The organism is Actinoplanes sp. NPDC051346, from assembly GCF_040682215.1.
GTDB lineage: Bacteria > Actinomycetota > Actinomycetes > Mycobacteriales > Micromonosporaceae > Actinoplanes.
Map to the genome: position 1 here is coordinate 56070 of NZ_JBFBAJ010000015.1, position 96522 is coordinate 152591.

Annotated in this window: 98 protein-coding genes, 4 tRNA genes and 1 pseudogene (1 of these 103 cut by a window edge); 21 read left to right on the forward strand and 82 right to left on the reverse strand. The window is 69.5% G+C overall.

From position 1 onward, the window contains the following. The 45 genes from secY to AB0M36_RS31215 form a co-directional block, all read right to left on the reverse strand. Positions 1-740, reverse strand: partial view of a preprotein translocase subunit SecY gene (gene secY, locus AB0M36_RS30995; RefSeq protein ID WP_364164689.1) — the 5' portion only. 607 nt of this gene lie to the left of the window's left edge; only the first 740 of its 1347 coding nucleotides appear in the window; its start codon is at positions 738-740; the stop codon falls past the left edge of the window. Positions 741-1015: 275 nt separating this feature from the next. Continuing rightward, positions 1016-1459 carry a 50S ribosomal protein L15 gene (gene rplO / locus AB0M36_RS31000; RefSeq protein WP_364164692.1) on the reverse strand — a complete coding sequence of 148 codons (444 nt, stop codon included), beginning with the start codon at positions 1457-1459 and terminating at the stop codon, positions 1016-1018. Beyond that, on the reverse strand, positions 1459-1641 hold the full coding sequence (gene rpmD, locus AB0M36_RS31005) for a 50S ribosomal protein L30 (protein ID WP_026206137.1): 183 nt from the start codon (positions 1639-1641) through the stop codon (positions 1459-1461). Before rpmD ends, rplO begins: the two co-directional genes overlap by 1 nt. Continuing rightward, positions 1641-2261, reverse strand: coding sequence for a 30S ribosomal protein S5 (gene rpsE / locus AB0M36_RS31010; protein ID WP_364164695.1), 621 nt, complete (start codon positions 2259-2261; stop codon positions 1641-1643). Before rpsE ends, rpmD begins: the two co-directional genes overlap by 1 nt. A 12-nt stretch (positions 2262-2273) precedes the next feature. Continuing rightward, positions 2274-2657, reverse strand: a complete 384-nt coding sequence (gene rplR / locus AB0M36_RS31015; protein ID WP_364164943.1) for a 50S ribosomal protein L18 — start codon at positions 2655-2657, stop codon at positions 2274-2276. A gap of 8 nt (positions 2658-2665) precedes the next feature. Continuing rightward, positions 2666-3208: a 50S ribosomal protein L6 gene (gene rplF / locus AB0M36_RS31020; protein ID WP_364164698.1), complete on the reverse strand. Its 543-nt coding sequence runs from the start codon at positions 3206-3208 to the stop codon at positions 2666-2668. Between the two features lie 13 nt (positions 3209-3221). Beyond that, positions 3222-3629: a 30S ribosomal protein S8 gene (gene rpsH, locus AB0M36_RS31025; protein ID WP_184997654.1), complete on the reverse strand. Its 408-nt coding sequence runs from the start codon at positions 3627-3629 to the stop codon at positions 3222-3224. A gap of 75 nt (positions 3630-3704) precedes the next feature. After that, positions 3705-3890, reverse strand: coding sequence for a type Z 30S ribosomal protein S14 (locus tag AB0M36_RS31030; protein ID WP_014440734.1), 186 nt, complete (start codon positions 3888-3890; stop codon positions 3705-3707). A gap of 2 nt (positions 3891-3892) precedes the next feature. Further along, positions 3893-4462, reverse strand: a complete 570-nt coding sequence (gene rplE / locus AB0M36_RS31035; RefSeq protein ID WP_364164701.1) for a 50S ribosomal protein L5 — start codon at positions 4460-4462, stop codon at positions 3893-3895. Beyond that, positions 4462-4782 carry a 50S ribosomal protein L24 gene (gene rplX, locus AB0M36_RS31040; RefSeq protein WP_364164946.1) on the reverse strand — a complete coding sequence of 107 codons (321 nt, stop codon included), beginning with the start codon at positions 4780-4782 and terminating at the stop codon, positions 4462-4464. Before rplX ends, rplE begins: the two co-directional genes overlap by 1 nt. Continuing rightward, entirely contained in the window at positions 4779-5147 is a 369-nt protein-coding gene (gene rplN / locus AB0M36_RS31045) for a 50S ribosomal protein L14 (protein WP_023358185.1), read from the reverse strand. The genes rplX and rplN overlap by 4 nt, the downstream gene beginning before the upstream one ends. 94 nt (positions 5148-5241) lie before the next feature. Beyond that, on the reverse strand, positions 5242-5517 hold the full coding sequence (rpsQ, locus tag AB0M36_RS31050) for a 30S ribosomal protein S17 (protein WP_364164704.1): 276 nt from the start codon (positions 5515-5517) through the stop codon (positions 5242-5244). Then, the gene (rpmC, locus tag AB0M36_RS31055) at positions 5514-5747 is read right to left on the reverse strand and encodes a 50S ribosomal protein L29 (RefSeq protein WP_364164707.1); all 234 of its coding nucleotides are present in this window, start codon (positions 5745-5747) and stop codon (positions 5514-5516) included. Before rpmC ends, rpsQ begins: the two co-directional genes overlap by 4 nt. Beyond that, a complete protein-coding gene (rplP, locus tag AB0M36_RS31060) occupies positions 5747-6172 on the reverse strand; it encodes a 50S ribosomal protein L16 (protein WP_015618999.1) in 426 nt (141 codons plus the stop codon). Before rplP ends, rpmC begins: the two co-directional genes overlap by 1 nt. 3 nt (positions 6173-6175) lie before the next feature. Beyond that, positions 6176-7015 carry a 30S ribosomal protein S3 gene (gene rpsC, locus AB0M36_RS31065; RefSeq protein WP_364164710.1) on the reverse strand — a complete coding sequence of 280 codons (840 nt, stop codon included), beginning with the start codon at positions 7013-7015 and terminating at the stop codon, positions 6176-6178. Next, positions 7015-7485: a 50S ribosomal protein L22 gene (rplV, locus tag AB0M36_RS31070; protein WP_364164713.1), complete on the reverse strand. Its 471-nt coding sequence runs from the start codon at positions 7483-7485 to the stop codon at positions 7015-7017. Before rplV ends, rpsC begins: the two co-directional genes overlap by 1 nt. Before the next feature lie 33 nt (positions 7486-7518). Beyond that, positions 7519-7800, reverse strand: coding sequence for a 30S ribosomal protein S19 (gene rpsS, locus AB0M36_RS31075; RefSeq protein ID WP_071803322.1), 282 nt, complete (start codon positions 7798-7800; stop codon positions 7519-7521). 13 nt (positions 7801-7813) lie between these two features. After that, positions 7814-8653 carry a 50S ribosomal protein L2 gene (rplB, locus tag AB0M36_RS31080; protein WP_364164717.1) on the reverse strand — a complete coding sequence of 280 codons (840 nt, stop codon included), beginning with the start codon at positions 8651-8653 and terminating at the stop codon, positions 7814-7816. A 13-nt stretch (positions 8654-8666) separates the two neighbouring features. Beyond that, complete coding sequence (rplW, locus tag AB0M36_RS31085) at positions 8667-8969, reverse strand: 50S ribosomal protein L23 (protein WP_023358172.1); 303 nt, start codon at positions 8967-8969, stop codon at positions 8667-8669. Further along, on the reverse strand, positions 8966-9616 hold the full coding sequence (gene rplD, locus AB0M36_RS31090) for a 50S ribosomal protein L4 (protein ID WP_364164720.1): 651 nt from the start codon (positions 9614-9616) through the stop codon (positions 8966-8968). The genes rplW and rplD overlap by 4 nt, the downstream gene beginning before the upstream one ends. Further along, on the reverse strand, positions 9613-10263 hold the full coding sequence (gene rplC / locus AB0M36_RS31095; RefSeq protein WP_364164723.1) for a 50S ribosomal protein L3: 651 nt from the start codon (positions 10261-10263) through the stop codon (positions 9613-9615). Before rplC ends, rplD begins: the two co-directional genes overlap by 4 nt. A gap of 10 nt (positions 10264-10273) precedes the next feature. Next, on the reverse strand, positions 10274-10582 hold the full coding sequence (gene rpsJ / locus AB0M36_RS31100; protein ID WP_007073037.1) for a 30S ribosomal protein S10: 309 nt from the start codon (positions 10580-10582) through the stop codon (positions 10274-10276). Positions 10583-11003: 421 nt separating this feature from the next. Further along, on the reverse strand, positions 11004-12197 hold the full coding sequence (gene tuf, locus AB0M36_RS31105) for an elongation factor Tu (RefSeq protein ID WP_364164726.1): 1194 nt from the start codon (positions 12195-12197) through the stop codon (positions 11004-11006). Positions 12198-12316: 119 nt separating this feature from the next. After that, the gene (gene fusA, locus AB0M36_RS31110; protein WP_364164729.1) at positions 12317-14413 is read right to left on the reverse strand and encodes an elongation factor G; all 2097 of its coding nucleotides are present in this window, start codon (positions 14411-14413) and stop codon (positions 12317-12319) included. 112 nt (positions 14414-14525) lie between these two features. Next, positions 14526-14996, reverse strand: coding sequence for a 30S ribosomal protein S7 (gene rpsG / locus AB0M36_RS31115; RefSeq protein ID WP_133873229.1), 471 nt, complete (start codon positions 14994-14996; stop codon positions 14526-14528). Position 14997: 1 nt separating this feature from the next. Next, positions 14998-15372, reverse strand: coding sequence for a 30S ribosomal protein S12 (gene rpsL / locus AB0M36_RS31120; RefSeq protein WP_014440718.1), 375 nt, complete (start codon positions 15370-15372; stop codon positions 14998-15000). 403 nt (positions 15373-15775) lie between these two features. After that, positions 15776-16240 carry a hypothetical protein gene (locus AB0M36_RS31125; protein ID WP_364164732.1) on the reverse strand — a complete coding sequence of 155 codons (465 nt, stop codon included), beginning with the start codon at positions 16238-16240 and terminating at the stop codon, positions 15776-15778. Positions 16241-16288: 48 nt separating this feature from the next. Then, complete coding sequence (locus AB0M36_RS31130) at positions 16289-16600, reverse strand: hypothetical protein (protein ID WP_364164949.1); 312 nt, start codon at positions 16598-16600, stop codon at positions 16289-16291. A 239-nt stretch (positions 16601-16839) separates the two neighbouring features. Continuing rightward, positions 16840-20730, reverse strand: a complete 3891-nt coding sequence (locus tag AB0M36_RS31135) for a DNA-directed RNA polymerase subunit beta' (protein ID WP_364164735.1) — start codon at positions 20728-20730, stop codon at positions 16840-16842. A gap of 88 nt (positions 20731-20818) precedes the next feature. Further along, the gene (locus AB0M36_RS31140; protein WP_364164738.1) at positions 20819-24259 is read right to left on the reverse strand and encodes a DNA-directed RNA polymerase subunit beta; all 3441 of its coding nucleotides are present in this window, start codon (positions 24257-24259) and stop codon (positions 20819-20821) included. Between the two features lie 623 nt (positions 24260-24882). Further along, a complete protein-coding gene (rplL, locus tag AB0M36_RS31145) occupies positions 24883-25266 on the reverse strand; it encodes a 50S ribosomal protein L7/L12 (protein ID WP_364164741.1) in 384 nt (127 codons plus the stop codon). A gap of 54 nt (positions 25267-25320) precedes the next feature. Further along, the gene (rplJ, locus tag AB0M36_RS31150) at positions 25321-25866 is read right to left on the reverse strand and encodes a 50S ribosomal protein L10 (RefSeq protein WP_364164744.1); all 546 of its coding nucleotides are present in this window, start codon (positions 25864-25866) and stop codon (positions 25321-25323) included. A 294-nt stretch (positions 25867-26160) separates the two neighbouring features. Continuing rightward, on the reverse strand, positions 26161-26859 hold the full coding sequence (locus tag AB0M36_RS31155; protein ID WP_364164747.1) for a hypothetical protein: 699 nt from the start codon (positions 26857-26859) through the stop codon (positions 26161-26163). Beyond that, positions 26856-27623 (reverse strand): ATP-binding cassette domain-containing protein, encoded by a 768-nt coding sequence (locus tag AB0M36_RS31160; protein ID WP_364164750.1) that lies wholly within the window; start codon positions 27621-27623, stop codon positions 26856-26858. The genes AB0M36_RS31155 and AB0M36_RS31160 overlap by 4 nt, the downstream gene beginning before the upstream one ends. A 68-nt stretch (positions 27624-27691) precedes the next feature. Continuing rightward, complete coding sequence (rplA, locus tag AB0M36_RS31165) at positions 27692-28402, reverse strand: 50S ribosomal protein L1 (protein WP_364164752.1); 711 nt, start codon at positions 28400-28402, stop codon at positions 27692-27694. A gap of 78 nt (positions 28403-28480) precedes the next feature. Further along, positions 28481-29245, reverse strand: coding sequence for a transcription termination/antitermination protein NusG (gene nusG / locus AB0M36_RS31170; protein ID WP_364164755.1), 765 nt, complete (start codon positions 29243-29245; stop codon positions 28481-28483). 27 nt (positions 29246-29272) lie between these two features. Continuing rightward, positions 29273-29644, reverse strand: coding sequence for a preprotein translocase subunit SecE (gene secE / locus AB0M36_RS31175; RefSeq protein WP_364164758.1), 372 nt, complete (start codon positions 29642-29644; stop codon positions 29273-29275). A gap of 117 nt (positions 29645-29761) precedes the next feature. Next, a tRNA-Trp gene (locus AB0M36_RS31180) sits at positions 29762-29834 on the reverse strand. A 187-nt stretch (positions 29835-30021) separates the two neighbouring features. Next, positions 30022-30417, reverse strand: coding sequence for a MaoC/PaaZ C-terminal domain-containing protein (locus tag AB0M36_RS31185; RefSeq protein WP_364164761.1), 396 nt, complete (start codon positions 30415-30417; stop codon positions 30022-30024). Then, positions 30410-30868, reverse strand: a complete 459-nt coding sequence (locus AB0M36_RS31190; RefSeq protein ID WP_364164764.1) for a MaoC family dehydratase N-terminal domain-containing protein — start codon at positions 30866-30868, stop codon at positions 30410-30412. The genes AB0M36_RS31185 and AB0M36_RS31190 overlap by 8 nt, the downstream gene beginning before the upstream one ends. A gap of 145 nt (positions 30869-31013) precedes the next feature. After that, on the reverse strand, positions 31014-31181 hold the full coding sequence (gene rpmG, locus AB0M36_RS31195; protein ID WP_071803282.1) for a 50S ribosomal protein L33: 168 nt from the start codon (positions 31179-31181) through the stop codon (positions 31014-31016). Positions 31182-31305: 124 nt separating this feature from the next. Beyond that, positions 31306-31378 (reverse strand) — tRNA-Met (locus tag AB0M36_RS31200). Positions 31379-31424: 46 nt separating this feature from the next. Continuing rightward, positions 31425-31500: transfer RNA gene (locus AB0M36_RS31205), tRNA-Thr, on the reverse strand. Between the two features lie 125 nt (positions 31501-31625). After that, positions 31626-34154 carry a bifunctional diguanylate cyclase/phosphodiesterase gene (locus AB0M36_RS31210; RefSeq protein ID WP_364164767.1) on the reverse strand — a complete coding sequence of 843 codons (2529 nt, stop codon included), beginning with the start codon at positions 34152-34154 and terminating at the stop codon, positions 31626-31628. 59 nt (positions 34155-34213) lie between these two features. After that, positions 34214-34369, reverse strand: a complete 156-nt coding sequence (locus AB0M36_RS31215; RefSeq protein ID WP_364164770.1) for a hypothetical protein — start codon at positions 34367-34369, stop codon at positions 34214-34216. A 258-nt stretch (positions 34370-34627) separates the two neighbouring features. On the opposite strand from AB0M36_RS31215, the gene AB0M36_RS31220 reads away from it, so the two are divergent. Further along, positions 34628-35029, forward strand: coding sequence for a hypothetical protein (locus AB0M36_RS31220; protein ID WP_364164773.1), 402 nt, complete (start codon positions 34628-34630; stop codon positions 35027-35029). A 26-nt stretch (positions 35030-35055) separates the two neighbouring features. On the opposite strand, the gene AB0M36_RS31225 is transcribed toward AB0M36_RS31220, so the two are convergent. From AB0M36_RS31225 to AB0M36_RS31235, 3 genes are read right to left on the reverse strand one after another with little or no spacing between them, the layout of a single operon-like run. Next, on the reverse strand, positions 35056-35865 hold the full coding sequence (locus tag AB0M36_RS31225) for a sulfurtransferase (RefSeq protein ID WP_364164776.1): 810 nt from the start codon (positions 35863-35865) through the stop codon (positions 35056-35058). A 19-nt stretch (positions 35866-35884) separates the two neighbouring features. Beyond that, positions 35885-36187: a hypothetical protein gene (locus tag AB0M36_RS31230; RefSeq protein ID WP_364164779.1), complete on the reverse strand. Its 303-nt coding sequence runs from the start codon at positions 36185-36187 to the stop codon at positions 35885-35887. 30 nt (positions 36188-36217) lie between these two features. Next, a complete protein-coding gene (locus AB0M36_RS31235) occupies positions 36218-36712 on the reverse strand; it encodes a YajQ family cyclic di-GMP-binding protein (RefSeq protein ID WP_364164782.1) in 495 nt (164 codons plus the stop codon). A gap of 150 nt (positions 36713-36862) precedes the next feature. Between AB0M36_RS31235 and AB0M36_RS31240 the strand changes: the two genes are divergently transcribed. Further along, positions 36863-36943: transfer RNA gene (locus tag AB0M36_RS31240), tRNA-Tyr, on the forward strand. 723 nt (positions 36944-37666) lie between these two features. On the opposite strand, the gene AB0M36_RS31245 is transcribed toward AB0M36_RS31240, so the two are convergent. The 3 genes from AB0M36_RS31245 to AB0M36_RS31255 all read right to left on the reverse strand — a co-directional run bounded on the left by AB0M36_RS31245 (position 37667) and on the right by AB0M36_RS31255 (position 40187). Beyond that, entirely contained in the window at positions 37667-38131 is a 465-nt protein-coding gene (locus AB0M36_RS31245; protein ID WP_364164785.1) for an Lsr2 family protein, read from the reverse strand. 157 nt (positions 38132-38288) lie between these two features. Further along, on the reverse strand, positions 38289-38915 hold the full coding sequence (locus AB0M36_RS31250; RefSeq protein WP_364164787.1) for a class I SAM-dependent methyltransferase: 627 nt from the start codon (positions 38913-38915) through the stop codon (positions 38289-38291). Positions 38916-38981: 66 nt separating this feature from the next. Further along, positions 38982-40187, reverse strand: coding sequence for a HEAT repeat domain-containing protein (locus tag AB0M36_RS31255; RefSeq protein ID WP_364164790.1), 1206 nt, complete (start codon positions 40185-40187; stop codon positions 38982-38984). Positions 40188-40224: 37 nt separating this feature from the next. Here AB0M36_RS31255 and AB0M36_RS31260 point away from each other — a divergent pair, with 37 nt between their 5' ends. From AB0M36_RS31260 to AB0M36_RS31285, 6 genes are all read left to right on the forward strand, one after another. Then, on the forward strand, positions 40225-41226 hold the full coding sequence (locus tag AB0M36_RS31260) for an LLM class flavin-dependent oxidoreductase (RefSeq protein WP_364164793.1): 1002 nt from the start codon (positions 40225-40227) through the stop codon (positions 41224-41226). Positions 41227-41287: 61 nt separating this feature from the next. Continuing rightward, positions 41288-42115, forward strand: a complete 828-nt coding sequence (locus tag AB0M36_RS31265; RefSeq protein WP_364164796.1) for a GNAT family N-acetyltransferase — start codon at positions 41288-41290, stop codon at positions 42113-42115. Further along, positions 42112-42774, forward strand: a complete 663-nt coding sequence (locus tag AB0M36_RS31270) for an MOSC domain-containing protein (protein ID WP_364164799.1) — start codon at positions 42112-42114, stop codon at positions 42772-42774. The genes AB0M36_RS31265 and AB0M36_RS31270 overlap by 4 nt, the downstream gene beginning before the upstream one ends. A 35-nt stretch (positions 42775-42809) precedes the next feature. Continuing rightward, positions 42810-43205 (forward strand): DUF4180 domain-containing protein, encoded by a 396-nt coding sequence (locus AB0M36_RS31275; RefSeq protein ID WP_364164801.1) that lies wholly within the window; start codon positions 42810-42812, stop codon positions 43203-43205. 199 nt (positions 43206-43404) lie between these two features. Next, on the forward strand, positions 43405-44391 hold the full coding sequence (locus AB0M36_RS31280) for a DUF5937 family protein (protein ID WP_364164804.1): 987 nt from the start codon (positions 43405-43407) through the stop codon (positions 44389-44391). 79 nt (positions 44392-44470) lie between these two features. Further along, positions 44471-45001 carry a hypothetical protein gene (locus AB0M36_RS31285; RefSeq protein WP_364164807.1) on the forward strand — a complete coding sequence of 177 codons (531 nt, stop codon included), beginning with the start codon at positions 44471-44473 and terminating at the stop codon, positions 44999-45001. A 256-nt stretch (positions 45002-45257) separates the two neighbouring features. Here the strand turns inward: AB0M36_RS31285 and AB0M36_RS31290 are convergent, their stop codons facing one another. From AB0M36_RS31290 to AB0M36_RS31320, 7 genes and pseudogenes are all read right to left on the reverse strand, one after another. Then, a complete protein-coding gene (locus AB0M36_RS31290) occupies positions 45258-46514 on the reverse strand; it encodes an MFS transporter (protein ID WP_364164810.1) in 1257 nt (418 codons plus the stop codon). A gap of 158 nt (positions 46515-46672) precedes the next feature. After that, entirely contained in the window at positions 46673-48289 is a 1617-nt protein-coding gene (locus tag AB0M36_RS31295) for a proton-conducting transporter membrane subunit (protein ID WP_364164813.1), read from the reverse strand. Beyond that, complete coding sequence (locus AB0M36_RS31300; RefSeq protein WP_364164816.1) at positions 48286-49830, reverse strand: NADH-quinone oxidoreductase subunit M; 1545 nt, start codon at positions 49828-49830, stop codon at positions 48286-48288. Before AB0M36_RS31300 ends, AB0M36_RS31295 begins: the two co-directional genes overlap by 4 nt. After that, a complete protein-coding gene (locus tag AB0M36_RS31305; protein WP_364164819.1) occupies positions 49827-51728 on the reverse strand; it encodes an NADH-quinone oxidoreductase subunit L in 1902 nt (633 codons plus the stop codon). Before AB0M36_RS31305 ends, AB0M36_RS31300 begins: the two co-directional genes overlap by 4 nt. Then, on the reverse strand, positions 51725-52045 hold the full coding sequence (gene nuoK, locus AB0M36_RS31310) for an NADH-quinone oxidoreductase subunit NuoK (protein ID WP_364164822.1): 321 nt from the start codon (positions 52043-52045) through the stop codon (positions 51725-51727). The genes AB0M36_RS31305 and nuoK overlap by 4 nt, the downstream gene beginning before the upstream one ends. Further along, entirely contained in the window at positions 52045-52560 is a 516-nt protein-coding gene (locus tag AB0M36_RS31315) for an NADH-quinone oxidoreductase subunit J (protein ID WP_364164825.1), read from the reverse strand. Before AB0M36_RS31315 ends, nuoK begins: the two co-directional genes overlap by 1 nt. Before the next feature lie 326 nt (positions 52561-52886). Further along, a pseudogene (locus tag AB0M36_RS31320) lies at positions 52887-53411 on the reverse strand (NADH-quinone oxidoreductase subunit I); the annotation flags it as partial. A gap of 105 nt (positions 53412-53516) precedes the next feature. Between AB0M36_RS31320 and AB0M36_RS31325 the strand changes: the two are divergent. The 3 genes from AB0M36_RS31325 (at position 53517) to AB0M36_RS31335 (ending at position 54716) form a co-directional block, all read left to right on the forward strand. Then, a complete protein-coding gene (locus AB0M36_RS31325) occupies positions 53517-54086 on the forward strand; it encodes a Uma2 family endonuclease (RefSeq protein ID WP_364164827.1) in 570 nt (189 codons plus the stop codon). Positions 54087-54180: 94 nt separating this feature from the next. Next, complete coding sequence (locus AB0M36_RS31330) at positions 54181-54540, forward strand: hypothetical protein (protein ID WP_364164829.1); 360 nt, start codon at positions 54181-54183, stop codon at positions 54538-54540. Next, positions 54498-54716, forward strand: coding sequence for a hypothetical protein (locus AB0M36_RS31335; protein WP_364164831.1), 219 nt, complete (start codon positions 54498-54500; stop codon positions 54714-54716). The genes AB0M36_RS31330 and AB0M36_RS31335 overlap by 43 nt, the downstream gene beginning before the upstream one ends. Positions 54717-54758: 42 nt before the next feature. On the opposite strand, the gene AB0M36_RS31340 is transcribed toward AB0M36_RS31335, so the two are convergent. From AB0M36_RS31340 to AB0M36_RS31350, 3 genes are all read right to left on the reverse strand, one after another. Beyond that, positions 54759-55856 carry a serine hydrolase domain-containing protein gene (locus AB0M36_RS31340; RefSeq protein ID WP_364164834.1) on the reverse strand — a complete coding sequence of 366 codons (1098 nt, stop codon included), beginning with the start codon at positions 55854-55856 and terminating at the stop codon, positions 54759-54761. Positions 55857-55963: 107 nt separating this feature from the next. After that, entirely contained in the window at positions 55964-56923 is a 960-nt protein-coding gene (gene nuoH / locus AB0M36_RS31345; RefSeq protein WP_364164837.1) for an NADH-quinone oxidoreductase subunit NuoH, read from the reverse strand. Next, positions 56923-57594: an NADH-quinone oxidoreductase subunit C gene (locus tag AB0M36_RS31350; protein ID WP_364164840.1), complete on the reverse strand. Its 672-nt coding sequence runs from the start codon at positions 57592-57594 to the stop codon at positions 56923-56925. Before AB0M36_RS31350 ends, nuoH begins: the two co-directional genes overlap by 1 nt. A 123-nt stretch (positions 57595-57717) precedes the next feature. On the opposite strand from AB0M36_RS31350, the gene AB0M36_RS31355 reads away from it, so the two are divergent. After that, positions 57718-58227: a sigma-70 family RNA polymerase sigma factor gene (locus AB0M36_RS31355; protein WP_364164843.1), complete on the forward strand. Its 510-nt coding sequence runs from the start codon at positions 57718-57720 to the stop codon at positions 58225-58227. Beyond that, a complete protein-coding gene (locus AB0M36_RS31360) occupies positions 58220-59182 on the forward strand; it encodes a hypothetical protein (RefSeq protein WP_364164846.1) in 963 nt (320 codons plus the stop codon). Before AB0M36_RS31355 ends, AB0M36_RS31360 begins: the two co-directional genes overlap by 8 nt. 7 nt (positions 59183-59189) lie before the next feature. On the opposite strand, the gene AB0M36_RS31365 is transcribed toward AB0M36_RS31360, so the two are convergent. From AB0M36_RS31365 to AB0M36_RS31380, 4 genes are read right to left on the reverse strand one after another with little or no spacing between them, the layout of a single operon-like run. Then, positions 59190-60494: a DUF2252 domain-containing protein gene (locus tag AB0M36_RS31365; protein ID WP_364164848.1), complete on the reverse strand. Its 1305-nt coding sequence runs from the start codon at positions 60492-60494 to the stop codon at positions 59190-59192. Positions 60495-60527: 33 nt separating this feature from the next. Beyond that, positions 60528-61112, reverse strand: coding sequence for an NADH-quinone oxidoreductase subunit B family protein (locus AB0M36_RS31370; RefSeq protein WP_364164850.1), 585 nt, complete (start codon positions 61110-61112; stop codon positions 60528-60530). A 26-nt stretch (positions 61113-61138) separates the two neighbouring features. Beyond that, positions 61139-62557, reverse strand: coding sequence for a gamma-glutamyltransferase (locus AB0M36_RS31375; RefSeq protein ID WP_364164853.1), 1419 nt, complete (start codon positions 62555-62557; stop codon positions 61139-61141). 18 nt (positions 62558-62575) lie between these two features. After that, on the reverse strand, positions 62576-62908 hold the full coding sequence (locus AB0M36_RS31380; protein WP_364164856.1) for an MGMT family protein: 333 nt from the start codon (positions 62906-62908) through the stop codon (positions 62576-62578). 61 nt (positions 62909-62969) lie between these two features. Between AB0M36_RS31380 and proB the strand changes: the two genes are divergently transcribed. Further along, complete coding sequence (gene proB, locus AB0M36_RS31385; RefSeq protein WP_364164859.1) at positions 62970-64079, forward strand: glutamate 5-kinase; 1110 nt, start codon at positions 62970-62972, stop codon at positions 64077-64079. 17 nt (positions 64080-64096) lie between these two features. After that, the gene (locus tag AB0M36_RS31390) at positions 64097-65335 is read left to right on the forward strand and encodes a glutamate-5-semialdehyde dehydrogenase (protein WP_364164862.1); all 1239 of its coding nucleotides are present in this window, start codon (positions 64097-64099) and stop codon (positions 65333-65335) included. A 92-nt stretch (positions 65336-65427) separates the two neighbouring features. Here AB0M36_RS31390 and AB0M36_RS31395 read toward each other — a convergent pair whose 3' ends face one another. From AB0M36_RS31395 to AB0M36_RS31425, 7 genes are all read right to left on the reverse strand, one after another. Beyond that, the gene (locus AB0M36_RS31395) at positions 65428-65748 is read right to left on the reverse strand and encodes a hypothetical protein (protein WP_364164865.1); all 321 of its coding nucleotides are present in this window, start codon (positions 65746-65748) and stop codon (positions 65428-65430) included. Then, entirely contained in the window at positions 65733-72806 is a 7074-nt protein-coding gene (locus AB0M36_RS31400; RefSeq protein ID WP_364164868.1) for a polymorphic toxin-type HINT domain-containing protein, read from the reverse strand. Before AB0M36_RS31400 ends, AB0M36_RS31395 begins: the two co-directional genes overlap by 16 nt. A 184-nt stretch (positions 72807-72990) precedes the next feature. After that, on the reverse strand, positions 72991-73797 hold the full coding sequence (locus AB0M36_RS31405) for a squalene--hopene cyclase (protein ID WP_364164871.1): 807 nt from the start codon (positions 73795-73797) through the stop codon (positions 72991-72993). Between the two features lie 61 nt (positions 73798-73858). Then, positions 73859-75079, reverse strand: coding sequence for an adenylyltransferase/sulfurtransferase MoeZ (gene moeZ / locus AB0M36_RS31410; RefSeq protein ID WP_364164874.1), 1221 nt, complete (start codon positions 75077-75079; stop codon positions 73859-73861). Positions 75080-75151: 72 nt separating this feature from the next. Then, a complete protein-coding gene (locus AB0M36_RS31415) occupies positions 75152-76042 on the reverse strand; it encodes a DUF3152 domain-containing protein (protein ID WP_364164877.1) in 891 nt (296 codons plus the stop codon). A gap of 116 nt (positions 76043-76158) precedes the next feature. Further along, positions 76159-77103, reverse strand: coding sequence for an alpha/beta hydrolase (locus AB0M36_RS31420; RefSeq protein WP_364164880.1), 945 nt, complete (start codon positions 77101-77103; stop codon positions 76159-76161). Then, complete coding sequence (locus AB0M36_RS31425) at positions 77103-79166, reverse strand: Daple (RefSeq protein WP_364164883.1); 2064 nt, start codon at positions 79164-79166, stop codon at positions 77103-77105. The genes AB0M36_RS31420 and AB0M36_RS31425 overlap by 1 nt, the downstream gene beginning before the upstream one ends. A gap of 155 nt (positions 79167-79321) precedes the next feature. On the opposite strand from AB0M36_RS31425, the gene AB0M36_RS31430 reads away from it, so the two are divergent. The 3 genes from AB0M36_RS31430 to AB0M36_RS31440 all read left to right on the forward strand — a co-directional run bounded on the left by AB0M36_RS31430 (position 79322) and on the right by AB0M36_RS31440 (position 82297). Next, positions 79322-79984: a TetR/AcrR family transcriptional regulator gene (locus AB0M36_RS31430; RefSeq protein ID WP_364164886.1), complete on the forward strand. Its 663-nt coding sequence runs from the start codon at positions 79322-79324 to the stop codon at positions 79982-79984. Between the two features lie 37 nt (positions 79985-80021). After that, positions 80022-80246: a DUF3107 domain-containing protein gene (locus AB0M36_RS31435; RefSeq protein ID WP_364164889.1), complete on the forward strand. Its 225-nt coding sequence runs from the start codon at positions 80022-80024 to the stop codon at positions 80244-80246. Positions 80247-80617: 371 nt separating this feature from the next. Continuing rightward, positions 80618-82297: a DEAD/DEAH box helicase gene (locus AB0M36_RS31440; protein WP_364164892.1), complete on the forward strand. Its 1680-nt coding sequence runs from the start codon at positions 80618-80620 to the stop codon at positions 82295-82297. Between the two features lie 69 nt (positions 82298-82366). Here the strand turns inward: AB0M36_RS31440 and AB0M36_RS31445 are convergent, their stop codons facing one another. Together AB0M36_RS31445 and AB0M36_RS31450 are read right to left on the reverse strand one after the other, a co-directional pair. Next, complete coding sequence (locus AB0M36_RS31445; RefSeq protein WP_364164895.1) at positions 82367-82717, reverse strand: DUF2470 domain-containing protein; 351 nt, start codon at positions 82715-82717, stop codon at positions 82367-82369. Beyond that, complete coding sequence (locus AB0M36_RS31450; protein ID WP_364164898.1) at positions 82714-83355, reverse strand: biliverdin-producing heme oxygenase; 642 nt, start codon at positions 83353-83355, stop codon at positions 82714-82716. The genes AB0M36_RS31445 and AB0M36_RS31450 overlap by 4 nt, the downstream gene beginning before the upstream one ends. An 86-nt stretch (positions 83356-83441) precedes the next feature. Between AB0M36_RS31450 and AB0M36_RS31455 the strand changes: the two genes are divergently transcribed. After that, positions 83442-84572: an SAM-dependent methyltransferase gene (locus AB0M36_RS31455; protein WP_364164901.1), complete on the forward strand. Its 1131-nt coding sequence runs from the start codon at positions 83442-83444 to the stop codon at positions 84570-84572. 253 nt (positions 84573-84825) lie between these two features. Here AB0M36_RS31455 and AB0M36_RS31460 read toward each other — a convergent pair whose 3' ends face one another. From AB0M36_RS31460 to AB0M36_RS31470, 3 genes are read right to left on the reverse strand one after another with little or no spacing between them, the layout of a single operon-like run. Then, positions 84826-86220 (reverse strand): hypothetical protein, encoded by a 1395-nt coding sequence (locus tag AB0M36_RS31460; RefSeq protein ID WP_364164904.1) that lies wholly within the window; start codon positions 86218-86220, stop codon positions 84826-84828. Then, the gene (locus AB0M36_RS31465) at positions 86213-86425 is read right to left on the reverse strand and encodes a heavy-metal-associated domain-containing protein (protein ID WP_364164907.1); all 213 of its coding nucleotides are present in this window, start codon (positions 86423-86425) and stop codon (positions 86213-86215) included. Before AB0M36_RS31465 ends, AB0M36_RS31460 begins: the two co-directional genes overlap by 8 nt. A gap of 51 nt (positions 86426-86476) precedes the next feature. After that, the gene (locus AB0M36_RS31470) at positions 86477-86779 is read right to left on the reverse strand and encodes a metal-sensitive transcriptional regulator (RefSeq protein ID WP_364164910.1); all 303 of its coding nucleotides are present in this window, start codon (positions 86777-86779) and stop codon (positions 86477-86479) included. 128 nt (positions 86780-86907) lie between these two features. Between AB0M36_RS31470 and AB0M36_RS31475 the strand changes: the two genes are divergently transcribed. Continuing rightward, the gene (locus AB0M36_RS31475; RefSeq protein ID WP_364164913.1) at positions 86908-88194 is read left to right on the forward strand and encodes a C40 family peptidase; all 1287 of its coding nucleotides are present in this window, start codon (positions 86908-86910) and stop codon (positions 88192-88194) included. A 484-nt stretch (positions 88195-88678) separates the two neighbouring features. On the opposite strand, the gene AB0M36_RS31480 is transcribed toward AB0M36_RS31475, so the two are convergent. The 3 genes from AB0M36_RS31480 to AB0M36_RS31490 all read right to left on the reverse strand — a co-directional run bounded on the left by AB0M36_RS31480 (position 88679) and on the right by AB0M36_RS31490 (position 94234). Beyond that, positions 88679-90835 (reverse strand): DEAD/DEAH box helicase, encoded by a 2157-nt coding sequence (locus AB0M36_RS31480; RefSeq protein WP_364164916.1) that lies wholly within the window; start codon positions 90833-90835, stop codon positions 88679-88681. A gap of 74 nt (positions 90836-90909) precedes the next feature. After that, the gene (locus tag AB0M36_RS31485) at positions 90910-92892 is read right to left on the reverse strand and encodes a protein kinase (protein ID WP_364164919.1); all 1983 of its coding nucleotides are present in this window, start codon (positions 92890-92892) and stop codon (positions 90910-90912) included. Positions 92893-92995: 103 nt separating this feature from the next. Then, entirely contained in the window at positions 92996-94234 is a 1239-nt protein-coding gene (locus AB0M36_RS31490) for an Ig-like domain-containing protein (protein WP_364164922.1), read from the reverse strand. A 360-nt stretch (positions 94235-94594) separates the two neighbouring features. Between AB0M36_RS31490 and AB0M36_RS31495 the strand changes: the two genes are divergently transcribed. Next, a complete protein-coding gene (locus AB0M36_RS31495) occupies positions 94595-94963 on the forward strand; it encodes a hypothetical protein (RefSeq protein ID WP_364164925.1) in 369 nt (122 codons plus the stop codon). 39 nt (positions 94964-95002) lie between these two features. Here the strand turns inward: AB0M36_RS31495 and AB0M36_RS31500 are convergent, their stop codons facing one another. After that, positions 95003-95728, reverse strand: a complete 726-nt coding sequence (locus tag AB0M36_RS31500) for an SDR family oxidoreductase (protein ID WP_364164928.1) — start codon at positions 95726-95728, stop codon at positions 95003-95005. Positions 95729-96196: 468 nt separating this feature from the next. Next, on the reverse strand, positions 96197-96522 hold a 326-nt coding region (locus tag AB0M36_RS31505), incomplete at its 5' end, for a hypothetical protein (protein WP_364164931.1).

The window sequence follows — 96522 nt, forward strand, 5'->3', positions numbered from 1 at the left end:
TCGATGAAGACGACCGCGGCGATGACCAGCAGCACGAGGGCGATGACGAGCGCGAACTTGTCCCAGCCGTTGGTCTCGCGGATCGACCAGCCCTCACTGGGAAGGCGGGCGGCGATCGAGGTGAAGATCAGCACGGACATGCCGTTGCCGACGCCCCGGTCGGTGATGAGCTCGCCGAGCCACATGACCACACCCGTGCCGGCGGTCATCGTGATGACCAGGACCGTGAGGGTCAGCCAGTCCGGGATGCCCGTGTCCTTGGGAATGATCGCGAAGTTCGACTGGTCCTGCGGGCAGGCACCGGCGAAGAGCTGGCCGGAACGGGCCAGCGCGACGAACGCCGCGGACTGCAGGACCGCGAGGCCCAGCGTCAGGTAGCGGGTGTACTGGGTGATCTTCGCCTGGCCGGACTGACCCTCCTTGCGGAGCTGCTCGAGGCGAGGAATCACCACGGTGAGCAGCTGCAGGATGATCGACGCCGTGATGTACGGCATGATGCCGAGCGCGAAGACCGCCAACTGAAGCAGCGCGCCGCCGGAGAACAGGTTCAGCAGGTTCATTACCCCGCCGCCGGCTTTGCTGCTGCTCATGGCGTCGAGGCAGTTCTGGACGTTGGTGTATGACACGCCCGGGCTGGGCAATGTGGCACCGAGCCGATAGACCGCGATGATCGCTACTGTGAACAGCAGTTTCTTGCGCAGGTCAGGCGTCCGGAACGCACTGGAAAAGGCGGAGAGCAACTTCTTCCTCCTGCGCGAGGTGGCCGCCTGAAACCGGCGGATGGGGGTAGGCATCGGTCCGGACGACCGATATACCTGGCTGGGAACGGACTTTAACAGCCCGACGTGCCTCTCGTGAGGCACGGTCGCCGCTTGTGCAACACCCGGGGACTAAGAGCTACGCGGCAAGCGGTGGAACAGTGCCGCCGGACCCGACGAATTGCCTGGTCAGACGCCACAACGGGGATGCCGGCCGGGCATCGGTGCGATACCCGGGCCAGCATCCCCGGCAAGCCTCACAGCTCGGTGGCGGAACCACCGGCGGCTGCGATCTTCTCCTTGGCCGACTCGCTGAACGCGTGCGCAGAAATCTGCAGCGACACGCCGTTCAGGTCGCCGGAGCCGAGCACCTTCACCAGCTGGCCACGGCGGACCGCGCCGGCGTCGGCAAGCTCCAGCGGGCCGATCTCGCCACCGTTCGGGAACAGCTCGGCGAGCCGGTCCAGGTTGACGACCTGGAAGACGATCTTGTTCTTGTTCTTGAAGCCCTTCATCTTCGGCAGGCGCATGTGGAGGGGCATCTGCCCACCCTCGAACGCAGCCGAGACGTTCTTACGGGCTCCCGTACCCTTGGTGCCCCGACCGGCGGTCTTGCCCTTGGAGCCCTCACCGCGACCCACACGGGTCTTCGCGGTCTTGGCACCGGGCGCCGGGCGCAGGTGGTGGACCTTGATCGCCATTACTCGACCTCCTCAACACTGACGAGGTGGTTCACGGCGAAGATCATGCCCCGAATCTCGGGGCGGTCCTCCTTGACCACCACATCGTTGATCCGCTTCAGGCCGAGCGACCGCAGGGAGTCCCGCTGGTTCTGCTTACGGCCGATCTCGGACCGGATCTGGGTGACCTTCAAGCGTGCCATCAGTGCACCGCCGCTTCCGCACGCGCCGCCAGCATGGCCGCGGGCGCGACGTCCTCGACCGGGAGGCCACGGCGGGCCGCTACGGCCTCCGGGGACTCCAGGCCCTTGAGGGCCGCCACCGTCGCGTGCACGATGTTGATCGGGTTGGACGAGCCGAGGCTCTTGCTGAGCACGTCGTGAATGCCGGCGCACTCCAGCACGGCGCGCACCGGGCCACCGGCGATAACGCCGGTACCGGCGGAGGCCGGCTTGAGGAGCACGACACCCGCGGCGGCTTCGCCGGTGATCGGGTGCGGGATCGTCGCAGCGATCCGCGGCACCTTGAAGAAGTGCTTCTTGGCCTCCTCGACACCCTTGGCGATCGCCGCGGGCACCTCCTTGGCCTTGCCGTATCCGATGCCGACGGTGCCGTCGCCATCGCCGACGATCACGAGGGCGGTGAAGCTGAAGCGACGACCACCCTTCACGACCTTCGCGACACGGTTGATCGCTACGACCCGCTCCAGGTGAGGGGTCTTCTCGACGGGCGCGTTACCGCGACCGCCCTCACGGCGGTTGTCGCGGCGGCCGCCCTCGTTGTTACCGCCGGACCCTCCGCCACGGCGCTGCTGACCAGGCATTGGTCTTCCTTCCTAGAACTCGAGTCCGGCTTCGCGGGCAGCGTCGGCAAGCGCGGCGATACGCCCCGCGTACTTGTTGCCACCGCGGTCGAAGACGACCTTGGACACGCCCGCGGCCTTCGCGCGCTCGGCGAGGAGAGTGCCGACCTTGGAGGACAGAGCACTCTTGTCACCCTCGGTGCCCCGCAGGGAGGCGTCGAGCGTGGAGGCAGAGACGAGCGTGTGACCCTTGAGGTCGTCCACGATCTGCGCGGTGATGTGCCGCGAGGAGCGGGAGACGACCAGACGGGGACGCTCGGCGGTGCCGCGGACGTTCTTGCGGACTCGGAAGTGCCGACGCGCCTTTCCGACGGCGCGCTTGGAGGCAACTCCGCCCCCATTGCGGCGCTTGAGCAGCGTGGCGGTCACTTCTTACCTGCCTTTCCAGCCTTGCGGCGGATGACCTCGCCCTGGTACTTCACGCCCTTGCCCTTGTAGGGCTCCGGCGGGCGGATCTTCCGGATGTTCGCGGCGACCTCGCCGACGAGCTGCTTGTCGATGCCGGCCACCGTGAACTGCGTCGGCTTCTCCACCGAGAAGGTGATGCCGTTCGGCGCGGGGATGTTGACCGGGTGCGAGAAGCCCAGGGCGAACTCGAGGTCCTTGCCCTTGGCGGTCACGCGGTAACCGGTGCCGTTGATCTCCAGCGTCTTCTTGTAGCCCTCGGTGACGCCGACGATCATGTTGGCGACGAGGGTACGCGACAGGCCGTGCAGCTCCTTGGCCTTGCGCTCGTCGTTGGGGCGGTTGACGAGAAGCTCGCCGTTCTCCGCCTTCTCGACCGTGATCGGCTCGGCGACGGTGTGCGAGAGCTCGCCCTTAGGGCCCTTGACCTTGACGGTCTGCCCAGTGATGGTGACGTCGACGCCGGCCGGGACCGGGATCGACTTACGTCCGATTCGCGACATGTCAGAGTCTCCGTTACCAAACGAAGGCGAGGATTTCCCCGCCAACGCTCCGCTTGCGGGCCTGCCGGTCGGTCAGCAGCCCCTGGGACGTCGAAACGATCGCGACACCCAGGCCGCCGAGCACCCGGGGGAGCTCGTCGGACTTGGCGTACACCCGGAGACCGGGCTTGGACACGCGCTTGATGCCGGCGAGGCTGCGCTCGCGGTTCTGGCCGTACTTGAGCTCAACGACCAGGCGCTTGCCGACTTCGCCTTCAGCGGGGTCCTCGGCCGTCCAGGAGGCGATGTAGCCCTCTGCCTTGAGGACCTCGGCGATGTTCGCCTTGATCTTCGAGAAGGGCATGGTCACCTTGTCGTGGTACGCCTGGTTGGCGTTACGCAGACGCGTGAGCATGTCTGCGATCGGGTCCGTCATCGTCATGGGTATTCGTCAACCTTTCTCGCCGGGGTTCCCAGAGCTCCGGGCCTACGGCGAAGCGGTATTACAAGCTTGGGGTTACCAGGAAGCCTTCGACACGCCGGGCAGCTCACCGCGGTGGGCCATGTCCCGGACACACACCCGGCACAGACCGAACTTGCGGTAGACCGAGTGCGGCCGTCCGCACTTCTGGCAGCGGGTGTACGCCCGAACGGCGAACTTCGGCTTCGCGGCCGCCTTGATGATCAGCGCCTTCTTAGCCATGCTCAGTTCTCCTTGAACGGGAAGCCCAGGAGCTTGAGCAGCTGCCGGCCCTCGTCGTCGGTCGTGGCGGTGGTGACCACCGTGATGTCCATGCCCCGGGTCCGATCGATCCGGTCCTGGTCGATCTCGTGGAACACCGACTGCTCGGTCAGACCGAACGTGTAGTTGCCGTGCCCGTCGAGCTTGCGCCCGTCGAGCCCGCGGAAGTCACGGATACGCGGCAGCGCGATGGACAGCAGCCGGTCCAGGAACTCCCACATCCGGTCGTTGCGCAGGGTGACCTTCGCGCCGATCGGCATGCCCTCGCGCAGCTTGAACTGCGCGATCGACTTGGTGGCCCGCCGCACCAGCGGCTTCTGGCCGGTGATGGTGGTCAGGTCGCGCACGGCGCCGTCGATCAGCTTGGCGTCGCGAGCGGCCTCGCCAACACCCATGTTCACGACGACCTTCACCAGGCCGGGAACCTGCATGGGGTTGCCGTACTTGAACTGCTCCTGAAGCCCGGGGATGACCTCTCCGCGGTACTTCTGCTTCAGCCGGGGCAGAGTCTTGGTCTCGGTGGCGGCAGTCATCACAGGTCCTTACCGGTGCTACGCGCGATTCGGACCTTCTGGCCGTTGTCGTCGATGCGGTAACCGACGCGAGTCGGCTTGCCCTGGTCGTCCACGATCTGCACGTTCGAGATGTGGATCGGGGCTTCCTGCGTGACGATGCCGCCGGTCTTGGAACCGCGCTGCGTCGTGCGGATCTTTTCGTGCTTCTTCATACGGTTGACGCCCTCGACCAGGATCTTGTCCTGCCGCGGGTAGGCCGCGATGACCTTACCCTTGGCGCCCTTGTCCTTGCCGGCGATGACGACGACCGTGTCGCCCTTCTTGATCTTCACGGTCAGAGCACCTCCGGCGCCAGGCTGATGATCTTCATGAACCGCTTGTCGCGCAGCTCGCGGCCGACCGGGCCGAAGATGCGCGTGCCGCGGGGGTCGCCACCGTCCTTGATGATGACGGCGGCGTTCTCGTCGAAGCGGATGTACGAGCCGTCGGGACGGCGCCTCTCCTTGGCGGTGCGGACGATGACGGCCTTGACGACGTCACCCTTCTTCACACCGGCACCCGGGATGGCGTCCTTGACCGTGGCCACGATGACGTCGCCGATGCTCGCGTAGCGGCGGCCGGAACCGCCCAGTACGCGGATGCACAGAATCTCCCGCGCACCCGTGTTGTCGGCGACGCGCAGTCGCGACTCCTGCTGGATCACGTCTGTCTCCTATGTCTGCCAGTTCTCCGGAAGAGACTCCCGAAGCTTGGCGGAACGATGGTTCGCTGGGCCGGCTCGCACCGGCCCAGCGGACTCACTTGGCCTTTTCGAGGATCTCCACGATGCGCCACCGCTTGGTGCGCGACAGCGGGCGGGTCTCCATCAGGGAAACCCGGTCGCCCACGCCACAGGCGTTCTGCTCGTCGTGCACCTGGAGCTTGCGGGTGCGGCGCAGAACCTTGCCGTACAGAGCGTGCTTGACGCGGTCCTCGACCTCGACGATGACGGTCTTGTCCATCTTGTCGCTGATCACGAGGCCCTCGCGCACCTTGCGCTGAGCCCGCGGCTCAGCAGCTGCGTTCTCACTCATGCTGTCACCTCAGTTGGCGCGGCCGAGAGCCCCAGCTCACGCTCACGCATGATCGTGTAGATCTTCGCGATGTCCTTGCGGACCACCTGCAGCCGACGGTGATTGTCGAGCTGACCGGTCGCGCCCTGCACGCGAAGATTGAACAGCTCCGCCTTGGCCTCCCGCAGCCGCGAGACCAGCTCCTCTTCGGAGAGCTCCCGCAGCTCGGCTGCCTTAACGCCCGCTGCCATTAGCTTTCACCCACTTCGCGTGTCACGATGCGGCACTTCATCGGGAGCTTGTGGATCGCGCGACGCATCGCTTCGCGCGCGATCGTCTCGTTCGGGAACGACATCTCGAACAGGATGCGTCCCGGCTTGACGTTCGCCACCCACCACTCCGGCGAGCCCTTACCGGAACCCATGCGGGTCTCGGCGGGCTTCTTGGTCAGAGCCTGGTCCGGGAAGATCGAGATCCACACCTTGCCGCCACGCTTGATGTGGCGGGTCATGGCGATACGAGCCGACTCGATCTGCCGGTTGGTCACGTACGCCGGCTCCAGGGCCTGGATACCGAACTCGCCGAAGACCACCCGGTTGCCGCCCTTGGACGCGCCGTGGCGGTCCGGGTGGTGCGGCTTGCGGAAGCCCTTCGGGGGCTTACGCGGCATCAGCATGTGTCAGCCCTCCTGCTGCGTTTCGGCCGCAGCCGGAGCAGCGGCGGTGTCGGTCGACTCGGCGGGCGCGGCGGCCTGCGCCTGCGCGGCGCGTCCCGCCTCGGTGCCGCCCGCGGTCGTGCCGGACGAGCCGGAGCGGCCGCGGCGCGGACGCTCGGGACGGTCGCCACGGTCACGGCGCGGACGCGCGGGCGCCTCGGGGGCAACCTCGCGACCCGGAACGGCGTCGCCCTTGTAGATCCAGACCTTCACGCCGATGCGGCCGAACGTCGTGCGGGCCTCGAAGAAGCCGTACTCGATGTTGGCGCGCAGGGTGTGCAGCGGAACGCGACCCTCACGGTAGAACTCCGTGCGGCTCATCTCCGCGCCGCCGAGGCGGCCGGAGACCTGCACCCGGATGCCCTTGCAGATCGGGTTCTTCATCGCGGACTGCATGGCCTTGCGCATCGCCCGACGGAAGCTGACCCGGCTGGAGAGCTGCTCGGCGACGCCCTGCGCCACGAGCTGCGCGTCCGACTCCGGGCTCTTCACCTCGAGGATGTTGAGCTGGACCTGCTTGCCGGTGAGCTTCTCGAGCTCGCCGCGGATGCGGTCGGCCTCCGCGCCCTTACGGCCGATGACGATGCCCGGCCGGGCGGTGTGGATGTCGACGCGGACCCGGTCCCGGGTGCGCTCGATGTCCACCTTGGAGATGCCGGCGCGCTCGAGGCCCTTGGACATCATGCGGCGGATCTTGACGTCCTCGCCGATGTAGTCCTTGTAGAGCTTGTCCGCGAACCAGCGGCTCTTCCAGTCGGTGGAGATGCCGAGCCGGAACCCGGTGGGGTGAACTTTCTGACCCATTACTCGGCACCTTCCGTGCTCTGGGACTCAGCCGGCTTGGCGTCGGCCGGAGCGGCCTTCGCCTGCGCGGCCTTCTTCGCGGCAGGCTTGCGGCCCTGCGTGGTGGCCTGGACGGCCTCCACCGCGACGGTGATGTGACACGTGCGCTTGCGGATCCGGTACGCCCGGCCCTGCGCCCGCGGCCGGAACCGCTTCAGCGTCGGACCCTCGTCGACGAACGCCTCGCTGACCAGGAGCGCGTCCGGGTCGAGCCGCTCGTTGTTCTCGGCGTTGGCGATCGCGCTGGCGAGCACCTTGTAGACCTGCTCACTCGCAGCCTGCGGCGCGAACTGCAGGACCGTGAGAGCCTCCTTCGCGGGCAGACCGCGGACGAGGTTGATCACACGGCGCGCCTTGTTTGGCGAGATGCGCACGTGACGCGCAACCGCCCGCGCGCCCGGAAGCACCGGAGCGTCGCCCTTAACTGGCATCGCTGTAACCCCTTGTTCTTATCCGTGGACTGCTTAGCGACGACGGCTCTTGCGGTCGTCCTTCTCGTGACCCTTGAACGTGCGGGTCAGAGCGAACTCGCCGAGCTTGTGCCCGACCATGGCCTCGGTGATGAACACCGGGACGTGCTTGCGCCCGTCGTGCACGGCGATCGTGTGCCCGAGCATGTCGGGGATGATCGTCGAGCGTCGCGACCAGGTCTTGATGACGTTCTTCGAGTTCTTCTCGTTCTGGACTTCCACCTTCTTGAGCAGGTGGTCGTCGATGAACGGGCCCTTCTTGAGGCTGCGAGGCATCTCTTAACTCCCGTTACCCGCGCTTGCGGGTGGCGTAGCGGCGGCGAACGATCATGCGGTCGCTCTCCTGGCCCTTGCGGCGGGTACGGCCCTCCGGCTTACCAGCCGGGTTAACCGGGTGGCGACCACCGGAGGTCTTGCCCTCACCACCACCGTGCGGGTGGTCGATCGGGTTCATGGCGACACCACGGACGGTCGGGCGCTTGCCCTTCCACCGCATGCGGCCGGCCTTGCCCCAGTTGATGTTCGACTGTTCGGCGTTGCCGATCTCGCCGACGGTGGCGCGGCAGCGCACGTCGACGCGACGGATCTCGCCCGAGGGCATACGCAGCGTGGCGTACGCACCCTCACGGCCGAGCAGCTGGATGCCGACGCCGGCCGAACGGCCGAGCTTGGCGCCACCGCCGGGACGAAGCTCCACGTTGTGGACCGTCGTACCGACCGGGATGTTGCGCAGCGACAGGTTGTTGCCCGGCTTGATGTCCGAGCCGGGGCCCGACTCGACCCGGTCACCCTGCTTGAGGTCCTTCGGCGCAATGATGTAGCGCTTCTCGCCGTCCGCGTAGTGCAGCAGCGCGATGCGGGCGGTGCGGTTGGGGTCGTACTCGATGTGAGCGACCTTGGCCGGCACGCCGTCCTTGTCGTTGCGCTTGAAGTCGATCAGCCGGTACTGCCGCTTGTGACCGCCGCCCTGGTGCCGCGTGGTGATGCGGCCGTGGACGTTGCGACCACCCTTCTTGGGCAGCGGAACGAGCAGAGACTTCTCCGGCGTCGACCGGGTGATCTCGGCGAAGTCCGCCACGCTGGAGCCGCGACGGCCCGGCGTGGTCGGCTTGTACTTACGGATACCCATGATTCACAACCCCTTAGCTGACCGGGCCGCCGAAGGCCTCGATGCGGTCACCGTCAGCCAGCTTCACCAGGGCACGCTTGGTCGCTTTACGCTGCCCGAAGCCCGTCTTGGTGCGCTTGCGCTTGCCCTGGCGGTTGATGGTGTTCACCGTCAGCACGCGGACATCGAAGATCTGCTGGATCGCGATCTTGATCTCGGTCTTGTTGGCGTCCGGGTGGACCAGGAACGTGTACCAGTTCTGGTCGAGAACGCTGTAGCTCTTCTCGGAGACCACGGGCGCGACGATGATGTCGCGCGGGTCGGCGATCGTGCTCACTTGTTCCCCTCCTCGGTGGCCTCTGCCGGAACGCCGAGGAACTCCTCGAGCGCTTCCTTGGTGAAGACGACCTCGTCCGCGACCAGCACGTCGTACGTGTTGAGCTGGCCGGCCTCGATGAGGTGGACGGTCGGCTCGTTGCGCAGCGACAGCCAGTTCAGCTCGTCGTGGCTGCTCAGCACGACCAGGACCTTGACGGACTGGGTCGCCTTACGCAGGGTCGCCACGGCGGCCTTGGTGGACGGGGTGCCGTCGGCGATGAACGCCTCGACCACGTGGACGCGGCCGTCGCGGGCCCGGTCGGAGAGGGCGCCACGCAGGGCGGCGGCCTTCATCTTCTTCGGGGTCCGCTGGCTGTAGTCACGCGGCACGGGGCCGTGCACGACGCCACCACCGGTGAACTGCGGCGCGCGGATCGAGCCCTGACGGGCGCGACCGGTGCCCTTCTGCTTGTACGGCTTCTTGCCGCCGCCGGCGACCTCGCCGCGGGTCTTCGCCTTGTGCGTACCCTGCCGCGCTGCCGCAAGCTGAGCCACGACGACCTGGTGCATCAGCGGGATGTTCGCCTGCACGTCGAAGATGTCGTCGGGCAGCTCGACCGAGCCGGCCTTCGTGCCCTCGGCGTTGATGACGTCAACCGAGCTCACTTGGCACCACCCTTCTTCGCCGCCGTACGGACCAGGATCAGCGCACCCTTGGGGCCGGGAACGGCGCCCTTGATGAGCAGCAGGTTGTTCTCGGTGTCGACCGCCTGCACCGTGAGGTTCTGCACGGTGAAGCGCTTGCCGCCCATCCGGCCCGCCATGCGGGTGCCCTTGAAGACACGTCCGGGGGTGGCGCAGGCGCCGATCGAACCGGGCGAGCGGTGCTTGCGCTCGACACCGTGGCTGCCCTTGAGGCCGTGGAAGCCGTGCCGCTTCATGACACCGGCGTAGCCCTTGCCCTTGGTCTTACCGGTGACGTCGATCGGCGTACCCGCCGCGAACGTCTCGACGGTGACTTCGTGGCCGAGCTCGTACTCACCGGCGTCGGTGGTGCGCAGCTCCACGAGGTGGCGGCGCGGCGAAACACCCGCCTTCGCGAAGTGGCCACTCTCCGGCTTGTTCGCCTTGCGCGGGTCGATCTGGCCGTAAGCCAGCTGCACCGCGGAGTAGCCGTCAGTCTCGGGGGTGCGGACCTGGGTCACGACGCACGGGCCGGCCTGCACCACGGTTACCGGGACGACCTTGTTGTTGTCCCAGACCTGGGTCATGCCGAGCTTGGCGCCCAGGATGCCCTTCACTTGCCTGTCCATTGTCCGGTCCCTACAGCTTGATCTCGATGTCGACGCCAGCCGGCAGGTCGAGGCGCATGAGCGAGTCGACCGTCTTCGGAGTCGGGTCGATGATGTCGATCAGACGCTTGTGCGTGCGCATCTCGAAGTGCTCGCGCGAGTCCTTGTACTTGTGCGGCGAACGGATCACGCAGAAACGGTTGATCTCCGTGGGCAGCGGCACCGGGCCCGCGACCTGCGCCCCGGTCCGCGTCACCGTCTCGACGATCTTCCGTGCCGAGGAGTCGACGACCTCGTGGTCATAGGCCTTGAGCCGGATGCGGATCTTCTGTCCCGCCATGGTGGCTTCTGTTTCCTTCTCTCGATGCCGCTACGTGCGAAAGCGGTGGCCCTCGCATGCCCGCAGGACCGTTGATCCTGCGTTGTCCGACCCCCGCGGTCGGGCGTGTCGCGCTGTGGAACCAGGCTCCGCCCCAAGAATCTGGAGCGGTCATGCCCGCGGGGCAACTCCGTGGGGAGCAGCCCCATCCGTCGGGATCGGGGCGACCGGCGGCTCTAACACACGCCGGACACCGGGCGAGGGTGGTCGGCTGCCGAGAACTGCGAAGGCAGCCAACCACCCTGCGCGGACGCAACCTGACTAGTATGCCGTATCGATCGCGGCATTCCTAATCGGGGTCACCGTTGGGGGCCGTTCACGACCTGCCCTGAGTCGCGCGTCACAGCGACGCCGCCCCAGAACAGTCGTGACCGATCCTCAATCAGACGTTGATCTTCGTGACCGTTCCGGCGCCGACGGTGCGGCCACCCTCACGGATCGCGAACTTCAGGCCCTGCTCCATGGCGATCGGCTGGATCAGCTTGACCGACATGGAGGTGGAGTCGCCCGGCATGACCATCTCGGTGCCCTCGGGCAGCGTGACGACGCCGGTGACGTCCGTGGTGCGGAAGTAGAACTGCGGGCGGTAGTTCTGGAAGAACGGCGTGTGACGGCCGCCCTCCTCCTTCGAGAGGATGTAGACCTGGCCCTCGAACTCCGTGTGCGGAGTGCTCGAGCCGGGCTTGACGACGACCATGCCGCGCTCGACGTCCTCGCGCTTGATACCGCGCAGCAGGAGGCCGACGTTCTCGCCCGCGCGGGCCTCGTCGAGCAGCTTGCGGAACATCTCGATGCCGGTGCAAACGGTCTTGGTCGACTTCTCGCGGATACCCACGATCTCGACCTCCTCGTTCGGCTTGAGGATGCCGCGCTCGGCCCGGCCGGTGACGACCGTGCCACGACCGGTGATCGTGAAGACGTCCTCGATCGGCATGAGGAACGGCTTCTCGGTCTCACGCTCGGGCTGCGGGATCGCGGTGTCGACCGCGTTCATCAGCTCCATGAGCTTGCCGGTCCACTCCGAGTCACCCTCGAGCGCCTTGAGCGCCGAGACGCGCACGACCGGAAGGTCGTCGCCCGGGAACTCGTAGGTGCTCAGCAGCTCGCGGACCTCGAGCTCGACGAGCTCCAGGAGCTCCTCGTCCTCGACCATGTCGCTCTTGTTCAGGGCGACGACGATGTAGGGAACGCCGACCTGGCGGGCCAGGAGGACGTGCTCCTTGGTCTGCGGCATCGGGCCGTCGGTCGCCGCGACCACCAGGATCGCGCCGTCCATCTGCGCGGCACCGGTGATCATGTTCTTGATGTAGTCGGCGTGGCCGGGGCAGTCCACGTGCGCGTAGTGACGCGCCGCGGTCTGGTACTCGACGTGCGCGATCGAGATCGTGATACCACGGGCCTTCTCTTCAGGCGCCTTGTCGATCTCGTCGAACGGGGTGTACGGGTTCAGGTCCGGGTATTCGTCGTGCAGGACCTTCGTGATGGCCGCAGTCAGCGTCGTCTTACCGTGGTCGATGTGACCAATGGTGCCGATGTTGACGTGCGGCTTAGTCCGCTCGAACTTCGCCTTCGCCACTGGTGTCCTCCTGTGGACTGGGGTTTCTTCTCTCGCCCGGCACGCCGATAAGGCGATTAGGACTCTGTCGACTGCTCGTGCGCGTGCGGTTCTCGACGAACCGCACGCGCCTCAACGCGTCAGGCGCCAGTGGCCTTAGCGATGATCTCCTTCGCCACGCCTTGCGGGACCTCGGCGTAGGAGTCGAACTGCATGCTGTAGCTAGCCCGGCCAGCCGTCTTCGACCGCAGGTCGCCGACGTAGCCGAACATCTCGGAGAGCGGCACGAGGGCCTTGACGACCCGGGCGCCGTGGCGCTCCTCCATCGACTGGATCATGCCACGGCGGGAGTTGAGGTCGCCGATGACGTCGCCCATGTTGTCCTCGGGCGTGGTGACCTCGACGGACATCATCGGCTCGAGCAGCGCGGGATCGGCCTTGCGGGCCACTTCCTTCATCGCCATGGAGCCGGCGATCTTGAACGCCATCTCGGACGAGTCGACCTCGTGGTACTGGCCGTCGACCAGCGTGAACTTCACGCCGACCAGCGGGTAGCCGGCGAGGACGCCGTACTGCAGGGAGTCCTGCGCGCCCGCGTCCACCGAGGGGATGAACTCCTTGGGGATGCGGCCACCGGTCACCGCGTTCACGAACTCGTACGTGGGACCGTCGGCATCGAGCGACAGCGGCTCGACGTTGACGACGACCTTCGCGTACTGGCCCGAACCACCGGTCTGCTTCTTGTGGACGTAGGTGTACTTCTCCACGGTGCCGCGGATCGTCTCCCGGTACGCCACCTGCGGCTTGCCGATGTTGGCCTCGACGTTGAACTCGCGGCGCATGCGGTCCACCAGGATGTCCAGGTGAAGCTCGCCCATGCCGGCGATGATCGTCTGGCCGGTCTCCTCGTCGTTGAAGACGCGGAAGGTCGGGTCTTCCTCGGCCAGACGCTGGATCGCGGTGCCCAGCTTTTCCTGGTCCGACTTGGTCTTCGGCTCGATGGCGACCTGGATGACCGGCTCCGGGAAGGTCATCGACTCCAGGATGACCGGCTTGGCCGGGTCGCAGAGCGTGTCACCGGTGGTGGTCTGCTTCAGACCCTGGACGGCGATGATGTCGCCGGCCTGCGCGGTGTTGCGCTCTTCACGCTTGTTCGCGTGCATCTGGTAGATCTTGCCGATCCGCTCTTTGCGGTCCTTGGTGGAGTTGATCACCTGGGTACCGGTCTCGAGCGTGCCGGAGTAGACCCGCACGTAGGTCAGCTTGCCGAGGTGCTTGTCGGTCTGGATCTTGAACGCCAGGGCCGAGAAGGGCTCGTCATTGGAGGGCTTGCGCAGCAGCGGGGTCTCACCGTCGGTCGCGGTGCCCTCGATGGCCGGGATGTCGAGCGGCGATGGCAGGAACTCCACCACGGCGTCGAGCATGGGCTGAACGCCCTTGTTCTTGAACGCCGAGCCGCACAGCACCGGGTTGGCCTTGCTGGCGATCGTGGCGCGCCGGATGGCGGCCTTGATCTCGTCCTCGGACAGCGCCTCGCCCTCGAGGTACTTCTCCATGACCGCGTCGTCGACGTCGGCCAGGGTCTCGATGAGCTTGTCGCGCCACTCGGCGGCGGACTCGGCGAGGTCGGCCGGGACCTCCTCAACCGCGTAGTCCTCGCCCTTCTGGGTCTCGCCACGCCACGTGAGGGCACGCATGCCGATCAGGTCGACGACACCGATGTGGTCACCCTCGAGCCCGATCGGGATCTGGAGCACCAGCGGGGTGGCGTTGAGCCGGTCGATCATCATCTGGACGCAGCGGAAGAAGTCCGCGCCGGTCCGGTCGAGCTTGTTGACGAAGCACATACGCGGGACGTCGTACTTGTCCGCCTGCCGCCAGACGTTCTCCGTCTGGGGCTCCACGCCGGCGACACCGTCGTAGACCGCGACCGCACCGTCGAGCACACGCAGCGACCGCTCGACCTCGACCGTGAAGTCCACGTGGCCGGGAGTGTCGATGATCTGGATCGTGTGGTTCTTCCACTCGCACTTGGTGGCGGCGGAAGTGATGGTGATACCGCGTTCCTGTTCCTGCTCCATCCAGTCCATGACGGCCGCGCCCTCGTGGACTTCACCGATCTTGTACGTGATGCCGGTGTAGAACAGGATGCGCTCGGTCGTCGTGGTCTTACCAGCGTCGATGTGCGCCATGATGCCGATGTTGCGAACCTTGGCGAGCGCGTCTGCGGCAGCCACTGCAATCCCTACTCTTCGTCGTCGTGTCGACCGTGTTCCGCGGGATGTCGCGGAGGGGCCGGTGTGGGACCGGCGTTCCGGCCCGGCGGGTGCCGGGCCGGCAACGGGGGTCTTACCAGCGGTAGTGCGCGAAGGCCTTGTTGGACTCCGCCATCTTGTGGGTGTCCTCGCGCCGCTTGACGGCGGCACCGAGGCCGTTGCTGGCGTCGAGCAACTCGTTCTGCAGGCGCTCGATCATGGTCTTCTCGCGGCGGGCCTTGGAGTACTGGACCAGCCAGCGCAGACCGAGGGTGGTCTGCCGCGGGGTGCGAACCTCGACCGGCACCTGGTAGGTCGCGCCACCGACGCGGCGGCTGCGGACCTCGAGGGTCGGCTTGACGTTGTCCATGGCGCGCTTGAGCGTCACCACGGGGTCGGTGCCGTTCTTCTCACGGCAGCCCTCGAGGGCGCCGTAGACGATCCGCTCGGCGAGCTGACGCTTGCCGCCGACCAGGATCTTGTTCACCAGCTGGGTGACCAGCGGCGAGTTGTAAACCGGGTCCGCAACCACCGGGTGGCGCGGAGCAGGGCCCTTACGCGGCATATCAGCTCTTCTCCTTCTTCGCGCCGTAACGGCTGCGGGCCTGCTTGCGGTTGCGGACACCCTGGGTGTCCAGCGAACCGCGGACGATCTTGTAGCGGACGCCCGGAAGGTCCTTCACACGACCGCCACGCACGAGCACGATCGAGTGCTCCTGCAGGTTGTGGCCGACGCCCGGGATGTACGCCGTCACCTCGATCTGGCTGCTGAGCTTCACACGAGCGACCTTGCGCAGCGCAGAGTTCGGCTTCTTGGGGGTGGTGGTGTACACGCGCGTGCACACGCCGCGCCGCTGGGGACTTCCCTTCAGCGCCGGCGTCTTGGTCTTGCTCGTCTTCGCCTGGCGGCCCTTGCGGACCAGCTGCTGGATCGTGGGCACCGGGTTTCTCCGCTCCCTTCGGCCGCCGTTTTCTAGCGGCCGCACCGTCTCGTTATGCCTTGTGTGCAGGCAGTCTCTGTCGAGACTCCCACACCCGCGGTCGGGCGTGTCGCCCAGCTCGCGGTTTCCCGGCGCGTCCGTTCGAACACGCGGCGGGTTGTCTGTGTCGGGCCATCAAGCCCGGCTTTGGTGCTGCCCTCTTTTTTGGTTCCGTCTTGCCTACGACTAAGGGCGCACGCACGACTTGCCCGGGCGAGCCCAGGCACGAGGAAGAAGATTACCCATCACATCCCCACGGGTCAAAATGACCCCCGCAGGGCACGGTGGGATACCTCCGCACGTTCAACTGTACCGGGCGGCTCCGCGGTCCTGCCGAGCGATCCACCGAACGCCCGCGCGGCGCTCACGAAGCGGCCCCGACGATGATGCTCAACACCAGCGATAGCAGGGCGATTCCCGCCCCGACCGCGCCGCACCAGCACCCTGCCACAGCCACTCCACGGCCCTTGAACCGCAGGCGTCCCGCAAGCCCAGATCCGCGGATCTGACGCATCGCGATCAGCGCGCCCGCCACCGCCCCGGCGCCGAGGAGCACCGCGAGCAGTGCGAACGCGCCCGCCACCAACGCGCCCCAACCCTCGCCGGCGCCGACCAGGCCGAAGCAGAGCACCAGCGTCGACACCAGGATCGAGGCGATGCCGGCGATCAGCGACCCGGTGGCCTGCCCGGACATCGCCGGAACGACCGTGAGGTGGACCAGGCCGTACTCGGTGCCGGCCACCGGATCGACCCGGGCCGGCGACCACGCGCCGTCATGCGGCGGCGGAGGCACGACCGGGGACGGCCCACCGGACGGGTAATGCGTCATGACCCCAGCTTGTCACCCGCACGAGCGAGCCGCAGCCCGCGCCCGCCCTCAGTTGGTGCCGGGATCGAAGTCCTGGCCCGGCGTGCCGGCGACGTGCAGTAGCGCGGCGATGACCGCGATCACCAGCGTGGTGATCGCGAGCACTATCCCCGCCCAGGCCAGGGCACGACCGCGCCGCAGCCAGCGGCCGCCGGTGAGGTAGCCGCCGGACACCCACAGCTCGCGGTGGACCCGGCGACTCAGCAGCAGGGCGAGCGTGGCGGGAATCACGCCGCCGACCAGCGGTCCGGTCAGCAGGCCGACCAGCCCGAGGGCGAAAACGGCGCGGGCCTTCGTCGAGCCCACCGGGTCCGGGTCCATCGGGTGGCGCGGCGGTGCGGCTGAAGTGGTCACGCCTCCATCCTTACCGGCCGCGCCCGCCCAGGCATCGGGTCGGCCCGGCCTTTCCGCCTTCGAAGCCGTTCAGAGGGCCCCTGCGCTACCAGAAGCACCCTTCCGTGCCCCCGCCCTACCCGTGGGGACGGAGGGCCGGGAGAGGGCGCCTGAACGCAAGTGGGGCGGCCGCGTTACGCGACCGCCCCACCCGGTGTTCTCAGACCCTAGCGATACGACCCGAAGTCGAAGTCGTCCAGCGGCACAGCCTGCCCGCTGGCCGGCCCGAAGCCGTAGTCGGTCTCGGGGTACCCGGTCATCGAGTACACCTTCGCCTTCGCTTCCTCGGTCGGCTCGACCCGGATGTTGCGGTACTTGCTGATGCCCGTACCGGCCGGGATGAGCTTACCGATGATGACGTTCTCCTTGAGGCCCACCAGCGAGTCGCTGCGCGAGTTGATCGCAGCGTCGGTGAGCACCCGGGTGGTCTCCTGGAAGGAGGCCGCCGAGAGCCAGGAGTCGGTCGCCAGCGAGGCCTTGGTGATACCCATGAGCACCGGACGACCGGCGGCGGGCTCCCCGCCCTCGCCCACGAGCCGGCGGTTCTCCGACTCGAAGAGCGCCCGGTCGACCAGAACGCCCGGCAGGAACTCCGAGGCACCCGAGTCGATGACCGTCACCCGCTTGAGCATCTGGCGAATGATGATCTCGATGTGCTTGTCGTGGATGAGCACACCCTGCGAGCGGTAGACCTCCTGGACCTCACTGGTCAGGTGGACCTGGACCGCCCGCGGACCCATGATCCGCAGCAGCTCGTGCGGGTCGATGGTGCCCTCGGTGAGCTTCTCGCCGACGTTCACGTGGTCGCCGTCGTGGGCCCGCAGCTTGACGCGCTTCGAGATCTTGTCGTACACGATCTCGTCGCTGCCGTCGTCCGGGATCACGATGATCTTCCGCGAGCGCTCGCCGTCCTCGATGCGCACGCGACCCGGGGTGTCGGCGATGGGCGCCTTGCCCTTGGGCACGCGGGCCTCGAAGATCTCCTGCACACGCGGCAGACCCTGGGTGATGTCCTCACCCGCGACACCACCGGTGTGGAAGGTACGCATCGTCAGCTGCGTACCCGGCTCACCGATGGACTGGGCGGCGATGATGCCGACCGCCTCGCCGATGTCGACCGACTTGCCGGTCGGCAGCGAGCGGCCGTAGCAGGCCGCGCAGACGCCCAGCTTCGACTCACAGGTCAGCACGCTGCGGACGCGGACGTTCTCGACGCCTGCGGCCACGAGCTTGTCGACCAGGATCGAGTTGAGGTCGTCGCCACGCGACACCACGCGGTTGCCCTGCGCGTCGTCGATGTCGTCGGCCAGCGTCCGGGCGTGCACGCCGGTCTCGGCGTGCGTGTGCACGACGAGGGAACCGTCGTCCAGCTTGTCCGCCACCTGCATCGGGATCGCGCGGTCGGTGCCGCAGTCCTCCTCGCGGATGATGACGTCCTGCGAGACGTCCACCAGACGCCGGGTCAGGTAACCCGAGTCGGCGGTACGCAGCGCGGTGTCGGCCAGACCCTTACGGGCACCGTGGGTGGAGATGAAGTACTCCAGCACGGTCAGACCCTCGCGGTACGACGAGGTGATCGGCCGCGGGATGATCTCGCCCTTGGGGTTGGCCACCAGACCACGGATCGCGGCGATCTGCCGGAGCTGAAGGAGGTTACCGCGGGCGCCGGAGTTGATCATGACCCAGAGCGGGTTCTCCTGCGGCAGCGCCGTCTCCATCTCCTTGGAGATCTCGTTGGTCGCCTTGGTCCAGATGTCGATGAGCTCGCTACGACGCTCCTCGACGGTGATCAGACCACGCTGGTACTGCTTGTCGATCTTGTCGGCCTCGCCCTGGTAGCGGGCGAGGATCTCCGGCTTGCGCGGAGGACCGATGACGTCGCCCATACCGATCGTCACACCGGACCAGGTGGCCCAGTGGAAGCCGGCCTCCTTGAGCGCGTCCAGGGTCGCGGCCAGGGCGACCTTGGGGAAGCGCTCGGCGAGGTCGTTGACGATCGCGGAGAGCTGACCCTTGCGGATCTCGTAGTTGACGTAGCGGTAGCCCGGCGGCAGCGTCTCGTTGAAGAGCACCCGGCCCAGGGTGGTCTCGACGAGCAGCTTGTCGCCCGACTCCCAGCCCTCCGGCCGGGCCCACGCGGCCTGGCGGGCACCGTTGTCGACCTCGAGCACCTCGGGGAGGCGGATCTTGACCAGCGCCTGCAGGTGCAGCTCGCCGTTGTCGAACGCCATCCGAGCCTCGGCGTCCGAGCTGAAGACCCGGCCCTCGCCCTTGGCACCAGCGGTCTGGTGCGTCAGGTAGTAGAGGCCGATGACCATGTCCTGGGTCGGCATGGTCACGGGCTTGCCGTCGGCCGGCTTGAGGATGTTGTTCGACGAGAGCATCAGGATCCGGGCCTCGGCCTGCGCCTCGGCCGACAGCGGCACGTGGACCGCCATCTGGTCACCGTCGAAGTCGGCGTTGAACGCCGTACAGACGAGCGGGTGGATCTGGATCGCCTTGCCCTCGACCAGCTGCGGCTCGAAGGCCTGGATGCCGAGGCGGTGCAGCGTCGGCGCGCGGTTCAGCAGCACGGGGTGCTCGCTGATGACCTCTTCCAGGACGTCCCACACGACCGGGCGCTGCCGCTCGACCATGCGCTTGGCCGACTTGATGTTCTGCGCGTGGTTGAGATCCACCAGGCGCTTCATCACGAACGGCTTGAACAGCTCCAGCGCCATCTGCTTCGGCAGGCCGCACTGGTGCAGCTTGAGCCGGGGGCCGACGACGATGACGGAACGGCCGGAGTAGTCGACGCGCTTACCCAGCAGGTTCTGCCGGAACCGGCCCTGCTTGCCCTTGAGCATGTCGGACAGCGACTTCAGCGGGCGGTTACCCGGGCCGGTGACCGGCCGGCCGCGGCGGCCGTTGTCGAACAGCGCGTCGACGGCCTCCTGCAGCATCCGCTTCTCGTTGTTGACGATGATCTCGGGCGCGCCCAGGTCGATCAGGCGCTTGAGCCGGTTGTTGCGGTTGATGACCCGGCGGTACAGGTCGTTCAGGTCGCTGGTCGCGAAGCGGCCACCGTCGAGCTGCACCATCGGGCGCAGGTCCGGCGGGATGACCGGGACGCAGTCCAGGACCATGCCCAGCGGCGAGTTGCGGGTGTTCAGGAACGCGGCGACGACCTTGAGCCGCTTGAGCGCACGGATCTTGCGCTGGCCCTTGCCGGTGCGGATGATCTCGCGCAGCAGCTCGGCCTCGGCGTCGAGGTCCATGTTCTCGAGCAGCGCCTTGATCGCCTCGGCGCCCATGCCGCCGGTGAAGTACTCACCGAAACGGTCACGCAGCTCGCGGTAGAGCAGTTCGTCGGTGACGAGCTGCTTCACGTCGAGCTTGCGGAAGGTGTCGAGCACCTCGTCGAGCCGGTCGATCTCGCGCTGCGCCTTGTCACGGATCTGGCGCATCTCGCGCTCGCCAGCCTCCTTGACCTTGCGGCGCACGTCCGCCTTGGCGCCCTCGGCCTCCAGCTCGGCAAGGTCCTGCTCGAGCTTCGCGGCACGCTTCTCGATCTCCGAGTCACGCCCGTTCTCGGACTGCCGCTTCTCGGCGAAGATCTCGTTCTCGATGGTGGACATGTCGCGGTGACGCGCCTCGGCGTCCACGCTCGTGACCACGTACGAGGCGAAGTAGATGATCTTCTCGAGGTCCTTGGGCGCGAGGTCGAGCAGGTAACCCAGCCGGCTCGGCACACCCTTGAAGTACCAGATGTGCGTGACCGACGCGGCCAGCTCGATGTGACCCATGCGCTCACGGCGGACCTTGGACCGGGTCACCTCGACGCCGCAGCGCTCACAGATGATGCCCTTGAACCGGACCCGCTTGTACTTGCCGCAGTAGCACTCCCAGTCCCGCTGAGGACCGAAGATCTTCTCGCAGAAGAGTCCGTCCTTCTCGGGCTTGAGCGTGCGGTAGTTGATCGTCTCGGGCTTCTTGACCTCGCCGTGCGACCACTGCCGGATGTCGTCAGCGGTAGCAAGGCCGATGCGCAACTCGTCGAAGAAGTTGACGTCGAGCACTTGGACTATCCCTCGTGTTTCGTTGCTCGGATAAATTCCAGGCGGCGGGGGCGTCCCTGGTGGTTGTCACCGCCAGGGACGCCGTCCGTCAGATCTCTTCGACGCTGCTGACGCCCTCGTTCGGGCGCCGGGACAGGTCGATGCCGAGTTCCTCCGCGGCCCGGAAGACCTCGTCGTCCGTCTCGCGCATCTCCAAGGCCACACCGTCGCTGGAGAGCACCTCGACGTTCAGGCACAGCGACTGGAGTTCCTTGAGAAGCACCTTGAAGGACTCGGGGATACCCGGCTCCGGGATGTTCTCGCCCTTGACGATGGCCTCGTAGACCTTCACGCGGCCCAGGACGTCGTCGGACTTGATGGTGAGCAGCTCCTGCAGCGCGTATGCCGCGCCATAGGCCTGCATCGCCCAGCACTCCATCTCGCCGAACCGCTGGCCACCGAACTGCGCCTTACCACCCAGCGGCTGCTGCGTGATCATCGAGTACGGGCCGGTCGAACGAGCGTGAATCTTGTCGTCGACCAGGTGGTTCAGCTTGAGGATGTACACGTAGCCGACGGAGATCGGGTCGGGCAGCGGCTCGCCGGAGCGACCGTCGAAGAGCTGCGCCTTGCCGTCGCCGTTGACCAGCCGCTTGCCGTCGCGGTTGACGAGCGTGGACTGGAGGAGACCCTTGATCTCCTCCTCCTGCGCGCCGTCGAAGACCGGGGTCGCGGTGTTCGAGTCCGCGGGGGACTCGTGCGCCTCGATGGCCCGCAGCTGCCGCTTCCAGTCGGCGTCGTCGCCCTCGACCGACCAGCCCGTCTTGGCGATCCACCCGAGGTGGGTCTCCAGGACCTGGCCGATGTTCATACGCGAGGGCACACCCAGCGGGTTGAGCACGATGTCGACAGGCGTGCCGTCCTCCAGGAACGGCATGTCCTCGACCGGCAGGATCTTGGAGATGACGCCCTTGTTGCCGTGCCGGCCCGCGAGCTTGTCACCGTCCTGGATCTTGCGCTTCTGGGCGACGTAGACCCGGACCAGCTCGTTCACGCCCGGAGGCAGCTCGTCGCCGTCCTCGCGGGAGAACGTGCGGACGCCGATGACCGTGCCGGTCTCGCCGTGCGGCACCTTCAGCGAGGTGTCCCGGACTTCCCGGGCCTTCTCACCGAAGATCGCGCGGAGCAGCCGCTCCTCCGGGGTCAGCTCGGTCTCGCCCTTGGGCGTGACCTTGCCGACCAGGATGTCGCCGGGCACGACCTCGGCACCGATCCGGATGATGCCGCGCTCGTCCAGGTCGGCGAGCATTTCCTCGCTGACGTTGGGGATGTCGCGGGTGATCTCTTCCGGGCCGAGCTTGGTGTCGCGGGCGTCGACCTCGTGCTCCTCGATGTGGATCGAGGTGAGGACGTCCTGCTGCACGAGGCGCTGCGACAGGATGATCGCGTCCTCGTAGTTGTGACCCTCCCAGCACATGAACGCCACGAGCAGGTTCCGGCCGAGGGCCATCTCCCCCTCGTCGGTGCACGGACCGTCGGCGACGACCTGGCCGGCCTCGACCCGGTCGCCCTCGAAGACGACGGGCTTCTGGTTGACGCAGGAGCCGGCGTTGCTGCGACGGAACTTGTGCAGCAGGTACGTGCGGCGGTGGCCGTCGTCCTGGTGCACCGTCACGTAGTCGGCGCACAGGTCCTCGACCACGCCGCCGACCTCGGCCACGACCACGTCACCGGCGTCGACCGCGGCACGGTACTCCATGCCGGTGCCGACCAGCGGCGCCTCGGCCTTGACCAGCGGCACGGCCTGACGCTGCATGTTCGCGCCCATGAGCGCGCGGTTGGCGTCGTCGTGCTCGAGGAACGGGATCATCGCGGTCGCGACGGAGGTCATCTGCCGCGGCGAGACGTCCATGTAGTCCACGTCCGTGCCGGGCACGTAGTCGACCTCACCGCCCTTACGGCGAACCAGGACGCGGTCCTCGGCGAACGTATTGTCGCTGGCGAGCTTGGCGTTCGCCTGCGCCTTGATGTACCGGTCTTCCTCGTCCGCCGTCAGGTAGTGGACCTCGTCGGTGACGACGCCGTTCTCCACCTTGCGGTACGGGGTCTCGACGAAACCGAACGGGTTCACCCGCGCGAAGGTCGAGAGGGCACCGATCAGGCCGATGTTCGGGCCTTCCGGCGTCTCGATCGGGCACATCCGGCCATAGTGGGACGGGTGCACGTCACGGACCTCGAAGCCCGCCCGCTCCCGGGACAGACCACCGGGGCCGAGCGCGCTCAGCCGGCGCCGGTGGGTCAGGCCCGCCAGCGGGTTGGTCTGGTCCATGAACTGCGACAGCTGCGAGGTGCCGAAGAACTCGCGGATCGCCGCCGTGATCGGGCGGATGTTGATCAGCGTCTGCGGCGTGATCGCCTCGACGTCCTGCGTGGTCATGCGCTCGCGGACGACGCGCTCCATGCGGGACAGGCCGACACGGACCTGGTTCTGGATCAGCTCGCCGACCGTACGCAGGCGCCGGTTGCCGAAGTGGTCGATGTCGTCGGGCTCGTAACCCTCCTCACCGGCGTGCAGCCGGCAGAGGTAGTCGACGGTCTTGACGATGTCTTCTTCGGTGAGGGTGCCGCGGACGATCGGAACGTCGATGTCCAGCTTCTTGTTGAACTTGTAGCGGCCGACCTTGGCGACGTCGTACCTCTTCGGGTTGAAGAAGAGGTTGTCGAGCAGGGTCTGCGCGTTCTCGCGGGTCGGGGGCTCGCCAGGACGGAGCTTGCGGTAGATGTCGAGCAGAGCCTCGTCCTGCCCCGCGATGTGGTCCTTCTCGAGCGTCGTCATGAGCAGCTCGGACCAGCCGAACCGCTCGCGGATCTGCTCCGCCGACCAACCGACCGCCTTCAGCAGAACCGTGACGGCCTGCCGACGCTTGCGGTCGATGCGGACACCGACGGTGTCGCGCTTGTCGATGTCGAACTCGAGCCAGGCACCCCGGCTCGGGATGACCTTGACGCTGGAGAGGTCGCGGTCGGAGGTCTTGTCCGGCTCCTTCGTGAAGTACACGCCCGGCGAGCGGACGAGCTGACTCACCACGACGCGCTCGGTGCCGTTGATGATGAACGTCCCCTTGGGGGTCATCATCGGGAAGTCACCCATGAACACGGTCTGGCTCTTGATCTCGCCAGTGGTGTTGTTGGTGAACTCCGCGGTCACGAACAGCGGTGCGCAGTAGGTCAGGTCCTTCTCCTTGCACTCCTCGATCGAGGCCTTGACCTCGTCGAAGCGCGGAGAGGAGAAGGACAGCGACATTGTGCCGGAGAAGTCCTCAATGGGACTGATCTCTTCGAGGATCTCTGCGAGGCCCGACAGGGCGTGCGGATCGTCCGTCGATCGGGCCTGCCATGCCTCGTTGCCTACTAGCCAGTCGAAGGAATCCGTCTGGAGGGCAAGGAGGTTGGGGACCTCAAGTTGCTCGGTGATCCTGCCGAAAGAGATACGGCGGGGAGCGTAAGCGCTCGACGTACGACTGGTCTTCGCAGGGCGGGAAGCTGCCAAGATGCGTCCTTCCGAGGACCGGTGCTGCTGATGCGGCTGAGCTGCTGGTGCAACTGTCTGCGCTGCTAACCGCTGTGGTTACCGCTCTGGGCACTCCAATGAACCCCCAGGAAGTCATCCGGATGGATCTCCCTGCAGGGCTCAAGGCAGAAGGCAGCGCAAACTAGCAGTGTAGCCGCTCGGCTAACCGCTGTCCAGCCCACACCGGGAGAAGCCTGCGGAACGTGCCCCCGCGGCCTCTGACCTGCGCTTCCACGGTCAGTGCCTCGTGCGGGGCCGCTCGGAACGCGGCGTTTCTCCCTCGGTGCCGGTCTGTGGGACCCGTCAGAAGGGGGCATACCCACAGGGCGGCTGTCGCAAGCGCGGAAACTTGCTGATGTCAGCGTGCCTGTCGGCGGACACACAGTCAAGGGTTGTGCCGCGGGTCGAACCTGTGCCGTCGTCCGCCGGACGGGGCAAAGAGACCTTAGCGCAGCAATTGTTGCTGGTCATGCCTTTTGCCCGTCGGCTAGCCGACCACCGATCACTGCCCGTCTGAACAGCCATAACGCACCGAAACAGACGCAGGCGAGGACCCGCGAACGGGCCCTCGCCTGCGACGAGAGAAGCGGTGAAGCCTCAGATCACTTGAGGGTGACCTTGGCGCCTTCGCCCTCGAGCTTGGCCTTGGCCTCCTCGGCCTTCTCCTTGTTGACACCCTCGAGGATCGCCTTGGGGGCGGCCTCGACGGCGTCCTTGGCCTCCTTGAGGCCCAGGCCGGTCAGCTCGCGCACGACCTTGATGACCTGGATCTTCTTGCCACCGTCGGCCTCGAGGACGACGTCGAACGAGTCCTTCTCGACCTCGCCCGGGCCGTCGTTGGACGGGCCGGCCGGGCCGGCGATCGCGACCGGAGCCGCGGCGGTGACCTCGAAGACCTCTTCGAACTGCTTCACGAAGTCGGAGAGCTCGATCAGGGTCATTTCCTTGAACGCGCCGAGCAGCTCGTCGGTGCTGAGCTTCGCCATATCAGGCAACCTTTCGTTGTTTCTGTGGATGTAAGTCACTCCGCGCGGGCCCGATCAGGCCTCGGCGGAACCGTCCTGCGCGCGCTTGTCCTGCAGTGCGGCCGCCAGACGTGCGACCTGGGCGAGCGGGGCCTGGAAGGTCGCCGCAGCCTTGGTCAGGTTGCCCTTCATGGCGCCGGCCAGCTTGGCCAGCAGCACCTCGCGGGACTCGAGGTCGGCGATCTTGCCAACCTCGGCCGCCGAGATGGCCTTGCCCTCGAAGACGCCGCCCTTGATCACCAGGACGGGGTGGGTCTTGGCGAAGGCCCGAAGACCCTTGGCCGCCTCGACCGGGTCGCCACTGACGAAGGCGAGCGCGGTAGGACCGGCGAAGAGCTCGTCGAGGCCCTGGATGCCCGCGTCGCTGGCCGCCCGCTTCGCGAGCGTGTTCTTCGACACGGAGTACTTGGTCTCGTTGCCCAGCGAGCGCCGAAGCTCGGTGATCTCGGAAACCGTGAGGCCGCGGTACTCGGTCAACACGGTGGCCGAGGAGTTACGGAACTGCTCCGTGAGCTCGGCGACGGCAGTGGCCTTGTCGGCCCGGACCGGCTTGTCCGCCATGTCCCTCCTCTCAATGCTCAAGAGCCGCTGGAGGTGGTGAGCGGACCCGCAACATGAGAAACGCCCCGGCGCGGGGCGCACGGGGCGGACATGGGCGCGACAGCGCCAACATGATCACGAACCGTTCTCCCCTGCGCGGGCCGCCCGCTTGCTGCGGGACCTTCGACCGCGGCCACCGTCCTGCGACGGCGACTGCGGCGACCAGCGGTCTATGGGTGGAACTTCAACACCGAAGAGTACGCGGCGCGGCGCCACAGACCAAATCGGCCTCCCGACCTGACGCCGAACCCGCCGTCACGCGCGACGACGGCGAAGCCAGAGGTATCCCGAGAGGGCCAGCGCGCACCACCCCAACGCCCACCCTCCGAGGAGCCAGAAGGTCGCGGTCGATGGCAACGGCACCCGGGCGAGAGCCCGCGCGAACGCCATCACCGGCGGCACGAGCCACGGCGCGATCGAACCTTGCAGACCCAGCACCACGGCCAGCACCGACCCGACGGCGAGCACCGTCACCCCGACACGGACCGTACGCGTCACGGCGCGGCTCGCCAGCGCTCCCAGCCCGACGCCCGCGGCGAGCGACAGCAGGTGCGCGACGACGCCGAGCCACACGCCGACCGCCATGGAGGGCTCGGCGGTGCCGGGATCGGGTCCCCGGATGGCACCGAACGGCACCGGTGCGACGAGGGCCGCCACACAGATGACCAGCCCGGCCAGCGTCGCCGCGAGCGCACCGGAGAAGGCCTCCCGGACCGGGCCGACCGTGACCCGGGCGAGGTGGCGTTGGACGTCCGGCTCGGTGTCGAGGACCACCTTGGTGAGCCAGGCGAACACGGGAAAGAGCATGGCGGCGGAGTAGCCGTACGCCGAGGCGGCGGACGACTGGCCCCCGCCGTAGAGGATGCCGAGCAGGGCCAGGCCGACCATCAGCGGGGCGAGGGCGCGGCCACCGCGGAGGAAGCCGGCGAGACGCATCCGGGTCAGGGCGATCATCGCGGCTGCTCCTCGCGGACGCCCAGGATGCGGTGGCCGTCGGCACGCAGCCGGGCCAGCGTCCGGTCGGCGTCCGCGCGGCGGACGGCGACCTCGACGACCACGTCGCCGCTGCCCATCGCCTCCGCCGCTCGCGAGGCGGTCTCCGGGTCCGACGGGATCGGGTTGGCAATGAGGGTGCCGTCGGCGACCGTCCAGTGGACCGGGTTGGGCAGGCCGGCGATCTCGCCGCGATGGTCGCTGACCAGCACCGCTCCCCCGGCGGCGGTCACCTCGGCGACGATACCCGGAATCAGCGTGCGGGCCTGGGCGTCCAGCCCCTCCCACGGCTCGTCGAGCACGAGCAGGCCCGGGGCGGCGAGGAGCGCCTGGGCGAGGCCGACCTTCTGCGCGGTGCCCTTGGAGAGGGCGTTGAGCGCGGTGTCCCGGTGCTTGCCGAGGCCGAGGCGCTCGATCCAGCGGTCGATCTCGCCGTCACCGCGCAGTCCGCGCAGCGCCGCCATGCCGCGGAGGTATTGGCGGGTCGTGAAGGGCTGGTCGGCGGGAAAGCGCTCCGGGACCCAGCCGACCACCTCCGGACGGTCGCGCACGGCGCCCCGGACCGGTCGCAGCACGCCCGCGGCGAGCTGGAGGAGGGTGGACTTGCCGGCGCCGTTGCGGCCGAGGACGACCACCGTGGAGCCCGGCTCGACGGTGGCGCCCACCTCACGCAGGGTCCACTCCGCACGGCGCGCATATCGGAACCAGAGCTGCTCGAATCGCACCTCGGCAGCCTGGCACACAAAGAAGCCCCCGGGTTATCCCCGAGGGCTCCTTCTGTGGATGACGAGCGTCAGTCCTGGGTCTCGCGCAGGTTCTTGACGATGTTGGGGTCGACCGGCACGCCGGGGCCCATGGTGGTGCTGACGGTGACCTTCTTGAGGTACTTGCCCTTGGCCGCGGACGGCTTGGCCCGCAGGACCTCGTCGAGCACCGCGCCGTAGTTGTCGACCAGCTGCTCGGCCGAGAAGGAGGCCTTGCCGATGATCAGGTGCAGGTTCGAGTGCTTGTCCACCCGGAAGGTGATCTTGCCGCCCTTGATGTCCGAGACCGCCTTGGTCACGTCCATGGTGACCGTGCCGGTCTTCGGGTTCGGCATGAGGCCGCGGGGGCCGAGGATCCGGGCGATGCGGCCGATCTTGGCCATCTGGTCCGGGGTGGCGATCGCGGCGTCGAAGTCCAGCCAGCCGCCCTGGATCCGGGCGACGAGCTCGTCCGTGCCGACCTCGTCGGCGCCGGCCGCGACGGCCTCCTCGGCCTTCGCGCCCTGGGCGAAGACGATCACACGGGCGGTCTTACCGGTGCCGTGCGGCAGGTTGACCACGCCGCGGACCATCTGGTCCGCCTTGCGCGGGTCGACGCCGAGGCGCATCGCGACCTCGACCGTGGCGTCGAACTTGGTGGGGCTGGCATCCTTCGCCAGCTTCACGGCCTCGGCGGGCGCGTAGAGCTTGCTGGCGTCGATCTGCTCGGCGGCCTTGCGGTATGCCTTGCTGCGCTGCATGTTCTCGTACTCCTGTGGTTGATGGCGGGACGCATCCGTGCGCGCCCCTCCCACGAATTACCTGGGGTGATGCCTCAATCAGATCTTGGCGACCTGGTTGAAGTTCAGCTCGACCGGCGTCTCCCGGCCGAAGATCGACACCAGCACCTTGAGTTTCTGCTGGTCGGCGTTGATCTCGGAGATCGAGGCCGGCAGCGACGCGAAGGCGCCGTCGGTGACGGTGACGGAGTCGCCGACCTCGAAGTCGAGGACCTTGACCTCGGGCTTGGCCTTCTTCTCCTCGGCCTCGACGGCCGGGGCGAGCCACTTGAGCACCTCGTCGAGCGACAGCGGCGCGGGCCGGTCGACCCGGTCGGTCGCGCCCACGAAGCCGGTCACGCCCGGGGTGTTGCGCACGCAGGAGTACGACTCCGGCGTCAGGTCCATCCGGACCAGGATGTAGCCCGGGAAGACCTTGGCCTGCACCTGGTTGCGCTTGCCGTTCTTGACCTCGACCTCTTCGCGGGTCGGCACCTCGACCTGGAAGATGAAGTCCTCCATGTCGAGGCTCGTGATCCGGGTCTCGAGGTTGGTCTTGACCTTGTTCTCGTAACCGGCATACGAGTGCACCACGTACCAGTCACCGGGGGCGTAGCGCAGCTTCTGGCGCAGCTCGGCGACGGGGTCGTAGTTCTCGTCGACCTCGGGAGCCTCGGCAACCGGGGACTCTGCCTCGGTGGCCTCGGCGTCCGGGTCGGCGCCTTCGGGCTCAGCGGCGGCCTCAACCGACTCGGCCTCGCCCGCGGTCGCCACCGAGGACTGCTCCTCGGCGGAAAGGGCGGTCTCGTCGTCGTACTCAGGCACGCTTGCTCACTTCCGTAACTATCAGCTTCAGTTGCCGAACGTCGCCAGGACAGCCTTGCTGAACCCCAGGTCCAGCAGGGCGACGATCGTGGTCACCACGGTGACGAACACGATCACGACGCTGGTGTAGGTCAGCAGCTCGTTGCGGGTCGGCCAGATGACCTTACGCAGCTCACTGACGACCTCGCGGAAGAAACCGCCGATGCGGTTGCCGCTGCGGCCTTCCTTCTTCGACTTGGGCTTGTCGTCGTTCTCGGTGCGCTCGCGGACGGCTGTGCCACCACCGGAGGTTACCGGCTCGACGTCGTGGGCCTGGTCGTCGGCGACTGCGTCGTCGAACGCCTCATCCTCGGGGCGGTCGCCTGCAGCGTCGTCACCGGGTCGCTTCCTCTCGGCCACTTCGCCCTCTTCCGTCGTCGGTCGGTGGATGTCGCATCAGCGCGCCCTACGCGGCGCACGGTCGTACCGGCGGCCCGCGCCGGGCGTCCGCCGCCGGGCCGATACGGGTTCGGTGCGCAGGGGTGACAGGACTTGAACCTGCAGCCTGCGGTTTTGGAGACCGCTGCTCTGCCAATTGAGCTACACCCCTAGGTGAGGCGGCCATGCCCGTCGCACGCTTCGCATGCGAAAGACAGGGTCGAATTACCCCACGGCGGACCAGTGTACGGGTTAGTGCACGTGATTCCCAACCCGCCCCCTCCCCCTGGTGGCACGGGCGTGGCGGGACATCTCGCCACCCGGGCCGTCGTCGTGGTGGACGACGGCCCGGCCGGGAGTCACCTCTTGCGCACCGTGGCCCTCGCCAGGGCAAGGACCTTCTCGCCGTTGCAGGTGGCGGTGATGTCGATCTTCGTGAGCCCGTCGTCGGTGACCTCTTTGACGACGCCGCTCACTACGACCTCCGTGCCCTCGTCCGTGTCCGGCACCGGCACCGGACGGGTGAAGCGGACGCCGTACTCGACCACCGCGTCCGGGGCGCCGGCCCACTCGGCGACAGCGCGGCCGGCGAGGGCCATCGTGTACATGCCGTGGGCGATGACGCCGGGCAGGCCCACGCTCTCGGCGACGCGGTCGCTCCAGTGGATCGTGTTGAAGTCACCGGACGCGCCCGCGTACCGGATGAGGTCGGCTCGGGTGACGCGGAACGTCTGGGTGGGCAGCTGCTCAGCCATGGTCTTCCTCCCCGCGCTGGACGAGCTTGGACCAGACCGTGACGACCGGCTCCCCGGCCTCGGTGGAGACCTCGGTCCGGGTCGTCATGAAGTCGTGCCCGCCGCGGCTGGTGATCTCGTCGACGGAGTTGACGCAGACCAGCGAGTCGCCGGCGACGACCGGCCGGGTGTAGGCGAACTTCTGGTCGCCGTGCACGACCCGGCGGTAGTCGAGGCCGAGTTCGGGGTCGGCGAGGATCTGGCGGCCCGAGGAGGCCATGGTGATCACGACCGGGAAGGTGGGCGGCGCGACCACGTCGGAATAGCCGGCGGCGCGGGCGGCCTCGAGGTCGTGGTACAGGGCGTCGGTGGCGCCGATAGCGGTGGCGAACTCACGGATCTTCTCGCGGCCCACCAGGTAGGGCTCGGTGGCCGGCCAGCTGCGGCCGACGAAAGAGGGGTCGAGGGGCATGAGGGGAAACTACCCTGTCGGCCGCCCGGACATAAGAACTTGCACGGAGCGCGCACATTGTGATCTCAGCTCCGGAACACCATCAGCCCCCGAACGCAGAAACGGCGGCCACCCCGGTGAGGGGTGACCGCCGACTTCCGAAAGATCAGCGTGTCTCGCGGTGCAGGGTGTGCTTGCCGTCCCGCGGGCAGAACTTCTTCAGCTCGATGCGGTCCGGGTCGTTACGCCGGTTCTTACGCGTGATGTAGTTGCGGTCCTTGCACTCCGTACACGCCAAGGTGATCTTGGGACGGACGTCGGTCGCCTTGGCCACGGCGGGGTGCCTTCCTGCTCACGGATTCACATACGACATACCAGCGTAGACGCTTGCCACGCAGACATGCAAAACGCCGGACGTCGCCCGGGTTGCACGGCATCCGGGACAAGTCCCGGACCAGTAGCGGTGGCCGGACTTGAACCGGCGACACAGCGATTATGAGCCGCTTGCTCTGCCATCTGAGCTACACCGCCGCGCCAGGCTGAAATACCGCGCCTGAGGGCGGATCACGAACCCGGGTGGAGCCCCCTTACGGAATCGAACCGTAGACCTTCTCCTTACCATGGAGACGCTCTGCCGACTGAGCTAAGGGGGCGCGCGCGATCTCTCGCTTTGTTGCGCAGGGAGAAGCTTACACGGCCGCTCAGCCGAGGTGAAATCGGTACCCCGGCGCGGCGAAACCCCAGTTCAGGGCCGACCGAATCGCCGAGGTCGGTCGAATCAGCCCACGGCGCGCAGCCGGCGCACCTCGCCGGTCGGCGTCTCCTGGGGCTCGGTCTGCGCACTCATCCACGTGTTGAGCCGCTCCACCGGCAGCGGTCGGCTGAAGAAATACCCCTGCCCGATCTCGCAGCCCAGCTCCGCCAGCAGGTCCAGGGTGAGCTCGCTCTCGACCCCCTCGGCGACCACGGTGAGGCCGAACTCCCGGGAGAGCCCGATCACGGCACGCACGATCGCCAGGTCGCCCGAGTCGGTCGCCATGCCCTGGACGAAGCTGTCGTCGATCTTCACCTCGTGGACCGGGAGCTGTCGGAGGTAGGACAGCGACGAGGCCCCCGTACCGAAATCGTCGACCGAGAGTCGGACGCCCAGATCCCGCAGGCGGTAGAGGGTCGGCAGGGCCCGCTCGATCTCGCCCAGCATGCCCGGCTCGGAGATCTCGAAGGTCACCTGGCCGGCGGCGACCCCGTATTGCTTCAGCAGCTCGTGCACCTGGTCGGGGAACCGGGGGTCCAGCAGGGTGCGCGCCGACAGGTTGACCGCGATGGACAGCGGACGCCCCGCCTCCGCCCACTCCCGGCAGTGCCGCAGCCCGGCCGTGAGAACGACCTGGGTGAGCCGGTGGAGCTGGCCGGTGTGCTCGGCCACCGCCACGAAGTCGTCCGGGGAGACCTCGCCGTGCGCGGGGTGCTGCCACCGGGCCAGGCACTCGACCCCGATCAAGTGCCGGTCCTTGATGGAGACCTTCGGCTGAAAATGCACCTCGAGCTCCCCCGCGTCCAGCGCGCGCCGCAGGTCGGCGGCGAGACCGAGGCGGCGGGCCGCCCGCGACTCGAGGGCGGGGTGGAACATCTGTACGCCGTACGGGAGGGCCTTGGCCGCGTTGGCGGCCAACTCCGCGCGGCGCAGCAGGGCGTCGGGGTCGTCGCCGTGGTCCGGATGCAGGGACACGCCGGCGGCGGTGTCCACGTCGAGGGTGAGGGAGCCGACGATCATCGGGCCCCGAAGCTGCTCACGCATCTCGGTGGCCAGCCGGACGGTCTCCTCGGCGCTCTCGACCCGCAGCGTGACCACGAACTCGTCGCCGCCGATCCGGCCGACCAGCGCGCCCGGCCCGGCGATGCCCCGCAGGCGCTCCGCGACCTCGGCCAGCAGCTTGTCGCCGGCGGCGTGGCCCATGGACTCGTTGACGTCGCGGAGGCCGTCGACGTCGAAGAGGATGACCGCGACCACCTCCCCCGGCGCCCGCACCTTGACGGACTCGGCGAGCGCGTCGGTGATCCTCCGCCGGTTGGGCAGCGAGGTGAGGCGGTCGTGGTAGGCGTCGAAGCGCAGCCGCTCGACCAGCCGCGAGTTCTCCACCGCGACGGCGGCATGGGCGGCGATCGTCTCGAGCACCTGCACATCGGCGTCGCGGAAGGTGACGGCGTCGTTGAGCCGGTTGACGACCTCCAGGCTGCCCACGGTGGTCTGACCCGACCGCAGCGGCACCGCGATGACGTCTTTGACCCCGCTGTCGCGCAGGAACGGCCGCAGGTGCACCGTGTCGCTGAAGCGGGCACCGACAGCTACAGTGCCGCCTTCCTTGAGTGCCTCCTCGCGCACGACGGTGGGGGTCGGCGCGATGTCGAGCAGGCCCTTGCCGTCCACCCGGGCGGTCAGCAGAACCTCGGGATGGCGCCCCAGGGCGGGCAGCCAGAGGGTCGCGTACTCGGCTCGCATGAGTGTGCGGACCCGGCTGAGCAGGATGTCGGGAAGGCTGCCGTCGTTACCCTGCTCGCGCATGGCCTGGGTGAGCTCGTACACCTCGGTCAGCGTGCGGTGCTGGCGGTAGAACTCGGAGAAGGAGCGCAGCACGAACGCCAGGGCGAGCAGGAGCAGGCCCAGCGGGACAGCGGCCCACCACGTCGCGTCGAGGGCGACGAGACAGACGAGGCCCATGACGATGTTGATGGCCGCCGTGACCAGGGTCTGGGATCCGGCCCGGAGGGCGTCCTGGCCCGCGCGACGATCCTGGACAGCGGTGATCACACAGGCGTAGGACAACCAACTCACCAAGGCGGCGGCGACAACGCCCGCGGCAAGGACGCCCCAGGTCGCCGGGCCGGCGCCGACCGCCTTTGGCAGCGAAGACACGACCACGAGGGCGGTGGCCGTGCGGGCTGCGGACTTGGCGACGTTGTAGGCGGTCTTGGTCGTGTCCATGCGCGACCAGAGATGCGTCACGAGACTCGCGACGGTCTGGGCCAGGATCACGGCCGGTGGCGACAGGAAGTAGATCGCGAGGATCAGGGGAATTTCGTTCAGTACGACGACGAAGGCCTGCCGGCGGATCACGACACTCAGCACGCTGACGTGGGCCGCGACAAAGGCCACCAGCACCAGCAGGACACCGGGCCACTCGCGCCACCAGGTGGGGTACTGGTACCAGTAGACGACTAGACAGACAAGGGCGAAGAGCGCCAGCGGCGCGGTGACAAGCCACGCGAATTGCGCGGAACGCCGACGCGGGTGCGGTCGCCCGGCCATTGCGCGCTCCTCGTGGTCGTACCGTCTGGCGCTACCGTCCGTGAGACGAAACGGACCGATCAGGTCCAGTCGATGTCACCCAGGACGGGCTGGACAGCAGCAACTGCCGATCCCCCGGCCCCGTGCTCGGGCGACGCTGCCGCGGCGGCGCCGCCGGCCAACACCGCGAGCACGAAAACCAAGCCGGCGAAACGGCCCAGCTTCCTTGCGAACATGATTTCTCCTCGTTACGGAAAGGTCGCTTGGATGGGGGGTTCCATGATGGTGCCACACGCCGAGTACGTCAGACAGCGTCCATCGGCGGGTCGAAGCTACACATGCCGAAATCTTGGCTAAACGGCTGAGGCGGGCACGTAACTCCCGGGCGCAATATTGATAGCTTTGCGCCCGAAATAGCGGCAGATGCGAAGTGGTTTCGCATGCTTACGTCAAGGCGCCTTGACGTCAAGCCAGCTTGACGTGACACTGAACAAATGACTACTCCTGATGAACTGGAACAACAGCACACGCTGTCCACCGCCACAACGCGCTACGACGAGCTGAGGATGCGGGAGGCGCTCGCCGCGATGACCGGCGACGGCTTCGACGACGCCACGCCGCTGAGCCAGAAGGAGAGCCTTGAGCTGCTCGCTCTCAGCGAGGTGGTCAGCCGCAAAGCCGGATACGGCCGCCAGGCGATGGTCCGCTCCGCCCGCTCCGCCGGAGCCTCGTGGACGCAGATCGGTGCCGCCCTCGGCACCAGCAAGCAGGCCGCGTGGGAAGCGCACAACCGCTGGATCGAGGAGCAGTCGCGCCAGCACGAGCGGACGGGCTACGAGGGCCTGGGACCGGACGAGGCCGACGCGGCCCGCGGACTCGCCGGCAGTCCGGATTGACGTCCCGCCATTCTTCGAAGCTTGTCTTAATTGCCCGTAGCGGCGGGACGATCGGTCGCGCTGTATTGCGACCACGAGCCCGGATAGAGCCGACCGACACCGAGGCCGGCATGCTCCATCGCGAGCAGGTTGTGACAGGCAGTCACTCCGGAACCGCAATAGGACACGACACTGCTGCCGTCACCGACTCCGACGGAGGCGAAGCGTTTCCGTAACTCCGGCACCGGCAGAAACCGGCCGCTGTCATCGACATTCTCGCGGCACGGCAGATTGCGCGCCCCGGGAATATGACCCGCCCGCGGATCGACCGGCTCCAGGTCGCCCAGGAACCGCGCCCGCTCCCGCGCGTCCAGCACCACGGCATCCCCGTCGACGACGGCCTCGAGATCGGCCAGCCGGTCGCCCGGCCACGGCCGGGGCGTGAAAACCGCGCGGGTCCGGGCGGTCGTCCCGCTCACCAGAGGTCCTTCGTACGCGGAAAGCCCACCGTCCAGCAGCGCGGCGTCATGCCCGGTGGCGCGCAGCATCCAAACCAGTCGCGCCGCGACCACTCCGCCCGCGTCGTCGTACCCGACAACGATGTCCTCGTCGCCGATGCCCGCGACGGCCATGCCCTCGGCGAAGACCTCGGGATCGGGAAGCGGATGCCGGCCCTCGGCCGGCGAGGCCGGCCGGGCCAACCACCGGTCCAGGTCGACGAAGACGGCCCCGGGCAGGTGGCCGCCCACGAACGCCGCCCGCCCCGAACGCCCGTCGAGATACCAGCGGACGTCGGCCAGCACCACCCGGTCCCCACGCTCCCGCACCCACTGAAGGTCGACGACCGGATCGATCACCACGGCTCCTCGGCAATAGCTAGCTGTCCTCAGTCGGCCCGCCCCGGCGCGGCCGATACTTCAGAAGGGCAAACACGACGAGCACGATGGCGAACGCGCTCACGGCGCCCCCGGCAGTCCCACGAAGAACCGCCTGCCCCACCGCCATCAGAAGCAACGCCGCCCCGAACAGCAAGTGATACAGGGCGGCGTCGCGGACGCGGAGAAAATTCCGTCGGGTGCTCGCCGGAGCGCGGCCGGTCACCAGCATCGTCACTCCGAAGAGCGTCAGAGCCAGCCCGATGACGCCGCCGACGAGGAGCGTCGTCCTGCCAAGGTCCATAGACCTCAGTCTGCGGGGCGGGGCGGAGCTTTACCGGTAGTTGGTGAACTGCAGGGCGACCCCGAAGTCCTCCTGCTTGAGCAGGGCGATGACGGCCTGAAGGTCGTCCCGCTTCTTGCCGGTGACCCGCAGCTGGTCGCCCTGGATCTGCGCCTGCACACCCTTGGGCCCCTCGTCGCGGATCTTCTTGCTGATCGCCTTCGCCTTGTCGGCCTCGATCCCCTCGACGACCTTGCAGTCGATCTTGTAGGTCTTTCCCGACTGACGAGGCTCCCCCGCATCGAGAGACTTCAGCGAAATGTTGCGCTTGACCAGCTTCTCCTTGTAGACCTCGAGGGCGGCGACGGCCCGCTCCTCGGTCTCCGAGGTGATGGTGACCCCGTTCTCCCCCGACTTCACGACGGTGGTCCCGGTCCCCCGAAAATCAAACCGGGTGCCAAGCTCCTTCTCCGCCTGGTGGAAGGCGTTGTCCACCTCCTGGCCGTCGACCTTGCTCACGATGTCGAACGACGGGCTGGCTGCCATGATCAGACTCCTGCTGCTGGGCCACGTATCGATGTCCACGAAGGCCCGGCGAGGGCCCTCGACATGCCGACCGTACCCGGTTGCGGAACCGCCTGTCGGTACGGCTATCCTGTTCTCCGCTGCCAAGGAACACCGAGGCGGCGATGCCCAGGCGGGTTGCCCGAGCGGCCAATGGGAGCGGACTGTAAATCCGTCGCGAAAGCTACAGAGGTTCGAATCCTCTACCCGCCACAGGCACACAGAACGGCCCCGGAAGCTGCGGAAACGCGCTCCGGGGCCGTTCTCGTCGGAGGGCGGACCTCACCACCGTCCCGCTCTGCTTACCTCTGTCGCCGCCGCGGGCGCGTCCTTGCCTATTCAGCAGATCGGCGAGGGGGCTCGAAACATCGGCCGGGCAGGCTGCGGGTGATCGATCGGTTTCGCCCATGCGAATAACCATGGGGGCCGGGCCGTGCTGGCCGGCATAGCGCAGGAGCTGACGCCGGGTCATGCCGAAGTAGCGCTCGACGTCTTCGTCCGTGACACCCATGACGAAAACGACCACTCTGGTCGGTGTGACCGACGTCTCCGGCGACGGCACGAAGGTGACGCTGGATTCGGACTTCGGCCTGACCGTGTCTGACACCAACGATCACACCAACGTGTACGTCAGCGACCTGGCCGCCAAACGACGACCTTGGTCAGTGCCACCCCTGTCGGGAAGGCCGGCGGTGGCCACAGCATGGCACGCTCGTCGCGTTCTGTTCGGAGGTGGCGAATCTTGTCCCGCGGGACGCGAACCAGTACACGATGGATGGGTTCCTCCGCGAGCTCGAGACCGGCACGACTGAGCTGGTCAGCTTGAACCCGGAGGGCGAGTCCACCAACGACGCCGGCGCGTCGCCCGTGCTGCTGAAATGCCCGGGGGCGGGCTACACCAAAGCGTGGAGCCCGCCCCCGACGAGCAGGAATTGCTTAGCTGGCCTTGAACTGCACCGCCGCCGCCTTCTTGCGAGGCGCCCGCTTGGTGGCCTTGGCCGGCGCGCTTTCCGCGGCCTTCGACGCCTTGGCGGGCTTCGCCGGCGGTGCCACGGGAGCCTTCTGCGCCGCCTCGTACGCCTCCGTCACGTGCTGCGGAATGCGGCCTCGCTCGGAGAGCTGGTGGCCATTGTTCGCGGCCCACTCGCGGATGGCCTTGTTGTCCGCCTTCGCGGCCTGCCGGGTCCGGGACGGCACAATGCCCGGCCGCCACACGCCAGCGCCACGGCCGATCTTCGATGCCGCGCCGGCATAGGGGGCCATTGCTTCCCGCAGGGCGGCGGCATTGGTCTCGTTCAAGTCGATTGTGTAGTTGGTGCCGTCGAGCGAGAACGTAACGGTCTCGGTGGCCACGCTTCCATCGACGTCGTCGATCAGGGTTTCGATAATCTGCTTTGCCATGGTTTCCTCTGTTATTCGAAGGCGGCCGATCGTGGCCGACTGCTGCGTTTCCCCCGATTGATTCGTGCCACCCTAGCGAAGATCACCAGAGAGGGCTCATCGGACCTCTTACTGTCACCGGGAAACACCTGGCGCGCAGCGGCACTGGGCCCGCCTCTCACGACCAACAGTGGCGGTGGGATGAGATCGCCGGGCGGGCCAGGGTCAGGGCCTGGAAACGGAAGCCCTGCTCGATCGCGTGGAAGTCGACGATCTCGAAAAACTCCGCGACCGCCGACAGAATCCGCTCGTCCGTGCGGAAGGAGAAGAAGCGGCCGTCGTCCTCCATGATTCCCTCCGAGTCCACGCCTCCCCACAACCCGAGATAGGCCAGGCCGCCCGGCACCATGACCTCGCGGATCGAGCTCAGCGCCTCGGCCAGGTTGTCATTGGGCACGTGAAGAAGGCAGTTCATCGACCACACCGCGTCGAATGCCGCCGGGGCAAAGCCCAGGTGAAGCACATCGCGCACCTGCGCCGTCAGGCCTTTGCGGCGGCAGAACGCCACCTGTTCCGGCGAGATGTCAACCGCGGTCACCATCAGCCCCGCGTCCGCGAAGTACGCGCTGTCCTGGCCCGTTCCCGCGCCAATCTCCAGCAGAGTCTTCGCCTGCGTGGCGTGAAGGCGGTCCAGGAAGGCGGCGCGTTCGGCGAGTTTCCAGGCCTGCTTCGCCGTGGCCTCGCGTTGCTCCGCTCGGGCGTCGTAAATGGTGCGCAGGCTATCGACCACTTCGTCATAGCTCATCGGGGCCTCCTGCCTCTAGCGTGGCGTACCGATGCCGATCTGCACCACATCGCCGAGCAGTTGAAGTCACTTCTGTAGTTGGCGGTTGGCGATCCAACTCAGCGTCGGGTCCGGGTCGTCCAGGTAGCGGCGCAGGACCGGTGCGGCCGCCTCCGGGTCGAGGTGCCGCAGGACGACGGCGACCCGCTGCCGCACCACCGGGTCCGGGTCGTCGGCGAGCGCCAGGACGTGCGGCGTCCAGCGCGCGCGTTCGGTGACGGTGGCGAGCGCGCTGACGGATGCCGCCCGTACGGTCGCTTCGGGATCGCCGATCAGCGCGATGATCCGCTGCGCCGCCCGGGGGTCCGACTCGACGGCCCGGCTCAGTGCCTTGGCCGCCTCGACCCGCCGCTCGGGTGCGGGATCGTCGGCGAGCGCCAGGATCGGGTCGAGTGCGTCCGCACCACCCAACGCGCCGAGGGCCGCCTGGGCGCGTTGGCGGACCCCGCGCTCGGGGTCCTCGGCGAGGCGGCGCAGCAACGTGATCGCCTCCGCTCCGCCGAGCTGCCCCAGCGCGTACGCGATCGCGGACCTGATCCGCGGCGTCGGATCGTCGACGTGGGCGGCAAGCTCCCCGACGGCGTCACCGTCACCCCGGTCCCCCAGGAAGCCGACGGCCGCCGCGCGTACGTCCTCGAACGGGTTTCGCAGGGCTTGCTCCAGCGCCGCGTACGCCTCCGCATGCCCGGGCGCCGCGATCGGGCGGTAGGGAATCGCCCGGGTCTGGTGCCACGTGTCGCAAAGCTTCGCGACGGCGAGGGACCGAACCTCCGGGTCGGCGTCGGACAGGGCCACGGTCAGCAGGGGTACGGCCGGTGCACCGGGCAGGCAGGCCAACGCCCGCAGCCCCGTCCGCCGCTCGGCGACGGCTTCGCTGGTGGCGTACGCGGTCGCCGTCCGACGGCCGGCTTCCTCGTCCGCGCACAGCAGCGAGGCGATCTCGCTGTAGAGGTTCTCCTGGTCGTCATGCGCCTCGCGGGTCGCGGCCCGCAGCAGTGTCGGGAGCACGGCAGTGCCGGCGATGGCTGCCAGGATGGTCGCGATCACGTCCCGGCCGAAGTCGTCGTCCTCGTCGAGGAACCGCTCCAGCAGCCTGTGCAGCTCGGGCACCAGCGTGGTGTCGCCGCAGCTCCTGAGCGTGTCTATGGTCGTGCCCAGGTCCATTTCCACGTCGTCGTCGGACGCGTCGAGGAAGCGGACCAGGTTCGCCAGGACGGCACGGTTGTCGATCATCGAGCTACCGTGCCACAACGGCCTATCCTCGGGCGTTATGAGTCGCGTACCGCTGTCCGTCCTAGACCTGGCCACCGTGCGCGAGGGGCACGACAGCGCCGACGCGTTGCGGGGGACCACCGAGGTGGCGCGGGCCGCCGACGAGCTGGGGTATCAGCGGTTCTGGGTGGCCGAGCACCACAACATGCCGGCCGTCGCCTCGACCTCGCCGCCGGTGCTGATCGCCCACCTCGCCGCCAACACACGCCGGATCCGAGTGGGGTCGGGCGGGGTCATGCTGCCCAATCACATGCCGTTCGTGGTCGCCGAGCAGTTCGCGCTGCTCGAGGCGCTGCATCCGGGCCGCATCGACCTGGGCATCGGCCGCGCGCCCGGTACCGATCAGGCCACCGCCGCCGCCCTGCGCGGGGTGTCGCCGCACCTGACCGTCGAGCAGTTCCCCGACCATCTGAGCATGGTGCTCGCGTTGCTCGGCGACGAGCGGGTGACTCCCGAACGCCTCGGGCGGCTTCGGGCCACGCCCGCGGCCCGGTCGTTTCCCGAGGTGTGGATGCTGGGGTCGTCGACGTACGGGGCTCAGGTGGCGGCGGCGTTGGGGTTGCCGTTCTGCTATGCGTACCACTTCGCGATGGGTGGCGACCTGGACGCCGCGGTGCGGCTGTATCGGTCGGGGTTCACGCCGTCGCCCCGCTTCCCCGAGCCGCATCTCATGGTCAGCGCCTCCGTGCTCGCCGCGGAAACCACCGAGGAGGCGCACTACCTGGCCGGGCCGAGCCGGGTCATGGCGATGAGCCTGCGGACGGGCCGGCTGGGCCCGATCGTCTCACCGGAGACCGCGGCCGCCGCCGATCTGTCCGATCTGGACCTCAGCGTGCTGCCGGGTACGCAGTACGCGGGCACCGCCGAGGAAGTCGTCGCCGGACTGGACGCGTTGGTCGAGCGGACCGGTGCCGCCGAGCTGATGCTGGCCGGCGCGGTCTATGACCCGGCGACCCGGCGGGAATCGCTTGCCCGCGTCGCCAAGGCCTGGGGCCTGTGAGGCACCGACGTATGCGGTTTGTCAGAGGTCCCCACCGCCCAGGTCTGCGAGAATCACCCTCATGACCTGGCACCTCACGGGGGATGTCGAGCGGTTCCTGGCCGCGACGGGCGCGTTCCTGCGCGCCCGTCCGGTGGAGAACACCCTGCCACTGACGATCGCCGAGCACGTGCGGCTACACGGCCCGAGGGCCTACGGCCCGCGGGACGCGGTCTTCGGGTGGCACGACGGCGAGGAAGCGGCGGCCGTGTGGACACCGCCGCGGCCGCCGGTGTTGTCCGCGATGTCTACGCAGGCCGCCGCCGCGCTGGCTGAGGCGCTGAGCGGCGACCTGTCCGGCGTCTCCGGGCCCGTCGCGGTGGTGGAGGCTTTCGCCGCCGCCTGGGAGCGGCGCACCGGCGCGACGGCGAAGGTGCACAGCCGCATGCGGCTCTTCCGGCTCGGCACGCTGGTGCCGCCCACGCCCCCGGCGTCCGGCTCGGCCCGGGTCGGCGGTGCCGGCGACCGCCAGCTGCTCATCGGCTGGACGGCGGCGTTCTTCCGCGAGGTCGGCGAGGACGATCCCGAGATCGAGGCGTTCGTCGACGACCGGCTCTCCTACGGCGGCATGATGCTCTGGGAGGACGGCGGCACGCCGGTGTCCATGGCGGCGCTGACCCGGCCCGAAGCCGGCATGGTGCGGGTCCAGGCCGTCTACACCCCGAGGGAGCACCGCGCCCGCGGATATGCCGGCGCTGTCACCACGGCGATCAGCCGGGCGGCCCTGAAGGCGGGCGCCACCGAGGTGGCGCTCTTCACCGACCTGGATAATCCGACGTCCAACGCGCTGTACCAGCGTCTGGGCTACGAACCTCTGGAGGACCGTACCGTCGTGGAGTTCCCGTCATGAGCAGGGTGTTGCAGGTCAATCTCGCCGTGCCGGAGGACACCGGCGTCAAGAAGATCGGGACCACCGGCATCACCAAGCGGCCGGTCACGCATGCGGTCGCCGTGCGGGCGCCCGGTCCCAGGGGTTTGCCGCCCGAGCAGGCGAGCGGGTTGGCCGGCGACCAGATCTTCGACACCGCGCACCACGGCGGCGACGAGCAGGCGGTCTATGCGTACGCCCGCGAGGACTACGACTGGTGGGAGAAGGAACTCGACCGCGAGCTTCCCGGCGGGATGTTCGGCGAAAACCTGACCACCGTGGACGTCGACGTGTCCGGCGCCGAGCTCGGCGAGACGTGGCGGGTCGGCGACACCCTCGTGTTGCGGACGACGTTCGGGCGCATCCCGTGTGCGACCTTCCAGTGGAAGATGGGCGAGCCGCGGTGGGTCAAGCGATTCGCCGCGGAGAGCCGACCGGGGGCGTACCTGCGGGTCGTCACCCCCGGAGACGTGCGGGCGGGCGACGAGGTGACGGTCCTCGACCGCCCGGGGCACGGCGTGACAATCGCCGACGCCTTCCGCACCTGGATGCACGACCCGACGCAACTCGCCGCTTACCTGGAGATCGACGGGCTGCCCGACAGCCTCAAGGCCGATATTCGCAAGCGTCTCCGGCTCTGATCCGCGAGGATGTCCCGGCGAAGGGGAGGCGGAACATGGATGACCAGGTGATCGAGTTCGCGGGCGAGGCGGTTCTGCTCTGCGCCGAGTCCGGGGCACGCGTCAGCGACCCCCAGGACGCCCTGGACCTGATCGGCGCGGCGTTCGGCCAGGCCCAGACGGTGGCGATCCCCGCCACCCGCCTCGACGAACAGTTCTTCCGGCTCCGCAGCGGCGTCGCCGGCGAGATCATGCAGAAGTTCGTCAACTACCGGATCCGGCTGGTGATCCTCGGCGACATCTCGACCCACGTCGCCGCTAGCGACGCCCTGCGCGACCTCGTCCGCGAATCGAACAAGGCCAACCACATCTGGTTCCTGCCGACTGTGGACGACCTCGAGGCCCGGCTCCGGACCCGCACCACGGCGCGGAACCTGCCCGGCCGATCCTGACGGCCCGCGACGGGACCGCCCGGCCAGCACGGGACGGGACCCGGCCGGCCGCCCTTCGACCCCAGCTTGCTCCGGTACGCGGCATGGTCAGCCTTGATCGGAATGCTCGCCCGGATCCCCAGCCAGGGTGTCCGCCGTGACCATCCGCGCCCGAGAAGCCTAGCCGCCGTCCCGGCAAGACATCGGTATCGTGCTATGGATGATCGAGCTGTTGTTCGAGCCGGGTGACCTGGCCCGGATCCGCTTCGCGCGCTCACCCGTGCAAGAGCTCATGAGCAGCATGCGGATCGCCGGTCACGCCGATCGGACCCGGATGCACCAGCCGTGGGTGCAATCGGTGCGCGGGGCCGTGTCCGCCCTGCGGCTCGACCTGCTGCGGCCGCTGCTCGCCGGCCGGCGATACGTGCCCGACTTCCTGACGCCGCCGCCGGATCGGATGGACACCAGGTTGCCCGACGAGCTGGCCCGGGTGCGCAGCACGCCGGAGGCGACCGTCCGTGCGCAGCTGGAGCTGCTCGCCGGGGACGGCGCTCTACCGGAGGCGTTGCTGCCGCTGTACGAGGATCCGAAGCGGCACCTGGGCCAGCTGGCCGCCGAGATGCAGGCCTACTGGCGGGTGGCGATCGATCCGGTCTGGTCCCGGCTGGCCGGCCTGCTCGATGCCGAGATCGGCCACCGTGCCGACCAGCTGACCTCCGGCGGCATCGTGCGGCTGCTGGGCAATCTGCACCCGGAGCTGGAATACGCCGACGACGCGTTGCGGATCCTCTGGCCGGCCTGGCAGTCGCAGAGCCGGCTCGATGGGGCCGGGGTGCTGCTGGTGCCGTGCGTGTTCGCCTGGCCCTCACTGCTGGTCGACACCGATCCACAGTGCCCGACGCTCGTCTACAGCCCGCGCGGTGTCGGCCAGGTCTGGGACGGCTCGGCCCGGTCGGTGACGCCGCCGGTCGCCGATCTGCTCGGCCGCAGCCGGGCGGCGCTGCTGGCGCGGCTCGACCTGCCGCTGTCCACCACGCAGGTCGCGCGGGACCTCGGGCTGAGCGTGGCGGCGGTCAGCGAGCACCTGTCCGTGCTGCGCCGGTCGGGGCTGGTCCGGTCGCGCCGGGCCGGTCGCCAGGTGCTCTACCAGCGCACGGCACTCGGCACCGACCTTCTGGGGGCCGGTGCGGGGGCGAGCATTCGGTGAGCGCCGAATCGTGGAGCCGCCGCGGCGCATCAGCACACCATGTCCTCCGACAGCGCAACGGACATGAGGGAGGCCACACATGCGCGTGGCGAAGGTATTTGTTCTGGCAGCGGCGATGGTGGCGGTGTCCGCGGTGCCGGCTGCCGCGTCCGGATCCGGCGCCGGCGCCGGCAGCGGCGGCGGCGGATGGGAGCCGACGAGCACGCCACCGTTCGTCATCCCGGCCGGGGACGTGTGCCCCTTCGAGGTCAAGGGCGACATCGTCCGTGACCGCGAGCGGATGCGGACGCCGGCGACCTACCCGGACGGTTCGCCGAAGGTGCAGGACTTCGAGGGCGTGCTGGTGATCCGGTACACCAACACCGGCAACCACAAGTCGGTCGTCCGCGACGCGACCGGCTCCATCCGGGTGTACTACCTGGAGGACGGCACCCGGATCTCGCAGCTACGCGGCCACAACGCCCTGCCGATCAAGGCCTCCAACGTGGGCTTCCCCGGCGGGGACTACATCACCCACGGCGACTTCGTCGTGATCCGGCACCCGGACGGCAGCCGCGAGGTGCCGGTGCGGCTCGGCACGATGGAGAACCTCTGCGAGACGCTCGCCTAAGGCGTGAGCTCCGGGTCGAAGGTCGACGGTCGGCCGCCCTTCGACCCGAGCTTGCGCCGGTTCGCGGCGTGGTCGGCCTTGCTCAGGATCGTTGCCCGGCCGGCGCGCGACGGCACCTGGCCGCCCAGCGCAACGGACCCGCCCGCCCAGCACGCGACGGGACCTGGCCGCCCAGCGCAACGGACCCGCCCGCCCAGCACGCGACGGGACCTGGCCGCCAGCACGCGACGGGACCTGGCCGCCAGCACGCGGCGGATCAGCCGGCCAGCGCCTCGCGTAGTTCCCGCGCCGCGCGTTCGTCGGCGCGGGCCATGGAGCCGGTTGGCATCGCGGCGACCGCAGCGGCCACCATCAGCACGGCGGCGGCGAAGACGAATGCCCAGGGCAGGCCGCCCGGGCGGTCGACGATGCCACCGGCGATCGCTCCGCCGGCGGCGCTGCCCGCCACCGACACGGTGACCACCCAGGTGTAGGCCTCGTTCAGCATGGCCGCCGGCGCGATGCGGCCCACCAGGTTGTTCTCGACCGTCAACGCCGGGGCGATGGTCGCGCCGCCGATGACCAGGGCCGCGCCGAGGGCCAGTGGGGTGGGCATGACGGTCAGGACCAGGAAGCTGAGCGAGACCGCGGCCAGGAGCCAGGCGAACTGGCGGGAGAGTGCCATCGCGGGGCGGCGGGTGCCGTACCAGATGCCGCCGATCGCGCTGCCGAGGCCCCACACGCCGAGGAGGACGCCGCCGAGGCCGTTGCCGCCGCCGTGCTGGTTCGCGTACGCCGGGACCATCACGCCCGCCGCGCCGAAGGCGACACCGAGCGCCCCGACGCAGATCAGCAGGGCCGGGAATCCGCCGGCCTTGAGTGGGCCGAGGCCACGGGCCGGCTCGGCCGACTCGTGGCGCTCCCAGTGGCGCATGATCGGCAGCACGGCGATCCCGACCGTGCCGCCCAGCGTAACCACCGCCGCGAAGATGATCGCGGCGGCCGGGCCGGTCAGCACGACGAACGCCGCCACCACCAGCGGGCCGAGCACGAAGACCAGTTCGAACAGCGAGGTCTCGGCGGCCATCGCGGCCGGGCGCAGGGCGTGCGCTCCGGTGCCGGGCGCGGTCGCGTCGGTCCAGGCCCGTCGGATGGCGGCGGTCAGCGGCGGGTACGTCGCCCCGGCCAGCGCCGACGCCACGACGAGCGACGGCAGGGCGTCCGCACCGCCGCGGCTTACGAAGATGAGGCCGGCCAGGGCCAGCGGATGCAGCACGGCGGTAGCCAGCAGCACGGGCGACGGGCCGATGCGGTCGGCGAGGCGACCGGCGAACGGGCTGACCGCCGCGCCGGCCAGCGCGTACATGCCGCCGGCGAGGCCCGCGGCGGCGTATCGGCCGGTGGCCTGCTGCACCAGCAGGAGCAGCGCCAGCGGGGTCACTCCGATGCCCAGTCGAGCCAGGATGCCGACGATGAGAAGGACCTTCCCGCCGGGCATCCGCCACACGCCTAGGTACTGACGCAATGCCGTCACGGTCCTGCCACCTCGCCTTCAGGAGCGCTCTCCTCCGCGCCGAACTTCGCCGCGGCAACGCTGGGTGCGATCAGGCGACCATAACGGCCGGCGGCGGCTCGGCCGTACCGAAAATAGACCCGCTGTCATGGACGTCACCCCCGGCGTCGGGGCTGACGTCAGCCGCTCAGCGCGTCGAAAACCGCCTGCGGCACGAAGCCCAGGACGGCGACCGTGATCGCGGCCACCGCGATGGATACCGCCACGGCCCGGGCGACGACCGGGCGGGGATGGGCGGCCGCGTCGAAAAGGTCGGGGTCGATCACCGCGACGGCCGCCGTCCCCTCCCCCGCCGACACAACGGCGGCCGGCGTCGCAGAGGACGCCGTCGCAGAGGACGGCGCTGCGGGAGACGCCGTCGCGGAGGACGCCGTCGCAGAGGACGGCGCTGCGGGAGACGCCGTCGCGGAGGACGGCGCTGCGGAGGGTGGGAGTGTGGCGACGGGGATGCCGGCCCGCTCGGGGACGGCGTAGAGCAGGGCCCCGACGCGGACGTAGTACGCCAGAGCGATCACCGCGTTCAGGGCGACCACGCCCGCCAGCCAACCCCAGCCGGACGCGATCAGCGACTCCACGACCGCCACCTTGGCGAAGAGCCCGGCCAGTCCCGGAGGGAGGCCCGCGAGACCCGCCAGCGCCAGGACCATCGCGGCGCCCAGCCACGGGTTGCGGCGGCCCTCGCCCCGGTAGTCGTCGAGGGCACCGCCGTCCGTACCCGGGCCGCGCAGGGCCGCGATCACCCCGAGGGCCACGAATTCCAGGAGGACGAAGAAGACCGCGTACGCGTATGCGGCCCGGACCCCCGCCGCACCGGCCGCCAGCGGGGCGAGGATGTAGCCCGCCTGGGCGACCGACGACCAGGCCAGCAGGCGCACCATGCGCGTCTGGCGCAGCGCCACGAGGTTGCCGACCGTCATGGTCAGCACGGCCAGGACCGCGATCAGCGGTCCGGTGTCCAGCCGTTGCACGACCGCCGCCAGGGCCAGCACGCCGCCGAGCTTCGAGGCCGTCGACAGGTAGGCGGCCACCGGCACCGGCGCGCCGTCGTAGGTGGCCGGCGCCCACGCGTGCAGCGGCACCGCCGCCACCTTGAACGCGAAGCCGATCACCACCAGCGCCGCACCGACCGCGGCCAGGGACGCGTACGCGCCGGAGCCCTCGACCAGCGCGTCGAGGTGCACGGCGCCGGTGGCGGCGAACAGCAGCGCGGCGCCTAGCAGCGCGATGGCCGTGGATATCACGCTGACCAGGAAGAACGTGACCGCTGCCGCGGCGCCGGCGGTGGATTCGCGGACTCGGCGCAGGCCGACCAGCACGTACAGCGGCAGGGTCAGGGTCTCCAGGCCGACGATCAGCGTGATCAGGTCGCCGGCGTACGCGACGACCACGCCGCCCGTCATCGCGCAGGTGAGCAGGAAGCAGAACTCCCCCGGCGGCGCGAATCCGCGCCGCAGCGCGGGGGCGGACAGGGCGAGCACGCCGACCGTCAGCCCGGCGAAGAGCACGGCCATCAGCGCCGCGTGCGGGGTGACCGTCCACGAGCACAGCCCGTCGCGGCAGAGGGTGCCGGCGTGGTCGGGCACGGCCACCGCGACGACCGCCGTGGCGAGGGCGCCGACCGTTCCGGCGAACAGGTGGAAGCGGCCGAACGCCAGCTCCACCACCAGCACGAGCAGCGCCGTTCCGGCCGCCGCGTAGAGCGGCAGGAGGGCGACGTGGTCGACGGCCTGGATCATCGCACCGCTCCGGTCAGGGCGGCCACCGGGTCGGACGCGGCGGCGAGGACGAGCGCGGGCACCAGGCCGACGACGAGCGTGAGCAGAATCAGCGGGCTCCAGGCGAGCCATTCGGACCGCGTCACGGCCGGGAACCCGGCAACCGCCGGCGCCGCCGGTCCGTGGGTGATCCGGCGCAGCAACCGCAGGAAGTACGCGGCCGTCAGCGCGCCGCCGATCGCCGCCACCACGGCGAGGGTGAGCCACAGCGGGCCGCCGCGCTCGACGGCGGCGACCACGGCGAAGGCCTCGCCCCAGAAGCCGGCCAGGCCGGGCAGGCCGAGGGAGGCGATCGCCGCGAAGCCGAGCAGGCCGGCCAGCCGCGGCGCGGTCTCTCGCAGTCCGCCAAGCTCGCCGAGGTCGCCGGTGTGCGCCCGGTCCTTGATCGCTCCGGCGAGGAAGAAGAGCAGGCCGGTGATCAGGCCGTGCGCAACGTTGCCGATGAGTGCGGCCTGCACGCCGGTCATCGTCAGCGTGGCGATGCCGAGCAGGACGAAGCCCATGTGGCCGACGCTGGAGTACGCGATCAGCCGCTTCAGCTCGGTCTGGCGCAGGCACACCAGCGATCCGGCGATGATCGCGGCGGCGGCGAGGATGCCCAGCACCGGGGCGGCCCAGGCGGCTCCCTCCGGGGCGACGCCGACGCCGACCCGGATGAGGCCGTAGGTGCCCATCTTCAGCAGGACCCCGGCGAGGATCACGCTGCCCACCGTGGGCGCCTCGGTGTGCGCATCCGGCAGCCAGGTGTGCAGCGGCCACAGCGGCGCCTTGACCGCGAACGCGACCGCGAACAGGGCGAACGCGACGCACTGCGTGGTGCGGGAGAGCCCGTAGCCGCCGACGAGGGCGAGCAGGTCGCCGGTGCCCGCGGCGACGACCACGGTGAAGACGCCGAGCAGCAGCAGCACCGAGCCGAAGAGCGTGTAGAGGACGAACTTGCGGGCCGCCCGCCGCCGCTCGATGCCACCCCAGCCGGCGATGACCGCGTACATGGGAAGCAGAACGACCTCGAAGAACACGAAGAACAACACCAGGTCGAGCGCGAGGAAGGTGCCGAGGATGCCGACCTCGAGAACCAACAACAGAGCGGCGAGGGTACGGCCGGAGCCCCCCGCGGGCACTTTGGCGAGCGTGTACCCGCAGCACAGCAGCGTCAGCAGCCCGGTCAGGACGACCAACGGCCACGACACGCCGTCGACACCGAGGTGGAAGTCGATGCCCAGCGCGGGCACCCAGGGCACGTCGACCTCGACCCAGGGCACGACGGGAGGGAGCCCCGCGGACCCGTACCCGGCCCAGCCGACCTCCCGTGTCGACGGGATCACGCCCGGCAGCAGCGACAGCACGAAGGTGGCGGCGGCGACCACCGTCGCCAGCAGCCGCGCACCGCGGTCGCGGCGGGCCGGCATCAGGGCGACCGCCGCCGCGCCGAGTGCGGGCACCGCCAGCAGGGCGATGAGCACGAGTTGCATGCCCAGGGGAACGTCGTCGGGCGCCATCATGACGCGGCTCCGTAGATCGCGGCGACGACGCCGAGGACCAGCGCGCCGGTGAGGACGGCAGTCGCCGCGCGGGGCAGCGCGGCACGGTGGGCGGTGGCCAGCAGGGCTCCGAGGCGGGTGGTCGAGGTGCCGGTGCCTTCGACCGCGGCGTCGACCACCCGCTCGTCGGCCAGGCGCACGGCACCGGCGATCGCGCGCACCGGCCGTACGATCAGACGGTCTTGCAGGTCGTCCAGCCGGAAGCCGGCGGCGAACAACGGCCGCAACCGGCCGAGGGCCAGCGCTGGATCGGCGCCCGGAGCCGTGTGCCAAAGCCACCACGAGCTCGCGGCGCCGAGGGCCAGCAGCACGATGGGGAGCGCGAGCGAGACACCGAGGTGCGGTTGGTCGAGTTCGAGCGCGGACCGGAAGCCGGGCAGGAAAGCGGCCAGGCCCAGCAGCACCGACGGCACGCCGAGCAGCACGATCGGCCAGCGCATCAGGCCCGGCGGATCGTGAGGCGGCGGGGGTGGCATGTCGTAGCGGGCGTCGTCGAAGCCGACCTGCCAGTCCTCGGTGCGCGAGCGTGGGTAGCCGAAGAAGGTGCGCAGGAGCAGGCGGGTGGCATACCAGGCGGTGATGGCGACGCCGGCGAGCGCGGCGAGCCAGACCACCCAACCCACCCAGGCTGGCGCGGGACCGCCGCCGTCGGTCGCGTGGGCGGCCGCCACGAGCACGTTCTCCTTGGACCAGAAACCGGCGAGCGGGGGTACGCCGGCGAGCGCGCCCAGGCCGATGACGAACGACCAGAACGTCACCGGCAGGTGCTCCCGGAGGCCGCCCATCCGCGACATGAGGTTGGTGCCGACCGCGTGGATCACCGCGCCCGCCGCCAGGAACAGCAGCGCCTTGAACGCGGCATGGGTGAGCAGGTGGAACAGCGCGGCCGCGGGCGAGCCGACGGCGAGGGCGCCGGTCATGTAGCCGAGCTGCGAGACCGTGGACCAGGCCAGCACCCGCTTGAAGTCGTCCTGCGCGGTCGCGGACAACGCGCCGAGCAGCAGGGTTACCGCGGCCACCACCCCGAGCACCGCGAGCGCGGCGGGAGACTGCGCGAACAGCGGATACAGCCGGAAGACGACGTAGACGCCGGCGGCCACCATCGTGGCCGCATGGATCAGCGCGGAGATCGGCGTCGGGCCGGCCATCGCGTCCGGCAGCCAGGTGTGCAGCGGGAACTGCGCGCTCTTGCCGGCAACCCCGGCGAGGAGGAGCAGCAACGCGACCGTCGACGTCCCGGTGTGTTCGAGGACGTCCTCGATCTGGAAGCTGCCGGCAGAGACCCCGAGCCACGCGATGCCGAGCAGGAAGCCGACGTCGCCGACCCGGGTGACGACGAACGCCTTCACGGCCGCGGCGGGCGCCTCGGGCAGCCGCCGGTCGTGGCCGATGAGCAGGTACGAGCAGACGCCCATGACCTCCCAGCCGACCAGCAGCAGAATGAGGTCGTTCGCGGAGACCACCAGCAGCATCGCGCCGGTGAAGAGGCTGACCTGGGCGGCATAGGGCGCATACCGCGGGTCGTCGTGCAGGTAGGCGACCGAATAGATCTGCACGAACAGGGCGACGAGGCTGACCGCCAGCGCCACATAGGTCGTGGCGGGGGCCATCCAGAATCCCACCATGACCTGCAGGTCGCCGAAGGTCACCCACTGCATCCTCGCCTGGACCGGCACGTCCACCACGATCGCCAGCACGAGGCTGACGAGCAGGGCGAGCGCGGCACCGGCGATGCCCAGCGTGGCGGCCGCGCGCCGTCGCTCCCGGCCACCGTCGCCCGGCGGCAGCAGCAGCCCGACCACGCCCAGCAGCAGCGGCACGCCGGCGAGCAGCGGCATCAACACGTCGGCGGCGATCATCCGGCGTCCGCCTCGTGGTGCAGCGCGACCTCGTCCACCTGCACGGCGGCCCGCATCCTGTACCACTGGAGCACGATCGCCAGGCCAACGCCGACCTCGGCGGCGGCGAGCACGATGACGAAGAGGGCGAAGACGCCACCCCGGTGGCCGAGCCCCGCGGAAACCGTGGCGTCCGCGGTCACCAGCACCAGATTGACGGCGTTGAGCATCAGCTCGACGGCCATCAGCACGAGGATCGCGTTCCGGCGGCGCAGGACACCGTAGACCCCCAGCCCGAACAGCAGCGCCGCCGTCACGAACGGGATCACCGCATGCATCAGGCCTCGCCCCCCTTCCGCGCACCGATGTCGGGACGCGACAGCACGATGGCGCCGACCAACGCGGCGAGCAGCAGAATGGAGAGCACCTCGAACGGCAGCACCCAGGTGCCGAAGATCTCGGCACCCATCCGCTCGGCGGTGCCGGGCGCGGGCAGCGGGTGGATCGACCAGCGGAACGCGTCGGCGAACAGGACTGCGAGGCCGAGCCCGACGCCACCGCCGACGATCAGCGCGGGCCAGGCCGGGCGGTCGAGGTCGTCGGAGGGACCGATCGGGGCGCGGGTCAGCATGACCGCGAAGAGCAGCAGCACCACGACCGCGCCCACGTAGACGAGAACCTGCACCCAGGCGACCAGCTCCGCGCCGAGTACGAGGTAGAGACCGGCGATGGCGCCGAGGCTGACGACCAGGTAGAGGCCGGCGCGGACGATCTGGGCGCTGGTGACCACGAGCGCGCCCGAGCCCACCGCGAGGGCCCCGAGCGCCAGCAGCAACGCGTCGGCGACCGTCACTTCTCCGTCTCCGGAGCCTCGGGGGCGGCGCTCTCCGACGCCGGGCTTCCCGGCGCCGGGCTTCCCGGCGCGGCGCTTGCCGGGGCGGCGCTTGCCGGGGCGGCGCTTGCCGGGGCGGCGCTTGCCGGGGCGGCGCTTGCCGGGGCGGCGCTTGCCGGGGCGGCGCTCTCCGACGCCGGGCTTGCCGGCGCGGCGCTTCCCGGCCCGGCGCTTCCCGGCCCGGCGCTTCCCGGCCCGGCGCTTCCCGGCCCGGCGCTTCCCGGCCCGGCGCTTCCCGGCCCGGGGCGGGCGGCGGGTCGCGCGGTTCGGGCCGGGGTGGCGGTGCCCGGGCCCGCGGCCTTGCGGGCGGCGGTCGCTTCCTCCTTCGACGGCTCCCCGAGCACGTCGTGGGCGGGCGGCGCGGGCACGGTCGGCATCCAGTCGCCGAGCCGGTTCTTGTCGTGCAGCAGGTCCAGCACGTCCAGCTCCGAGTATTCGAACTCCGGACTCCAGTGCAGGGCGTCGAACGGGCACACCTCGATGCAGATCCCGCAGTACATGCACAGGGAGAAGTCGATGTCGAACCGGTCGAGCACGTTGCGCTGCCGGGGCCGCGCCGCGCCGGGCACGACGACCTCTTCCTTGTGCGAGTCGATGTAGATGCACCAGTCGGGGCATTCGCGCGCGCAGAGCATGCAGACGGTGCAGTTCTCCTCCAGCAGCGCGATGACGCCTCGCGACCGAGGAGGCAGGTCGGGCTCCACGTCGGGATACTGCTGGGTGGTGGATCGCCTGGTCATGGTCTTGAGCGTGACGGCCAGTCCGTTGATCAGGCCCTTGCCGGGCGCGGACCGCTCTCCGTGCTCACTCATAACCGCATATCCTGCCCGGTCGTCGCACCAGAGGCGAGCACACCCCCACCAGATCTTCGAGTACGGTGGCAGGAGGGTGCTCGACCCTGTTCCTGGAGGCCCGTGATGACCGCTGCGCTGCACGACATTCCGCCGGCCGACGGCTGGACCACGGATGATCTTGACGCCCTTCCCGAAGACGGCCTACGCCGCGAGCTGCTCGATGGAGTGCTCCTCGTGTCCCCCTCCCCCACGGACATTCACCAAGTCCTAGCCGGGCGCCTCATGGTCGCCCTTGAGCAAACCTGCCCCGGCAATCTCCACGTGACCCAGGCGGTCGAGGTGCGGATCAATTCGCGCCGGTCGTTCATTCCCGACGTCTTGATCACCACGGACGACGCCGCCAGCCGCCACGCGAGCTTCTACGACCCACAGGAGGTTCAACTGGCGGTGGAGATCGTTTCTCCCACGTCGCAGAGCATGGACCGGGTCATGAAGCCAGCGCTGTATGCGAAGGCTGGCATCCCGAACTACTGGCTGGTCGAGACTCAGGGTGGCCTGACCGTCCAGACCTACAAGCTCGACGACGAGGACGAGGTGTATCAACCGTCGGGCACGTTCACCGACTGGATCAAGATCGATCAGCCGTGGCGTATCGAGATCCCCATCGCGAAGCTGCGGCCTCGGCACCTCTGAAGCCCGCGGCACGGGACGATACGCGTGCTTCACATTTTTCTTTGTGAATAATGAAGATCGTCCGTTTGTGGGCCCTGTGTCCGGTTAATGGCGGGTGCGACACCGCGTCAATGACCACATAGGAGGATCGCTGATTACCCGCATCGCACCCCGGACCCGAGCGGCCGCAACCGCCGCGCTCGCCGCCGCCGGCCTCACCGGCCTGCTCGGTGCCGCAGCGCAACCGGCCGCCGCGGCACAACCGACCGCCGCAGCGCCCACCGCCGCCGCAGCGCCCACCGCCGCCGCAGCGCCCACCGCCGCCGCAGCGCCGACCGCCGCCCTGGCGTCGCCGTGCGTGCAGAAGATCGCCGTCGTCAACAACGGCGGCTTCGTGATGAACTTCCAGATCACCACCCGGGACGGGCAGCTGTGGCGCCGACCGACGACTACCCGATCAACCAGTGGCGGCTGATCGACCTCACCTCGACGCCACTGGCCGAGGGTGTCGACGTGCGGCCGCTCGTGCACGCCGCCGCCGGCGACGACGTCGTCGGCGACACCTTCGTGTCGTACTGCGCGAACGGCCAGACGGCGACCTACACCGCCAGCGGCACGACGCTCAACTACTCCGTCACGCTGCTGACCTGACGGCCGTGGCCGGGCGCCCCTGCACGGGCGCCCGGCGCGCCGTCACTGGCAGAGGGCCGCGTCGAGGACCTTGACCACACCGTCGTTCTGCTCCGGGGTGGTGGGCTGGGAGGTCACCGCCACCGCCGCCGCGGGGCCACCCTCGATGGCCGCGACGCGGGTCACGAAGCCGGGGATGGAACCGCCGTGGCCCCAGGCGACGCGGCCGCAGCTCAGCGTGAAGCTGATGACCCCGAGGCCGTAGCGGGCACCGGGCTGGGAGCCCTCGGCGGGCACCGTACGGCGCATCTCGGCGAGCTGGGCCGGCGGCAGCAGCTTGCCGTCAATCAGCGCGGCGAAGAACTTCCTCAGGTCTGACGGGGTGGCGACCAGCTGTCCCGCCGCCCAGCCCCAGGACGGGTCGAGATCGGTCACGTCGAACTGCTTCCCGGTGTCGTCGGGCGCGTAGCCGTGCGGGTGGCGTTCCCGGATGACCTGCTCGCCGGCGGACGGAAAGTAGGTGTGGCGCAGCCCGGCCTTGCGGATCACCCTTTCGGTGATCTCCTCGGTGACCGGCCGGCCGGTCACCCTCTGCACCAGCAGGCCGAGCACCACGTAGTTGGTGTTGCTGTACTTCCATTTCGCGCCGGGCGCGAATCCCGCCGGGTGGGCCAGGGCCAGGTCGAGCAGTTCGCGCGGCTCGTAGTAGCGGCTGAGCTCGTCGGACTCCAGGTGGCCGGTGTAGTCGGGCAGCCCGCTGGTGTGCTGCAGCAACTGCCGTACGGTGAGATGCCGCCCGTCGATGCCGTCGCCGCGCAGCAGGCGCGGCAGGTAGGTCTCCACCGGCTCGTCCAGGCGGACCTTGTTCTCGGCGACGAGCTGGAGGACCACGACGGCGACGAACGTCTTCGTGTTGCTGCCGATGCGCACCTGCCCATCGACCGGGACCGGCCGGCGGGTGCCGAGCTTGGCGACGCCGGCGGTGAGGTCACGGATCCGCCCGTCTCTGCCCTTCACCGAGGCGAGCGCGCCCGGCCAGCCGTCCTCGGCGACGATCCGGCGCAGCTCGTCGCGCACGGGATCGCGGGTCGCCGCGCCCGCGGGCGAAGCGGCGACCAGAACCGCGAAGGCGGTGACGGCGGCAGCGGCATGTCGCAACATCGTGAGGCTCCAAGGGGATCGCGGAAGATCTGACCCTTGAAGCCTCGCCGGACGCGCCCGCCGAGTCGATGGGGCTAGCCGCCGAACCGGGGTGTAGCTGTCCCTACCTACAGCGCCACTTTGACCGCGGCGGTGAGCACGAGCTGGCCGAGGGCGACCGGCACGAGCACCAGCCAGCACAGGCGCTGGAGCTGGTCCTCGCGCAGCCGCGGATAGGTGACCCGCAGCCAGATGATCACGAAGGACACGGCGAAGACCTTGAGCAGCGTCCAGAGCCAGCCGAGGTGCTCCGCCGCCGGACCGTGCCAGCCGCCGAGGAACAGCACGGTGGTCAACGCGGCGATGACCACGATGCCGACGTACTCGGCGAGCAGGAAGAACGCGAAGCGCAGCCCGCTGTATTCGGTCATGTAGCCGAACACCAGCTCGGAGTCGGCGATCGGCATGTCGAACGGCGGGCGCCGGATCTCGGCGAGGCCCGAGATGAAGAAGACCAGCGCGGCCGGCGCCTGCCAGAGCAGCCACCACGGCGACCATGCCTCGACGATGCCGGGCAGGCTCAGCGTGCCCGCCGCCATCGCGACGCTCGCCGCGGACAACACCAGCGGCAGCTCGTAGCCGAGCAGTTGGGCGGCGCCGCGCAGGCCGCCGAGCAGGCTGTACTTGTTGGCGGACGCCCACGCCGACATGAGCACCGCCACGACGCCCACACCCAGCACGGCCAGGACGAAGAACAAACCCATGTCGAGGGCCTGGGCGACGAGACCGCCGGGTCCGAGCGGGATGGCCAGCAGGACGATGAGGTACGGGAAAAGCGCCACCAGCGGCGCCAACTGAAACACCCGACGGTCGGCGTCCCGCGGAGTGATGTCCTCCTTCTGCACGAACTTGACGCCGTCGGCGACGAGTTGCGCCCAGCCGTGGAAGGCGCCGGCGTACATCGGCCCGAGCCGGCCCTGCATGTGCGCCATGACCTTGTGCTCGGCCTGGCCGACGACCAGCGGCAGCACGAGGAAGGCGGCGACGACCGCGACGACCCGTACGGTGAGATCGAGCCAGAGCGGCATCAGTTCTCTTCCTTCGCGGGACGGGTGCGGCGGGCTGGCTTCTCGGCCGGCGGGATCGTGCCCTTCAGCGGACCCCACTCGTTCGGGTCGGGCACGCCCGGCGGGCGCATCGGGGCCCGCTTGGCCGTTCCGGCCTCGGACTCCCCCGGCTCCTTCGCGCCCGGCCAGGCCTTCGCCACCCGCGAGGCGAGCACGAACTCCTTGCGCAGCGGATTTCCCTCGAAGCCCGGCGGCAGCAGCAGCGGACGCAGGTCGGGATGGCGCACGAAGCCGATCCCGAACATCTCGTGGGTTTCGCGCTCGTGCCAGGCGGCACCGGGGAAGAGGTCGACCACCGACTCCACCACCGGGTTGTCCCGGGGGACCCGGGCCCGGATCAGCAGGCCGTGCTTGCGCCGCGTGGACCAGAGGTGCGCCACCACGGTGAAGCCCTCATCCAGCTCGTCCACCGCCGAGAGCCAGTCGAAGAAGTCACAGCCGAGCGCGGCGGGATCCCGCACCGCCTCGATGGCCGCCCACCACAGCGCGGCCGGCACGTCGACGACCGCCCGTTCGTGGCCCGGCCCGCCGCCGGACACGCCCGCGGTGAGCGCCGAGGGATCCACGGGCGTCTCGGCATCGGCGGCTGTCAGCAGCGCGACGAGCCGTTCGCCGACCTCTTCGGGCGTCATATCGCCCATCCTAGGGTCCGGCGAGGCCTACCCTCGAAGGCGGCGCAACCATCGGCCCGGCCCGCGCGTGTATTCGCCGTGACATCACCAGCCGTCAGCCTCGGACCGGAGCCGCTCGCCGCCGTGACAGCAAACCCAGCATCGTTCGACGAGCTGTATGCCGCGCATTACAGCGACCTGACAGTGCAGTTGTACGCGTACTTCGGCGACCGGCAGGAAGCGCAGGACGTGGTCCAGGAAGCCTTCTGCCGGGCCCTGGCCCGGTGGCGGGCCGTCTCCCGCTACGACGACCCCGTCGGCTGGGTACGCCGGGTGGCCTGGAACCTCGCCGTGAGCGGGTGGCGCCGCAGGAGGACCGCGCTGAACTTCCTGCGCCGGCAGCGGGCCAGCGAGGACCAGATCGACGGGCCCGGCCCGGAGCGCGTAGCCCTCGTCGCCGCGCTGGCCACCCTGCCCGCGACCCAGCGGCGGGCGATGGTCCTGCACTACCTGGCCGACATGACGATCGCCGAGATCGCCGAGCGGGAGAACGTCGCCGAGGGCACGGTGAAGTCCTGGCTCCACCGCGCCCGGGCCGCCCTGGCGGCCCGACTGAACGCCGGCACGACCACCGAGGAGGCGCGCAATGCCTGATCAGTTCGACACACTCTTCGCCGACCTGCGTGCCAAGACCCTGCCGGAGGTACGCCCGCCCGGCCCCGCCGCGGCGCGCGGCACGGTCCGGCGGCGGCGCACCACGAGGACCGTCGTCGCGGCGTCCACCGTGCTGGCCGTCGCGGGCACCCTGACCGCGGTCGGGCTGCCCACGCAGCGGGAGACAGCCGACGAGCGGCTCGACCGGCTCACCGCCGCCGCCCAGAAGGCGGTCGACGAGAAGGGGACGGCGGTGGGCGTCGGGGTCATCGGTAGCGCGTCACCGGACAGCACGGAACGCTACCCCAACCTCTCCCCCGGGACCTACACGCTGACTGTCGTCTGCGGCAGCTCCGGGACGCTCACCATGAAGGCGACGCTGACCGCCGCCGCCGGCTCCACCGACCTGGGCGGTCAGGTGGCGTCCTGCTCCGCGGAACCGGTCGCGGCGCAGATGGAAGTCCAGACCCCGGTCGACGGTGAGCTGACCGTCGCTCTCCACGCGGACCGGGCGGCCGGGGGCGCGGCCTACGTCATGATGCTCACCCGCAAGCCGGAACCGTGGGGCGTGCCCGTCGCCCCGGAGTCGACGTGGAACGCCGACCGGGCGGCGCAGATTCTTTCCTCCGGCGGAGGCCGGCCGGTCGGGATGACGACCGAGCGGCCCGGAAAACCGACGACCCAGCGCGTCGGGGCGGCCGGGGAATACCGGTTTCGGATGGTCTGCGCGGGCCCGGGGAGCGTCACTGTGACCGTGGCTGGACCGGTCGTCAACCCGCTGCGTCCCCACGAGGCGACGCTGCTGTCCGAGACGGTCGCCTGCACCGACGTAGACCCGCAGCCCGCCCTTGTGGGCGTGGGCCTGGAGAAGGACACCGAGGTCACGGTGAAGGTCACGGCCGACGAACAGGCCCACAACAAGGCCGGCTTCGCGTACGTGGTCGAGCCGGCCTGACGCCTCTTTAGTCCAGCCCGGGGAGGCGGCCGTTGCGGAACAGGTCGACGAAGTCCTGGTGGTCCTCGCGGGCCTGGTCGCCGTACCGGTGGGCGAAGTCCACCAGGACCTGCACGAAGCCGGCCTCGTCCTTGTCGACCGCGGCCACGATCGCCTCCTCGGTGGAGAAGTCGACGAGGTCGTGGCTGGACTCGTCGTCTGCCACCGAGTGCATCCGGGCCACCGCGCGGCCCAGGTCGGCCAGGACCCCGGTCAGGTCGTCGGGTTCGTTGACGTCGGACCAGTCGAGGTCGTTCGCGTACGGGGACACCTCGGCGACCAGCTGCCCCACCCCGGCGAGCTCGGTGAAGCCCAGCCACGAGTCGGCGTGCGCCTGAAGGGCGCGCTGCGACTCGGCGGTGCGGTGGCCCTGGTGGCGGAAGTAGCCGCGGACCCGTTCGTCGTCGATCCAGCGGGCCACGGCCGGCACCTGCGCCTGCTTCATGTAGATGACGACGTCGTTCTCGAGTGCCTGGGTGTGACCCTCGAGCAGCAGGTTGTAGGACGGCAGCCCGGCCGACCCGATGCCGACGCCCTTGCGCAGCTTGATGTCCTTGATGGTGGTGGAGACGCCGTCGCCGTGCGACGGCAGGGTGCCCAGGTACTGGTGGAAGGCCGCGGTCACCGTGGCCACGGTCGCCTCGTCGACCTCGTAGACGCCGTCGCCGAGCGAGAAGCGGCGCTCGTAGTCGTCGATCGTGGTCTGCGCGGCCAGCAGGTCGACGCGGGTGTTGAGCCGGGCCTCCTGGAGCACCCGGCGCAGCACGCCGGTGGCGTTGTCGAGGGTGATCGACCCGATCGCGTCGTCGCCGCCGTGGGCGATGGCACGCAGCTCGGTCAGGTACGCCCCGGCGAACGTGGTGACCAGCCCGGTGATGACCTCGTCGGAGAGCGCCTTGCTGTAGCCGATCAAGGCAACGCTCGCGCAGAAGCGTTTGAGGTCCCAGAGGAACGGGCCGACATACGCCTCGTCGAAGTCGTTGACGTTGAAGACGAGTTGGCCCGAGGAGTTCATGTAGGTGCCGAAGTTCTCGGCGTGCAGGTCGCCGTGGATCCACACCCGGCTGGTCTGCGCGTCGAGGAAGCGGTCGTCGGCGTAGCCGCCGGTCATGTCGGCGTAGAAGAGCGAGGCGCTGCCCCGGTAGAACGCGAACGGCGAGGACGCCATCTTGCGGAACTTGCGCCGGAAGGCGGACGGATCGACCGCCATCAGCTCACCGAATTCCCTGGTCAGAACGTCGATGATGAATTCTGACCGCGGCTGATCACCCATGATGCGCAGCGTAGACCGGCGAGGCGACGCCTGTCAGCCGGGCGGACGGACGACCGGGGCCGTCAGCGAGGCTGCGTCCCGGCGCGACACGGACTCCGGCGGGCCGGGCACCAGCGCGTCGCCGGAGCGAAGCGGGTCGGGGCGGGACACGCCGCCGAGGCCCGACTGCTCAGCGGCGATCTTCTCCTGCAGGCGCAGGATGCCGTGCAGCAGCGCCTCCGGCCGCGGCGGGCAGCCCGGCACGTAGACGTCGACCGGGATGAGCTGGTCGACGCCCTTGGTCACCGAGTACGAGTCCCAGTACGGGCCGCCGCAGTTGGAGCAGGAACCGAACGAGATCACGTACTTGGGCTCGGGCATCTGGTCGTACAGCCGTTTGATCGCCGGGGCCATCTTGTCGGTGACCGTGCCGGAGACCACCATGAGGTCGGCCTGGCGCGGGCCGTGCGCGAACGGGATCACGCCCATCCGCATGAAGTCGTGCCGGCTCATGCTGGTCGCGATGAACTCGATGGCGCAGCAGGCGAGGCCGAAGTTGAAGACCCACAGCGAGTAGCGGCGCCCCCAGTTCAGCACGAACTTGATGGGCTCCCCGAGCACTCCTGGCAGACCGGCCACGACGCTCAACCTACCTCCCGTACGGCTCAGAGCAGCAGTCCGACCCCGTCCCGGCGCGGGTCGCCCGCCGCGCCTCCGGCCCCCACCGCCGTCACCCCGCCGAAATAGTGGTTGATCTCCGCCCACTCGTGGATCCGCCAGCCCGCCTCGACCAGGGCGTCCAACTCGTCGCGGGAACATCCCGGCTCGGCGTGCACCGTGTCGTCCACGACGTGGAACCGGGGTCGCGCGATCGCCGCCGACATGTCCAGCCCGTCGACCAGGACGCCGATCAGCGTGTCGATCAGCGCGGTCCGAATGCGCGACGCCCCGGCCGAACCCACCGCCACGGCCAGGTCGCCGTTGGAGTCGATGACCACCAGCGGGCACATGTTCGACGACATCCGGCGTCCGGGCGCGAGGTCGCCGGTGATCAGCTCGCCCTCGCCGAGCATGGAGTTGAGGTTGATGCCGAGCCCGGGCAGCCAGACCGCCGCGCCCAGGCCCAGCGTCGTCGTGATCACGCACGCGTTGCCCTCGGCGTCCACCACCGAGACGTTGGTGGTGTCGCCGATCTTCTGCCGCCCCCGGTCCCGCAGCGCCGCCGCCAGGGTCACCGCCCGCTCCGGCCGGGAAAGCTCGGACAGGGACGCGGGCAGGGCCGCGATCGTGTCGACCGTACGGTTGAGGTCGTGGCGGGCCCGCACCCGAAACGAGCCGAGCGCCGCGTGGTCGACCGGCGTTTCCAGCACCCGGTACGCGGCGAGGTCCATCGGTCCCAGCGCGCCGCCGGCCGCCCGTACGGTGTCGACCATCAGGGCCGCGTAGGCGCCGGTGTAGAACAGGGCCGGACCGTCCGCGGCCAGCGCCTCGAAGGCCCCCGCCAGCCCCGGGTGAAAGAGCCGGTCGCCGCCGCGCAGCAGCTGCCCGCCGGGCGCGTAGATCGCGGCACCGTCCCCGTGGGCGAGGGCGGGCGCGCAGGCGGCCAGCGTGCGCGCGTGCGCCGGAGGCATCACCACGCCCGTGGTGGCCAGCTCGTACGCCGGGGCCACGAGTGCTTCCCACGGCAGGCGCCCCCACCGGCGGTGCACCTCGCCGCAGCCGGCGGGAACGCCCGGCACCGCGACGCTCGCCCCGCCGATCGAGTAGACCTGCGGCACGCCCCCGAAGAACACGTCGACGGCGACCATCGGGCCCGGCAGGCGGTCGCCGTCCGTGCCCGGCACCGAGACGAAGAAGTCGAGGCAGGTCACCTCGCCCGAGGCGGCGTCGAAGTAGGTCGCGAAGCCGCCTCCGCCCAGTCCGGTGTAGACCGTCTCGGTGGCACACGTGGCGAGCACGGCGGCCACGGCGGCATCGGCCGCGGTGCCCCCGTCCCGCAGTATCCGCAAGCCCGCCAAGGCCGTCGCGGGATGGCTGGCGGCGACCCCGGCCGCGATGCGCCCCATCCGTGGGGAAGTCTCCATTGGGCGAAGCGTAGGCGCTCAGAGCCTCCGACGACCGCCCGTCCCTCTCCCGGGCATCCACCCGGCCCGCGCCATGTCCACCCGGTCACCCTTCAGGGGTACGCCCTCGCTCAGCAACCGCTGCCGTGCCTCCTGCTCATGCCCCGGCGGCATCCGTCCCGCGCTGTTCACCACCCGGTGCCAGGGCACTCCTCCCCCGTGGCGGGCCATGATCGTTCCCACCTGGCGGGCCGAGTTGCGCCCGGACACCTCGGCCAGGGCGTCGGCGACCGCGCCGTAGGACATCACCCGGCCCTCCGGGATGCTCTCCACGAGCTGCAGCACCTCTTCGACGTACTCCTGGGGTGTCACGACCGCCACGATATGGGATCCGCGTCCGGGTCCGCGGACCTCGGCGAGCAGAATGGTGCAGGTGCGCGAAGAGGTGACCGGTGCCCGACGCGTCGTGGTGAAGGTGGGGTCCTCCTCGCTGACCACGGCCGCCGGCGGAATCGACGAGCAGCGCGTCGACGCCCTGGTCGACGTGCTCGGCAGGCATGCCGCCCGGGGTCGGGAGGTCGTGCTGGTCTCCAGCGGCGCGATCGCCGCCGGGCTCGCCCCGCTCCAGCTGCGCCGGCGACCGCGCGACCTGGCCACCCAGCAGGCCGCGGCCTCCGTCGGCCAGGGCATGCTGATCGGACGGTACGCGGCCGGCTTCGCCCGCCACGGTCTGACCGTGGGGCAGGTGCTGCTCACCGTCGACGACGTGACCCGGCGAGCGCACTACCGCAACGCGTACCGAACCCTGCGCAAGCTGCTCGACCTCGGTGCGCTCCCGATCGTCAACGAGAACGACACGGTCGCCACCGACGAGATCCGCTTCGGCGACAACGACCGGCTCGCGGCGCTGGTCGCCGCCCTCGTCCACGCCGATCTGCTGGTGCTGCTCTCCGACGTGGACGCCCTCTACACCGGCGACCCGTCCGCCTCGACGTCCCGGCGCGTCGACACGGTGCGCGACGCGGCCGACCTGTCCGGGATCGCCATCGGCGCCGCCGGCCGGGCCGGCGTCGGCACCGGCGGGATGGTGACCAAGGTCGAGGCCGCCCGGATCGCCACCGGCTTCGGCATCCCGGTCGTGCTGACCGCCGCGCCGATGGCCGGGCGGGCCCTGGACGGCGACGAGATCGGCACCCTCTTCCACGCGGCCGAGAAGCGCCCCACCGCCCGGCTGTTCTGGCTGGCGCACGCGACGTCCCCCCGCGGCCGGCTCCACCTCGACCCCGGCGCCGTCGCCGCGGTGGTCGCCCGCCGCAAGTCGCTGCTGCCCGCCGGCATCACCGCGGTGGACGGCTCCTTCTCGGCCGGCGACCCCGTCGACCTGGTCGACACCTCCGGCGCCCCGATCGCCCGGGGGCTGGTCAACTACGACGCCGTCGAAATTCCCGCCCTGCTCGGACGCTCCACGCCGGAGCTGGCGGCGGCCCTCGGGCCAGGATATGAACGAGAGGTCGTCCACCGCGACGACCTGGTCCTCCTCTAGACCTCCCAGGAGTCACCATGACTGTGCGTCAGCAGGCCGCCGAGGCCCGGGTCGCCGCGATCGACCTCGCGGCCGCCACCCGCGCGGAGAAGGACGCCGCGCTGCTGCTGATGGCGGAACGCCTCGTCGACCGTACGGACGACATCGTCACCGCCAACGCCGTCGACGTCGACAACGCCCGCGGCGGCGGCCAGTCCGAGGCGATGATCGACCGCCTCACCCTGACTCCGGACCGGGTCGAGGCGATGGCCGACGGCCTACGCCAGCTCGCCGCCCTGAGCGACCCGATCGGCGACGTCGTCCGCGGCGCCACCCTGGCCAACGGCCTGGAACTGCGCCAGGTCCGGGTCCCCTTCGGCGTCGTCGGCATCATCTACGAGGGCCGCCCCAACGTGACCGTGGACGCGGCCGGCATCTGCCTGAAGTCGGGCAACGCGGCCCTGCTGCGCGGCTCCGGCTCGGCGATGAGCTCCAACGCGGCGATCGTCTCGGTGCTGCGCAAGGCGGTCGCGGACGCGGGCCTGCCGGCGAACGCCATCCAGCTGCTGGACGCGACGACCCGCGACTCGGTCAAGGAGCTGATGCGCGCCCGCGGCCTGGTCGACGTCCTCATCCCCCGCGGCGGCGCCTCCCTGATCAAGACGGTGGTCGAGGAATCCACGGTCCCGGTCATCGAGACCGGCGTGGGCAACTGCCACGTGTACGTCGACGAGGCGGCAGACCTCGAAAAGGCCCTCGGCGTCGTGCTGAACTCGAAAACCCAGCGCCTGTCGACCTGCAACACGGCCGAGTCGCTGCTCATCCACTCCGCCCTGACGGAAACGTTCCTGCCGTTGGTGATCGAGGAACTGATCAACGCCGGCGTGACCATCCACGGCGACCCGCGCGTGGCCTCGTTCGACGACGTCGTGCCGGCGACCGAGGAGGACTGGGGCAAGGAATACCTGTCGGCGGACATCGCCGTCGCGGTGGTCGACTCCCTCGACGACGCCCTCGACCACATCCGCCGCTACGGCAGCGGCCACACCGAGGCCATCGTCAGCGAGAGCACGACGGCGGTCCGCCGCTTCGCGGCCCGGGTAGACGCGGCGGCCGTAATGATCAACGCGTCGACGCGCTTCACGGACGGCGGGGAGTTCGGTTTCGGCGCGGAGATCGGCATCAGCACTCAGAAACTGCACGCCCGCGGCCCCATGGGCCTGCCGGAGCTGACCTCGACGAAGTACATCGTCACCGGCAACGGCCACACCCGCTGACCGGACGGAATGCGGCCGCATGCACGGCCGCATTCCGACGCAGGTCTCACTGGCATGCCACATTGGCGCGGTTACCAACGGGCGCTTCTCCGCTACTTCTTTTCGACCTCGATTCGAACTGCAGCCGACCCTTCTTCGAGCCATCCGCAGTAGGAGTCAAAATCGAAATGGCGTCCATCCGGGACGGCATCTTGAGCCAGCGTCAACAAATGCCTGGCAAGGGACACCAGCCCGGCTGGATTTCCGGAGAGGACCACAGTCTTCTCTGGTGACTCCCACACTTCGGCGCGAAGAACCGTCTCCTCGTCCCACCAGGTCCCCACACCCAATGAAGGATCATAGGTCGTGACCTCGACCGTCACCGGCAAGGTAGGTCGATCAGGATCGCCACCAGCAGCTACGGGTGATGCCATCCCGACTCCTCCGGAAGGTAGATATGGATGTTGCTCAGTGGCCTACCGCCCCGGACTCCAGGGCCGATCGGGCTACTATACGTCTCGAAATTGATGTGCGGGTTCTGCCTGGGGTGCGCCAGGTCCGCATCGGTAAGACGCACCTGCCTCAGCCCGTCTTCACTCAAGAACCGGCCTCCGCCCATGTCTCGATATCCGGGTCCGACGAAATCAACGGCGGTATCCATGGCGTCGCTCGTCGCCATATAAGCACCGTCTTTGAGGTTCTCGATTCCAGCCGGGACACCTTCCCCGCAGTTGTGGACGAGAACCGGCGCCTTACCGGCCAGCACATAGAACGTGTGGAAGCCGTCCACCTCGAGATTCAGCATGCGCTGCTGGTCGTAGAACGGATTGACCAGATGCACCGACAGGTGCGCACCATCGGCTGTTACCAGCTTGTGGCCTTCGCGTAGAGCGCCGGCCTCGACCCAATCGCCAACGGTCGCGTCCCAGAACGGATGATTCTGCGTGGCGTGAATCGTGAAGGTATTTTTGTGTGCGTCGACAACCGTGAGGTCGACGAGGTTGGTATCGATATGGTCGAACAGGGTTATGACGGTCTTGCCGGAGGTTTCACCGGTGGTGGGGTCGGTGGCGAGGACAACGTCACCCAGCTCGACGTCGTCGATCGGCTTGGTGGTGCCGTCCGCCATCAATACCGGCGTATCGCTGGTGAAGCTACATTTCTTGGCCCCACCACGAAGCCACTTGATAGCCTTCCCGCCGCCCTTGACGGCCTTGCCGGCAGGGATCAGCCCGACCATGTTGATCGCGGCGCTGACGTAGTTGCCCTTCTGCCAGTCCTCCTTGGCCAGGCGGACCGCCGAAGGCGCCCCGATGATGGGGAACCAGCTCATGGTTTCGTCGAAACTGTGCTGCGACGCCGCGAACGCCGCCTGCTGCATCGCGCAGTCGTTGAAGTATTCGCAGAGGTATGCCGCGATCGCGGTGTCGATCTCGCCCGAGTCGAGGTCGGCGATGTGGCAGTCGGTGGGTACGTAGCCGGCGCAGTGGCCGGTTTTGATGACGGCGTACTCGGCGAACTTCGGCGGTTGAGTACGGCTGCCGGTCTTGGTGTTGACGCCGACGCCGCAGTTGCAGCCGATGTCCGGGTCGTCCGCCGGGTCGGTCGGGGTCGAGGTCGAACCGGACGGCTTGTCGGAGTCCTTGCGACCGCCGCCGGGCTTTCCGCCGCCTTGCTTGCCGCGGTTGTTCGCGTCGCCGCCGCCGCCGTCGCAGGAGGCGAAGTCGCAGTCCTTCATGCCGGACGGGTCGCTGAGCGTGATGGGGTTGTCGCCGGAGTAGGTGTAACCGCCCAGCTGGTTCAGGTCGTCCATAACCAGGAGCGGGTCGGGGCTGATGAAGCGGCCCAGGGCTGGGTCGTACTTGCGGGCGCCGAGGTCCGTGTATCCGGTGTCGAGGTTCTTCGAGGCGCCCAGGTAGCCGTGGGTCGGGTCGGGCCAGAGGTTCAAGTTGGCGCTGGCTCGGGCTTCGCCGTACGGCTTGTACTGCTGGCGGGACACCTGCTGGGTGGTGGTGTTCATGGCCAGCCCGGCGGTGCCGTGCAGGTCGTTGAACAGGTAGCTGGTGCCGCCGCCGGACAGGCTGGAGCGGGAAGCGACGGCCTTGCCGCCGTGGCTGTAGGTGCGGACTCCGCCCAGGACGACCGCGGGTGTCACGCCGGTGTCGATGACGATTTCGGTGGTGCCGGCGAACAGGGTGGTGCGGCCGGGGTCTCGGCGGATCAGCTGGCCGCCGTCGGCGTCGTAGAGGAATTTGGTGGTGGCCGGGGTCGCGCCGGCGGTTGTGACCTCGGAGAGTCGGCCCTCGTCGTCCCAGCGCAGGGTCTGGCCCTTGGCGGTGCCGCCGGTGGGCGTACGGGTCATCAGGTTGCCGGCGACGTCGTAGACGAACTTCGTCGGGTCGGTGCCGCCGCTGCTGCCGGTGAGCGTGTGTGGCTGCGCGCCGGTGCGGTTGCAGTTGGCCGAGCAACCCATCGTGTAGTCGGTGGTTCTGTCCGCGTCACCGCTGACCGAGTGGTCGACGAGCTTCTTCCGGTCGCCGATCGCGTTGTAGGTGAAGCTCTGCCAGTACGAGCCGGGTCGGGTGGCGACGTCCGCGGCGGTGGGCGCGCTTTCTGGGACGCAGTCTTCCCTGGCGGTCCACGCCTCGGACAGCCGGGCCAGGGTGTTGTAGCGGTAGCACTGGGTGTCGGTGACAGTGTTGCCCGTTTCGGACTGCTTGTCGGTGACCGACAGGGGGTTGCCCGCGTCGTCGTAGGAGTAGCTCAGCTCGTCGACGAGGGGGCCGATGCCCTGGCTGCGGTACACCTGACGCTTCGACAGCCGGAGCGTCTCCTCCTCGTAGGAGTACAGCACCTGCGCCTCGTTGGACGAGGCACCCATGGTGACCTTCGAGGGCTGACCGAAGTCGGTGTAGAGGGTGCCGGAGACGTACTTGTCCGCCGCCGATCCGGTCGAGGTGGGTGCGCCCAGGGCGTTGTAGCCGTACGTGATCAGCTCGCCCGGCAGGCCCGCCACGGCCGGCTCGGTCTGCTGGGTCAGTCTCTCGTTGTTCGGCGAGTAGGCGAAGGTCGTCGTGTATGTGGTCGGCAGCGGTCGCTCGACGGTCGGCAGCGTGACCGTCTGGCCGAGTGGCTTTCCGAGAGTGGAGTAGCCGGTGACCTCGACGGTGTAGGCGCCGGTGACTCCCTGGACGTGTCGGGATGACGACGTCGGTGCGCCGATGCGCAGGGTGTCGTACGTCCAGGACGCGTACTTGAAGTTGTCCTTGGTCTTGTTCGTGGCGGCGAGCTTGCGGCTGAGCAGGTCGTAGGAGAAGTTCAGCTCGATGCCGCGGGCGTCCTTGGTCGCGACGAGGCTTCCGGCGTCGTCGTATCCCGAGAAACTGGTCCCCGCGTCCGGGTCCTTCCGGGAGGTCTGCCGACCCCGCAGGTCGTACACATAGGACCACACCGCGTCGTCCGGCCCGGTGATGGACTTCTGCTGACCGGCCGAGGTGTAGTCGTACGTGATGTCGTGGCTGGTGCCCCCCGACGCGGTGTAGCCGTCGGCGGCGTTGCCCGAGAGCGTCGGCGCGGTGGTGTACTGCTGCAACTTGGTGATCTGGCCGCGGGCGTTGCCGACCTTGGTGATCGCCATGGCGCCCGTCGGAGGAATCACCGTGGTCTTGTCACCGACGTACGCGGTGCGGCTGCTCCACGACTTCACACCGTTGTGTTCCTGGGTGACCAGGGTTGCGCGACCCATGCCGTCGTAGTCGGTGACGGTGGTGGAGGGCACCGACACCTGCGACAACTGGTCGGAGACCAACGAGTCCTTCGGCGATCCGGCCGCCGCGTACGCGTTGTTGGTCAGGACGGTGCGGCCGTGCGAGTCGTACTGGAAGTCGGAGACGATCACGCTGCCGTTCTCGCCGGTGTCCTGCGTCTCCAGCTTGCGCAGCATGCCGTCGTAGAGCACCTTGCCGACCCGGTAGGTCGTGGGTGCGTTCACGGCGTCGCTGTCCTGGATGCTTCTGGTGGTGACGACGCTCGGCCCTGAGGTCGACAGCTTGTAGTCGAAGAGGTAGTTCGCCGGAGCGCCGGCGGCCTTGTTCTTGTTCGGCAGCCACATGGCGGTCGTGCGGCCGAGGGCGTCGTAGGTGGTCGAGCTCTGCGCGCCCGCGATGTCGGTCTTGCCGATCGGCAGCTGCCGGGCCGGGTTCAGGACGACCGTGGAGAGCTGACAGTCCTTGCTGGACTGGGTGACGGTGGCGCAGGAGACGCCCGGCGTGACCTGGGAGACGGACACGACGGAACCGGGCAGTTCGCCCTCGCTCGGGCTGAAGCGGGTATAGACGGCCTGGGCGAGCTTCGTCTTCTTGTCGGCCATCAACGAGTTCGGCGTCCGCGTCGTCGAGGTGACCCGGCCGTACGCGTCGTACGTCGAAGTGCTCATGTCCACGAACGCCGTGGCGACCGCACCGTTGGCGACGGACGCCTGCTGCACCAGCGTGGGGTTGTTCTTCGCCGGGCGGGCTGGGCTGGCCTGCCCGTCACCGTTGTACGCGAAGGCCTTGCCGTCATACGAGGTGCGCGTCTGGGAGAGCAGCTTCCCGGACGGTGTGGCCTTGGCGCTGGGGCAGTCCTGGTCGGTCTTGACTACCTCTGCCGGAACCACCAGCGTCGGAACGCTGCCGTCGAGGTAGCGCGTGAACGTACACGTGGTGACGTTGCCCGTGGCGCCGGGTTCGCCACGGTCGGCGGTCTGCACCGGCATGCCCGTGGTGGTCTGGCCGAGGCTGGTGTTGTAGAAGGTGGCGGTCTCGGTCTTGCGCCAGCCGTACGAGACCTTCTGGCGGGTCAGCGTCTTGGCCGTGCGGACCATCGACGACCGCAGCGGCTCCAGGCCACCGTCGCGGAAGCGGGACGCGGTGGGGCCGAGGATCGTCGGCACGGTGACGGTGGAGGACTCCAGCGTCCCGCCGTCACCGGTGTACGTCTCGGTCTCGAAGACCCGACCGGCGAGCTCGTTGTCGTCGGACACCGAGACCGATCCGTCCTGGCTCTCCAGCGCGGGCAGGTTGCGGGACCCGCCACCGGGCAGCGTGTCGCCGTCCATGCCCAGGAAGTAGTAGGCCTTCGTCAGGGTCTTGCGGTCGTGCACCTGCGCCTTGTCGGTGTAGTGGAACACCGACGTGTCACCGGTCTTGATGTGGACCTCGGGGTAACCGCGGAACTGTCCCCACGTCCGGTACTTCGCCTTGACGACCTCGTTGTCGTCGTAGTGCCAGCCCGGCTTGCCCTTGTACTCGTACTCGGTGACGAGTTTCGGCTGGGTGCCGTCCTGGAAGTGGTTGCTGCGGTCGTACGTGGTCACCGATTTGACCGGGTGTGTGTAGAACCAGTCGATGGCCGGCGTCGGTTGCCCTTCCGGGGTCCAGAACACCGGGAAGCAGCCGGTGCTGTTCGTCGAGGCGAACGCCTGGGCCTTGGTGGCCTTCTCGTCGTCCAGGTCGGTTTTCGGCAGGCCCGAGCAGTTCGGCGTGCTGTAGTCGACCACGGTTTCCGCGCCGGACTCCGACAGCACGGTGCCGATCCGGTGGTAGTACATCTTCGGCAGGCCTTCGAGGGTGCCGACCCGGTTCGCCAGCTGCTTCGGCAGGAAGCGAATCTCCGGCACCGAAGCGTCCTGGCCGGCTCCCCCGAGACGGTCCAGGCCGACGTGCTTGACGGAGTCGAGCCACAGGGTCGGCGCGTGGTCTCCGTTGTCCGGGAACGCGTGCGTCAACTCGTACCGGTCGACGTCCTTGGCAGCGCCGCCCACGCGGGCGCGGGTCGTGATGGTGGTCAGCATGCGCCGCGACCAGAAGCTGGGCGAATGGTTGGCGCAGTCCTTGCCGCCGGCGCAGTGGAGGTCGATCGGCACGTCCGGCCAGTAGTTCGGGTGGGACACCGTGAAGTCGTCCGGGCCGCAGGTGTTGCCGGACGGTTCGCCGCGCAGGCACCGCTCCACCGTGTCGAACAGGACCTGGCCGGGCGCGGGACCGGAGTAGATCGTGTTCGGCCGCAGGCCGTAGTCGATGCGCTTGACCGTGCCGGCACGGGTGTACTCGACGGCGGCCTTCTTCATGTTCGCGCCGTAGTGACCGGTCTCGGGCGCGTAGTAGTACGCCATCGCGTTGCCGTTGGGGTCGACGACGTAGTCGAGGTTGAACCGGTATCCCAGCGTGCACGCCGTGTCGCCGAACGAGCCGTCCGGGCACGCGTTCACCCCGTCGTGCGCCTTGTAGATCGGCACCGTCCAGGCCGACTTCGTCTCCTCGGCACCCGCGGTCCAGCCGGGCAACCGGTTCATCCCGAAGTAGTAGTGGGTGCCGTTCTCGATGACGTGGAAGTACTCCTCGTTCCTCGTCCCGTTCTTGGCACCGCTCAACTTCTCGATCTTGATCGTCGAGCTGTCGCTCACCGGGTGGAAGGTCTTGAACTTGTCGTCGTAGACGATCTGGCTCGACGAACCGTTGAGTGACATCGTGAGGAGCTCGCCGGCCCAGCACTGGTCACCGGAGCCCTCCGGCGCGCCGGAACCCTTGACGTCGCCGCAGGAACGATAGGTGCGCTCGATGAAGCTCTCACCGGTCGACCAGCCGTCCCCGACCCACGAGGACTGGTTGTTGGTGCCGGCGGTGCGGGCGTCCTGCCCGGCCGAGCTGTAGGAGAGTCCGACGCTGGGCGCGACGCCGGCGATGGGCGGGGGCACCGCGATCGGAACGCTGTAGGTGAACGAGCCGGTGTTGCCGCTGACCGACCAGGTGCCGCCCGGGGAGAGGCTGGTCGCGGAATAGTCTCCGGACGAGCCGGAGGCGCCCGCCGTCGCCGCCAACACGCTGGCCGACGACGCGGCCAGGGAGACCTTCGCCGACAGCGGAGAGCTCGCCGCGGCGCGTACCGGGGTCTGGGTCTGGCACTTCTCCAGCTCGGGGGTGGTCATCGCGCACGCCGGCAGCTTCACCAGGCGCAGCCGGGAGCCGAAGTCGCCGCCGAAAGCGTTCTTGAACGACGATTCGTCCACGTCGACGTCCACGACACCTGAGCCCGCCGTGCTCTGCAACGAGAACATGACGCCGCGAACACCGGCCGCCTGGGCGACCTTCTGCTCGACGGTGGTGACCCGCACCTGTTGCGGCGACTCGCCCTTGGCGGGTGCGGCGACGGACACCGGCGACGAACCCGCTTGCTGCCGTGGCTCCTCCGCCACGGCGGCCGCGGCGCGCTTCTGCCTCTGCGGCAGCAGCGACACCGTCGTGCTCTGCGCGGCGGGAAGAGACGTACTCGTCGAAGGGTCGAAACGCGCATATGTGGTGCGCGCCGGCGTACCCTTGGCGAGCTTCTTGTCCTTGACCAGCTTGACGCGCGTCATCGGCTTCGGATCCGGCAGCACGACATCCGGTGGCGCGGCCGTGGCACTGCGCGCCGGCAGCAAACCGACCGCCGCGGGCAGCACCGCAAGGGTCAATGCCGAGGCGACAATCCGTCGCCATCGGGATGAAAGTCGCGGACCCCGAACCATCGTGGACAGCATTCAGTTCTCCCCCGTGCACAAGCCGATGATCTTCGATCGGCGGGCACACTCTAGAGGCTCGACGACATCGGCGGTGGGGAGAGCGGCACATCTCTCATCGACGTGATGCCGGACCTGGTCAGCGGCAGGCGCGGATGGCGGCCAGGGTGGTGTTGACGTCGAAGACCGGGCCCTCGTCGCTGTCCCACCCTCCGTCCGTGCGTTGCGTCGCGCTCAGCCGTTTGCGGGCCGTGCGGAGCAGCCAGTCGTCGCCGAGGTTGACCCGGCGCAGCGCCGCAGCCAGGTTTGCCACGTGCGCCGGGGACATGTCGTCGAGGCGGTCGCCGAGGACGATCTGCACCCGGGCCGACTCGTAGAAGAACTGCTGTTCGTGCAGGAGTCCGGCGGCGTGCCAGCCGGTCGCGAGGAACGACGGCCAGGTGCCGTCCGGGCGCAGTTGGGCGACGACGAAACGGGCGGCGGCCGCGAGGTGGTTGGCGTGGCGGGCCGGTTTCTCATGGCGCGGGTGAGCCTCGATCTCGGCGACGGTCATCCAGAAGCCGGCGACCGCGGTCAGATAGAGCGTCGCCTCCGGATCGCCCGGCATCGCCCACGGAGGCGCTTCCGGGGCCAGCGTCTCGTCTTCCTGCCACGTCCCGTCACCGCCCTGAACGGCAGCGAGCCAGGCGAACGCGCGGTCCGCGGCGGGACCGCCGAGGCCGCCCAGATCGTCGATCTCGGCGAGCCGGAAGCAGGTGGCATCCACCGAGGACACCGTGCCGTCCGCGCCGGCCGGCCAGCCGCCATCGGGGGTCTGACCGCTCTCGATGCGCTCGAAGACGTCGGGCGCCGGCCGGTTGCCGGTCCGCAGGTAGGACAATCTCGCCCGTTCGACCGGGTCACCGTGGGCGACGACGTATCCGATCGCGGCATCAATATCGACCACGGTCGTTACGCTACCGCTGTCGCCCACCCCAGGACAGGGCGGGCGACAGCGCGGAACCCAGTCAGTACGACGGCAGCGACGGGTCGACCGTGTTGACCCACGACACGATGCCGCCCTGCACGTGCACGGCGTCGGAGAAGCCGGCCGCCTTGAGCGCGGCGAGGGCCTCCGCCGAGCGCACGCCGGACTTGCAGTGCAGGACGATCTGCCGATCCTGCGGGAAGCGGGACAGGGCTTCGCCGGAGAGGATGTCGCCCTTGGGGATCAGCGTCGCGCCCGGAATCGAGACGATCTCGTACTCGGCCGGCTCGCGGACGTCGACCAGGAAGATGTCCTTGCCCGAGTCCTGCAGCTCCTTGAGCTCGCGGGCGGTGATCGTCGCGTCGAGCGTGGCTTCCTGCGCCTCGACGGAGATCGCGCCGCAGAAGTCCTCATAGTCCTCGAGCAGGTCGGTGACCGTCGGGTTCTCGCCGCAGAGCGCGCAGTTCGGGTCCTTGCGCACCTTGATCTTGCGGTATTCCATCTCCAGGGCGTCGTAGACCATCAGCCGGCCGACCAGCGGCTCACCGATGCCGGTGATCAGCTTGATCGCCTCGTTGACCTGGATGGAGCCGATCGACGCGCAGAGCACGCCGAGCACGCCACCCTCGGCGCAGGAGGGCACCATGCCGGGCGGCGGCGGCTCCGGGTAGAGGCAGCGGTAGCAGGGACCGTGCTCCTCCCAGAAGACCGAGGCCTGGCCGTCGAAGCGGTAGATGGAGCCCCAGACGTACGGCTTGCCGAGCAGCACCGCGGCGTCGTTGACCATGTAACGGGTCGCGAAGTTGTCGGTGCCGTCGACGATGAGGTCGTACTTCCCGAAGATCTCTTTGACGTTGTCGCGGTCCAGCGCGGTGTTGTGGATGACCACGTCGATCAGGGGGTTGATCTCACGGATGCTCGCCGCGGCGGACTCGGCCTTGGGCCGGTCGACGTCGGACACGCCGTGGATGATCTGGCGCTGGAGGTTGGACTCGTCGACGGTGTCGAAGTCGACGATGCCGAGCGTGCCCACCCCGGCCGCGGCCAGATAGAGCAGGGCCGGAGAACCCAGGCCGCCGGCGCCGACCACGAGCACCTTGGCGTTCTTGAGCCGCTTCTGCCCGTCCATCCCCACGTCCGGGATGATCAGGTGACGGGAATAGCGGCGGATCTCATCGACGGACAGCTCGGCGGCCGGCTCGACGAGCGGGGGCAGGGACACGGTGAACTCCCCGGGTTGAGGGTAAGGTGCGCCCACCATTCTTGCGCGTGGATCGCCGTCGTGGACATGACGAGGAACACCGGCCCGGGATTCGGGATGGGGAATCAACCGTCAGTCGGTCGCGTTGCCGGCGTACCGCCGGCCGTCGACGTAGGGCCAGGGGTTCGCGACGCAGCCCTGCAGACCGTACGTCTGCTGCATCATGACCGGCGCGGGTCGGCCCTTGCCGGGGCAGGTCTCATGGCCGTGGCCGAGCTGATGCCCCACCTCGTGGTTGATCGCGTACGCGCGGTAGACCTCGACGGGCGCGCCATAGCCCGGCACGGCGTCGCGCCACCGGTCCAGATTCATGACGACCCGCCCGGGGAGCCGGCACGACGTGTATCCCTCGGTGTCGAGCCCGCCGGTCGCGCACATCCGCTCCGACTTGCGCGCCGAGGCCAGGAAGATCGTGAACTCGGCCTCGACCGACACGGGCACCCGCTGCAACCGCAGCTCGCCCCCGCCGATCCAGCTCCGGCGGTCGCCGAGGATCCGCTCCACCTCGCCGGCGAAGTCGTCGGCCCGGGCCGCCCCGAAGCTCTCCTCCACGGCGACCCTGAACCGCCGCAGGGTGCCGGCGCTGCCCAGCACGGGTCCGTGCCCGCTGACGACAAGAAACCCGTCGGTGGTCACGCTCTGCTCCACAGGTTTTCCGGGTACGGGCTGAGCGACCCGCACAGGGCCCGCCGGCACCTGCGCGGGCGCGGCCGCCTCCCCGCCCCGCTGGTCACGAATGAGCTGACCCACGAGGAGGAAGGCCGCCGCGAGCACGAGAAGGAACAGGGCCGTGGCGCGGCGCCGCCTCCGGTACAGCCGCGCCGCCGGGGTCGCCCGGACCGCCCGGCGGGATTCGACGTCGGCCCAGCCCGCGGCATATGCCGAGGCGGCGGCTCGCGAGGTGATCGTCGTAGCCGCCCGGATGACCGGAACACCGGCGGGAGTCTTCGTCGCCCTTGCCATGACATGTGCCAGCCTGCCAGAGGCCGCGGCGCGGCACAGGCGTTCGGCGAGACGTCAGACGGCCGGGTGCGCGGCGACCGAGACGTCAGACGGTCGGGTTCGCGGCGAACGAGACGTCAGACGTCGTCGAGCAGTCCGACGATGCCGCGCGCGACCAGCCGGGGCACTTCCATCTGCGCGACGTGCCCCACGCCGGGCAGCACCAGCAGCCGGCTGTCCGGGACCACCTTCGCGACCTGCGCCGGCACCCTCGCGTCGACCAGCTCGTCCTTGAGACCGCCGATGACCAGCGTTGGCGCGGCGATCCGGGCGGCCAGGCGCCACTGCGAGTCGGCACCCGGCAGATAGGCCCGCACAAAGCTCGACACCAGCCCGCGCAGCGTGCCGAGGTAGGCCTGCGGGTAGTGCGCGACCGTGTGCCGGAGCCTGATCTCCTCGATCGCCTCGGCCCGACGCTGGGCGCTGACCTTGGCGGAGTCGCCGAAGCAGGCGAGCATCACCTGCTCGGCCATCTCCTCGGCGGTCAACCGCGCCATGCCCCACGCCAGGACCCGTTCGGCGCGTGGCAGGGCGAGCAGCGGCAGCACCGGCGCCTGCGCCGTACGCCGCGGATCCAGGAACGGCATCGCCGGGCTGATCAGCGTGAGGGTGCGGACCAGGTCGGGACGCAGGGCGGCGACGCGGACGCAGATCGACCCGCCCAACGAGTTGCCGACGAGGTGGACCGGACCGCGCCCGGCGTGCTCGAGGTAGCCGACGAGCCGGTCGGCGAACGCGGGGATGGAGTAACGCCGGCTCGGGTCGCTGTAGCCGAAGCCGGGCAGGTCGACGGCCTGGCCGTCGAACCGGTCGGCGAGCAGCGCGGCAAGGTCGGTGAAGTTCTGCGACGAGCCGCCCAGCCCGTGCACGTAGACGGCGGGTTCGGCGCCAGGGGCCGTGGCCGGTGTGTCCCGGACGTGCAGCATCGTGCCGTCGATGGTGACCCGGCGGGCCGGCCACGGCGGCGGTACCGCCCCGTCCGGCGGCAGAACCTCGTCCGCCGCGAGTCTTGCGCCCTTCATCAGGACAAGAGTGCCTCGAGCCGCCGGTTGACGGCGGCGAGCGTGGCGCGCACCATCGCGTGCCGGTCGTCGCCGGCCACGACGGCGGAGCCGGCGAGCTGTTCCACCCAGCCGTCGGTGGCCAGCAGCACGACGACCACCGCGACCTGCGTCGCACCGAACGGTACGGCCGCGGCGTGCTCGACGAAGCACTTCGCCGGCCCCTCCGCGTGGTCGGAGTGTGCGAGCAGCTCGTCCACCGCCTTCGCGGTCGCCATGGCGCACAGCCGCAGCAGGTAGCCGTCGATCCCGGGCCCGGTGGCCTCGCCCGCCGCGGTCTGGCCGTCGACGGTCAGGCGCACGCTCACGGTGGCCTCGGTGCCGAAGGTGCTGACCTGGACCTGCTCGATCATCACGCGCGGGCCGGGTCGCTCTCCGGGATCGAGCAGCGGGCGCGGCACGGCGGTCTCCGGGCCCGTGGAAACGGGCTCGACCGAGGCGGGCGCGGACGGCGCAAGCTCGGGTGGAGGCGGGGCGGAGGCGGGCGGGGCGGACGTGGGCGGCGCGGACCGGCCGGCCGGGTTGGGCTGGGTGGGCACGAACGGCACCGGCTGCGCCGCGGGTGGCGCCGACGCCTGCCCGGAGACAAACGGAGGCGAGTCCCGCTCAGGCGTGGAACGCGGGTCCTGCGCCGGCGGAAGCGGCTGCCCGGTGGACGGCGCTGGTGGACCGATGACCGTGGAGGGACCCGCGATCGGGGCGGATGGGCTGGCGGGCTGGCCCGGTCGAGACGGCGGCGCCGAGCGGGGCGCCGACGCCGGCGGGCCCTGGGCCGGCACGGGCGACCCGCCGAACGGGGAGGCGCCCTGCATGGCGGCGTCCAGGCCCATCCGATCCTGCAGGAGCCGGGCGACCTGGCGGCTCACCTCGGCCGGGTCGGCGCCCTCGGCCAGGTCCAACCGCAGGCTGTGCGCGCCGGCGGGCGTGGTGCGCAATGCCGCGTCACGGACACCGCCGACCTCGCGGACCGCCTCGAGGATCGCGTTGACGTCGAACCCGTCCTGACGCTCCCGCGCCGACAGCACGTCACCGCGGCGCAGATGCGTCGCGATGCGGGCCAGCGCGGGGGTCTCGGCCGAGGGCTCCACGGACGGCGGCTCCGGGACGGTCGGCACGTCCGGCTGGGCCGGGACGCGCTGGGGCAGAGCGGAGTGCGACGCCGCTCCCGCACCGCCGGGATCGCCGGCCGGCCGGGCCGGATACGCCGACTGGGGGGACTGGTAGGGCAGTCGGCGCGGAAAGCTGGAGGGATCGTACGACGCCCGGGCCGTCCCTTGATCACCGGTGCGTGCCCCCTCGTCGGGGTCCTGCTCCGACCGGGTCGGACCCTCAGCGGGCCTCGGGTCGAGCGCGTGCCGGGCCGCCTCCCGGTCGGCGCGGTGCCCGACGGGTGCGGCCGGGAAGACAGGGCGGGCGTCGAGGTCCCCCTCGTACGGATACGGCGGGGCGCTGGCCGGCACCGACGGCTGGCCCCCACGCGGATCGGCGACGTCGTGGCCGTTCGATCGCAGCAGCTCGGGTGACAGCGGATCCGGGCGGGCGTGCGGATCGGCGGCCCGGGGCGGCTGGTTCTGTCGGGGCGACGGACCTTGCCGGGGCTCGGTGCCGTTCGGCGACAGGTGGGAGACCAGATCCTGATAGCGCGCCCGGCTGTCGGACCAGCGCGGCGTGCCGTTCTCCGCGCGGGGAGAATCTGCGGCAGGCTGCGAGGCGGAGGGCGGCGCGGACGAGGGCTGTGCGGAGGAGGGCTGAGCGGGCGTGAACGACGGCGGAGGCTGGGCGGCGAACGGACGGATGTCACCCTCCGGAGGGTCAGTCGGAAGAGGGCGCGGATTGAAGGCGCGGTCCTGGGCGCCGGGCCGCCGCCACGCCGGGATCTCGGCCTCCGGATCGAGTGCCGCGCCGGCATTCGACCAAGGGCTGTCCCTCGTGGCCCAGCCGTTCAACAGGGTGCGGTCCCGCGATTCGGCTCCGGAACCGCCGTCCGCGGTACCAGCGTCACCGGAATGCCCTGTTTCGTCCACCACGCGCTCCTCGCTTGCCCACCGCTGAGGCTACCGTGTGGTTGCAGTGGCGATAAGTTGCAGCGTCGCGACAATTGCCCGCCCGGAACGCGACAGGCGACGAACCGGGCAATCCGCGTCCGCGCGGATGCGAACGAGCTCGGAGGTTTGTTGAGATGACCGCTGCGTCCGGCGGGGCACAGACGGCGGGACGCCCCACGCGCCTGCCGCGCTCTGCGCGCCGTAAGCAACTGCTCGCGGCCGCGCAGCAGATCTTCGTGGCTCAGGGCTATCACGCCGCCGCCATGGACGAGATCGCCGAGCGGGCCGGCGTGTCCAAGCCCGTGCTCTACCAGCACTTCCCCGGCAAGCTGGAGCTCTATCTGGCGCTGCTCGACACGCACTGCGACGCGATCATCGCCAAGGTGCGCGGCGCGATGCTCGCCACGCCCGACAACAAGGAGCGGGTCAAGGGCGCCGTACGGGCGTACTTCGACTTCATGGACCACGAGAGCGAGGCCTTCCGGCTCGTCTTCGAGTCCGACCTGCGCAACGATCCCCAGGTGCGCGAGCGTGCCGAACGCGTCGAGCAGGGTTGCATCGCCGCCATCACGGACACGGTCGTCGCGGACACCGGTTTGACCGAGGCGAAGGCCCAGCTGCTCGCCGCGGGCCTGGTCGGCATCTCCGGCCAGGCCGCCCAGTACTGGCTCGCCACCGGCCGCCAGGTCGCCAAGGACGAGGCGGAAGCGCTGGTCGCGGCCCTCGTCTGGCGCGGCATCGCGAGCTTCCCGTTGCAGGGTGAGTCATCGGCCGGTACGACTGCGGAAATCGGCTAGCCTTCATGTCGGAAGACTGCTGAGAGGGAGGGGACCCGTGGAGGTCAAGATCGGCGTGCAGTACGCCTCGCGCGAGCTGGTGCTGGAGAGCGCGCAGACGCCCGCCGAGGTCGAGCAGCTCGTGACCGAGGCGATGGCCAAGGACAGCGTCCTGACCCTGACCGACGAGAAGGGCCGCAAGGTGATCGTCCCGATCGCCAAGGTGGCGTACGTGGAGATCGCCGAGAGCAGCAACCGCCCGTTCGGCTTCACCACCCGCTGACGCACGACCGGGCAGCGCCGTGATCAGGGGGTCCATCGGGCCCCCTGACGCGTCTTCGTCCCGGCCGTCACGTTCGTCCTGAGGTGCGAAATCTCTCCGTCAGGTAGACTTGCCCGCGTCGCCGCCGACATTGATCCGTTCGGCCGGTTCACGGCCTGATCGACCCGGGCTGATCGACCTAGCCTGATGATCGACCTAGCCTGATTCGACCTGGCCGGTTCCGCCGGCCGACCCGGCCGGTTCGACTCGGCCGGTATCGCCGCGGCGACGCGCGTGCGGCCCGCGAGCATCTCTTCGCGTGTGGCCCGCGCCCTACCCAAACGCGCCCAGGACTTCGACGGGCGCACCACGAGAGGCACCCGTAGAACTCCATGACCGACATCCCGAACAACGACGCAGAACCCGCCCTGGTACCGGCTCTGACCCGCGCACCCGTCCGCGCTGACAGCCCCACGTTCGCCGAGCTCGGCGTGCGCGCGGAGACCGTGGACGCGCTGGCCGCGGCCGGCATCACCCGGGCCTTCGCCATCCAGGAGTACGCCCTTCCGATCGCCCTGCGCGGCACCGACCTCATCGGCCAGGCGCCCACCGGCACCGGCAAGACCCTCGGCTTCGGCCTGCCCATCCTCGAGCGGGTGACCGCCCCCTCCGAGGGCGCGGATGGTCAGCCGCAGGCGCTGATCGTCGTTCCCACCCGCGAGCTGGGCATCCAGGTGGCCCGCGACCTCGCCGCCGCCGGCGCGACCCGCGGCGTCCGGGTGCTCCCCATCTATGGCGGCGTGGCGTACGAGCCGCAGGTGGAGCAGCTCAAGAAGGGCGTCGAGATCCTCGTCGGCACCCCCGGCCGCCTGCTCGACCTCGCCAAGCAGAAGCAGCTCAAGCTGGCCTCGATCAAGGCGCTCGTCCTGGACGAGGCCGACCGCATGCTCGACCTCGGCTTCCTCGAGGACGTCGAGAAGATCCTCGCGATGCTTCCCGCCGAGCGTCAGACGATGCTGTTCTCGGCCACCATGCCGGACCCGATCGTCGCGCTGTCGCGCCGCTTCCTGAGCCACCCGGTGACCATCCACGCCGGGCACACCGCCGACAGCGGCCCGTCACCGCTCACCAAGCAGGTCGTCTACCGCACGCACCCGATGAACAAGCTCGAGATGGTGGCCCGCATCCTGCAGGCCCGCGAGCGCGGTCTCACCATGATCTTCACCCGGACGAAGCGAGCGGCCGACCGCGTCGCCGAGGACCTCGACTTCCGCGGCTTCGCGGTCGCGGCCGTCCACGGTGACCTCGGCCAGGGCGCCCGGGAGCGGGCGCTGCGCGCCTTCCGTACGGGAAAGATCGACGTCCTGGTCGCCACCGACGTCGCCGCCCGCGGCCTCGACGTCTCCGGCGTCACCCACGTCATCAACTACGACTGCCCGGAGGACCCGGACACCTACACGCACCGCATCGGCCGCACCGGCCGCGCGGGCGCGACGGGCGTCGCCGTGACCTTCGTGGACTGGGAGGACATGCCCCGCTGGGTGCTCATCGACAAGTCGATGGGGCTCAGCATGCCGCAGCCTCCGGAGACCTACCACACCTCCCCGGCCCTCTACAGCGACCTGGACATCCCCGAGGACGTGTCCGGCACGCTGCCGACGGCGGAACGCAGCCGCGCCGGGCTGTCGGCCGAGGTCGAGGAGGACCTGGGCGGCGGACGGCGGCGTGGCCGCGAGTCCACCCGCCCGCGCACCCCCCGCGGCCGTTCCCGCGGACGCGACGACGATTCGTCGGCCGCCCCGTCGTCGTCGCCCTCTTCGGCGCCGTCAGAGGAAGGCACCGACCGCCCGCGCCGGCAGCGTCGTCGCCGCCGCGCCGGAGAAGCCCTTTCGGGTACGGACACAGCAGCCGGCACCGAAGCGCAGTCTTCGAACGACGACAAGGCACCCGCCAACTCGGAGGGCACCGCGGCCGAGTCGACGGAAGCCACCCGTCCCCGCCGTCGCCGCCGCCGGGGAGGACCCGCGGGCTCCGGCGACGAGGCGGGCGTCGGCACCGGCGCCGAGGGCTGACCAGCACCGTCTGACACGCAAAGGCGTCCCACCATCAGCGGTGGGACGCCTTTCGCCATTCACGGAAGGTCAGTGTCGAGGTTCGAGCCCCAGCGCCGCGCAGGCCTCCTGATACATGCGGACGGCCTCGCCGCGCACCTGCCGCCGCTCGGTGAGCCGCTGCCGGAACGGAATCCGCACCGGCACGGCGACGCCCCGCACGGTCGCCTCGAAGTCCATCCCGTCGGCGTCCAGCCCGGACATCCGCGCCGCACTGGCCGCCTCGACACCGCCGAGCCCCCGCACGATGAGCACATTGTCCTCGGCGTGATCGCCGTTCATGTGCCGCGCGATCTGTTCCACCACGTCCGGCGTGAACGGCGTAGCCGCGTCCTGCCCGGCCCGCTCGTCCGCGAGCGGCCGTTCGGTGCGGTCGGTCATGCCCAGCGCTCCTTCAGCTCGGCCAGGACGGCGATGTTCAGGCGGTAGGCCTCCGAGACCTCGGCCAGCAGGAGCCGCTCGTCCTCCGGGGAGAAGCCGGCCGCGTCGAGCCGGTCGCGGTACCGGCTACGGAACTCCGGCGGCGATACCCCCTCGAAGACGAAGAACCGGTGCCCCGCGCCGTCGAGGCCGTACGCCTTCGCGATGGCCGGGCCGAGGAACTGACCGCCGGAAAGATCACCGAGGTAGCGCGTGTAGTGGTGGGCGACGAAACCCCACGGCTTGTCGAAGGCGACCTCCCGCAGCCGGGCGCAGTACTCCCGGGTGGAGGGCAACGCCACCGGCCCGGACTCCCCGCCGAGTTCGGCCAGGTCATCGGCGAGGGCTGGCAGGCGGGTGAGCTCCGGGAAGACGAACGCCCCGGCGACCGGATCCTCGGCCATCGCCGTCGCCGCCTGCTCCAACGTCTCGTAGATGAACCAGTGCTGGCCGGCGAGATCCGCGTACGCCGCGCGCGGCAGAGAGCCGGCGGCGAGACGGTCGAGAAAGCCGCTGCCCTGCGCCTCGTCGTGCTCGGTGCGGGTCCCGGTGCGCAGCCGGACGGACAGTCGTTGCCTGGGAGGATCGGCCAACGTCATCGCAGCACCTCCATGCCGTGGTTAGGGGAGCCTAACAGGGTCGGCCGGCGCGAAGATCGGCATTGTGCCCGAGGCAGAATGAACGGATGCCCCAACCCCTGGACACCGCCCTAGCCGAGGTACGTGAGCTGGTGCTCGGCCCGACGCTGACCCGTGCGGTCGCGGCGGGCCGACGTCGCGGCTCCACGCCGTCGGTCAACCGCGCGGAGCTGCGCCCGGTCGCGCTCAAGGGAGTCAGGAAACTGCAGATCGTCACGGACGACGGCGTCCGGCCGTACACGCGGAACGTCGCGGACGGCGAGGCGGCGACGGCGGTCGACGCCCTCCTGGCCGAGCCGTTCGGGAACTGGCACGTGGAGACCGAGACGGCGACGGTGCAGGTCCGCATCACGAAGAAGGGCGACGCCCAGATCCACCGCTCGGGCGCCACGGCCGCCCGGGCCGTTCAACAGCACGACCGCGCCAAGCAGTGGCTCCTCGACCCGGGCGACCCGCTCTTTGACGTCATCGGCGGCACCGCCGCCAAGCGCCGCCAGGTGGACGCGTTCCTGCGGGCACTCGCCGCCACACTGCCCGACGAACTCCCGTCGCCGCTGCGGGTCGTGGACCTGGGCTGCGGAAACGCCTACCTGACATTCGCCGCATACCGCTACCTCAGCGACCGCGGTCCGGTCCAGGTCGTGGGCGTCGACGTCCGCGAGGACCAGCGGGTACGCAATTCCGCGGTCGCCGAGCAATTGGGCTGCGCGGAGCAGGTCCGGTTCGTGGCAGGCACCATCGAGGACGCTGTCGTCGACGAGGAGCCTGATCTGGTCCTGGCCCTGCACGCCTGCGACACAGCGACGGATCAGGCGCTGGCCCGGGCGGTGCGCTGGAACGCCAGCTGGGTGCTGGCGGCGCCGTGCTGCCACCACGACATCGCCGCACAGCTGAAGGGGCATGCCGCGCCCCCGCCGTACACGGAGATCACCCGCCACGCGATCCTGCGGGAGCGCTTCGCGGACGTCCTCACCGACTCGCTGCGGTCGTCCCTGCTGCGGCTGCACGGTTACAAGGTCGACGTGGTCGAATTCGTGGACTCCCAGCACACGCCGCGCAATTTGCTGCTCCGGGCCCGACACACCGGCGCCACGCCTACCGAGGCCCAGCGTGATGAATACAAGACGCTGACTGCCGCTTGGGGCGTGACGCCGGCGCTGCAAAAACTCCTGGAGTGACGCGACTCCTGGAGTGACGCGACTCCTGGGGCGACGCGACTCCTGGGGCGACGCGACTCCTGGGGCGACGGCCCCTGGGGGCGCCGCAGCTCCTGGCGCAACGCGGCCCCTGGGGCGACGACCCGTGGGGCGACGCAGCTCCTTGGCGCAACGCGGCCCCTGGGGCGACGGTCCCTGGGGCGACGGCCCCTGGGGCGACGCGACTCCTTGGGCGACGCAACTCCTGGCTTGACGCGGCTCCTGGCGTGACGCGTCACTCCACCACGGCGGTGAATGCGACGGTGCGGACCTTGCCGGCGACCTGGAAGTCGAAGAACATCCGGTAGCGGCCGGGACCGGGGGCGGCCAGCCAGAACTTCACCGCGCCGTCGGCGGGGCCGGCTTCCGGATGGACATGGACGTAGCCCACGTCGCCCTCCCGCAGGACCACCAGATGACCGTACGCACCCAGGTAGGGCTCGAGGGTTGCGGGTTTGCCGTCCGGGCCGCGTACCGACATCAGCAGGGGCTGCGCCGTGCCGATCTTCGGCGTACCCGCGTACCGAACGCTGAAGCCGTCGGTGCTCGCCTCGGTGACAGGACCGGGGAGGGCGACCGGCGCGTAGCTGCCGGCGACCGTGAGGTCGACACCCAGCGTGGCCGGCGTCTGCTGCCCACCGACAACCGCCGTGAAGTCCGCGATGGCGCGGTAGCTGCCCGGCTTGGCCAGGGTGAGGTCGATGCTCCACGTGCCGTCCGGGGCCATCGTCGGATGCAGATGCTGGAAGCCGGTGAGGTCCCGACGCACGACGACGAGGTGCAGCGGCTTGTCGTGAACGACCGCGAAGGTGGTGATCGGCGCACCGCCGGAACCGGTGACCCGGAACGAGAACGGCTGCGCGCGGCCGGCGGTGAAGAGAGCGGTCCGCGGCTGCAGCGTGAGACCGCTCGCGGTGAGAGCGAGACCGCCGACGGACTGCGCGGCGGCGCCGGACCCGGCGAGCTGAGTGACGGTGCCGTCGGTGTTGTGCTGGTGCGGTGCGGCACCGGTGTCGTCGTGCGGGGCGGTTCCCGTGGTGCCTGTCGTTCCCGTTAAGCCTGTCGTTCCCGTTGAGCCTGTTAATCCGGTCGAGCCTGATGTTCCGGTTGAGCCTGTTGTTCCGGTTGAGCCTGTTGTTCCCGGTGTGCCGTGGCCGTGTCCGGCCGGTCCGGATCTCGTCTGGTCGGTCAGCGTCTGGCTGGCCCTCGTTTGGTCGACGGAATTGTTGAGACGGCCGAGGCCATACCCGGCGAAGAGCACGACCACGACGATGGCGCCGAAGACGGCCAGTTTGAACCCTGCGCTCCGGTCGGCCGCTCCGATGCGCAGCGTGCCGTCGGCTTCGGTGCGCGGCGTCTCCTTATCGATGCGCGGCGTCTTGTTATCAGCGTGCGGCATCTCGTTATCGGCGGGCGCCGCCTCGCTATCGGTGAACGGCGCCTTGTTATCGGCGCGCAGCACCTCGTTATCCGTGGGCGCCGCCGCGCTATCAGCACGCGCCGCCCCGCTATCAGCACGCGACGTCTTGTTATCAGCGCGCGGCGTTTTGTTATCAGCGCGCGGCGTTTTGTTGTCGGTGAGCGGCGTTTTGTTGTCGGTGAGCGGCGGGTCCTCGAAGGCGTCAGGCATCGGCGAGCTCGTAACCTGCCTCGTCCACCGCGGCCCGGACGGCGTCGATGGACAGCGGCTCGGCACTGGTGACGGTCACGGCGGCGGCCGCGAGGTCGACCTGGACGTCCGTGACGCCGGAGAGCCCCGAAAGCTCACCGGTCACAGCCTGGACACAGTGGCCGCAGGTCATACCGGTGACGGTGTAAGTGGCGGTGACGGCCATGGCGGTCTCTCTTCCGTGATAGTCGGATGGTTGCGGCTTCGCCGTGGGTCGTCAGGAGCGGACGAGCCGAGCGATCGCGTCGGTGGCTTCCTTGACCTTGAGGCTGGGATCCCCGGCCCGCGCGGCGTCGACGACGCAGTGCGCGAGGTGGTCCCCGAGTAGCCCGACGGCCACGGCATGCAGGGCACTCTTCGCGGCGGAGATCTGCGTCAGCACATCGATGCAGTACGTGTCCTCGTCGACCATCCGCTGCAATCCGCGGATCTGCCCCTCGATGCGCCGCAACCGGCTGAGCAGCGCGGCCTTGTCGCCCGAGTAGCCGTGCGGCCCCGGATTCTCCTGCTCGGTGGTCATGCCGCCAGCATACCCCCCTCCCGTATATGCAGCCGTCCGGGTGGCTCCTCGCAAATTCCGATCTTGAAACCTCGCGCAGGCGTGGCTTCTCCACGATCTGCCTCGTTGAGAGCGATGTGTCGTCTACCGTGATCGCCCGATCCATCATCACCGCGTTACTGGCCGCGCTGATGGTCATGGGCTTCCACACCCCAGCCCAGGCCGTCGGCGCCCGCTCCCTTGAGTCGCTCGAGTCGCTCGGGTCGGCCAGGCCGCTCGGATCGCTCGAGTCGCTCGAGTCGCTCGGGTCGGCCACGCCGCTCGGATCGCTCGAGTCGCTCGAGTCGGCCACGCCGCTCGGATCGCTCGAGTCGCTCGAGTCGCTCGAGTCGCTCGGATCGCTCGGATCGCTCGGATCGCTCGGATCGCTCGGATCGCTCGGGTCGCTCGGGTCACTTGAGTCCGCCGCGTCGCTTGAGTCGGTTGGGTCGCTTGGATCGCTCGGGTCGCTCCGCGCGCGCGGCTTTCAGGGGGCGCGCGGCTCTCACACCGAGCGGCCCTCCGCCGCCGATCTGGACAAGCACATCGCCGCTGCTTCCCGCCGGCTCGAGGTGGTCGTGGAGCAGTACAACGACTCCCGCGAGGACCTCCGCGACACCCGGCGGCGCACGGCACACCTCGGCACCCAACTCGGCCCGCTGACTCGCGAACTCAAGCGCAGGCAGACACTCCTCGATGGCCTGATGGCGAACACCTACCAGCGCACCCGAAGCGGTCCGACGATGGCGTTGTTCGCCTCGGACCAGCCCCACGAGTTCGTCGACAAGCTGCTGTTCCTGCATCAACTCGCGTCGGAGGAACAACGGGCGGCCGCCGCCCTGCGGGAGGCCCGCGCCAAACTCAACGACACCAGGGCGATGCTCGACGCGTTCTCCGCCCAGCAGCGACGCCAGCAGATCCAACTCAACACCCGCAAGGCAATGGTCGAGGGCGAGATCGGCGTCCTCAAACAGATGCGAGCCATCGCATACGGCGGAGGCTCCCGCTACGCCGACGCGGGCAACATCCCCGCGCCCGAGTACGTACCGGGCCCGGCGGGACGCGTGGTCACCTTCGCCGTCAACCAGCTCGGTAAACCGTACCGCTGGGGCGCGGCCGGCCCCCGCTCCTACGACTGCTCAGGCCTGACCCTGGCGGCCTGGCGAACGGTGGGCGTGCACCTGCCCCACAACGCGGCCCGCCAGTACGCCTCGACGGCCCACGTCGACAGAAACGACCTGAGACCCGGCGATCTGGTGTTCTTCTACGGCCCGATCAGCCACGTGGGCGTCTATGTCGGCGGCGGCCAGATGATCCACGCACCGGAGTTCGGGGAGAACGTGCGGGTGGCGAGCATCGACTCGCAGCCCATCGCGGGCTTCGCCCGCCCCGCCTGACCTTCCGGCCACGGGAAACCGCTCGCGGTCACCGCCCCCTCACGCTCTCCGCATCACTCAAGCTCGCCGCTTCCGCACCGCTCCCGATCCCTGCACCACTCCCGGCCCCGAACCGCTGCCGGTCCCCGACGCGCTCCCGGTCTCCGCATCGCTCGCCGTTTCCGCACCCCTCACGCAGTTCGCACCCCTCACAGTCGCGACCCCGCCCGAAAGAACGAGCGCCGCAAGCAGCCAGAGCCGAGCCCACCGCCCGACGGGCCAGGCGCCAAAGCCAGCCGCCACCCAGCCGAATCAACCAAGCCGGCAGCACCACCGCCACCCAGCCGAATCAACCAAGCCGGCAGCACCACCGCGGCCCCGGACCGAATCAACCAAGCCCGCAGCACCACCGCGGCCCCGGACCGATAAGCCCGACCAACCGAAGCCAAGCCACCACCCCGTCGTCGAAGGAGGAGGAGGAGGAGGAGGAGGAGGAGTCGGCCGGTCAGCCGGCCACCGCTAGCGCCAGCGGCAACACCCCCGATGCGCCCGCTTGTCGGAGTGCTCGGCCGGCGAGCGCCATTGTCCAGCCCGAGTCGACGAGGTCGTCCACCAGCAATACCGGTCCGTCGAGGCCGGGTAGCGCGTCCGCCACCTCGGGCGGGACGGTGAAGGCATCGTGGAGGGCCAGCACCCGTTGGGCGCTGTTTCCCCGTGGGCCGCCGTCGCTGGTGTGGGTAGAGGACAGCGTGCCGAGCATTGGGAGCCGGCCCACTGCCGCGATCCGTGCTGCCAGGCTCGTGAGGAGGTCTGGGCGACGGCGGGAGCCCACGGACACGACTGCGGCGGGGCGTTCGGCCCAGGCGTCGTCGCCGTGGGCCCAGGCCTTCAGGACGTCGACCACGGCGGCGGCGATCTCGTCGGGGATCGGGCCGTCGGGGGAATCCGGGGAGACGAGGGCGCGCAGTCTCGTGCCCCAGCCCTGGTCGGACAGGCGACCCACGGCGCGACCGGGTCGGATCTGCACGGCTGGGGAGATCTTGCCCTTGAGGTCGACCCCGACGGTTGCCATGCCGGTTGGCCAGAGCTTTTTGGGGGTGATGTCGACGCCGGCGCGGCCGAGGAACGCGTTCGCGGCGGCCAGCGAGGCCGCTGTCACTTCCGCGTCGAACTGAGGGTCCGCACATGTGTCACAACGACCGCATGGCTGGGCGTCGGGGTCGTCCAGGCAGCGGCGGAGGAATTCCATGCGGCAAACGGTCGTTCTCGCGTACTCAAGCATGGTTTGTTGCTCGGCGGTCCGGGCTTCGGCGACGCGACGCAGCCGTGCGGTGTCGTAGGTCCAGGGCTCGCCGGTGACGAGCCAGCCGCCGCGCGTGCGCCGGACCGCGCCATCCACGTCGAGGACCTTGAGCATCAGCTCGAGGCGTGCGCGGCGCAGGTCGACGATGGGCTCCAGCGCTTGTGTCGACAGGGGACGGTTGGGTGACAGCGCCTCGAGCACGGCACGCACCTGTTCCTCGGGAGGGAATGCCAGCGAGGCGAAGTAACGCCAGATGGCGACGTCTTCCTGCCCGGGAAGCAGCACCACCTCGGCGTGCTCCACGGCTCGGCCCGCCCGGCCGACCTGCTGGTAATACGCGATGGGAGATGGCGGGGCGCCGAGGTGCACGACGAAACCCAGATCTGGCTTGTCGAAGCCCATGCCCAGCGCGGAGGTCGCCACCAGCGCCTTGATTTTGTTGTCGAGCAGGTCTTGCTCGGCGGCACGGCGCGCGCCGTCCTCGACCTGGCCGGTGTATGACGCGACGGCGAAGCCCCGCGTCCGGAGGAAGTCGGCGGTTTCGGTGGCAGCGGCGACCGTCAGCGTGTAGACGATGCCGGATCCCGGAAATGCTTCGAGATGGTCGGCGAGCCACGCCAGGCGGCGTGCCGGATCGGACAGTTGCAGCACCGCGAGGCGCAGCGAGTCACGGTCGAGCGTGCCGCGCAGGACCAGTGCGTCGCCGAGCTGGTCGGCCACGTCGGCGGTCACGCGGGCGTTGGCGGTGGCGGTGGTCGCCAGCACCGGCGTACGCGAAGGAAGCCCGGCCAGGAACGTGCGCAGCCGCCGGTAGTCGGGCCGGAAGTCGTGGCCCCAGTCGGAGACGCAGTGTGCCTCGTCGACGACCAGCAGGCCGGTGCTGGCCGCCAGGCCGGGCAGCACGTTGTCGCGGAAATCCGGATTGTTGAGCCGCTCGGGGCTGATCAGGAGCACATCGACGGCACCGCCGCGGATCTCCGCGGTGATCTCGCCCCATTCGTCGAGGTTGGCGGAGTTGATGGTGCGTGCCCGGATGCCGGCCCGCGCGGCGGCCTCCACCTGGTTGCGCATCAGCGCGAGCAGGGGCGACACGATGACGGTCGGTCCGGCGGGCGGATCGCCGGGTTCGGCCGTGACGCCGTCGCGCAGAAGGGCGGTGGCCACGAAGTAGACCGCAGACTTTCCCCATCCCGTACGTTGCACGCACAGCACCCGCCGCCGATCGACGACGAGGGCCTCGATGGCCCGCCACTGGTCCTCGCGCAGCACGGCGTGCTCGCCCGCGAGCCGGCGCAGCACCTCCTCGGCGCACTCGCGGACGGCGGCCCGCTCGGCCTCGCTGACCCCAGTTCGCGTCATCTCCACGACCGCATGTCTATCAGCCCGGTCCGACAAGATTCGGCGACTGTGCCGGTGAGTTCGGGAGCCAAGCGTCAGGCCACGGTGATGGTGTAACTCATTACGGTCTGCCCGATGGACGCGAAGAGCCTGCCCCCTGTGGCGTGCAAACGGACAGCCGGGCCGGGAGTGGGCATGGACCACACCGTCTTCCCGGTCACCGGGTCGAGCTCGTGCAGGACGGAGTCGTACGACGCGGCGAAGAGCCGCCCGTCCGCGGTCGCGGCGACGGTGGGGTTGAGCAGGGGGCGGAACCACTGAACGACCCCGGCTTTCGCCGCGACGAGGCCCGCATACTGCAGGGTCGTTCGAATGTCCCGCACGCTAGCCACTGCGAGATCACCGACAGCGTCGACCGCGGTGACGGAGACGTACCCCTCGTCCTGTTTCGAGTTCAGGTCCGTCAGGACAACCTCGAATCGACGTTTGCCGGTAGTGACGTCCAGGCAGGTCAGGGTGAGTTTCGTGCCCTCGTCGACGACGGCGAACACCTGGTCGCCGCCGCCCCACGGGCCGGATATGTTGCCCTTCCTGGTCAAGGGCGTCTTCCACTTCACCGCGCCGGTCCTGCAGTCGACGCCGTGCAGATCGCGGGACCGGGAGCGGAAATTGTTTACTCCGGCGCAGAGGATGCCCTTCGGGCTGTTGTAGTACGGCGATCCGAAGCTTCCCGACACGACCCACAGCGTCTTGCCCGTGAGCGCGTCCCGCGCCCTCAGGAAGTTCTCCTCTTCGTTCAGGAGGATGCCCGTCCCCACGCCGGAGACCGGCTCGCTGTTGCCGGCACGCTTGCGGCCGGTCGCGGCATCGATGACCGCATGATCCGCATCAAGCCCGTCGGCGAATACGAGGCCTTTACCGAGGTCCCGAACGAAGCCGACCCCGGCGGACTCCAGCACCCAGAGATCCTTACCGGTCGCCGTATCGACAGACCGCACCGTGCCGTCGGCCGCACCGATCAGCGCGGATCCCACCAGGATCGGTTCGTTGAGACCGACACGCTGCCAGTAGGGGGCGCCGACACCCACGGGACGGGGTTTCGGGGTCGACGGCGCCGTGCCGGCGTCTGTGGACGACCGTTCGGATTGCCACCACACCCCGAGCGCTCCGGCCGCTACGGCGGCTGTCGCAGTCGCGCCGCCGGCGATCAGCCGGCGCCTGGTCGTCCCGGTCCGCCGGACGGGACCGCCGAGCAGCATCTCGCGTGCCTGCTCAGCCGTCGGCCGCTTCTCGGGATCGGCGGCGAGCAACTGCAACAACACCGGTGCCAGCGCCGCCGCCCGCTCTGGGGGACGGATCTCATGACGGGTGTACGCGACCAGCATCGGCAGATAGGCGTCACGGTGGAACGGCCCGACCCCCTCGATCGCGAAATAGAGCGTCGCGCCGAGGCCGAAGATGTCCGCGGGTGGGCCGGGAGGGAGCCCGTTCGCCTGCTCGGGCGCGAGGTAGCCCGGGGTGCCGAGGACCACCCCGCTCTCGGTGAGGGTCTCGGCGTCCGGCGTCGTGGCCAGCCCGAAGTCGCTCAGCCGCACCACACCGTTCGCGGCGATCAGCACGTTCGCCGGCTTCACGTCCCGGTGCGTGATGCCGGCGGTGTGAGCGGCGTGCAGCGCCGACAACAACTGCAGCCCGACCTCCACCGCCTGGTTGAGCGGCATCGGCCCGTCGCCGACGACGATCTCCTTCAGCGACTGGCCGGACACGAGCTCCATGACGATCCACGGCCGGTCGTCGTGCTCGGCGATGTCGTAGACGGCGACGATGTGCGGGTGATGCAGAGCAGCGGCGGCGCGGGCCTCGCGCAGGCTGCGTTCCCGGCCCTCGGCGACCGTCCGTTCGGAGCTGCCCCAGCTGTGGCGCAGCTCCTTCACCGCGACCCGGCGTCGCAACAACTCGTCATGAGCGAGCCACACCACGCCCATGCCGCCCGAGCCGAGGACCTCCATCAGCCGATAGCGACCGGCGATGACTATGCCGGTGACGGCGTGGCGCGAGGCGTCTCGGGGAGTCGGCACGGCGGCCACACTAACCAACCCGCGCCAACCGTCGCATCGGTGAAACCGCTGCGTACGGGCGACGAAGAGCCTGGCGCGACGGCTCGCCGACACCGGCCGAGGGTCAGAGCGCGCTGCCCTTCTTCCACTGGCCCCAGCTCAGGTTCCAGTCGGTCCAGCCGTCGCCCTGCTGGATGTGCTCCTCGGTGCCGGTGATCGTGACCGGGTCGCCCATCAGGGTGTTCTGGAAGAGCCACGCACCCATGTTCTGGGAAACGTTCACACAGCCGTGCGAGACGTTGGTGCGACCCTGGGATCCCTCCGACCAGGGCGCGGCGTGGATGAACTGACCACCCCAGGTCAGTCGCTGGGCGTACTCGACCTCGGTGTTGTAGGCGTCGGGTCCCGTGAAACGGCCGATCGTGTTGAACTTCGTCTTCCGGTGCTTCTGGATGACCAGCATGGTGCCGCTGACCGTGTGGAATCCCGGCTTGCCGAGGCTGACCGGGAGGCGCTTGACGGTCTTGCCGTTCTGCTTGACGGTCATGTGCTTGCTCTTGTTGTCCACCGTCATGACGAGGGACCGGCCGATCTTGGCGTTCACGGTGTAGTCGGAGCGGCCGTACCAGCCGTCGCCCATCGGCACGCCGTTGAGCTGGATCCGGTAAGAGATCTTGGTCTGCGGCTTCCAGTAGACCTTCGGCCGGTAGTGCACCGTCTTGCCGCTGAACCAGTGCCAGATTCCCTCTTGCGCAGGCGTGGCGGTGACCTGCATCCGGCGCTGCACTTCCGCGCGGTACTTCTTCGGAATCTCGCGGTCAAAGTTGATCATCAGGGGCATGCCGACGCCGACGGTCTGGCCGTTGCCGAGGAAGCTCACCGCGCGGACCAGCTTCGACGGCTTCTTCATCACGGTGAAGGAGCTGGTGGCGGAGCCGCCCTTGTCACCCGACGAGGTGCCGGTGACCGTCACCGTGTACTTCTTGCCCCAGCCCAGCGCCTGCGCCGGCCGGAAGACCTTGGCGTCCTTGTCGAGGGTGCCCTTGACCTCGTCGCCCTCGTCATCCTTGACCTCGACCGACGTGTTCGCGGGGTCCTCGGTCGCGTACGCGATCTCGGTGATGGCCGTGACATCTGTCGCGTCCGCGACGGGCGAAGTAACCGACACGGTACTCAGCGTGGGCTGCGGAGCCGGGGAGTCGGACGCTGGCGCGCCTCCCGCCGGGTCCTGCCAGGAGGGAGACTTCGACTTGTCGTCGCCACCGCCGCAGGCGGCACTCAGCAGCACGCACGTGGCCACCATCGCCGCCGCAGCCGTACGCCGCCACCGCCCAGCCGGGCCGGTCACTCCACCAAGTCTCATGATCCCTCTCACCGCGCCGTCGTCAGGCCACCATGATCTGACACGGATGCAAGTTCTTCCATCCCGATTCGTGCCACGACGCTTCGTCTCGGCACACGACCCGGTCAACCCGCACCAGCCCCACTTCAGCGCCCTTCCGAGCGGTCGTCGTGACCGGCCTCGAGAGCGTTGGGTAGCGCTGCCTGACGCAGAGGCTACCGGGGACCCCGTGATTCCGGCCATCGCTGTCGACCGTCTTCTATCCCACACTCGCCGACCTCATCGCAGCGGTTTTCCACAGCCGAGCGGACGGGGAGACGGTTATCCACAGGCCTTCCGGATCTGGTCGACAACTCAATCCGCCGGTGGCAGCGTGGAGCCATGACGACGATCGCCGAGAAACTGCAGATCAAGCCCCATTCCACGGTCTGGTTGTCCCACCCGGCCCATCTACCCCTGCTCACCCCGATGCCCGAAGGCGTTCGCGAGGTCGACAATCCGGCGATGGCCAGCGCGGCGGTTGTCTTCGCCGACGACACGGCGAGCGCGCGCAAGCTCATGGAGGAGCACGCCGAGGAGCTGCGGCAGCCGTCCGCCTTCTGGGTTGCCTACCCAAAGAGCAGCAAGACGGACATCAACCACGACACTCTGGGGCCGATCGTGGCGGAATTCAACATGCGACCAGGCGACCGGGTCGCGATCGACGACCGCTGGTCGGCGCTCCGGTGCCAAACACAGACGACCGCCTGAACGCCGCGTGCAGGTCCGCGGAGGCTCCGGGTGGGCCGTTCAGCGGCCCAGGACCGAACCACCGTTCACGTTGATGATCTGGCCGGTGACGAAGGAGCCACCCGGGCCGACAAGCCAGCGGACTGCCTCCGCGACGTCATCGGGTTCGCCGGCGCGTTTCATCAGCGCCGCGTCCACGCGCTTTCGGTGGCCCTCCTCGGTCATCCGGCCGGCGAAGAACTCGCTGTCGGTCACGTAGCCGGGGGCGATGACATTGGCGGTGACTCCGTCGCGACCGAGCTGGGCCGCAAGGTCGAACACCCAGCCGTGGAGCGCCGCCTTCGCCGCCGAGTACGGGCCGCCGCCACCGCGCTGGGCGGCGACCGAGCTGGTCAGGATCACCCGTCCGCCGGGTCGGCGAAGCAGTGGGCGCAGGGCCTCGGTCAGCAGTACGGCCGTCAGCACGTTGGAGTCGAAGGTGGCCCTCCAGCGCGCGGCCAGCTCGGACGGGGTGGAGTCGTCGCCGGTCACGTACGCGCCCGCGTTGTTGACCAGGACGTCCACCGCGCGGCCGGCTACGGCCTCGACCACCGCCGGGATCTGATCGGGGTCCGCGCAGTCGGCGGTGACCGCCGTGGCCTGGGGCCCGATCCACTTCATCGCGTCGGCGAGCACCTCGGGGCGCCGCCCGACGATGATGACGTCGTAGCCCTCCCCCGCCAGCATTCCCGCCGTAGCCCGGCCGATTCCCGTGCCGCCCCCACTGACCACTGCAAGCCTCGCCATGCCGCTGACTTTAGAACAACGCCCGCCGACGCCTGCGAGATAGCGCAGCCCTCACCCTGGATCTCGCCAATTTCGAGCCCTGGCCGGCCCACGTCTGGGGTGCGCCCGCCACCGTCGCTCCGTCACCAAGCGGCGCCATCGAACGCCACCAAGCGCCGCCATCGAACGCCACCAGGCGCCGCCATCGAACGCCACCAAGCGGCGCCATCGAACGCCACCAACGCCGCGACCGGGCGCCGCCGAACGCCGCAACCGCGCGCCACGCCCAAACACCACCACCAAGCGCCGCCATCGAGCACCGCCAAACGCCCGCGACCGCGCCACGCGACCAACCAACCTCCACCGTGCCATCGAGCACCGCGACCAAACACCACCCTCAAGCGCCGCCACCATCAAGCAATCACCGAACAACGCCACCGGGCGCCGATGCCGGCTGCGGCATCGACGCCCGACGACGGCGCAAGGCACCTACACGTACGGATTCGTGGACTTCTTCGTTGCCGGGAGCGTGTAGGACAGCTTCACCTCCGGCACCGCCCACCCCGAGATCGTGTTATGCGTCGCGGTCCCCTTGAGCTGCTTCAGCATTTCCCGCACGTACCCGAAGACGGTCTTGCCGTCGACGTCGCCATAGCTCTTGCTGGTGATGGGGCTGGGGGCGAGCGCCGAGCCGTCCTTCGGGATGTCGAGGAGGGTCTTGGGACTGTGGATCTTTCGGTGTTTCCGGTCTGACCCGCCGGGCGTAGCCCGGCGAGGAAGGCGCCGTGATGACCACGACACTGGATGATGTGACC

Bases quoted from the DNA above. Each gene is read 5' to 3' on its own strand.
- rpmC (WP_364164707.1), bottom strand. From the start codon at position 5,747: ATGGCAGCGGGCGTTAAGGCAGCCGAGCTGCGGGAGCTCTCCGAAGAG.
- AB0M36_RS31235 (WP_364164782.1), bottom strand. From the start codon at position 36,712: ATGGCAGCCAGCCCGTCGTTCGACATCGTGAGCAAGGTCGACGGCCAG.
- rplO (WP_364164692.1), bottom strand. From the start codon at position 1,459: ATGGCGATCAAGGTCCACCACCTGCGCCCGGCGCCCGGTGCCAAGACC.
- rplE (WP_364164701.1), bottom strand. From the start codon at position 4,462: ATGACTGCCGCCACCGAGACCAAGACTCTGCCCCGGCTGAAGCAGAAG.
- moeZ (WP_364164874.1), bottom strand. From the start codon at position 75,079: ATGGTGGGCGCACCTTACCCTCAACCCGGGGAGTTCACCGTGTCCCTG.
- AB0M36_RS31360 (WP_364164846.1), top strand. From the start codon at position 58,220: ATGCCTGATCAGTTCGACACACTCTTCGCCGACCTGCGTGCCAAGACC.
- AB0M36_RS31275 (WP_364164801.1), top strand. From the start codon at position 42,810: ATGGATGACCAGGTGATCGAGTTCGCGGGCGAGGCGGTTCTGCTCTGC.
- AB0M36_RS31265 (WP_364164796.1), top strand. From the start codon at position 41,288: ATGACCTGGCACCTCACGGGGGATGTCGAGCGGTTCCTGGCCGCGACG.
- rplB (WP_364164717.1), bottom strand. From the start codon at position 8,653: ATGGGTATCCGTAAGTACAAGCCGACCACGCCGGGCCGTCGCGGCTCC.
- rplL (WP_364164741.1), bottom strand. From the start codon at position 25,266: ATGGCGAAGCTCAGCACCGACGAGCTGCTCGGCGCGTTCAAGGAAATG.
- AB0M36_RS31245 (WP_364164785.1), bottom strand. From the start codon at position 38,131: ATGGCAAAGCAGATTATCGAAACCCTGATCGACGACGTCGATGGAAGC.
- AB0M36_RS31130 (WP_364164949.1), bottom strand. From the start codon at position 16,600: ATGGACCCGGACCCGGTGGGCTCGACGAAGGCCCGCGCCGTTTTCGCC.
- AB0M36_RS31495 (WP_364164925.1), top strand. From the start codon at position 94,595: ATGACGACGATCGCCGAGAAACTGCAGATCAAGCCCCATTCCACGGTC.
- AB0M36_RS31295 (WP_364164813.1), bottom strand. From the start codon at position 48,289: ATGATCCAGGCCGTCGACCACGTCGCCCTCCTGCCGCTCTACGCGGCG.
- AB0M36_RS31325 (WP_364164827.1), top strand. From the start codon at position 53,517: ATGACCGCTGCGCTGCACGACATTCCGCCGGCCGACGGCTGGACCACG.
- AB0M36_RS31300 (WP_364164816.1), bottom strand. From the start codon at position 49,830: ATGATGGCGCCCGACGACGTTCCCCTGGGCATGCAACTCGTGCTCATC.
- AB0M36_RS31185 (WP_364164761.1), bottom strand. From the start codon at position 30,417: ATGGCTGAGCAGCTGCCCACCCAGACGTTCCGCGTCACCCGAGCCGAC.
- AB0M36_RS31350 (WP_364164840.1), bottom strand. From the start codon at position 57,594: ATGACGCCCGAAGAGGTCGGCGAACGGCTCGTCGCGCTGCTGACAGCC.
- AB0M36_RS31255 (WP_364164790.1), bottom strand. From the start codon at position 40,187: ATGATCGACAACCGTGCCGTCCTGGCGAACCTGGTCCGCTTCCTCGAC.
- AB0M36_RS31420 (WP_364164880.1), bottom strand. From the start codon at position 77,103: ATGAAGGGCGCAAGACTCGCGGCGGACGAGGTTCTGCCGCCGGACGGG.
- AB0M36_RS31280 (WP_364164804.1), top strand. From the start codon at position 43,405: ATGATCGAGCTGTTGTTCGAGCCGGGTGACCTGGCCCGGATCCGCTTC.
- AB0M36_RS31450 (WP_364164898.1), bottom strand. From the start codon at position 83,355: ATGACGTTGGCCGATCCTCCCAGGCAACGACTGTCCGTCCGGCTGCGC.
- AB0M36_RS31480 (WP_364164916.1), bottom strand. From the start codon at position 90,835: ATGACGCGAACTGGGGTCAGCGAGGCCGAGCGGGCCGCCGTCCGCGAG.
- AB0M36_RS31455 (WP_364164901.1), top strand. From the start codon at position 83,442: ATGCCCCAACCCCTGGACACCGCCCTAGCCGAGGTACGTGAGCTGGTG.
- AB0M36_RS31340 (WP_364164834.1), bottom strand. From the start codon at position 55,856: ATGTTGCGACATGCCGCTGCCGCCGTCACCGCCTTCGCGGTTCTGGTC.
- AB0M36_RS31440 (WP_364164892.1), top strand. From the start codon at position 80,618: ATGACCGACATCCCGAACAACGACGCAGAACCCGCCCTGGTACCGGCT.
- AB0M36_RS31415 (WP_364164877.1), bottom strand. From the start codon at position 76,042: ATGGCAAGGGCGACGAAGACTCCCGCCGGTGTTCCGGTCATCCGGGCG.
- AB0M36_RS31365 (WP_364164848.1), bottom strand. From the start codon at position 60,494: ATGGGTGATCAGCCGCGGTCAGAATTCATCATCGACGTTCTGACCAGG.
- rpsH (WP_184997654.1), bottom strand. From the start codon at position 3,629: ATGACGATGACGGACCCGATCGCAGACATGCTCACGCGTCTGCGTAAC.
- rpsQ (WP_364164704.1), bottom strand. From the start codon at position 5,517: ATGAGTGAGAACGCAGCTGCTGAGCCGCGGGCTCAGCGCAAGGTGCGC.
- AB0M36_RS31030 (WP_014440734.1), bottom strand. From the start codon at position 3,890: ATGGCTAAGAAGGCGCTGATCATCAAGGCGGCCGCGAAGCCGAAGTTC.
- AB0M36_RS31230 (WP_364164779.1), bottom strand. From the start codon at position 36,187: ATGGACCTTGGCAGGACGACGCTCCTCGTCGGCGGCGTCATCGGGCTG.
- AB0M36_RS31465 (WP_364164907.1), bottom strand. From the start codon at position 86,425: ATGGCCGTCACCGCCACTTACACCGTCACCGGTATGACCTGCGGCCAC.
- AB0M36_RS31260 (WP_364164793.1), top strand. From the start codon at position 40,225: ATGAGTCGCGTACCGCTGTCCGTCCTAGACCTGGCCACCGTGCGCGAG.
- AB0M36_RS31445 (WP_364164895.1), bottom strand. From the start codon at position 82,717: ATGACCGACCGCACCGAACGGCCGCTCGCGGACGAGCGGGCCGGGCAG.
- rpsS (WP_071803322.1), bottom strand. From the start codon at position 7,800: ATGCCTCGCAGCCTCAAGAAGGGCCCGTTCATCGACGACCACCTGCTC.
- AB0M36_RS31490 (WP_364164922.1), bottom strand. From the start codon at position 94,234: ATGAGACTTGGTGGAGTGACCGGCCCGGCTGGGCGGTGGCGGCGTACG.
- AB0M36_RS31460 (WP_364164904.1), bottom strand. From the start codon at position 86,220: ATGCCTGACGCCTTCGAGGACCCGCCGCTCACCGACAACAAAACGCCG.
- AB0M36_RS31305 (WP_364164819.1), bottom strand. From the start codon at position 51,728: ATGATCGCCGCCGACGTGTTGATGCCGCTGCTCGCCGGCGTGCCGCTG.
- AB0M36_RS31250 (WP_364164787.1), bottom strand. From the start codon at position 38,915: ATGAGCTATGACGAAGTGGTCGATAGCCTGCGCACCATTTACGACGCC.
- rplC (WP_364164723.1), bottom strand. From the start codon at position 10,263: ATGGACAGGCAAGTGAAGGGCATCCTGGGCGCCAAGCTCGGCATGACC.
- AB0M36_RS31125 (WP_364164732.1), bottom strand. From the start codon at position 16,240: ATGACGCATTACCCGTCCGGTGGGCCGTCCCCGGTCGTGCCTCCGCCG.
- AB0M36_RS31270 (WP_364164799.1), top strand. From the start codon at position 42,112: ATGAGCAGGGTGTTGCAGGTCAATCTCGCCGTGCCGGAGGACACCGGC.
- AB0M36_RS31470 (WP_364164910.1), bottom strand. From the start codon at position 86,779: ATGACCACCGAGCAGGAGAATCCGGGGCCGCACGGCTACTCGGGCGAC.
- AB0M36_RS31215 (WP_364164770.1), bottom strand. From the start codon at position 34,369: ATGTTCGCAAGGAAGCTGGGCCGTTTCGCCGGCTTGGTTTTCGTGCTC.
- rplF (WP_364164698.1), bottom strand. From the start codon at position 3,208: ATGTCGCGAATCGGACGTAAGTCGATCCCGGTCCCGGCCGGCGTCGAC.
- AB0M36_RS31220 (WP_364164773.1), top strand. From the start codon at position 34,628: ATGACTACTCCTGATGAACTGGAACAACAGCACACGCTGTCCACCGCC.
- rpsE (WP_364164695.1), bottom strand. From the start codon at position 2,261: ATGCCTGGTCAGCAGCGCCGTGGCGGAGGGTCCGGCGGTAACAACGAG.
- rpmD (WP_026206137.1), bottom strand. From the start codon at position 1,641: ATGGCACGCTTGAAGGTCACCCAGATCCGGTCCGAGATCGGCCGTAAG.
- AB0M36_RS31390 (WP_364164862.1), top strand. From the start codon at position 64,097: ATGACTGTGCGTCAGCAGGCCGCCGAGGCCCGGGTCGCCGCGATCGAC.
- rplA (WP_364164752.1), bottom strand. From the start codon at position 28,402: ATGCAGCGCAGCAAGGCATACCGCAAGGCCGCCGAGCAGATCGACGCC.
- rplV (WP_364164713.1), bottom strand. From the start codon at position 7,485: ATGCCAGTTAAGGGCGACGCTCCGGTGCTTCCGGGCGCGCGGGCGGTT.
- AB0M36_RS31155 (WP_364164747.1), bottom strand. From the start codon at position 26,859: ATGATCGCCCTGACCCGGATGCGTCTCGCCGGCTTCCTCCGCGGTGGC.
- rplP (WP_015618999.1), bottom strand. From the start codon at position 6,172: ATGCTGATGCCGCGTAAGCCCCCGAAGGGCTTCCGCAAGCCGCACCAC.
- AB0M36_RS31430 (WP_364164886.1), top strand. From the start codon at position 79,322: ATGACCGCTGCGTCCGGCGGGGCACAGACGGCGGGACGCCCCACGCGC.
- AB0M36_RS31210 (WP_364164767.1), bottom strand. From the start codon at position 34,154: ATGGCCGGGCGACCGCACCCGCGTCGGCGTTCCGCGCAATTCGCGTGG.
- AB0M36_RS31500 (WP_364164928.1), bottom strand. From the start codon at position 95,728: ATGGCGAGGCTTGCAGTGGTCAGTGGGGGCGGCACGGGAATCGGCCGG.
- rpsC (WP_364164710.1), bottom strand. From the start codon at position 7,015: ATGGGTCAGAAAGTTCACCCCACCGGGTTCCGGCTCGGCATCTCCACC.
- rpsG (WP_133873229.1), bottom strand. From the start codon at position 14,996: ATGCCGCGTAAGGGCCCTGCTCCGCGCCACCCGGTGGTTGCGGACCCG.
- rpsJ (WP_007073037.1), bottom strand. From the start codon at position 10,582: ATGGCGGGACAGAAGATCCGCATCCGGCTCAAGGCCTATGACCACGAG.
- nuoH (WP_364164837.1), bottom strand. From the start codon at position 56,923: ATGCCGCTCTGGCTCGATCTCACCGTACGGGTCGTCGCGGTCGTCGCC.
- AB0M36_RS31395 (WP_364164865.1), bottom strand. From the start codon at position 65,748: ATGGCATCACCCGTAGCTGCTGGTGGCGATCCTGATCGACCTACCTTG.
- AB0M36_RS31375 (WP_364164853.1), bottom strand. From the start codon at position 62,557: ATGGAGACTTCCCCACGGATGGGGCGCATCGCGGCCGGGGTCGCCGCC.
- AB0M36_RS31285 (WP_364164807.1), top strand. From the start codon at position 44,471: ATGCGCGTGGCGAAGGTATTTGTTCTGGCAGCGGCGATGGTGGCGGTG.
- AB0M36_RS31190 (WP_364164764.1), bottom strand. From the start codon at position 30,868: ATGCCCCTCGACCCCTCTTTCGTCGGCCGCAGCTGGCCGGCCACCGAG.
- nuoK (WP_364164822.1), bottom strand. From the start codon at position 52,045: ATGCATGCGGTGATCCCGTTCGTGACGGCGGCGCTGCTGTTCGGGCTG.
- rplJ (WP_364164744.1), bottom strand. From the start codon at position 25,866: ATGGCGGACAAGCCGGTCCGGGCCGACAAGGCCACTGCCGTCGCCGAG.